Source organism: Micromonospora sp. NPDC048830 (genome assembly GCF_043198215.1).
Taxonomy (GTDB): Bacteria; Actinomycetota; Actinomycetes; order Mycobacteriales; family Micromonosporaceae; genus Micromonospora.
Genome location: NZ_JBICUP010000002.1, coordinates 1 through 93,530, shown reverse-complemented (window position 1 = coordinate 93,530; position 93,530 = coordinate 1). Strand labels below are relative to the sequence as shown.

100 protein-coding genes, 4 tRNA genes and 2 pseudogenes are annotated in these 93,530 nt (G+C 70.6%); 18 read left to right on the top strand and 88 right to left on the bottom strand.

The genetic code is table 11. The annotated features are described in order from the left end of the window. The coding region (locus ACGFIZ_RS02790; RefSeq protein ID WP_393415089.1) for a nitrate- and nitrite sensing domain-containing protein at positions 1 to 2,394 on the bottom strand (2,394 nt) is incomplete at its 3' end. 447 nt (positions 2,395 to 2,841) lie between these two features. Here ACGFIZ_RS02790 and ACGFIZ_RS02785 point away from each other — a divergent pair. Beyond that, positions 2,842 to 4,023 carry an ABC transporter substrate-binding protein gene (locus ACGFIZ_RS02785; RefSeq protein ID WP_393415086.1) on the top strand — a complete coding sequence of 394 codons (1,182 nt, stop codon included), beginning with the start codon at positions 2,842 to 2,844 and terminating at the stop codon, positions 4,021 to 4,023. Between the two features lie 66 nt (positions 4,024 to 4,089). On the opposite strand, the gene ACGFIZ_RS02780 is transcribed toward ACGFIZ_RS02785, so the two are convergent. Together ACGFIZ_RS02780 and ACGFIZ_RS02775 are read right to left on the bottom strand one after the other, a co-directional pair. Beyond that, positions 4,090 to 4,950: an ABC transporter permease gene (locus ACGFIZ_RS02780; RefSeq protein ID WP_393415083.1), complete on the bottom strand. Its 861-nt coding sequence runs from the start codon at positions 4,948 to 4,950 to the stop codon at positions 4,090 to 4,092. Positions 4,951 to 5,049: 99 nt separating this feature from the next. Beyond that, on the bottom strand, positions 5,050 to 6,078 hold the full coding sequence (locus ACGFIZ_RS02775) for an ABC transporter substrate-binding protein (protein ID WP_393415080.1): 1,029 nt from the start codon (positions 6,076 to 6,078) through the stop codon (positions 5,050 to 5,052). A 270-nt stretch (positions 6,079 to 6,348) separates the two neighbouring features. Between ACGFIZ_RS02775 and ACGFIZ_RS02770 the strand changes: the two genes are divergently transcribed. The 4 genes from ACGFIZ_RS02770 (at position 6,349) to ACGFIZ_RS02755 (ending at position 11,687) form a co-directional block, all read left to right on the top strand. Next, positions 6,349 to 7,254: an ABC transporter ATP-binding protein gene (locus ACGFIZ_RS02770; RefSeq protein WP_393415077.1), complete on the top strand. Its 906-nt coding sequence runs from the start codon at positions 6,349 to 6,351 to the stop codon at positions 7,252 to 7,254. Between the two features lie 2 nt (positions 7,255 to 7,256). Further along, positions 7,257 to 8,207: an LLM class F420-dependent oxidoreductase gene (locus ACGFIZ_RS02765; protein WP_393415074.1), complete on the top strand. Its 951-nt coding sequence runs from the start codon at positions 7,257 to 7,259 to the stop codon at positions 8,205 to 8,207. Further along, complete coding sequence (locus tag ACGFIZ_RS02760) at positions 8,204 to 8,512, top strand: cupin (RefSeq protein ID WP_393415071.1); 309 nt, start codon at positions 8,204 to 8,206, stop codon at positions 8,510 to 8,512. The genes ACGFIZ_RS02765 and ACGFIZ_RS02760 overlap by 4 nt, the downstream gene beginning before the upstream one ends. 70 nt (positions 8,513 to 8,582) lie before the next feature. Next, the gene (locus tag ACGFIZ_RS02755; protein ID WP_393415068.1) at positions 8,583 to 11,687 is read left to right on the top strand and encodes a hypothetical protein; all 3,105 of its coding nucleotides are present in this window, start codon (positions 8,583 to 8,585) and stop codon (positions 11,685 to 11,687) included. Between the two features lie 90 nt (positions 11,688 to 11,777). Here ACGFIZ_RS02755 and ACGFIZ_RS02750 read toward each other — a convergent pair whose 3' ends face one another. The 5 genes from ACGFIZ_RS02750 to ACGFIZ_RS02730 all read right to left on the bottom strand — a co-directional run bounded on the left by ACGFIZ_RS02750 (position 11,778) and on the right by ACGFIZ_RS02730 (position 16,632). Further along, positions 11,778 to 12,722, bottom strand: coding sequence for an aldo/keto reductase (locus ACGFIZ_RS02750; RefSeq protein ID WP_393415610.1), 945 nt, complete (start codon positions 12,720 to 12,722; stop codon positions 11,778 to 11,780). A gap of 78 nt (positions 12,723 to 12,800) precedes the next feature. Next, positions 12,801 to 13,322 carry a hypothetical protein gene (locus ACGFIZ_RS02745; RefSeq protein WP_393415065.1) on the bottom strand — a complete coding sequence of 174 codons (522 nt, stop codon included), beginning with the start codon at positions 13,320 to 13,322 and terminating at the stop codon, positions 12,801 to 12,803. Further along, the gene (locus ACGFIZ_RS02740; protein ID WP_393415062.1) at positions 13,319 to 14,998 is read right to left on the bottom strand and encodes an ABC-F family ATP-binding cassette domain-containing protein; all 1,680 of its coding nucleotides are present in this window, start codon (positions 14,996 to 14,998) and stop codon (positions 13,319 to 13,321) included. Before ACGFIZ_RS02740 ends, ACGFIZ_RS02745 begins: the two co-directional genes overlap by 4 nt. 41 nt (positions 14,999 to 15,039) lie before the next feature. Further along, positions 15,040 to 15,645, bottom strand: a complete 606-nt coding sequence (locus tag ACGFIZ_RS02735; protein WP_393415059.1) for a class I SAM-dependent methyltransferase — start codon at positions 15,643 to 15,645, stop codon at positions 15,040 to 15,042. Between the two features lie 99 nt (positions 15,646 to 15,744). Further along, complete coding sequence (locus ACGFIZ_RS02730; protein ID WP_393415056.1) at positions 15,745 to 16,632, bottom strand: hypothetical protein; 888 nt, start codon at positions 16,630 to 16,632, stop codon at positions 15,745 to 15,747. Positions 16,633 to 16,674: 42 nt separating this feature from the next. On the opposite strand from ACGFIZ_RS02730, the gene ACGFIZ_RS02725 reads away from it, so the two are divergent. Then, complete coding sequence (locus ACGFIZ_RS02725; protein ID WP_393415053.1) at positions 16,675 to 17,538, top strand: hypothetical protein; 864 nt, start codon at positions 16,675 to 16,677, stop codon at positions 17,536 to 17,538. Positions 17,539 to 17,565: 27 nt separating this feature from the next. On the opposite strand, the gene truA is transcribed toward ACGFIZ_RS02725, so the two are convergent. The 55 genes from truA to ACGFIZ_RS02450 all read right to left on the bottom strand — a co-directional run bounded on the left by truA (position 17,566) and on the right by ACGFIZ_RS02450 (position 60,472). After that, positions 17,566 to 18,396: a tRNA pseudouridine(38-40) synthase TruA gene (truA, locus tag ACGFIZ_RS02720; protein ID WP_393415050.1), complete on the bottom strand. Its 831-nt coding sequence runs from the start codon at positions 18,394 to 18,396 to the stop codon at positions 17,566 to 17,568. Between the two features lie 69 nt (positions 18,397 to 18,465). After that, positions 18,466 to 19,026 carry a 50S ribosomal protein L17 gene (gene rplQ, locus ACGFIZ_RS02715; RefSeq protein ID WP_393415047.1) on the bottom strand — a complete coding sequence of 187 codons (561 nt, stop codon included), beginning with the start codon at positions 19,024 to 19,026 and terminating at the stop codon, positions 18,466 to 18,468. 34 nt (positions 19,027 to 19,060) lie between these two features. Further along, the gene (locus tag ACGFIZ_RS02710; RefSeq protein ID WP_013735931.1) at positions 19,061 to 20,083 is read right to left on the bottom strand and encodes a DNA-directed RNA polymerase subunit alpha; all 1,023 of its coding nucleotides are present in this window, start codon (positions 20,081 to 20,083) and stop codon (positions 19,061 to 19,063) included. A gap of 96 nt (positions 20,084 to 20,179) precedes the next feature. After that, on the bottom strand, positions 20,180 to 20,806 hold the full coding sequence (gene rpsD, locus ACGFIZ_RS02705) for a 30S ribosomal protein S4 (protein WP_347666548.1): 627 nt from the start codon (positions 20,804 to 20,806) through the stop codon (positions 20,180 to 20,182). A gap of 14 nt (positions 20,807 to 20,820) precedes the next feature. Next, positions 20,821 to 21,228: a 30S ribosomal protein S11 gene (gene rpsK / locus ACGFIZ_RS02700; RefSeq protein WP_007073011.1), complete on the bottom strand. Its 408-nt coding sequence runs from the start codon at positions 21,226 to 21,228 to the stop codon at positions 20,821 to 20,823. A gap of 18 nt (positions 21,229 to 21,246) precedes the next feature. Next, positions 21,247 to 21,627, bottom strand: coding sequence for a 30S ribosomal protein S13 (gene rpsM / locus ACGFIZ_RS02695; RefSeq protein ID WP_007073012.1), 381 nt, complete (start codon positions 21,625 to 21,627; stop codon positions 21,247 to 21,249). Positions 21,628 to 21,878: 251 nt separating this feature from the next. Next, positions 21,879 to 21,992 carry a 50S ribosomal protein L36 gene (rpmJ, locus tag ACGFIZ_RS02690; protein ID WP_088982067.1) on the bottom strand — a complete coding sequence of 38 codons (114 nt, stop codon included), beginning with the start codon at positions 21,990 to 21,992 and terminating at the stop codon, positions 21,879 to 21,881. Between the two features lie 98 nt (positions 21,993 to 22,090). Continuing rightward, entirely contained in the window at positions 22,091 to 22,312 is a 222-nt protein-coding gene (gene infA / locus ACGFIZ_RS02685; protein ID WP_007073013.1) for a translation initiation factor IF-1, read from the bottom strand. 678 nt (positions 22,313 to 22,990) lie between these two features. Next, positions 22,991 to 23,842: a type I methionyl aminopeptidase gene (map, locus tag ACGFIZ_RS02680; protein ID WP_393415043.1), complete on the bottom strand. Its 852-nt coding sequence runs from the start codon at positions 23,840 to 23,842 to the stop codon at positions 22,991 to 22,993. A gap of 90 nt (positions 23,843 to 23,932) precedes the next feature. Beyond that, positions 23,933 to 24,586 (bottom strand): adenylate kinase, encoded by a 654-nt coding sequence (locus ACGFIZ_RS02675; RefSeq protein WP_347666551.1) that lies wholly within the window; start codon positions 24,584 to 24,586, stop codon positions 23,933 to 23,935. Further along, positions 24,587 to 25,915 carry a preprotein translocase subunit SecY gene (gene secY, locus ACGFIZ_RS02670; RefSeq protein WP_393415040.1) on the bottom strand — a complete coding sequence of 443 codons (1,329 nt, stop codon included), beginning with the start codon at positions 25,913 to 25,915 and terminating at the stop codon, positions 24,587 to 24,589. Between the two features lie 230 nt (positions 25,916 to 26,145). Continuing rightward, the gene (rplO, locus tag ACGFIZ_RS02665; protein WP_393415037.1) at positions 26,146 to 26,589 is read right to left on the bottom strand and encodes a 50S ribosomal protein L15; all 444 of its coding nucleotides are present in this window, start codon (positions 26,587 to 26,589) and stop codon (positions 26,146 to 26,148) included. Further along, positions 26,589 to 26,771 carry a 50S ribosomal protein L30 gene (gene rpmD / locus ACGFIZ_RS02660; protein ID WP_145773670.1) on the bottom strand — a complete coding sequence of 61 codons (183 nt, stop codon included), beginning with the start codon at positions 26,769 to 26,771 and terminating at the stop codon, positions 26,589 to 26,591. The genes rplO and rpmD overlap by 1 nt, the downstream gene beginning before the upstream one ends. Next, positions 26,771 to 27,385: a 30S ribosomal protein S5 gene (gene rpsE / locus ACGFIZ_RS02655; protein WP_067359624.1), complete on the bottom strand. Its 615-nt coding sequence runs from the start codon at positions 27,383 to 27,385 to the stop codon at positions 26,771 to 26,773. Before rpsE ends, rpmD begins: the two co-directional genes overlap by 1 nt. A 33-nt stretch (positions 27,386 to 27,418) precedes the next feature. Next, positions 27,419 to 27,796 (bottom strand): 50S ribosomal protein L18, encoded by a 378-nt coding sequence (gene rplR / locus ACGFIZ_RS02650; protein ID WP_347666596.1) that lies wholly within the window; start codon positions 27,794 to 27,796, stop codon positions 27,419 to 27,421. A gap of 79 nt (positions 27,797 to 27,875) precedes the next feature. After that, a complete protein-coding gene (rplF, locus tag ACGFIZ_RS02645; protein WP_347666554.1) occupies positions 27,876 to 28,418 on the bottom strand; it encodes a 50S ribosomal protein L6 in 543 nt (180 codons plus the stop codon). Between the two features lie 16 nt (positions 28,419 to 28,434). Next, positions 28,435 to 28,842 (bottom strand): 30S ribosomal protein S8, encoded by a 408-nt coding sequence (gene rpsH / locus ACGFIZ_RS02640; RefSeq protein ID WP_347666555.1) that lies wholly within the window; start codon positions 28,840 to 28,842, stop codon positions 28,435 to 28,437. Between the two features lie 118 nt (positions 28,843 to 28,960). Beyond that, positions 28,961 to 29,146 (bottom strand): type Z 30S ribosomal protein S14, encoded by a 186-nt coding sequence (locus tag ACGFIZ_RS02635; RefSeq protein WP_007073023.1) that lies wholly within the window; start codon positions 29,144 to 29,146, stop codon positions 28,961 to 28,963. Position 29,147: 1 nt separating this feature from the next. Beyond that, complete coding sequence (gene rplE, locus ACGFIZ_RS02630; protein ID WP_145773674.1) at positions 29,148 to 29,717, bottom strand: 50S ribosomal protein L5; 570 nt, start codon at positions 29,715 to 29,717, stop codon at positions 29,148 to 29,150. Next, the gene (gene rplX / locus ACGFIZ_RS02625; protein WP_211372506.1) at positions 29,717 to 30,037 is read right to left on the bottom strand and encodes a 50S ribosomal protein L24; all 321 of its coding nucleotides are present in this window, start codon (positions 30,035 to 30,037) and stop codon (positions 29,717 to 29,719) included. The genes rplE and rplX overlap by 1 nt, the downstream gene beginning before the upstream one ends. After that, positions 30,034 to 30,402: a 50S ribosomal protein L14 gene (rplN, locus tag ACGFIZ_RS02620; protein ID WP_007073026.1), complete on the bottom strand. Its 369-nt coding sequence runs from the start codon at positions 30,400 to 30,402 to the stop codon at positions 30,034 to 30,036. The genes rplX and rplN overlap by 4 nt, the downstream gene beginning before the upstream one ends. Before the next feature lie 97 nt (positions 30,403 to 30,499). Continuing rightward, positions 30,500 to 30,781: a 30S ribosomal protein S17 gene (gene rpsQ, locus ACGFIZ_RS02615; protein ID WP_393415030.1), complete on the bottom strand. Its 282-nt coding sequence runs from the start codon at positions 30,779 to 30,781 to the stop codon at positions 30,500 to 30,502. Then, positions 30,778 to 31,014 (bottom strand): 50S ribosomal protein L29, encoded by a 237-nt coding sequence (gene rpmC / locus ACGFIZ_RS02610; RefSeq protein WP_347666557.1) that lies wholly within the window; start codon positions 31,012 to 31,014, stop codon positions 30,778 to 30,780. Before rpmC ends, rpsQ begins: the two co-directional genes overlap by 4 nt. Continuing rightward, positions 31,014 to 31,439, bottom strand: a complete 426-nt coding sequence (gene rplP, locus ACGFIZ_RS02605; RefSeq protein WP_043965519.1) for a 50S ribosomal protein L16 — start codon at positions 31,437 to 31,439, stop codon at positions 31,014 to 31,016. The genes rpmC and rplP overlap by 1 nt, the downstream gene beginning before the upstream one ends. A 3-nt stretch (positions 31,440 to 31,442) precedes the next feature. Then, on the bottom strand, positions 31,443 to 32,309 hold the full coding sequence (gene rpsC / locus ACGFIZ_RS02600) for a 30S ribosomal protein S3 (RefSeq protein WP_347666558.1): 867 nt from the start codon (positions 32,307 to 32,309) through the stop codon (positions 31,443 to 31,445). After that, positions 32,309 to 32,767, bottom strand: coding sequence for a 50S ribosomal protein L22 (rplV, locus tag ACGFIZ_RS02595; protein ID WP_145773679.1), 459 nt, complete (start codon positions 32,765 to 32,767; stop codon positions 32,309 to 32,311). The genes rpsC and rplV overlap by 1 nt, the downstream gene beginning before the upstream one ends. Before the next feature lie 40 nt (positions 32,768 to 32,807). After that, positions 32,808 to 33,089, bottom strand: coding sequence for a 30S ribosomal protein S19 (rpsS, locus tag ACGFIZ_RS02590; protein ID WP_145773680.1), 282 nt, complete (start codon positions 33,087 to 33,089; stop codon positions 32,808 to 32,810). Between the two features lie 15 nt (positions 33,090 to 33,104). Then, positions 33,105 to 33,944 (bottom strand): 50S ribosomal protein L2, encoded by an 840-nt coding sequence (gene rplB / locus ACGFIZ_RS02585; RefSeq protein ID WP_393415024.1) that lies wholly within the window; start codon positions 33,942 to 33,944, stop codon positions 33,105 to 33,107. A 12-nt stretch (positions 33,945 to 33,956) separates the two neighbouring features. Beyond that, positions 33,957 to 34,259 carry a 50S ribosomal protein L23 gene (rplW, locus tag ACGFIZ_RS02580; protein WP_088982052.1) on the bottom strand — a complete coding sequence of 101 codons (303 nt, stop codon included), beginning with the start codon at positions 34,257 to 34,259 and terminating at the stop codon, positions 33,957 to 33,959. Beyond that, the gene (gene rplD, locus ACGFIZ_RS02575) at positions 34,256 to 34,906 is read right to left on the bottom strand and encodes a 50S ribosomal protein L4 (protein WP_393415021.1); all 651 of its coding nucleotides are present in this window, start codon (positions 34,904 to 34,906) and stop codon (positions 34,256 to 34,258) included. Before rplD ends, rplW begins: the two co-directional genes overlap by 4 nt. Continuing rightward, a complete protein-coding gene (gene rplC / locus ACGFIZ_RS02570) occupies positions 34,903 to 35,568 on the bottom strand; it encodes a 50S ribosomal protein L3 (RefSeq protein ID WP_393415018.1) in 666 nt (221 codons plus the stop codon). Before rplC ends, rplD begins: the two co-directional genes overlap by 4 nt. A gap of 11 nt (positions 35,569 to 35,579) precedes the next feature. Next, positions 35,580 to 35,888 carry a 30S ribosomal protein S10 gene (gene rpsJ / locus ACGFIZ_RS02565; protein ID WP_007073037.1) on the bottom strand — a complete coding sequence of 103 codons (309 nt, stop codon included), beginning with the start codon at positions 35,886 to 35,888 and terminating at the stop codon, positions 35,580 to 35,582. A gap of 354 nt (positions 35,889 to 36,242) precedes the next feature. Further along, positions 36,243 to 37,436, bottom strand: coding sequence for an elongation factor Tu (gene tuf, locus ACGFIZ_RS02560; RefSeq protein WP_145773683.1), 1,194 nt, complete (start codon positions 37,434 to 37,436; stop codon positions 36,243 to 36,245). A 223-nt stretch (positions 37,437 to 37,659) separates the two neighbouring features. Beyond that, on the bottom strand, positions 37,660 to 39,756 hold the full coding sequence (gene fusA / locus ACGFIZ_RS02555; protein ID WP_393415015.1) for an elongation factor G: 2,097 nt from the start codon (positions 39,754 to 39,756) through the stop codon (positions 37,660 to 37,662). A 76-nt stretch (positions 39,757 to 39,832) separates the two neighbouring features. Further along, a complete protein-coding gene (gene rpsG / locus ACGFIZ_RS02550) occupies positions 39,833 to 40,303 on the bottom strand; it encodes a 30S ribosomal protein S7 (RefSeq protein WP_013735957.1) in 471 nt (156 codons plus the stop codon). 1 nt (position 40,304) lies between these two features. Further along, a complete protein-coding gene (gene rpsL / locus ACGFIZ_RS02545) occupies positions 40,305 to 40,679 on the bottom strand; it encodes a 30S ribosomal protein S12 (protein ID WP_014440718.1) in 375 nt (124 codons plus the stop codon). A 597-nt stretch (positions 40,680 to 41,276) separates the two neighbouring features. Then, a complete protein-coding gene (locus ACGFIZ_RS02540) occupies positions 41,277 to 41,645 on the bottom strand; it encodes a hypothetical protein (RefSeq protein WP_393415012.1) in 369 nt (122 codons plus the stop codon). A gap of 907 nt (positions 41,646 to 42,552) precedes the next feature. Continuing rightward, complete coding sequence (locus ACGFIZ_RS02535) at positions 42,553 to 42,921, bottom strand: hypothetical protein (RefSeq protein WP_393415009.1); 369 nt, start codon at positions 42,919 to 42,921, stop codon at positions 42,553 to 42,555. Positions 42,922 to 43,054: 133 nt separating this feature from the next. Further along, complete coding sequence (locus ACGFIZ_RS02530; RefSeq protein ID WP_393415006.1) at positions 43,055 to 46,942, bottom strand: DNA-directed RNA polymerase subunit beta'; 3,888 nt, start codon at positions 46,940 to 46,942, stop codon at positions 43,055 to 43,057. Positions 46,943 to 47,109: 167 nt separating this feature from the next. Continuing rightward, on the bottom strand, positions 47,110 to 50,541 hold the full coding sequence (locus tag ACGFIZ_RS02525; RefSeq protein ID WP_393415003.1) for a DNA-directed RNA polymerase subunit beta: 3,432 nt from the start codon (positions 50,539 to 50,541) through the stop codon (positions 47,110 to 47,112). A gap of 573 nt (positions 50,542 to 51,114) precedes the next feature. After that, complete coding sequence (rplL, locus tag ACGFIZ_RS02520; RefSeq protein WP_347666567.1) at positions 51,115 to 51,498, bottom strand: 50S ribosomal protein L7/L12; 384 nt, start codon at positions 51,496 to 51,498, stop codon at positions 51,115 to 51,117. Positions 51,499 to 51,552: 54 nt separating this feature from the next. After that, positions 51,553 to 52,098, bottom strand: coding sequence for a 50S ribosomal protein L10 (rplJ, locus tag ACGFIZ_RS02515; protein WP_347666568.1), 546 nt, complete (start codon positions 52,096 to 52,098; stop codon positions 51,553 to 51,555). A gap of 262 nt (positions 52,099 to 52,360) precedes the next feature. After that, positions 52,361 to 52,924: a hypothetical protein gene (locus ACGFIZ_RS02510; RefSeq protein WP_393414998.1), complete on the bottom strand. Its 564-nt coding sequence runs from the start codon at positions 52,922 to 52,924 to the stop codon at positions 52,361 to 52,363. Between the two features lie 199 nt (positions 52,925 to 53,123). Further along, positions 53,124 to 53,840: a 50S ribosomal protein L1 gene (gene rplA / locus ACGFIZ_RS02505; RefSeq protein ID WP_393414995.1), complete on the bottom strand. Its 717-nt coding sequence runs from the start codon at positions 53,838 to 53,840 to the stop codon at positions 53,124 to 53,126. An 83-nt stretch (positions 53,841 to 53,923) separates the two neighbouring features. Beyond that, the gene (rplK, locus tag ACGFIZ_RS02500) at positions 53,924 to 54,355 is read right to left on the bottom strand and encodes a 50S ribosomal protein L11 (RefSeq protein ID WP_393414992.1); all 432 of its coding nucleotides are present in this window, start codon (positions 54,353 to 54,355) and stop codon (positions 53,924 to 53,926) included. A 186-nt stretch (positions 54,356 to 54,541) separates the two neighbouring features. Beyond that, the gene (gene nusG / locus ACGFIZ_RS02495) at positions 54,542 to 55,264 is read right to left on the bottom strand and encodes a transcription termination/antitermination protein NusG (RefSeq protein WP_393414989.1); all 723 of its coding nucleotides are present in this window, start codon (positions 55,262 to 55,264) and stop codon (positions 54,542 to 54,544) included. Between the two features lie 39 nt (positions 55,265 to 55,303). Further along, the gene (secE, locus tag ACGFIZ_RS02490; RefSeq protein WP_347666573.1) at positions 55,304 to 55,693 is read right to left on the bottom strand and encodes a preprotein translocase subunit SecE; all 390 of its coding nucleotides are present in this window, start codon (positions 55,691 to 55,693) and stop codon (positions 55,304 to 55,306) included. A gap of 209 nt (positions 55,694 to 55,902) precedes the next feature. Next, a tRNA-Trp gene (locus tag ACGFIZ_RS02485) sits at positions 55,903 to 55,975 on the bottom strand. Positions 55,976 to 56,100: 125 nt separating this feature from the next. Then, positions 56,101 to 56,493 (bottom strand): MaoC family dehydratase, encoded by a 393-nt coding sequence (locus tag ACGFIZ_RS02480; RefSeq protein WP_347666574.1) that lies wholly within the window; start codon positions 56,491 to 56,493, stop codon positions 56,101 to 56,103. A gap of 1 nt (position 56,494) precedes the next feature. Beyond that, entirely contained in the window at positions 56,495 to 56,941 is a 447-nt protein-coding gene (locus tag ACGFIZ_RS02475) for a MaoC family dehydratase N-terminal domain-containing protein (protein WP_393414984.1), read from the bottom strand. Between the two features lie 119 nt (positions 56,942 to 57,060). Next, positions 57,061 to 57,228 carry a 50S ribosomal protein L33 gene (gene rpmG / locus ACGFIZ_RS02470; RefSeq protein WP_007073056.1) on the bottom strand — a complete coding sequence of 56 codons (168 nt, stop codon included), beginning with the start codon at positions 57,226 to 57,228 and terminating at the stop codon, positions 57,061 to 57,063. A gap of 130 nt (positions 57,229 to 57,358) precedes the next feature. Then, positions 57,359 to 57,431 (bottom strand) — tRNA-Met (locus ACGFIZ_RS02465). A gap of 25 nt (positions 57,432 to 57,456) precedes the next feature. Continuing rightward, a tRNA-Thr gene (locus tag ACGFIZ_RS02460) sits at positions 57,457 to 57,529 on the bottom strand. A 102-nt stretch (positions 57,530 to 57,631) separates the two neighbouring features. Then, positions 57,632 to 60,220: an EAL domain-containing protein gene (locus ACGFIZ_RS02455; RefSeq protein WP_393414982.1), complete on the bottom strand. Its 2,589-nt coding sequence runs from the start codon at positions 60,218 to 60,220 to the stop codon at positions 57,632 to 57,634. A 108-nt stretch (positions 60,221 to 60,328) separates the two neighbouring features. Beyond that, on the bottom strand, positions 60,329 to 60,472 hold the full coding sequence (locus ACGFIZ_RS02450; RefSeq protein ID WP_393414979.1) for a hypothetical protein: 144 nt from the start codon (positions 60,470 to 60,472) through the stop codon (positions 60,329 to 60,331). A gap of 675 nt (positions 60,473 to 61,147) precedes the next feature. On the opposite strand from ACGFIZ_RS02450, the gene ACGFIZ_RS02445 reads away from it, so the two are divergent. Then, entirely contained in the window at positions 61,148 to 61,432 is a 285-nt protein-coding gene (locus ACGFIZ_RS02445) for a hypothetical protein (protein ID WP_393414976.1), read from the top strand. Here the strand turns inward: ACGFIZ_RS02445 and ACGFIZ_RS02440 are convergent. Beyond that, on the bottom strand, positions 61,416 to 61,769 hold the full coding sequence (locus ACGFIZ_RS02440; RefSeq protein ID WP_393415649.1) for a hypothetical protein: 354 nt from the start codon (positions 61,767 to 61,769) through the stop codon (positions 61,416 to 61,418). The two genes, ACGFIZ_RS02445 and ACGFIZ_RS02440, sit on opposite strands and share 17 nt — an antisense overlap. Here ACGFIZ_RS02440 and ACGFIZ_RS02435 point away from each other — a divergent pair. Continuing rightward, positions 61,720 to 62,211 carry a hypothetical protein gene (locus ACGFIZ_RS02435; RefSeq protein ID WP_393415608.1) on the top strand — a complete coding sequence of 164 codons (492 nt, stop codon included), beginning with the start codon at positions 61,720 to 61,722 and terminating at the stop codon, positions 62,209 to 62,211. The genes ACGFIZ_RS02440 and ACGFIZ_RS02435 overlap by 50 nt on opposite strands. A gap of 792 nt (positions 62,212 to 63,003) precedes the next feature. Here ACGFIZ_RS02435 and ACGFIZ_RS02430 read toward each other — a convergent pair. From ACGFIZ_RS02430 to ACGFIZ_RS02405, 6 genes are all read right to left on the bottom strand, one after another. Beyond that, complete coding sequence (locus ACGFIZ_RS02430; RefSeq protein ID WP_393414973.1) at positions 63,004 to 64,389, bottom strand: hypothetical protein; 1,386 nt, start codon at positions 64,387 to 64,389, stop codon at positions 63,004 to 63,006. A 158-nt stretch (positions 64,390 to 64,547) separates the two neighbouring features. After that, positions 64,548 to 65,237, bottom strand: coding sequence for a tyrosine-type recombinase/integrase (locus ACGFIZ_RS02425; protein ID WP_393414970.1), 690 nt, complete (start codon positions 65,235 to 65,237; stop codon positions 64,548 to 64,550). Beyond that, positions 65,234 to 65,983 carry a hypothetical protein gene (locus ACGFIZ_RS02420; protein WP_393414967.1) on the bottom strand — a complete coding sequence of 250 codons (750 nt, stop codon included), beginning with the start codon at positions 65,981 to 65,983 and terminating at the stop codon, positions 65,234 to 65,236. Before ACGFIZ_RS02420 ends, ACGFIZ_RS02425 begins: the two co-directional genes overlap by 4 nt. Further along, positions 65,980 to 66,144, bottom strand: coding sequence for a helix-turn-helix transcriptional regulator (locus tag ACGFIZ_RS02415; protein WP_393415606.1), 165 nt, complete (start codon positions 66,142 to 66,144; stop codon positions 65,980 to 65,982). Before ACGFIZ_RS02415 ends, ACGFIZ_RS02420 begins: the two co-directional genes overlap by 4 nt. Positions 66,145 to 66,187: 43 nt before the next feature. Next, positions 66,188 to 66,628: a helix-turn-helix domain-containing protein gene (locus ACGFIZ_RS02410; protein WP_393414964.1), complete on the bottom strand. Its 441-nt coding sequence runs from the start codon at positions 66,626 to 66,628 to the stop codon at positions 66,188 to 66,190. 36 nt (positions 66,629 to 66,664) lie between these two features. Continuing rightward, positions 66,665 to 67,159, bottom strand: a complete 495-nt coding sequence (locus ACGFIZ_RS02405) for a hypothetical protein (protein ID WP_393414961.1) — start codon at positions 67,157 to 67,159, stop codon at positions 66,665 to 66,667. A 936-nt stretch (positions 67,160 to 68,095) separates the two neighbouring features. Here ACGFIZ_RS02405 and ACGFIZ_RS02400 point away from each other — a divergent pair. Together ACGFIZ_RS02400 and ACGFIZ_RS02395 are read left to right on the top strand one after the other, a co-directional pair. Next, entirely contained in the window at positions 68,096 to 68,674 is a 579-nt protein-coding gene (locus tag ACGFIZ_RS02400; RefSeq protein WP_393414958.1) for a hypothetical protein, read from the top strand. A 518-nt stretch (positions 68,675 to 69,192) separates the two neighbouring features. Next, positions 69,193 to 69,630 carry a hypothetical protein gene (locus ACGFIZ_RS02395; protein WP_393414956.1) on the top strand — a complete coding sequence of 146 codons (438 nt, stop codon included), beginning with the start codon at positions 69,193 to 69,195 and terminating at the stop codon, positions 69,628 to 69,630. Here the strand turns inward: ACGFIZ_RS02395 and ACGFIZ_RS02390 are convergent. From ACGFIZ_RS02390 to ACGFIZ_RS02380, 3 genes are all read right to left on the bottom strand, one after another. Further along, on the bottom strand, positions 69,620 to 70,204 hold the full coding sequence (locus tag ACGFIZ_RS02390; RefSeq protein ID WP_393415604.1) for a glycosyltransferase family 2 protein: 585 nt from the start codon (positions 70,202 to 70,204) through the stop codon (positions 69,620 to 69,622). The genes ACGFIZ_RS02395 and ACGFIZ_RS02390 overlap by 11 nt on opposite strands. Positions 70,205 to 70,375: 171 nt before the next feature. Then, entirely contained in the window at positions 70,376 to 71,197 is an 822-nt protein-coding gene (locus ACGFIZ_RS02385; protein ID WP_393414953.1) for a GntR family transcriptional regulator, read from the bottom strand. Positions 71,198 to 71,346: 149 nt separating this feature from the next. Next, positions 71,347 to 71,577: a precorrin-4 C11-methyltransferase gene (locus ACGFIZ_RS02380; RefSeq protein ID WP_393414950.1), complete on the bottom strand. Its 231-nt coding sequence runs from the start codon at positions 71,575 to 71,577 to the stop codon at positions 71,347 to 71,349. A gap of 484 nt (positions 71,578 to 72,061) precedes the next feature. On the opposite strand from ACGFIZ_RS02380, the gene ACGFIZ_RS02375 reads away from it, so the two are divergent. Continuing rightward, the gene (locus tag ACGFIZ_RS02375; RefSeq protein WP_281292088.1) at positions 72,062 to 72,190 is read left to right on the top strand and encodes a hypothetical protein; all 129 of its coding nucleotides are present in this window, start codon (positions 72,062 to 72,064) and stop codon (positions 72,188 to 72,190) included. A gap of 379 nt (positions 72,191 to 72,569) precedes the next feature. After that, on the top strand, positions 72,570 to 73,007 hold the full coding sequence (locus ACGFIZ_RS02370) for a GntR family transcriptional regulator (protein WP_393414947.1): 438 nt from the start codon (positions 72,570 to 72,572) through the stop codon (positions 73,005 to 73,007). Between the two features lie 90 nt (positions 73,008 to 73,097). Here the strand turns inward: ACGFIZ_RS02370 and ACGFIZ_RS02365 are convergent, their stop codons facing one another. The 3 genes from ACGFIZ_RS02365 to ACGFIZ_RS02355 all read right to left on the bottom strand — a co-directional run bounded on the left by ACGFIZ_RS02365 (position 73,098) and on the right by ACGFIZ_RS02355 (position 76,218). Continuing rightward, positions 73,098 to 73,712 (bottom strand): hypothetical protein, encoded by a 615-nt coding sequence (locus ACGFIZ_RS02365; protein ID WP_393414944.1) that lies wholly within the window; start codon positions 73,710 to 73,712, stop codon positions 73,098 to 73,100. Between the two features lie 53 nt (positions 73,713 to 73,765). After that, positions 73,766 to 75,421 (bottom strand): RNA-directed DNA polymerase, encoded by a 1,656-nt coding sequence (locus tag ACGFIZ_RS02360; protein WP_393414941.1) that lies wholly within the window; start codon positions 75,419 to 75,421, stop codon positions 73,766 to 73,768. Between the two features lie 713 nt (positions 75,422 to 76,134). Beyond that, positions 76,135 to 76,218, bottom strand: a tRNA-Tyr gene (locus ACGFIZ_RS02355). Positions 76,219 to 76,367: 149 nt separating this feature from the next. Between ACGFIZ_RS02355 and ACGFIZ_RS02350 the strand changes: the two genes are divergently transcribed. Further along, positions 76,368 to 76,862: a YajQ family cyclic di-GMP-binding protein gene (locus ACGFIZ_RS02350; RefSeq protein ID WP_393414938.1), complete on the top strand. Its 495-nt coding sequence runs from the start codon at positions 76,368 to 76,370 to the stop codon at positions 76,860 to 76,862. Between the two features lie 191 nt (positions 76,863 to 77,053). Here ACGFIZ_RS02350 and ACGFIZ_RS02345 read toward each other — a convergent pair whose 3' ends face one another. The 8 genes from ACGFIZ_RS02345 to ACGFIZ_RS02310 all read right to left on the bottom strand — a co-directional run bounded on the left by ACGFIZ_RS02345 (position 77,054) and on the right by ACGFIZ_RS02310 (position 86,108). Then, the gene (locus ACGFIZ_RS02345; protein ID WP_393414935.1) at positions 77,054 to 78,313 is read right to left on the bottom strand and encodes an MFS transporter; all 1,260 of its coding nucleotides are present in this window, start codon (positions 78,311 to 78,313) and stop codon (positions 77,054 to 77,056) included. Between the two features lie 168 nt (positions 78,314 to 78,481). After that, complete coding sequence (gene htpX / locus ACGFIZ_RS02340; protein WP_393414932.1) at positions 78,482 to 79,348, bottom strand: zinc metalloprotease HtpX; 867 nt, start codon at positions 79,346 to 79,348, stop codon at positions 78,482 to 78,484. A gap of 176 nt (positions 79,349 to 79,524) precedes the next feature. Beyond that, entirely contained in the window at positions 79,525 to 81,015 is a 1,491-nt protein-coding gene (locus tag ACGFIZ_RS02335; RefSeq protein ID WP_393414929.1) for an NADH-quinone oxidoreductase subunit N, read from the bottom strand. Positions 81,016 to 81,031: 16 nt separating this feature from the next. Then, positions 81,032 to 82,537, bottom strand: a complete 1,506-nt coding sequence (locus ACGFIZ_RS02330) for a NuoM family protein (RefSeq protein ID WP_393414926.1) — start codon at positions 82,535 to 82,537, stop codon at positions 81,032 to 81,034. A 1-nt stretch (position 82,538) separates the two neighbouring features. Then, positions 82,539 to 84,470: an NADH-quinone oxidoreductase subunit L gene (locus ACGFIZ_RS02325; RefSeq protein ID WP_393414923.1), complete on the bottom strand. Its 1,932-nt coding sequence runs from the start codon at positions 84,468 to 84,470 to the stop codon at positions 82,539 to 82,541. After that, complete coding sequence (gene nuoK / locus ACGFIZ_RS02320) at positions 84,467 to 84,832, bottom strand: NADH-quinone oxidoreductase subunit NuoK (RefSeq protein ID WP_347671195.1); 366 nt, start codon at positions 84,830 to 84,832, stop codon at positions 84,467 to 84,469. Before nuoK ends, ACGFIZ_RS02325 begins: the two co-directional genes overlap by 4 nt. Then, entirely contained in the window at positions 84,829 to 85,497 is a 669-nt protein-coding gene (locus ACGFIZ_RS02315; protein WP_393414920.1) for an NADH-quinone oxidoreductase subunit J, read from the bottom strand. The genes nuoK and ACGFIZ_RS02315 overlap by 4 nt, the downstream gene beginning before the upstream one ends. Next, positions 85,494 to 86,108 (bottom strand): NuoI/complex I 23 kDa subunit family protein, encoded by a 615-nt coding sequence (locus tag ACGFIZ_RS02310; protein WP_393414917.1) that lies wholly within the window; start codon positions 86,106 to 86,108, stop codon positions 85,494 to 85,496. The genes ACGFIZ_RS02315 and ACGFIZ_RS02310 overlap by 4 nt, the downstream gene beginning before the upstream one ends. Positions 86,109 to 86,262: 154 nt before the next feature. On the opposite strand from ACGFIZ_RS02310, the gene ACGFIZ_RS02305 reads away from it, so the two are divergent. The 4 genes and pseudogenes from ACGFIZ_RS02305 to ACGFIZ_RS02290 all read left to right on the top strand — a co-directional run. Beyond that, complete coding sequence (locus ACGFIZ_RS02305) at positions 86,263 to 86,844, top strand: Uma2 family endonuclease (RefSeq protein ID WP_393414914.1); 582 nt, start codon at positions 86,263 to 86,265, stop codon at positions 86,842 to 86,844. Between the two features lie 116 nt (positions 86,845 to 86,960). Then, positions 86,961 to 87,992, top strand: a complete 1,032-nt coding sequence (locus tag ACGFIZ_RS02300) for a glutathione S-transferase family protein (protein ID WP_393414911.1) — start codon at positions 86,961 to 86,963, stop codon at positions 87,990 to 87,992. 34 nt (positions 87,993 to 88,026) lie between these two features. Beyond that, a pseudogene (locus ACGFIZ_RS02295) lies at positions 88,027 to 88,416 on the top strand (hypothetical protein); the annotation flags it as partial. 88 nt (positions 88,417 to 88,504) lie between these two features. Further along, a pseudogene (locus ACGFIZ_RS02290) lies at positions 88,505 to 88,696 on the top strand (S8 family serine peptidase); the annotation flags it as partial. 57 nt (positions 88,697 to 88,753) lie between these two features. Here ACGFIZ_RS02290 and nuoH read toward each other — a convergent pair. The 3 genes from nuoH to ACGFIZ_RS02275 are packed head-to-tail and all read right to left on the bottom strand — an operon-like array spanning position 88,754 to position 90,789. Further along, entirely contained in the window at positions 88,754 to 89,716 is a 963-nt protein-coding gene (nuoH, locus tag ACGFIZ_RS02285) for an NADH-quinone oxidoreductase subunit NuoH (RefSeq protein ID WP_393414908.1), read from the bottom strand. Continuing rightward, complete coding sequence (locus ACGFIZ_RS02280; protein WP_393414905.1) at positions 89,716 to 90,543, bottom strand: NADH-quinone oxidoreductase subunit C; 828 nt, start codon at positions 90,541 to 90,543, stop codon at positions 89,716 to 89,718. The genes nuoH and ACGFIZ_RS02280 overlap by 1 nt, the downstream gene beginning before the upstream one ends. 39 nt (positions 90,544 to 90,582) lie before the next feature. Then, on the bottom strand, positions 90,583 to 90,789 hold the full coding sequence (locus tag ACGFIZ_RS02275; RefSeq protein WP_393414902.1) for a hypothetical protein: 207 nt from the start codon (positions 90,787 to 90,789) through the stop codon (positions 90,583 to 90,585). Between the two features lie 145 nt (positions 90,790 to 90,934). Here ACGFIZ_RS02275 and ACGFIZ_RS02270 point away from each other — a divergent pair, with 145 nt between their 5' ends. Continuing rightward, positions 90,935 to 91,981 carry a glucose 1-dehydrogenase gene (locus tag ACGFIZ_RS02270; protein WP_393414899.1) on the top strand — a complete coding sequence of 349 codons (1,047 nt, stop codon included), beginning with the start codon at positions 90,935 to 90,937 and terminating at the stop codon, positions 91,979 to 91,981. A 120-nt stretch (positions 91,982 to 92,101) separates the two neighbouring features. Here the strand turns inward: ACGFIZ_RS02270 and ACGFIZ_RS02265 are convergent, their stop codons facing one another. Beyond that, positions 92,102 to 93,418, bottom strand: a complete 1,317-nt coding sequence (locus tag ACGFIZ_RS02265; protein WP_393414896.1) for a DUF2252 domain-containing protein — start codon at positions 93,416 to 93,418, stop codon at positions 92,102 to 92,104. Between the last annotated feature and the right edge of the window lie 112 nt (positions 93,419 to 93,530).

The following is a 93,530-nucleotide window of genomic DNA, read 5'->3' as shown; positions in this document are numbered from 1 at the left end:
CGCGGCCTGGGCGGCCGGCGCGGCCTGGGCGGCGGGTGCGACCGGCTTGATCGGATCCCCGCCCGGCACCCGCTTCGGCAGCGGGTCGATCGTCGGGTACGCCGTGGTCGGGCCGCCCGCCGACAGGCCGCCGGAGAACGTCGGCTGGGTCGGGGCCGGCGACGGCGCGACGGGCGGGAGCGCCGGAGACGCCGAGCCCAGGCCGCCGAACTGCACCGGCGGGGCGCTGTCCCGGGTGTCCGCCTGGCTCTGCCAGCGGGCCGGCGTCGGCGCGGACGTCCGCCACTGGTCGGCCAGCGTCGCCGCCGACGTACGGCCGGCGCCCAGCGGCTCGCCGAGCCCGAGCGGGGTCAGCGGCGCCTGCTCGATCGGGGCCGGCTGCCGCGGCGGCGCGGTCAGGGCCTGCTCACGTCCGCGCAGCGACGGCAGCACCACGGCCGAGTTGGGCAGCGTCACCTGGGCGACGGTGCCACCCTCCACGTTGCGCCGCAGCTCCACCCGGATGCCGTGGCGGGAGGCGAGGCGGCTCACCACGGCGAGGCCCATCAGCCGGAACGCGGCCACGTCCACGGTCGACGGCGCGGACAGCCGGCGGTTGAGCGAGTCGAGCTGCTCGTCGGTCAGGCCGAGGCCCCGGTCCTCGACCTGGATCAGCACGTAGTCCCGGATCCGCCGGCCGTCGGCGACGACGATCGTGTTCGGCGGGGAGAAGCGGGTGGCGTTGTCGAGCAGCTCGGCGACCAGCCGGACGACGTCGTTGACCGCGTGCGCGGCGACGGAGATGTCGGTGTCGACGGTGCCGAACTCGATCCGGTTGTACTGCTCGACCTCGGACTGGGACGCCCGCAGCACGTCGATGAGCAGCGCGTCCTCGCGCCGCGGCACGCCGGAGTCGGCGCCGGCGAGGACGAGCAGGTTCTCGTCGTTGCGGCGCATCCGGGTGGCCAGGTGGTCCAGCTCGAAGAGCTTGGCGAGCCGCTTCGGGTCCTCCTCGCCGCGCTCGATCGCGTCCAGCTCGCCGATCATCCGGTCGACCAGGGTCTGGCTGCGCCGGGCCAGGTTGAGGAACATCGCCGAGACGCTGGTCCGCAGGGCGGCCTGCTCCGCCGCGATCCGGACCGCCTCGCGGTGGACGACGTTGAAGGCCGAGGCGACCTGGCCCACCTCGTCCCGGTTGGCGAGCTTGATCGGGTCCCGGACCTCCCGGACGATCTCCTCCACGCCGCCGTCACCGACGCTGCTGATGTTCTGCAGCCGGGCGACCGCGTCCGGCAGGTCGCGGTCGGCCACCTGCAGGGCGCCCTCGCGCAGGCGGCGCAGCGAGTGGTTGAGCGAGCGGGCCAGCACCACGGCCAGCGTGACGGCGATGACCAGGGTGAGCAGCACCAGCAGCGACTCGATGACGGCCTGCCGGATGACGGCCGCGCGGGCGTCCTCGGTCTCGGCGAGCAGCCGGTCCTGGAGGCGGATCTCGGCCCAGCGCATCAGGTCGTTGACCGAGCCGATCGCGGACGAGGTGTCGGCGGCGGTGACCAGCGGGGCCTGGCCGACGGACCGGGTGATGTCGGCGGCCATCCGGTCGGCGAGCACCACCGCGTCGCCGGAGACCGTGCCGTCGACCAGCGTCCGCTGGGTCGGGTCGGCCACCAGCGAGAAGGAGACCAGGGCCTCCTGCTGGCTGGTCAGGGTGGCGACGAACGAGGAGAACTGCTCCTCGTCGATGCGGCCGGCCGAGAGCGCGGTGAAGGCGACCGACTCCTCCTCGGCGACCGCCGCCTTCGCGTGGGCGAACGCCGCCACCGCCCGCCGCCTGTCCGCCAGGCCCTCCTGGCCGGGCAGCTGGGCCAGGGCGTCGCCGTAGGAGACCAGGTCGGTCAGGATGACGCCGTAGCGCAGCGCCGCCTCGGCCACCGGCATCTGCCGCCGGTCCAGCACCTCCTGCCGGGTGCTGTTCAGGGTCCTCAGGTGGTCGTCGATGGCCTTCAGCCGGTCGCGTACCGCGTCCGGGACGTCGCCGATCGCCCCGCGCTCGGCGTTGTACGCCTCGATCCGGGTGTCCGTGCTGCGCACCCGCAGGTTGAACGCGTCGGCCTTCTCCCCCGGCCGGGCCAGGTAGTTGGCCGCCGCCATCCGCTCCTTGTGCAGGTCCTGGGTGAGCGCGGAGATGTCGACCGACAGCGCGGTGAGCGAGCGGAGCTGGGTCGCCTCGACGGCGCCCTGGCCGGTCGAGATCAGGCGGATGGTGGCCAGCGCGATGACCGCCGCGACCGGGACGACCAGGATCAGCGCCAGCTTGGAACGGATGCGGGCGTCCCGCAGCCGCGGCAGTCGGCGACCCCTGCTCCGGCGCTCGGGCTTGCCGCTCTCGGGCAGGGTGGTGGGTCCGGTGCTCACGACATCGCCTCCGTCGTTCTTTCCACGCCTGAACCGCCGACCCGTGCCCGGCGCAGCGGACAGCGCCGCGCGCGGCACGGCCGCGATTTCACCAGAGAAGATCGTGTTTGGGAAGTCGCAGTGAGGTAGGAAACGGTCGAGCTCCACTCATCCCGCGATCCGGTCACCTTATACCTTCATTTCCGCAAGCCCCTGAGCAGGGGATATAACTCTGGAGTGGTCGTCCGATAATGCAAAGTAAGCTTTTGCAGACGTCGAGGCACCCCAACATGTGGGACGCTTGTCCCGAAAGAGCCGCGGGGCATCCGCGCTTGACCACAGGCCCCAGCATTGGCAAGGTTTTGCAGGCTTCGCGCACACCGTACGGCAACCAATCCCGTTTCTCCAATGAGGACGGATCAAGCGGCGGTGACCGGGCATCATCCGCGCCGCACCTGGAGGACTGAGTTGAGCCCCATCCGCTCCGTGACCATCACGGCGCTCGCATCGGCCCTCGTGGCCACCACGCTCACCGGCTGCCAGTTCGGCGCGGCGGAGCAGGACACGAGCCCCATCGTGATCGCCGCCGACCTGGAACTGTCCGGCCCCGCGGCTCCGGTCGGGAAGGCCTACCAGCGCGCGCTGGAACTCAAGGTCGAGCAGCTGAACTCCTCCGGCGCCCTCGGCGGCCGGACGATCGAGCTCAAGGTGAAGGACAACCGCTCGGACGCGAGCGAGTCGCTGCGCAACATCGACGACTTCAGCAGCGATTCGCGGGTGAGCGCGATCATCATGGGCGGCTGTAACGAATGTGCGATCGGCGCCGTAAAGACGATCAACGACAAGAAGATCCCCACCATCGCGCTCGCCGCGGCGAGCGCGATCGCCAACCCGGTCGCGGAGCGCCGGTACGTCTTCAAGCTCGCCCCGAACGCGGCCGACAGCGCCGCCGCCCTCACCACCGAGATGCGCCGCCGCGGCATCCGTAAGGCCGCCGTGCTGTACGCCGACGACAGCTACGGCCAGGAGGGGCTCACCGCGCTGGGCAGCGAGTTCGAGAAGGCCGACATCCGGCTGGTCGGCAGCGAGAAGGTCCGGACCACCGTCACCGACGTCAACGAGCCGGTCGGCACGCTGACCGCGGGCAAACCGCAGGCGCTGGTCGTCTGGACGCCGCCGGAGCAGGCGATGCTGGCGGCGACCGCCGCCCAGTCGGCGGGCTTCAAGGGCTCGCTCTTCTTCGACGCCGCGGCCGCCGGCGACCTGTTCCTCGGCGCCTCGTCCCGGTCGACCGACAATGCGACGCTGATCTTCACCCAGACCATGGTGATCGACGACGTCATCGCCACCACCCCGGCCAAGGCGGCCCGCCGGCAGTGGTTCCAGGACTACACCGCCCGGTTCGGCGGCTACCACGGCTTCTCGTCGTTCGCCGCGGACGCGGTGCAGCTCATCGCCGACGCCGAACTGCGGGCCGGCGGCCCCGCCGGCAAGGTGAACCGGGACGGCCTGCGCGACGTGCTCGAGACGTCCCAGATGGACGGCCTGTCGGGCCCGATCCGGATGACCCCGGACAACCACTCGGGCCTGATGCCCCAGGCCCTGACCACCCTGGTCGCCCGGGGCGGCCGGTGGCGCCTCGCCGGCTGATCCCACGCCGACGGAGAGAGTGCCCGCGCCGGATTCCGGCCGGGCGCTCTCTCCGTTTCCGGGAGCTCAGCGGGTGGAGGTCGTCTCCCGCACCCACGGCAGGGCCAGCCGCTCCGCGAGGACCAGCGCCGAGTAGAGCAGGATGCTCACCAGCGCCACCAGCATGATGGCGGCCCAGGCGGTCGCGGTGTCGCCGATGCCCGCGTACTGCGTGACCACGTACCCGAGGCCGCTCTCGCCGGCCTGGAACTCGCCGATCACCGCGCCGATCGCGGCCAGCGGCATGGCGACCTTCAGGCCGACGAAGATCTGCGGCAGCGCGGCGGGGAGCCGCACCTTGCGGAACGCCTGCCACCAGGACGCGTTCAGCGAGCGGGCCAGCTCCGCGAGGTCCGCCGGGGTGGTGGTCAGCCCGGTCGCGGTGGACAGCACGATCGGGAAGAAGCAGAGCAGGAAGACCATGGTCAGGATCGGCTTCTGACCCCAGCCGAGCGCCACCACCAGCAGCGGCCCGAGGGTGATCTTCGGTACCGCGTTGACCGCGACGAGCAGCGGGGTGAACATCCGCTCCACCGTCCGCGAGGCGGCGAGCGAGAGTCCGAGCAGGATCCCGGCCACGGACGACAGCGCGAAGCCGAGCAGGATCTCCCACAGGGTGTCGCCGGTGTGCCCGAGCATCTTGTCCGGCTTGTCGGTGAACGCCGTCAGCACCGAGCCGGGGGTGGGCAGAGCGGCGGTGTGGACCAGTTCCAGCCGGGCGGTGAGCCACCACACCGCGAACGCGACCAGCAGGCCGGTCGCGGGCAGCAGCGCCCCGTTCACGCCGGCCCCCAGCCGGGCGCCGAGGCCGGGCCGCCCGGCGGACGCGCGGGCGGGACCGGCGGCCTGGGACGCCACCGCGGGCTCCGGTGACCGCAGGTCGGTCATCTTCTCCTCCTCTGTGTCCGGCGGGGGCCGGGACGGAACGGGGGGTACGCCCCGCCGGAGGCCGGCGGGGCGTACCCCCTTCCTGCACGGTCGAACAGGTCAGGCCTTCGGCGCGAGGTTGAAGTCGATGACCTGGTCGGGGGTGATGTTCTGCTTGAGCGAGCCCGCACCCTGCAGGATGGCGATGGCCTTGGCGACCCGGCCGCTGTCCAGCGTGCCGATCGCGGTGCCGGAGTTGCTCGACCGGACGTACCCGGCCATCAGCTGCAGCTCGGCGGCGGCCGCCGCCGGTACGGTGGCGTCGACGTTCTTCTTCAGGATGTCGGCCGCCTCCTGGGGGTTGGCCAGGGAGTACTCCAGGCCCTTGAGCAGCGCGGCGGTGAACCTCTTCACCATCTCCGGCTTTTCCTTGGCCGTCTTCGACGAGGTGATCAGCGCGTTGCCGTAGAGGTCCTGCATCACATTGCTGTACGGCAGGACGACCGGCGTCTTCTTGGTCACCGCCGCCACCGTGGGCTGACCGACGACGAACTGGCCGATCCCGTCGACCTGGCCGGAGGCCAGCGTGCCCATCAGGGTCGCCGGCTCACCGTTGACCCAGGTCACCTTGGCCGCGTCCACGCCGGCCAGCTTGGCGTACGTCGGGAAGAGGTTGCGGACCACCGAGCCGGGGGCGTCGGCGAGCTTCTTGCCCTCCAGGTCCTTCGGGGAGGCGATGTTCTTGCCCTCCACGCTCACGATGGCCGCCATGGTGCGCTGTTGGATCGCGGCGACGGCGACGAAGTCCTTGGCCTGGCCGTTGCCGACCTGGAGCAGGCCACCGGTGAGGTCGATGACGCCGAAGTTGGCCTGGCCACCGACGACGGTCTGGATCACCGCGCCCGTGCCCTGGCCCGGCTTGATCTCCACGTCGAAGCCGGCCTCCTTGAAGAAGCCCTTGTCCTTGGCCACCCAGGCATAGGAGTCACGGCCGAAGTTGCCGAACGAGGTTAGGTAGGTCACCTTTTCCAGGGCCGTACCGCCACCGCCCTTGGCGTCGGACGAGTCCGAGCCGCTGCTGCACGCGGAAACCAGGGTGAGGGCGGCAGCCAGGGCGGCGGCGGCGACCGTACGGGTCAGCCTTTTCATCAGTGCACCATGTCCTTTCCGACCAGGGGCGACAGGCCGCCTGAACGGGTCGTCGAGAGCGACGGCGTCGACAGAGGGGGGGCCGGCGCCGCCGTCGGGTGGGACTCTTAGCGGGCACAGCGTACGAGAAGGACCAGCCGATGTAGCCACGCGTGTCGGTTGCGGAACGGAAACGAAGTCACATCCGCCCGGGGCTGTGCTGACAGGCCTTCGTCCAGCTACCCTTCCTGGGTTCCGATCCTGACCATCTACTCAGGGAGGCCACCGGCGATGATCCGACTGTCCGGGGTGTCCCGTACCTTCGACGGCCGCGCCGGCCGTGTCGAGGCCCTGCGGGGCATCGACCTCGAAGTCGCCGAGGGCGAGTTCCTCGCCGTGCTCGGCCGCTCGGGCTGCGGCAAGTCGACCCTGCTGCGGATGATCGCCGGGCTGATCCCGGCGACCGCAGGGCAGATCACCGTCGCCGGTACGCCGATCACCCGTCCCCGCCGGGACATCGCCATGCTGTTCCAGCGGCCCGCCCTGCTGCCCTGGCGCTCGGTGCTGGACAATGTCCTGCTGCCCGTGGAGATCTTCGGCTGGAAACGGGCCAAGCACCGGGACCGGGCCCGGGAGCTGCTCGAACTGGCCGGGCTGGCCGGATTCGAGAAGCGGCTGCCGCACGAGCTCTCCGGTGGCATGCAACAGCGGGTCTCGCTGTGCCGGTCGCTGATCGGCGACCCCCGGGTGATGCTGATGGACGAGCCGTTCTCCGCCCTCGACGCGCTCACCCGGGAGGAGCTCTCCGGCGAGCTCCAGCGGGTGCACATGACCAGCGGCGCCACGGTCGTCTTCGTCACCCACTCGATCGACGAGGCGGTGCTGCTGGCCGACCGGGTGGTCGTGCTCAGCCCCCGCCCCGGCCGGATCCGGTCGATGGTCGAGGTGGACATCCCCCGGCCCCGCACCCTCGGGCGCAACGCCCACCTGGCCGACGTGGCCCGCGTCAGCGCCGAGCTGCACGAGTTGCTGATGGAACGCGACGCCCCGCCCGACGGCGCCGTCGCGCTCCTGGCCGACCCGCCCGCCGACGCCGTCGCGACCCTGGCCGACCCGCCCGCCGACGCCGTCGCGGCACCGGCCGATCCCGCCGTACGCGAGGAGGCGTCGGCCTCGCCCGGCCGCGGGGGACGCTGACCGTGCGGGTGTCCGTCTTCACCGAGCCGCACCGCGGCGCCAGCTACGCCGACCAGCTGCGCTTCGCCCGCGCCGTCGAGGCGGCCGGCTTCGAGGGCTTCCTCCGGGCCGACCACTACCAGGCGATGGGCGACGAGCCCGGACTGCCCGGCCCCACCGACGCCTGGCTGACGCTGGCCGCCCTCGCCCGGGAGACCACCCGGATCCGGCTCGGCACCCTGGTCACCTCGGCCACGTTCCGGCTGCCCGGGCCGCTCGCGGTGATGGTCGCCCAGGTCGACCAGATGAGCGGCGGCCGGGTCGAGCTGGGCATCGGCGCCGGCTGGTACGAGCGGGAGCACACCTCGTACGGCATCCCGTTCCCCGCCGTCGGGGAGCGCTTCGACCGGCTGGCGGAGCAGCTCGAGGTGATCACCGGGCTGTGGCGGACCCCGGTCGGCGAGACCTACAGCTTCGCCGGCAACCACTACCGGCTCGCCGACGCGCCCGCCCTGCCCAAGCCGGTGCAGCAACCGGGCCCGCCCGTCATCGTCGGCGGGCGCGGCCCCAAGCGCACCCCCGAGCTGGCCGCCCGGTACGCCGACGAGTTCAACATGCCGTTCAAGAGCGTCGCCGAGACGGCGGTCGCGTACGAGCGGGTGACCGAGGCGTGCGAGCGCCACGGCCGTACGGAGTCGGGGCGCCCGCCGCTCGTGCTCTCCGCCGGGATCGTGGTGGCCATCGGGCGGACCGACGCCGAGGCGCAGCGGCGGGCGGCGCCGCTGCACGTCAAGAGCGCCCTGCCGCCGGAGGACCCGGTGGTCGGCTCGCCCGCCCAACTGGTCGACCGGATCGGCGAGTTCGCCGCGGTCGGGGCGACCCGCGTGCACCTGCGGCTGATCGACCTCGCCGACCTCGACCATCTGGAACTCGTCGCGGCCGAGGTGCTGCCGCAGCTGGGAGCGGACCGATGACCGACGTCGTCGACGGGATCGAGCTGGGCCCGGTGGGCCAGGAGATCGTCTACGAGAACGACCGGGTACGGGTGTGGCACATCCGGCTGGAGCCGGGCGAGCGGCAGCCGCTGCACCGCCACGACCACCCGTACCTGGTCATCGCCGTGCAGGGCGCGAAGAACATCGTGCAGACCATCGACGGGCAGACGATCGACGCGGACGAGCCGACCGGCGGGGTGGTCTACCGGGACCCGGGCGCGGTCCACATGCTCACCAACGTGGGCGACACGACGTACCTGGCGCGGTTGGTCGAGCTGAAGTAGCGGTAAGCAGCCACGCCGCCGCGCCGCGTCAAGGTGGCGATCGGGCGTACCGGGCCGTAACGTGCCCGACATGGCCTATCGCACGTGGGGCAGATGGCTGCTCACGGCGCTCGGGGTGAGCGTGCTGGCCGGAGCCGGCCAGCTCGGCGTCGCGTACGGGTTCGGCATCGTCCAGCTCACCGGCGCGTTCACCGACGCCACCGTCAACCGATGGCCGGCCCAACTGGTCTGGGTCGGCTGGTTCGCCGCAAGCGCCGCCGTGGTCGGCGCCATCGTCACCGAGCGCCTCGCCCGCGCCCGCGGCGTCATGGGCACCACGGCCGGGCGACTCGGGACCGCCGGCGCGTCGGCGCTGGGCGCGACCGTCGTCGCGCCACTGTGCATGCAGCCGGCGCGGGCCGCCGAGCTGAACAACGTGGACCCGGTCTGGGCGGTCGCCATCTGCGCGATCCTCGGCGCGGTGCTCGGCGCCGGGGCCGCCCTCGCCGTGCTGCTCCGCCCGCCGCTGGGCTGGAACGCCGCGACGGTTGCCTGCGGGATCTGGGCGATCGCCCTCGTCTCGTCCCTGCCGGCTCTGCTCGACACCGGCCCGCTGCACACCGTACGGCTCGGCGTGCCGGAGCCGAGGTGGCTGAGCGTCGACACGGCGCAGCGACTGTCGATGCTCGTCCTGCCGCTGCTGGCCCTGCTGGCCGGCGCGGCCTCGGGCGCGCTGGCCCGCTGGCGCAACCACGCGCCGATCATCGGCGGCGCGTCCGGCGCGGCCGGCCCGGTGATGATCGCGTTCGCCTACCTGGCCGCCGGTCCCGGCGACACCGCCGACCGGTACCAGCTCGCGCCCTACTACGGCGCCCTGATCGCCGTCTTCGCCGGCGCGCTCGGCTCGACCGCCGCCACGCTGGTCCGCTGGCCGCTCATCGCCGCCGAAAACGCCGACCCGGTGGCCATCGAGCCCACCGACATCCTCCGGCCCCTGCCCACCGGCCCGATCCCGCCCACCGGGGACGACCCGGGTGCCCCCACCGTCGGCCTGGCCGCCGACGTCGACTTGGCCGGCAGCGTCGACCTGGCCGGCAGCGGTGACCCGGTCGACGTCGGCGACACCGAAGGCCGGAGCACGCGCCGGGTCGCCGTGACCGCCGCGGACCCGCTGCCGCACCCCGCGACCGACCCGCGGCCGCACCATCCCGCCGGGCAGCTGCCGCACCCCGCGGCCGACCCGCGGTCACACCCCTCCGCGGACCCGCTGCCACATCCTGCGGCCGACCCGCTGCCACACCCCTCCGCGGACCCGCTGCCACATCCTGCGGCCGACCCGGTCACGGCGGCCGACGGCTCCCCCGCCGGCCGCCCCGGCCACGCCGGTCTCGCCGCGCCGGTCGGCGCGGCGACCGGCACCACACCCGAGACCGCTCCGGCCCACTGGGACTGGCCGGAGAACGCGGGAGCCGCACCGGCGCCGGGGAAGGTGGCCGTTCCCGGCGAGGGGGGCCAGCAGACATCGCTTCCGCCGAGGGAAACGGCACCCGTCACACGGGAGCAGGCAGCGCCCGTCCCTGAGGAGCAGGCAGCGCCGGCCCCGCCCGAGCAGGCAGCGCCTGCTGCGCCAGAGCGGGCAACGCCGGTCCAGCGCACCGAGTCGGCTCCCGTTCCGGGGGACGGGCCGCCCCCGAGCGCGCGGAAAGAGGCGGCCCCGGTCCCGCGGCAAGAGGCGGCCCCGGTCGCCGGAGAGGAGACAACCCCGGTCGCGCGGGAGGAGACGGACGTCTCCGTCGCACCCGCCCCGCGCGCGAGACGGACCCGGAAGCCGAAGGACCCGGCCCTGTCCGTTCCGGCAGCCCCCGGCCGGGCCAGCTCTGCCCCGGCCGCGACCGGCCCGGCCAGCTCCACCTCAGTCAGCCCGGCCCCGGCCACCACCGGCCGAGCCACCGCCACCCCGGCCTCCTCCACCCAGGCCTCCTCCACCCAGGCCAACCTGGCCAACCTGGCCAGCCCGGCCCCGGCCAGTTCCGGCACGGACAGCCCGACGGGCGGCACGGGGAGCCGTGGCGGCGCCCGCGGGCGGGCGGACAAGGACACGGCGGACCCCGTCCCGCCTCAGGCGGGCGCGGCCTCGTCCCCCGCCGGGATCGACGTCAACCCGGCGCCGGTCGCCGACCCGCACCCGGTCGGCGTGGACGCTTCCCCGGCCGGGCCAGCGGCCCACCTCCCCGGCCCGGAAGCCAACCAGGTTCACGCGGGCGCGGGCCAGGAGCAGGCCTGCGCAGGCCAGGAGCACGCGACCGGAGCCGAGCGGAAGGAAGCCGGACTGGCTGAGGCCGGGGTGACCGGGGCCGGGATGACCGGGGCCGGGATGACCGGGGCCGGGATGACCGGGGCCGGGATGACCGGGGCCGGGCCGGTGGCAGCCGCGGATTCGGCCGTCGGCACGACCGGCTCGGGCACTCCGCATGCCAACCCCGCGCCGCCCGCTCCTCGGCACCCCGAGGCGCCCGGCCCGACCGCGCCCCCGGTGGTGGGGCGGCCCGGCCCGCCGTACTTCGAGGCGCCCTCGATGGACGACATGGCGCTGCCCGCCGCACCCCAGCCGACCTGGTCCGTCGCGGAGCCGTTCCCGCCGTACGCGCTCAGCGGCGGGACGGAGCCGGAGTTCCACGACCCGGCTTCTCTCCCCCGACACCGAGCCCCCCAGCCCGACCTGGACCGCGCCTCGAACTGGGACGCCCTCGCGAGCGCCGCCCGGCAGGCCGGCCCCCAGCCGGTGGACTGGGCGGTCCCGGCCACCCGCGGTCCCCTGCCGCCATCGGTCGGCCACGAACCGACCTGGACCACCGGATTCACCGGTGGGCCGTCGGCCGGTGACCGTCAGGACCCCGGCACCGGCTCGACCGGCGGCGACCCGGCCGCCGGCGTTCCCGGCGGCGCGGCGGAGGAGTCGGGCGGTGGCCTGTCCCGGATCCGCCGTGGCCTGTTCCGGCGCAACCGGGCCCGCGGGAGCGACGACGCCGGCACGGACCACGACAACCGGGGCCACGAGCTGGAGCCGCTGCCCGCCCAGGACGCGGAGTACGTCGACTGGGTCGCGGGCCTCGGCCGCTCCAACGTCGACCAGGACGGGGGCCCGGACGGCGGGTCGCGGAAGCGCCGCTCCCTCGGCCGCCACCACCGCGACTGACGCCCCTCCGACAGAAAGACCTTGGTACGAAGCGGCCCCTCCGGGGGCCGTTTCGCACCAAGGTCTTTTAAGGGCGGCGGGCCGACGGTGTCAGAGGATGGCGTCCAGCGCGTCGAGGTCGGCCGCGGTGGGCTGCCAGGCGCCGGCCTCGGCGTTGGCCCGGACCTGCTCCGGCGTGGTGGCACCGGCGATCACCGAGGTCACCGCGGGCCGGGCGGCCAGCCCGCCGATCGCTACCTGGAGCACGGACAGGCCGCGCTCGGCGGCGTACGCCTCGATCGCCTCGATGGTGTCCCAGTCCGCCGCGGCCAGGCGCTGCGCGTACCGGCCGCCGCCGGAGAGCCGGCTACCGGCGGGTGGCGCCTCTCCTCGCTTGTACTTACCGGTCAGCAGCCCGTTGGCCAGCGGGAAGAACGGGAGCATGCCCAGGCCGAACCGCTCGCAGGCGGGGATGACCTCGGCCTCGACGCCCCGCTCCAGCAGGCTGTAGTGGTTCTGGGCGCTGACGAACCGGGTCAGCCCCTGGGAGGAGGCGGTCCAGTCGGCGTCGGCGATCTGCCAGCCGGCGAAGTTGGAGTTGCCCAGGTAGCGGACCTTGCCGTCGCGGACCAGGTCGTCCAGGGCGGCGAGGGTCTCGTCGATCGGGGTTCCCGGGTCGGGCTCGTGCATCTGGTACAGGTCGATGTGGTCCGTGCCGAGCCGGCGCAGCGACGCCTCCACGGCCCGGACGATGTACCGCCGCGAGCCCCGGGCGCCGAAGTCCGGCCCGTTGAGGCCGTGCATGTCCATGCCGAACTTGGTGGCCAGCACCACGTCGTCCCGCCGGCCCTTGAGCGCCTGGCCGAGCAGCTCCTCCGAGCCGCCCTGCGGCTCACCGTAGATGTCGGCGGTGTCGAACAGGGTGATCCCGGCGTCGAGGGCGGCGTCGACGACCGCCCGGGTGCCGTCGAGGTCGAGCTTGCGGCCGAAGTTGTTGCAGCCGATGCCGACCACGGACACCACGAGCCCGGAGTCGCCCAACCGGCGGTAGGTCATCTCAGTCACGAGATCAACCCTATGCCCGTCCGGCGGGGCGCAGCGGGCCAGCAGCCCATTCGGTGGGTGATGCCCGACTCAGCCGAGCACCTCGACGCAGAGCCGGCGGGCCGCGCCGAGGGTGGCGGTCAACTCGGCCGGTGAACGCCCGACGGAGCCGAGCAGCGCCTGTGCCCGGAACGCGAAGTCGGGTGGCGCGCCGGGCAGCCGCCCGGCCGCGGCGACCATGCCCTTCTCGTTCACCAGCCAGTGCCCGGCACGGGCGTGCAGCACCTGCACCAGCACCCCGACCACGCGGAACAGGCACCCGGCCACGTACGCGCTGTCGCCGGCCGCGACGGCCTTGGCCGCACCGCTGTCGCCGGCCGCGACGGCCTTGGCCGCACCGCTGTCGCCGGCCGCGACGGCCTTGGCCGCACCGTCGAGCAGGAATCCCGCCTCCCAGCCGCCGCCCGCCAGGGCATCGGCCAGCGCCGGCGGGTACGCCCGCGTCTCCTCCCGCAGCGCGACCAGCTCACCGATGGGGTCGGCGAGTACCCGGCACAGCGCCACCTCGCCCGCGTAGGCGCAGAGCCGGCCGGCCAGCTCCTCCGGGTTCACCCGACGTCCCACACCGGCTCGGGCGTCTCCACCACCTCGCCGTCGCCGCGGAACAGCACGAACCGGTCGAAGGTGCGGGTGAACCAACGGTCGTGGGTCACCGCGAGCACCGTCCCCTCGAACGCGTTCAGGCCGGCTTCGAGCGCCTCCGCGCTGGCCAGGTCGAGGTTGTCGGTGGGCTCGTCGAGCAGCAGCAGGGTGGCACCGGACAGCTCCAGCAGCAGCACCAGGAAGCGCGCCTGCTGCCCGCCCGAGAGCGTGCCGAACCGCTGGTCGCCCTGCCCCGCCAGCTCGTACCGGGACAGCGCCGCCATCGCCGCGTGCCGGTCCATCCCCGCCCGGTGCTCGTCGCCCCGCCAGAGTATGTCGACCAGCGTCCGCTCCATCAGCTCCGGGCGGTCGTGGGTCTGCGAGAAGTGGCCGGGGCGGACCCGCGCGCCGAGCCGCACCCGCCCTTCGTGGGCCACCGGGGCGAGGGCCGCCGCGCCGTCGACCGGCCCGTTGGCCGGGTCCGGGTCGCTGCCGCCCCGGGCCAGCAGCCGCAGGAAGTGCGACTTGCCGGTGCCGTTCGCGCCGAGCACCGCCACCCGGTCGCCGTACCAGACCTCCAGGTCGAAGGGGTAGGTTAGGCCGTCCAGCTCCAGCTGCTCGGCGACCACCGCGCGCTTGCCGGTCCGCCCGCCGCTCAGGCGCATCCGGATGTCCTGGTCCTTCGGGGGTACGGGCGGCGGCCCGGCCTCCTCGAACTTGCGCAGCCGGGTCTGCGCGGCCTGGTACCGCGAGGCCATCCCGTCGTTGTACGCGGCCTTCTGCTTGTACATCAGCATCAGCTCGCGCAGCTTCTGGTGCTCCTCGTCCCAGCGGCGGCGCTGTTCGTCGAGGCGGGCGTGCCGGGCCACCCGGGCCTCGTGCCAGCTCGCGAAGCCGCCCGGGTGTACCCAGGCGCTCCCGCCCTCGACGGCGACCACCCGATCGGCCGTCTGCGCCAGCAGCTCCCGGTCGTGCGAGACGTACAGCACCGACTTGCCCGACTCCCGCAGCCGCGCCTCCAGCCAGCGCTTGCCGGGCACGTCGAGGAAGTTGTCCGGCTCGTCGAGCAGCAGCACCTCGTCGGTGCCGCGCAACAACAGTTCCAGGGCGAAGCGCTTCTGCTGGCCGCCGGAGAGGGTCCGCACGGGACGCTCCCGGGCGCTGTCCCAGGGCAGGTCGAGCACGATGGTGGCGACGGTGTCGAAAAGCACCTCGGCGTCGTACCCGCCGACCTCGCCCCAGGCGGCGAGCGCGTCGGCGTACGCGAGCTGCGCCCTGCCCGCGGCGCTGCTGTACTTGCCGCGCACCTCGGCCGCCCGCATGGCCGCCTCGGTCTCGACGAGCCGGCGACCGGCGTCGCGCAGCGCCGGCGGGGCGAGCGAGAGGGCCAGGTCGGCGAGGGTGGAGTCGTCGCCGATCATGCCGATGAACTGCCGCATCACGCCGAGGCCACCCGAGCGGGAAACGGCGCCGGTCTTCACCGGCAGGTCGCCGGCGACCATCCGCAGCAGCGTGGTCTTGCCCGCGCCGTTCGGGCCGACCAGGGCGACCTTGGCGCCCTCACCGACCCGGAACGACACGTCGGTGAAGAGCTCCCGGCCGTCGGGCAGGATGTGCCCGACCGCCGCCACGTCCACGTATCCCACGCCGGCATCCTCCCGGAGGGGCCGGGGCGGGCTCCAGTCAATTACCGGTTGACCCGCAGTACCCGGAAGCCCTTCTGGCTGGCGTGTCGCTCCACCCGCCAGCCCTGCTCGGCCAGCCACCGGTGCACCGAGTCGCCGCCGAGGTGACGCGCGATCACCAGCCAGGCCACGCCGTCCGGGGCGAGCCGGGGCAGCCAGCGCGACAGCAGCTCGTGCAGGCCCTCCTTGCCGATCCGGATCGGCGGGTTGGACCAGATCTGCGCGAAGGTCAGCCCGTCGGGTACGTCGTCCGGGGCGGCCACCCGTACGCGGCCGGCGGCCCCGACCCGGGCCGCGTTGGCGGCCGTCAACTCCCGGGCCCGCTGGTTGACGTCGACCGCCCAGACGGTGGCCGCCGGTGCGCTGTCGGCGAGCACGCAGGTGATCGGGCCGAAGCCGCAGCCCAGGTCGAGCAGTGGCCCGCTGACGTCCCGCCCCGGCAGCTCGGCCTTGCGCAGCAGCACGGCGGTACCCGGGTCGAGGCGGTCGGCGGAGAAGACCCCGCCGGCCGAGGTCAGCGTGTACTCGCGCCCGGCGACGGTGAACTCGACCTCCCGGGGCCGGGCCGTGGCCGTGGGCTCAGCGGTGAAGTAGTGGTCGCCGGTCACGCCCGGCATTCTCGCACTGGCGCCGCGCGCCGCTGCGCGGGGCTGCTCGCCTCCGGCCCACTGCCAGGCGACACGCCACTCCACCGCAATTTCCCATTATTACCCCCTAAAGGGATAATCGGTCCTACCCTGGGCGACATGGTGTATCGGCACGAGTCCGATGAGGACGCTTTCGAGGAGTACCCGGGGTCGGATTCCGACCCGTCGATGCGGGGCGGGCGCCCGCCCCTCCGTTCCCGGCCCTCCCCGTCCCGCTTCCCGACGCCGTCGCTGCCCCGGGTCAACCGGCTCGCGCCGCCCGGCCCCGGCCCGACGGCTGGACGGGCGCCCGGCCCCACGGCGGCCCGCGCCGCCGCCGGACCGGCCTATCCGGCCGGCTCCGCGCACGTCCGGCACGAACAGCTGGACCATGCCCAGCGGGAGCCGGCGGCGCACGTCCAGCACCACCCGCCGGCCTACCCACAGCACGAGCCGCAGCAGTACCCGCATCCTGAACCGCCGACGTACGCGCAGCACCAGCGGCAGCCGTACGTCCACCACCACCCGCAGGCCCACCCGCAGCACGAGCCACAGCCGTATCCCCAGCACGAGTCGCAGGCGTACCCGCAGCCTCAACCGCCGGCGTACCCGCAGCACGAACCCCAGCCCTACGGCCCGCACGAACCGCAGGCCGTTCAGCACCACGCCCAGGCCCACGTCCAACACGAGCCGCACGCCCACACGCAGCACGAACCCGAGGCCGTCCAGCGTCACGTCCAGCAGGAACCGCAGACCCACGCAGAGCACGAACCCGCGGTTCAGCGCCACTCGCAGCCCCAGACGCACCACGAGCCGCAGGCCGTTCAGCACCACGGCCAGGCCCAGGCACAGGCACAGGAACCGCACGCCCGCGTCCGGCACGAACCGCCGGCCCAGGTCGAGCACCAGCCACACGCTTACGCACAGCACGCACCACCGGCCCAGGTCGAGCACCAGCCGCAGGCCCACGCACAGCACCAACCGCCGGCCCCTCCGCAGCAGGAGCAGCCGGTGTCCCCCACCCGGTCCGAACCGGGTACTCCGGCGCCGCAGACCCAGGTGCCGGCCGGACCCGAGCCGGCGGGCGCCCCCCGCCCCCGCTGGCCCCGGAACACCCGGTTGGGGGGCGGCCGGCTCTGGCAGGCGCTCGTCGGGGGCGCTGCCGTCCTGGTGCTGCTCGCCCTCTGCGGGCTCGGCACCGCCGCGCTGGTCATGGAGCGAAGCGACAACCCTCAGGGCACGCCGACCCAGCCGACGGGGGCCGCCCCGTCGCCGTCGCAGAGCGACCGGCACGAGCTCGACTCCCGGGACAGCGACCAGGCGCCGTTGACCGCCAAGGAGGTCTTCCCGACCAAGAAGCTGACGGTCGCGGACGGGCAGACGTCGTACTCGGTGTTGAAGACCCAGTCCAGCGGCAGCTGCGCCGTCGCCGCCACCGACGAGGTCGCCGACCTGCTCGTCCGGCTCGGCTGCAACCAGGTGGTCCGGGCGACGCTGCGCTCCCCCGACGGGGCCTACCTGCTCACGGCGGGGTTGTTCAACCTGACCGACGTGGCCACCGCCCAGCGCGTCCGGGACCGCGTTCGGGAACTGCTGGACGAGCGGCAGGGCCGGTTCCGGGGGATGGCGGCCGGCACCGACACCGAGGCGCTCACCACGGCCCCGTCCCGGGTCGGCTGGCAGACGCGGGGCCACTACCTCGCCTACTGCGTGGTCGTCCGTGCCGACGGGGAGTCGGTCGGCAGCGGCGACCCCAAGGCCCGCGAGATCCTCGTCGACCTGATCGAGCTGCACCTGAGCAAGGCGGTGCTGGAGCGCCGCGCCACCGGCGGCTCGGCCAGCCAGCCGACGCCCGACGTCGCCGAGCGCGACTGACGCGGCTCAGCGTCGTAGGGATTCGCGTCAGCCCTCGACCGGGACGCGGAGCCGGCGGGTGAGGTCGGCGCGGCGGGCGTACTCGGCGGGGTCGTCGGGGTAGCCGACGGCGACCAGGGTCAGGCCGTGCGCCGGCGCCACGGTCACCTCGCTGGACCGCTCACGGCGGCTCAGCAGGCCGCCCGGCCAGTCGACCGGGCGCCGCCCGTCCCCGGCCACCAGCATCGCCCCGACGAGGCTACGCACCATCGCCTGGCAGAACGCGTCCGCCTGGACGGTGGCGACCAGCAGGCCGTCCGGGTCGCGCCGCCAGTCCAGCCGGGTCACCTCGCGCAGCGTGGTGGCGTTCTCCTTGCGCCGGCAGTACGCGGCGAAGTCGTGCTCCCCCACCAGCCCGGCCGCGGCGGCGTTGAGCAGGTCGAGGTCGAGCCGCTTCGGCCAGGCCAGCACCTCGTGCCGGCGCAGCGGCTCGGCGCCGTACGGGGCGTCGGTCACCCGGTACTCGTAGCGGCGGAAGGTGGCCGAGAACCGGGCGTCGAAGTCGGCGGGCACCGGGGTCATCGCGCGGACCCGCACGTCGGTGGGGAGCAACCGGGCGAGCCGGCGCAGCAGCGAGCCCCCGAACCCGCCCCAGACGTCGGACGGCAGGTCGAGGTGGCACACCTGGCCCGTGGCGTGCACGCCGGCGTCGGTCCGCCCGGCCACGGTCAGCCCGGTCGCCACGCCCGCGCCGAGGACCAGGTCGAGGGTCGCGGTGAGCACACCGGCCACCGTCCGCCGGGTCGGCTGGGCCGCCCAGCCGGAGAAGTCGGTTCCGTCGTACGCGACGTCCAGCCGCAGCCGGGTCCGATCGTCCACGCGTACCTCCCGTCACAGGTCGGGCCCGGCACCCACACAGGGGTGCCGGGCCCGACGCGGTGCCCTTGATCAGGCCTTGTCGTTCTCGGCGGCCTCGTCGCTGTCCTCGCGCGCCTCGGCCGTGTCGCCGCTGGCCGACACCGGCGGCTCGGAGTCCTGGTCGGCCTGGGCCGACGCCGGGGTCTCCTCGGCCGGGGCGAGCGCCTCGACCTTGTCCTGCTGGGCGGCCTTGCGGGCCGCGGTCTTCTTGTTCGCCTTCGGCTCGCTGACGACCAGCTCCTCGACCAGCTCGATGATCGCCATCGGGGCGGCGTCACCCTTGCGCGGGCCGGTCTTCACGATCCGGGTGTAGCCACCGGGGCGGTTGGCGTACCGGGGCGCGATCTGGTCGAACAGGGTGTAGACCACGTCCTTGTCCTTGACGACGGCCAGCACCCGCCGACGGGACGCCAGGTCGCCACGCTTGGCCTTGGTGATGAGCTGCTCGGCGAGCGGACGCAGCCGCCGGGCCTTGGTCTCGGTGGTCTTGATCTTGCCGTGCTGGAACAGCGACATGGCCAGGTTGGCCAGGATCAGCCGCTCGTGCGCCGGGCTGCCGCCGAGGCGGGCCCCCTTGGTGGGCGTGGGCATTCTTGGTGCTCCTCAGGTGTGGCGGCAGCCGGGACTAGAGCTGCTCGGTCTCGCGGTAGTCGTCGGTGTCGTAGTCGGCCTCACCGAAGGCGTCCACGACGTGCGCCGGGTCGAAATTCGGAGCCGAGTCCTTCAGCCCCAGACCCATCCCGGCCAGCTTCATCTTGACCTCGTCGATCGACTTCTGGCCGAAGTTGCGGATGTCGAGGAGGTCGGCCTCGGTACGCCCGATCAGCTCACCGACGCTGTTGATGCCCTCGCGCTTGAGGCAGTTGTAGGAGCGGACGGTCAGGTCCAGCTCCTCGATCGGCAGGGCCAGGTCCGCCGCCAGCTGGGCGTCCTGCGGGGACGGCCCGATGTCGATGCCCTCGGCGGTCTCGTCCAGCTCCCGGGCCAGGCCGAAGAGCTCCACCAGCGTCGACCCGGCGGAGGCCAGCGCCGTACGCGGGCCCATCGACGGCTTGGTCTCGACGTCGATGATCAGCCGGTCGAAGTCGGTCCGCTGCTCGACACGGGTTGCCTCGACGCGGTACGTCACCTTGAGCACCGGCGAGTAGATCGAGTCGACGGGGATCCGGCCGATCTCGGCACCGGCCTGCTTGTTCTGCGCCGCCGTCACGTAGCCGCGACCCCGCTCGACGGTCAGCTCCATGTCGAGCCGCCCCTTGCCGTTCAGGGTGGCGAGCTTCAGGTCCGGGTTGTGCACCGAGACCCCGGCCGGGGGCTGGATGTCACCGGCGGTCACGTCGCCCGGGCCCTGCTTGCGCAGGTACATGCTGACCGGCTCGTCGTGCTCGGAGCTGACACACAGCTCCTTGATGTTCATGACGAGCTCGACCACGTCCTCCTTGACGCCGGGGATCGTGGTGAACTCGTGCAGCACACCGTCGATCTTGATCGAGGTGACCGCCGCGCCCGGGATGGACGACAGCAGCGTACGCCGCAGCGAGTTGCCGAGGGTGTAGCCGAAGCCCGGCTCCAGCGGCTCGATCGTGAACCGGGACCGGGTCTCGTTGATCGACTCCTCGGAGAGGGTCGGTCGCTGGCTGATGAGCATGTCTTCTCTTCTCTTCCGGGGCGCCCGCCATATGACGCCCACGACACAAACTGTTCCGGTGGCCCGCCCCTCGGGGCGGGCCACCGCAACGAGCTCTTACTTCGAGTAGAGCTCGACGATCAGCTGCTCCTGGACCTGGGTGTCGATCACCTGGCGGGCCGGGAGCGAGTGCACGAGGATCTTCATCTGGCTGGGGATGGCCTCGAGCCACGCCGGAACGCTGCGGGAGCCGGCCTCGGCCTGCGCCACCAGGAACGGGGTGAGCTCCTTGCTCTTGGCCCGCACCTCGATGATGTCGTGCTCCTTGACGCGGTACGACGGGATGTCGACCTTCTTGCCGTTCACCGTGAAGTGACCGTGCTTGACCAGCTGACGGGCCATGTCCCGGGACTTGGCGAAGCCGGCCCGGTAGACCACGTTGTCCAGCCGCGACTCGAGGATCTGCAGGAGGACCTCACCGGTCTTGGCCTGCTTGGCCACGGCCTCCTCGTAGTAACCGCGGAACTGCTTCTCCAGCACGCCGTACACGCGGCGGGCCTTCTGCTTCTCACGGAGCTGGAGCAGGTACTCCGTCTCCTTGGTGCGGCCGCGGCCGTGCTGCCCGGGCGGGAACGGCCGGGACTCGAACGGGCACTTCGGGCCATCGCACTTGCTGCCCTTGAGGAACAGCTTCATCTTCTCCCGCCGGCAACGGCGGCAGTCAGCACCGGTGTAACGAGCCATCTCTCTCTAACCTCTCAGACCCGGCGACGCTTCGGCGGACGGCACCCGTTGTGCGGCTGCGGGGTCACGTCGGAGATCTGACCGACCTCCAGGCCCACGGCCTGCAGCGAACGGATGGCGGTCTCCCGGCCGGAGCCGGGGCCCTTGACGAACACGTCGACCTTGCGCATGCCGTGCTCCATCGCCCGGCGCGCGGCGGCCTCGGCGGCGAGCTGCGCGGCGAACGGCGTCGACTTGCGGGAGCCCTTGAAGCCCACCTGGCCAGCCGAGGCCCAGGAGATGACGGCACCGGTCGGGTCCGTGATGGACACGATGGTGTTGTTGAAGGTGCTCTTGATGTGCGCCTGCCCGTGGGCGACGTTCTTGCGTTCCTTGCGCCGGACCTTCTTGACGGCGGCTCCGGCACGAGCCTTCGGTGGCATAAGTCTGTGCGCTCCTAATTACTTCTTGCCGGGCTTCTTCTTGCCGGCCACGGTCCGCTTCGGGCCCTTGCGGGTCCGCGCGTTGGTCCGGGTCCGCTGGCCACGCACGGGCAGGCCCCGGCGGTGCCGGATGCCGGCGTAGCAGCCGATCTCGACCTTGCGGCGGATGTCAGCGGCGACCTCGCGGCGCAGGTCACCTTCAACCTTGTAGTTGGCCTCGATGTGGTCGCGGAGCTGAACCAGCTCCTCGTCCGTGAGGTCCCGAGCGCGCTTGTCCGGGGAGATGCCGGTAGCGGCGAGCGTCTCCAGGGCGCGGGTACGACCGACCCCGAAGATGTAGGTGAGCGCGATCTCCATCCGCTTCTCGCGGGGGAGGTCGACGCCGACTAGACGTGCCATGTGCGGGCGTGCTCCTTGTGGTGTCTGGCGGAGGTCTGCACCCGCCCCACCCCGCTCCGGTCGCCTACTCCGGCATGACGCCGGCGACGACCGTTGCCCGAACGGGCCCCGGCCTCCGACCGGGGGTCAACCACGCAGTGGTACGCGACGCGCACCGCTCGCGGCTGGGACGAGCTGATGATGTGTTGGCTGGACCTGCGGCCCGGGCCCGTTCGACCGGCCGTGACGGGTCACGGTCGGCCGGAACCGGATCAGCCCTGGCGCTGCTTGTGGCGCGGGTCGCTGCAGATGATCATGACCCGGCCGTGCCGGCGGATCACCCGGCACTTGTTGCAGATCCGCTTGACGCTCGGCTTGACCTTCACGGTTGCCTTACTTCCCAATCTGGCCCGGAGACGCGACTACGCGCGACACCGGACGTCGAAGACGGACACGGGGACGTCCCGGCCGTCGTCAGGTTCGGTTACTTGTAGCGGTAGACGATGCGCCCGCGGGTCAGGTCGTACGGCGAGAGTTCGACGACGACCCGGTCCTCCGGCAGGATGCGGATGTAGTGCTGCCGCATCTTGCCGCTGATGTGAGCCAGCACCTTGTGACCGTTCGCGAGCTCCACCCGGAACATGGCGTTCGGCAGGGGCTCGATGACCCGACCCTCGATCTCGATGGCTCCGTCTTTTTTCGGCATGTCCTCCGCTGTCCTGACGTCGGTTGCTCCGGATGGCCCACAACGTCTTACACGGGCCACCGAACCTTGATCGGGTGCCCGAGCCAGCCGCGGCTCCGGCCCCACCGAAGCGCAGGGTGGGCATGCCGGAGTGGACGCTGTGCGCCGATCAGAAAGTGTACGCCCGCCTGCACGCCGTCGCCAAACCGACCACCCGACCGGTCACCCGGCCGGAGGAATTCCGGCATCCTGGGACCCACATGGTGACCCGCGTCACATGAGATCCGCCGCTCGCCTGCGCCCCGGGCCGGCCCCGCACCCGGCTTGCGCACTCGGGCCCGCGCCGGGCATGCGCGCTCGGGCCCGCGCCGCCGGCCCCGCACCCGGCTCGCGCACTCGGGCCCGCACCGCCGGCCCCGCACCCGGCTCGCGCACTCGGGCCCGCACCGCCGGCCCCGCACCCGGCTCGCGCACTCGGGCCCGCACCGCCGGCCCCGCACCGGGCATGCGCGCTCGGGCCCGCACCCCGACCCGCGCCGCCGGCCCCGCGCCGGGCTTGCGCGCACTTTCACGGAAACTGTGGCCTCGCCGGGCGCCAGAGGCCACAGTTTCCGTGAAAGTGCCGCCTCGGGCAGCGCCGGCGCGGGGCACCTCTGAGCGACGGCCGTTCGACATCGTCGCGCGGCGCGGGTGGGCTGCTCAGGCCGCCGGCGACTCGGCCGGCTGGAGGGGGGTGACCAGGTCGCCGAGCCGGGCGCGGCCGCCGTCGAACGCCGTCAGCACCCAGACCCCGTCAGGCAGCAGCGCCATCGTGTGCTCGACGTGCACGGCCATCGAGCCGTCCCGGGTGACCACGGTCCAGCCGTCGGCCAGCTCGACCGTACGCGGAGAGCCCATCGTGATCATCGGCTCGATCGCCAGCGCCATGCCGGGCACCAGCCGGGGACCCTTGCCCGGCCGGCCGTGGTTGAGCACGTGCGGGTCCTGGTGCATCTCGGTGCCGATGCCGTGGCCGCCGTACCCGTCGACGATGCCGTACCGGCCGCCCTTGCGGATCGCGTTCTCGACCGCGTGGGAGATGTCCGTCAGCCGGCCCTTGCCGCTTGCGGCACCCCGCGCGGCGGCGGCGATCCCGGCCCACATCGCGTCCTCGGCCACGGCGGCCATCTTCAGCAGCGCCGGGTCGGCCTCCCCCACGCCGACCGTGATCGCCGCGTCGCCGTGCCAGCCGTCCAGGATCGCCCCGCAGTCGATCGAGATCAGGTCGCCCTCGCGGAGCACCTGCTGCGGCGACGGGATCGCGTGCACGACCTGCTCGTTGACGGAGGAGCAGATCGAGGCGGGAAAGCCGTGGTAACCCTTGAACGAGGGGACGGCCCCGGCCTCGCGGATCGTCGACTCGGCGATCGCGTCCAGATCGGCGGTGGTGACCCCGGGGGCGACCGCCTCCCGCATCCGACGCAGCGCCTCGGCGACCACCAGGCCGGCCGCGCGCATCTTCTGGATCTGGTCGGGGGTCTTCAGCTGGATGTCCAGCTGGGGACGACGCATGGAGCCGTTACCTTTCGTCGTACGGGACAGCGGGGCACGTCGGACGTACCCCGCTGTTCGCACTCTATCCGCCGGATTCCCGGCGGTACGTCAGCCGCTGTACGAGCGGAGGGCGTCGATGGCGCGGACGGTGACGTCCTCCACCGGGCCGGTGGCGTCGATGCCCACCAGCTTGCCCTGCGCGCCGTAGTAGTCCACCAGCGGCGCGGTCTTGTCGGCGTACTCCCGGAGCCGGGCCGCGATGGTCTCCGGCTTGTCGTCGTCGCGCTGGAACAGCTCGGCGCCGCAGCGGTCGCAGATGCCGTCCCGGGTCGTCGCGTCGAACTCGACGTGCCAGATCTTGCCGCAGCCGCGGCAGGTACGCCGGCCGGAGAGCCGCCGGATCACCTCGTCGTCGTCGACGACCAACTCCAGGACCAGGTCCAGGGCGGTGCCGAGGTCGGCGAGGAGCTTGTCCAGCGCGGCCGCCTGCGGCGTGGTGCGCGGGAAGCCGTCGAGCAGGAAGCCCTCGGCGGCGTCCGGCTCGGCGAGCCGGTCCCGGACCATATTGATGGTCACCTCGTCGGGGACCAGCTTGCCCGCGTCCATGTACCGCTTGGCCTCGACGCCCAGCGGCGTGCCCTGGGAGACGTTCGCCCGGAAGATGTCACCGGTCGAGATCTTCGGAACCGACAGGTGCGCGGCGATGAACTCCGCCTGTGTGCCCTTGCCCGCGCCCGGCGGGCCAACCAGAACGAGTCGCATCTACCGCAGGAACCCTTCGTAGTTCCGCTGCATGAGTTGGCTCTCGATCTGCTTGGTGGTCTCCAGACCGACGCCAACCATGATCAGCACCGCCGTACCGCCGAACGGGAAGTTCTGGTACTGCTGCTTGTCCAGCCAGATGAAGAAGAAGTTCGGCAGGATCGAGATGACACCGAGGTAGAGCGCACCCGGCAGCGTGATCCGGCTGAGGATGAAGTCGAGGTAGTCGGCGGTCGGCTTGCCGGGGCGGATGCCCGGCACGAAGCCGCCGTACTTCTTCATGTTGTCCGCGACCTCGGTCGGGTTGAACGTGATCGACACGTAGAAGTACGTGAAGAAAATGATCAACAGGAAGTAGACCGAGATGTAGATCGGGCTCGTCGGGTCGACCAGGTTGTTCTGGATCCAGGCCTGGGTCGGGCCCGGGTTGGTCTGGTCGAAGAACTGCAACGCCAGCTGCGGCAGGTAGAGCAGCGAGGAGCCGAAGATTACCGGGATGACACCCGCCTGGTTGACCTTGAGCGGGATGTAGGTCGAGGTGCCGCCGTACATCCGCCGGCCGATCATCCGCTTGGCGTACTGCACCGGGATCCGGCGCTGCGCCTGCTCGATGAAGGTGACCAGGGTGATCACGACCAGGACCAGCACGATCACCAGGAAGAACTTGAACCAGCCCTGGCTCTCCTTGATGTTCCAACCCTCGGCGGGGAGCCGGGCGGCGATCGAGGTGAAGATCAGCACGGACATGCCGTTGCCGACGCCGCGGTCGGTGATCAGCTCGCCGAGCCACATCACCACGCCGGTGCCCGCCGTCATCGTCATGACCAGGACGGCCAGGGTCAGCCAGTCGGGGATGCCGGTGCCCTCGGGGATGATCGGGAACTGGTCGCACTGGTTCTGGAACAGCTGCCCGGAGCGGGCCAGCGCCACGAACGCCGAGGCCTGCAGGACGCCGAGGCCCAGGGTCAGGTAGCGCGTGTACTGGGTGATCTTCGCCTGGCCGGCCTGCCCCTCCTTGCGGAGCTGCTCCAGCCGCGGGATCACCACGGTCAGCAGCTGCAGGATGATCGACGCGGTGATGTAGGGCATGATGCCCAGCGCGAAGACCGAGAGCTGGAGCAGTGCCCCACCGGAGAAGAGGTTGAGCAGGTTCAGCACACCTGTGCTGCCGCCCTGGAGCGTGTCGAGGCACTTCTGCACGTTGCCGTACGACACGCCCGGGCTGGGCAGGGTGGCGCCGAGCCGGTAGACCGCGATGATGCCGACTGTGAACAGCAGCTTCTTGCGCAGGTCAGGCGTACGGAACGCACTGAGAAAGGCGGACAGCAACTTCTTCCTCCTGCGCGAGGCGGGCCGCCGGTGGTCCCTGGCGGGTCGGGGTGGGCCGGGCGGGACGCCCGATATCCATGGCTGGGATGGGACTCTAACAGTCCGACCCCGCTCCGGGCAGGTGTGCCCGGCTACATAAATCGAATCCGATGTTACCCGGCGCACACGGCCCAGGTAGACCATGGCGCCCGCCCAGTTGTGATCAACTGAACGGGCGCCACGGTGCTGCCTTACAGCTCGGTGACCGAGCCGCCGGCGGCGGTGATCTTCTCCTTGGCCGACGCGCTGAACGCGTGCGCCGACACCTGGAGCGCCACGCCACCCAGGTCGCCGGTGCCGAGGACCTTGACCGGCTGGCCCTTGCGGACCGCGCCGGCCTCGACCAGCTCCAGCGGGCCGACCTGGCCGCCGTTGGGGAACAGTTCGGCGAGCCTGTCCAGGTTGACGACCTGGAAGACCACCTTGAACTTGTTCTTGAAGCCCTTCATCTTCGGCAGACGCATGTGGATGGGCATCTGCCCACCCTCGAACGCCGGTGAGATGTTCTTGCGGGCCTTGGAACCCTTGGTACCGCGACCGGCGGTCTTGCCCTTGGAGCCCTCACCGCGACCCACCCGGGTCTTCGGGGTCTTGGCACCGGGCGCCGGGCGCAGGTGGTGGACCTTGATCGTCATTACTCGACCTCCTCGACCTTCACGAGGTGGTTGACCGTGAAGATCATGCCGCGGATCTCCGGCCGGTCCTCCTTGACCACCACGTCGTTGATCCGCTTGAGGCCGAGCGAGCGCAGCGAGTCACGCTGGTTCCGCTTGGCCCCGATCTCGGACCGGACCTGGGTGACCTTCAGGCGAGCCATCAGGACGCCACCCCCGCCCGCGACGCGAGCATGGCGGCCGGCGCGACGTCCTCGACCGGCAGGCCACGACGGGCCGCGACGGCCTCGGGGGACTCCAGCCCCTTCAGCGCCGCCACCGTGGCGTGCACGATGTTGATCGGGTTCGACGACCCGAGGCTCTTGGAGAGCACGTCGTGGATGCCCGCGCACTCCAGGACGGCACGCACCGGGCCACCGGCGATGACGCCCGTACCGGCCGAGGCCGGCTTGAGCAGCACCACGCCGGCGGCGTCCTCGCCCTGCACCGGGTGCGGGATCGAGGCGCCGATCCGCGGCACCTTGAAGAAGTGCTTCTTGGCCTCCTCGACGCCCTTGGCGATCGCCGCGGGCACCTCCTTGGCCTTTCCGTAGCCCACGCCGACGGTGCCGTCGCCGTCGCCCACGATCACCAGGGCGGTGAAGCTGAAGCGACGACCACCCTTCACGACCTTGGCGACGCGGTTGATCGCGACGACCCGCTCGAGGTGCGGGGTCTTCTCGACGGGCGCGTTTCCGCGGCCGCCCTCACGGCGGTTGTCGCGGCGACCACCCTCGTTGCCACCGGACCCGCCGCCACGGCGCTGTTGACCTGGCATCAGCAGCCTTCCTTCTCTCTCGTGACGGGGTTTCTAGAACTCGAGCCCGGCTTCGCGGGCGGCGTCGGCAAGGGCGGCGACCCGCCCCGCGTACCGGTTGCCACCGCGGTCGAAGACGACCTTCGAGACGCCGGCGGCCTTGGCCCGCTCGGCGAGCAGGGCGCCGACCTTGCCGGCCAGGGCGCTCTTGTCGCCCTCGGCACCGCGCAGCGACGCGTCCATGGTCGAGGCCGACGCCAGGGTGTGACCCTTGGTGTCGTCCACGATCTGGGCCACGATGTGCCGCAGCGACCGGGTGACGACCAGGCGGGGACGCTCGGCGGTGCCGCTGATGTTCTTGCGGACCCGGAAGTGCCGACGCGCACGCCCGACGGCGCGCTTGGCGGCAACGCCGCGGCGGCGCTTGAGCAGCGTGGCGCTCACTTCTTACCTGCCTTTCTCACGGCCTCACGGCCGGCGGATGACCTCGCCCTGGTGCTGACGGCCGCGGTCACTTCTTGCCCGCCTTTCCAGCCTTACGGCGGATGACCTCGCCCTGGTACTTCACACCCTTGCCCTTGTAGGGCTCCGGCGGACGGATCTTCCGGATGTTGGCGGCGACCTCACCGACCTGCTGCTTGTCGATGCCGGCCACGTGGAACAGCGTCGGCTTCTCCACCGTGAAGGTGATGCCCTCAGGGGCCGGGACCAGCACCGGGTGCGAGAACCCGAGCGCGAACTCCAGGTCCTTGCCCTTGGCCGTGACGCGGTAACCCGTACCGGCGATCTCCAGGCTCTTCCGGTAGCCCTCGGTGACGCCGACGATCATGTTGGCGACCAGGGTCCGGCTCAGGCCGTGGAGCTCCTTGGCCTTGCGCTCGTCGTTGGGCCGGTTGACGTGCACCTGGCCGTCCTCGCCCCGCTCCGCCGTGATCGGCTCGGCCAGGACGTGCCTAAGCTCGCCCTTCGGGCCCTTGACCGTGACGGTCTGGCCGTCGATCGTGATGTCGACGCCGGCTGGCACCGGGATCGACTTACGTCCAATACGCGACATTTCTACCTGTCTCCCGTTACCAGACGAAGGCGAGGACTTCCCCGCCAACGCTCCGCTTGCGGGCCTGCCGGTCGGTGAGCAGCCCCTGGGACGTCGAAATGATCGCCACGCCCAGCCCGCCGAGCACCCGCGGGAGCCCGTCCGACTTGGCGTAAACCCGGAGACCGGGCTTGGACACGCGCTTGATGCCGGCCAGGCTCCGCTCGCGGTTCTGGCCGTACTTCAGCTCGACGACCAGTCGCTTGCCGACGGCGCCCTCCTCGGGCTCCTCGACCGACCAGGTGCTGATGTAACCCTCGGCCTTCAGGACCTCGGCGATGTTCGCCTTGATCTTCGAGTAGGGCATCGTCACCCGGTCGTGGTACGCCTGGTTGGCGTTACGCAGACGCGTGAGCATGTCTGCGATCGGGTCGGTCATCGTCATGGATTTCGTCAGCCTTTCTCGCCGGGGTTCCCGGGGCGGTGAGCCCCGGGCCTACGGCGAAGAGCAATACGTGATCGGTGCAAGGGGGCCCCGGCCGTCGACCGGGGCGCGGCAGCCCTTACCAGGAAGCCTTGGACACGCCCGGCAGCTCACCGCGGTGGGCCATCTCCCGGATGCAGACCCGGCAGAGACCGAACTTGCGGTAGACCGCCTTGGGACGCCCGCACCGCTGGCAGCGGGTGTACGCGCGAACCGAGAACTTCGGCTTCGCGGCCGCCTTGAGGATCAGCGCCTTCTTGGCCATCTCAGTTCTCCTTGAACGGGAAGCCCAGGAGCTTCAGCAGCGCCCGGCCCTCGTCGTCGGTCGTGGCGGTCGTGACCACCGTGATGTCCATGCCCCGCTGCCGATCGATCTTGTCCTGGTCGATCTCGTGGAACACCGACTGCTCGGTCAGGCCGAACGTGTAGTTGCCGTGCCCGTCGAGCTTGCGCCCGTCCAGACCGCGGAAGTCACGGATACGCGGCAGCGCGATCGACAGCAGCCGGTCCAGGAACTCCCACATCCGGTCGCCGCGCAGGGTGACCTTCGCGCCGATCGGCATGCCCTCGCGGAGCTTGAACTGCGCGATCGACTTGGTCGCCCGGCGCACCTGCGGCTTCTGACCGGTGATGGTGGCCAGGTCGCGGACGGCGCCGTCGATCAGCTTGGCGTCCCGGGCGGCCTCGCCGACACCCATGTTCACGACGATCTTGACCAGCCGCGGCACCTGCATCGGGTTGCCGTAGTTGTGCTGCTCCTGCAGCTTGGCCACGATCTCGTTGCGGTACCGCTCCTTGAGGCGCGGCATGGTCTTGGTTTCGGTAGCCGTGGTCATCACAGGTCCTTACCGGTGCTACGCGCGATGCGAACCTTCTGGCCGTTCTCGTCGAACCGGTACCCGACGCGGGTCGGGTTGCCGTCGGAGTCCAGGACCTGCACGTTCGAGACGTGGATCGGGGCCTCCTGGGTGACGATGCCACCGGTCTTGGCGCCACGCTGGGTGGTGCTGATGCGGGTGTGCTTCTTGACCCGGTTCACGCCCTCGACCAGGACCTTGTCCTGCCGCGGGTAGGCCGCGATGACCTTGCCCTTGGCGCCCTTGTCCTTGCCGGCGATGACGACGACCGTGTCGCCCTTCTTGACCTTCACGGTCACAACACCTCCGGCGCGAGGGAAATGATCTTCATGAACCGCTTGTCCCGCAGCTCACGACCCACCGGGCCGAAGATACGGGTGCCGCGCGGGTCCCCGCCGTCCTTGATGATGACGGCGGCGTTCTCGTCGAAGCGGATGTACGAGCCGTCCGGCCGCCGCTTCTCCTTGGCGGTGCGGACGACGACAGCCTTGACGACGTCGCCCTTCTTCACACCGGCACCCGGGATCGCGTCCTTGACCGTGGCCACAATGACGTCGCCGATGCTCGCGTAGCGCCGACCGGAGCCACCGAGAACCCGGATGCACAGGATCTCCCGGGCACCCGTGTTGTCGGCGACGCGCAGTCGCGACTCCTGCTGAATCACGTCTATCTCCTATGTCTGCCGGTTCTCCGGCCGCCTGTCGCGGCCGGAGCCTGGCGGAACCTGCGCCCGGCTGACGCCGGGCGAGCTCGAGCCTTCGCTACTTGGCCTTTTCCAGGATCTCCACGAGCCGCCACCGCTTGGTGGCCGACAGCGGCCGGGTCTCCATGATCAGGACCCGGTCGCCGATGCCGGCGGAGTTCTGCTCGTCGTGCACCTTCAGCTTGCTGGTCCGGCGCATGATCTTGCCGTACAGCGCGTGCTTGACCCGGTCCTCGACCTCGACGACGACGGTCTTGTCCATCTTGTCGCTGACCACGAGGCCCTCGCGAACCTTCCGGCGGGCCCGCGCGGTGGCGGTGGTGGTGGTGTTCTCACTCATGACGCAGTCACCTCAGTCGGCGCGGCCGAGAGACCCAGCTCGCGCTCACGCATGATCGTGTAGATCCGGGCGATCTCCCGACGGATGACCTGCAGCCGCCGGTTGTTGTCCAGCTGACCGGTTGCGGCCTGCACGCGGAGGTTGAACAGCTCCGCCTTGGCCTCGCGCAGCTTCGTGACCAGCTCCTCGTCGGAGTGCTCACGCAGCTCGGAGGCCTTAACGCCCGCTGCCATCAGGATTCACCCACTTCGCGCGTAACAATGCGGCACTTCATCGGGAGCTTGTGGATCGCGCGACGCATCGCCTCTCGCGCGATCTGCTCGTTGGGGAAGGACATCTCGAAGAGGATCCGCCCCGGCTTGACGTTGGCGACCCACCACTCGGGCGAGCCCTTACCGGAACCCATTCGGGTTTCCGCCGGCTTCTTGGTCAGGGCCTGGTCCGGGAAGATCGAGATCCAGACCTTGCCGCCACGCTTGATGTGACGGGTCATCGCGATACGCGCCGACTCGATCTGCCGGTTGGTCACGTACGCCGGCTCGAGAGCCTGGATCCCGAACTCACCGAACACCACCCGGTTGCCGCCCTTGGACGCGCCGTGGCGGTCCGGGTGGTGCGGCTTGCGGAAGCCCTTCGGGGGCTTGCGCGGCATCAGCATCTGTCAGCCCTCCTGCTGCGTTTCTGCCGGAGTCGAAGCGGCCGAGGAGACAGCAGCGCTGTCGATCGGCTCGCCGCTCGGCGTCTCGGCCTGCTGCGCGATGGTGGTCGCGGCAGCCCGGCCGGCCTCGGTGCCACCGGCGGTCGTGCCGGCGGAGCCGGACCGACCACGGCGCGGCCGCTCGGGGCGGTCGCCGCGCTCACGGCGCGGGCGCGACGGAGCCTCGGCCGGGGTCTCCCGACCCGGCACCGCGTCACCCTTGTAGATCCAGACCTTCACGCCGATACGGCCGAAGGTGGTACGGGCCTCGAAGAAGCCGTACTCGATGTTGGCCCGCAGCGTGTGCAGCGGGACGCGACCCTCGCGGTAGAACTCCGTCCGGCTCATCTCGGCGCCGCCGAGGCGACCCGAGACCTGAACCCGGATGCCCTTGCAGACCGGGTTCTTCATCGCCGACTGCATCGCCTTGCGCATGGCCCGACGGAAGCTGACCCGGCTGGAGAGCTGCTCGGCGACGCCCTGGGCGACCAGCTGCGCGTCCGACTCGGGGTTCTTGACCTCGATGATGTTCAGCTGCACCTGCTTGCCGGTGAGCTTCTCCAGCTCGCCGCGGATCCGGTCGGCCTCCGCGCCCTTACGGCCGATGACGATGCCCGGCCGGGCGGTGTGGATGTCGACCCGGACCCGGTCGCGGGTGCGCTCGATGTCGACCTTCGAGATGCCGGCCCGCTCCAGCCCCTTGGACATCATCCGGCGGATCTTGACGTCCTCGCCGATGTAGTCCTTGTAGAGCTTGTCGGTGAACCAGCGGGACTTCCAGTCGGTCGAGATGCCGAGCCGGAACCCAGTGGGGTGAACCTTCTGACCCATTACTCGGCACCCTCCGTCGTGCTCTGCGCTTCCGCCGGCTCGGCCTGCTTCGCCGGGGCCGCCTTCTTCGCCGCCGCCTTCTTCGGCGCGGCCGGCGCCACCGCCTCGACCGCCACGGTGATGTGACAGGTCCGCTTGCGGATCCGGTACGCCCGGCCCTGCGCCCGCGGCCGGAACCGCTTCATCGTCGGGCCCTCGTCGACGAACGCCTCGCTGACGAGCAGCGCGTCGGGGTCCAGCCGCTCGTTGTTCTCCGCGTTGGCGATCGCGCTCGCGAGCACCTTGTACACCTGCTCGCTCGCAGCCTGCGGCGCGAACTGCAGCACCGTGAGCGCCTCCTTCGCGGGCAGGCCGCGGACGAGGTTGACCACCCGGCGCGCCTTCATCGGCGAGATGCGCACGTGCCGCGCAACCGCCCGCGCGCCCGGAAGCACCGGAGCGTCGCCCTTTCCTGGCATCGCTGTAACCCCTTGTTCCTCTATCCGTATGCCCGCGGCGTCAGCGCCGGCGGCTCTTCCGGTCGTCCTTCTCGTGACCCTTGAACGTGCGGGTCAGCGCGAACTCGCCGAGCTTGTGCCCGACCATCGCCTCGGTGATGAACACCGGGACGTGCTTGCGCCCGTCGTGCACGGCGATCGTGTGGCCGAGCATCTCGGGGATGATCGTCGAGCGCCGCGACCAGGTCTTGATGACGTTCTTCGAGCCCTTGTCGTTCTGCGTCTCCACCTTCTTGAGCAGGTGGTCGTCGACGAACGGGCCCTTCTTCAGGCTGCGAGGCATAAGTCAGCTCTCCTGTTAGCCGCGCTTGCGGGTGGCATAGCGGCGGCGGACGATCAGCCGGTCACTCGGCTGGCCCTTACGACGGGTGCGGCCCTCGGGCTTACCCTGGGGGTTGACCGGGTGGCGACCACCGGAGGTCTTACCCTCACCACCACCGTGCGGGTGGTCGACCGGGTTCATGGCGACACCACGGACGGTCGGGCGCTTGCCCTTCCACCGCATACGGCCAGCCTTGCCCCAGTTGATGTTCGACTGGTCGGCGTTGCCGATCTCGCCGATGCTGGCGCGGCAGCGCACGTCGACCCGCCGGATCTCGCCGGACGGCATGCGGAGGGTGGCGTACGCGCCCTCGCGGCCGAGCAGCTGGATGCCGACGCCGGCCGAGCGGGCCAGCTTGGCGCCGCCGCCCGGACGCAGCTCCACGTTGTGGATCGTGGTACCGACCGGGATGTTGCGCAGCGGCAGGTTGTTGCCCGGCTTGATGTCGGCGCCCGGGCCCGACTCGACGGCGTCGCCCTGCTTCAGGTCCTTCGGCGCGATGATGTAGCGCTTCTCGCCGTCGGCGTAGTGCAGCAGCGCGATGCGCGCGGTGCGGTTCGGGTCGTACTCGATGTGGGCGACCTTCGCCGGGATGCCGTCCTTGTCGACCCGCTTGAAGTCGATCAGACGGTACTGGCGCTTGTGGCCGCCACCGTGGTGCCGCGTGGTGATCCGGCCGTGGGCGTTGCGACCGCCCTTCTTCGGCAGCGGCACCAGCAGCGACTTCTCGGGCGTCGACCGGGTGATCTCGGCGAAGTCGGCGACGCTCGAGCCACGCCGGCCCGGCGTCGTCGGCTTGTACTTACGGATAGCCATTGTCTACACCCCTCAGCTGACCGGGCCGCCGAAGGCCTCGATACGGTCACCGTCAGCCAGCTTCACCATCGCCCGCTTGGTGGCCTTGCGCTGACCGAAGCCGGTCTTGGTGCGCTTGCGCTTGCCCTCGCGGTTGAGCGTGTTGACCGTCAGGACGCGGACGTTGAAGATCTGCTGGATAGCGATCTTGATCTCGGTCTTGTTGGCGTCCGGGTGCACCAGGAAGGTGTACCAGTTGCGGTTCAGCTCGCTGTAGCTCTTCTCCGAGACGACCGGCGCCACGATGATGTCGCGCGGGTCGGCGATCGTGCTCACTTGCCACCCTCCTCGGTGGTCTCGGCGGGCACGCCGAGGAACTCGTCCAGGGCGTCCTTGGTGAAGACCACGTCGTCGGCCACCAGCACGTCGTACGTGTTGAGCTGGCCGGCCTCGATCAGGTGCACCCGCGGCTCGTTGCGCAGCGACACCCAGTTCAGCTCGTCGGTGCTGCTCAGCACGACCAGGACCCGACGGGCCTCGGTCGCCTTGGCCAGCGCGGCCAGGGCTGCCTTGGTCGACGGCTTCTCGCCCGAGACGAACGTCTCGACGACGTGCACCTGGCCTGCGCGGGCCCGGTCGGAGAGGGCGCCACGCAGGGCGGCGGCCTTCATCTTCTTCGGGGTCCGCTGGCTGTAGTCGCGCGGCACCGGGCCGTGGACCACGCCACCGCCGGCGAACTGCGGCGCGCGGATCGAGCCCTGCCGGGCGCGACCGGTGCCCTTCTGCTTGTACGGCTTCTTGCCGCCGCCGGCGACCTCACCGCGGGTCTTCGTCTTGTGCGTGCCCTGGCGCGCGGCCGCGAGCTGGGCCACCACGACCTGGTGCATCAGCGCGATGTTGGCCTGGACGTCGAAGACGTCGCCCGGCAGCTCGACGGAGCCGGTCTTGGTGCCTTCGACGTTGAGGACGTCAACGGTGGTCACTTGGCCGCACCGCCCTTCTTCGCCTTGGTCTTGGCCGCGGTACGGACCAGGACCAGCGCGCCCTTGGGACCGGGGATGGCACCGCGGACGAGCAGGAGGTTGTTCTCGGTGTCGACCGCCTGGACGGTCAGGTTCTGGACGGTGTAGCGCACGCCACCCATCCGGCCCGCCATCCGGGTGCCCTTGAAGACGCGACCCGGGGTGGCGCAGGCGCCGATCGAGCCCGGCGAGCGGTGCTTGCGCTCGACACCGTGGCTGGCGCGCAGACCGTGGAAACCGTGCCGCTTCATCGGGCCGGCGTAGCCCTTGCCCTTGGTCTTGCCGGTGACGTCGATGCTGATGCCGGCCGGGAACTCCTCGACCGTGACCTCCTGGCCCGGCGAGTAGTCCGCGGCGTCCGCGGTCCGCAGCTCGACGATGTGCCGGCGCGGCGCGACGTCCGCCTTCGCGAAGTGTCCGCCGATCGGCTTCTTGACCTTGCGCGGGTCGATCGCGCCGTACGCCAGCTGGATCGCCGAGTAGCCGTCCTTCTCGGCGCTACGAACCTGGCTCACGACGCACGGGCCGGCCTGAACCACGGTCACGGGGACAACGCGGTTGTTGTCCCAGACCTGGGTCATGCCGAGCTTTGCGCCCAGGATCCCCTTGACTTGCCTGTCCATTTGTCCGGTCCCTACAGCTTGATCTCGATGTCGACGCCAGCCGGCAGGTCGAGGCGCATGAGCGAGTCGACCGTCTTGGGGGTCGGGTCGATGATGTCGATCAGCCGCTTGTGCGTACGCATCTCGAAGTGCTCGCGCGAGTCCTTGTACTTGTGCGGCGAGCGGATGACGCAGAAACGGTTGATCTCCGTGGGCAGCGGCACCGGGCCAGCGACCTGCGCCCCGGTACGCGTCACCGTCTCGACGATCTTCCGAGCCGAGGAGTCGACGACCTCGTGGTCATAGGCCTTGAGCCGGATGCGGATCTTCTGTCCCGCCATGGTGGCTTCTGTTCCTTCTCTCGATGCCGCTGTGTTGCGGGCGCCTGCGCCGGCTGGCACAGGCCCACTTCGCCGACCCCCGCGGTCGGGCGTGTCGCGCCCTCGGGCCGGGCTCCGCCCCAGAGTCCCGGAGCTTTACCGACCACGCGATGGGTCAGGGCGCCGATCGCGGTCACCGCGACCCGGACGCCGTGCGAGGGTGGTTGGCCGCCAGGGGCAGGCCAACCACCCTACGCGCGACCGTTCTACGACCCGGAGGTCCAGCGGATGCCGGACACGGGCGATGAACCGTCGTTACGCAACCTGACTAGTATGCCGCACGACCCGCGGCAACGCTAATCGGGGTTACCCAGCTCACTTGATGATCTTGGTGACGCGACCCGCGCCGACCGTACGGCCACCCTCCCGGATCGCAAACTTGAGGTTCTCCTCCATCGCGATGGGCTGGATCAGCTTCACGGTCATCGTGGTGTTGTCGCCCGGCATGACCATCTCGGTGCCCTCGGGCAGGGTGACGACACCGGTGACGTCCGTGGTCCGGAAGTAGAACTGCGGACGGTAGTTCTGGAAGAACGGGGTGTGCCGGCCGCCCTCCTCCTTGGAGAGGATGTAGACCGTCGCCTCGAACTCCGTGTGCGGGGTGCTGGTGCCCGGCTTGACGACGACCATGCCGCGCTCGACGTCCTCGCGCTTGATGCCACGCAGCAGCAGACCGACGTTCTCGCCCGCGCGGGCCTCGTCGAGCAGCTTGCGGAACATCTCGATGCCGGTGCAGACCGTCTTCTGCGACTTCTCGCGGATGCCGACGATCTCCACCTCCTCGTTCGGCTTGAGGATGCCGCGCTCCGCGCGACCGGTGACGACCGTGCCACGACCGGTGATCGTGAAGACGTCCTCGATCGGCATGAGGAACGGCTTCTCGGTCTCGCGCTCCGGCTGCGGGATCGCGGTGTCGACGGCGTTCATCAGGTCCAGGAGCTTGCTGGTCCACTCCGGGTCACCCTCGAGGGCCTTCAGCGCCGAGACCCGGACGACCGGCAGGTCGTCACCCGGGTACTCCTGCGCCGACAGCAGCTCACGGACCTCGAGCTCGACGAGCTCCAGGAGCTCCTCGTCGTCGACCATGTCGCTCTTGTTGAGCGCCACGACGATGTACGGCACGCCGACCTGGCGGGCCAGCAGCACGTGCTCGCGGGTCTGCGGCATCGGGCCGTCGGTCGCCGCGACCACCAGGATCGCGCCGTCCATCTGGGCGGCACCGGTGATCATGTTCTTGATGTAGTCGGCGTGACCGGGGCAGTCGACGTGCGCGTAGTGCCGCGCCTCGGTCTGGTACTCGACGTGCGCGATGGAGATGGTGATACCGCGGGCCTTCTCCTCCGGCGCCTTGTCGATCTCGTCGAACGGCGTGTACGGGTTCAGGTCCGGGAACTGGTCGTGCAGGACCTTGGTGATGGCCGCCGTCAGCGTCGTCTTACCGTGGTCGATGTGACCAATGGTGCCGATGTTGACGTGCGGCTTAGTCCGCTCGAACTTCGCCTTCGCCACTGGTGTCCTCCTGTGGACTTTCTTGGTTCGTTCGCCCCGGCGCGCCGGTCGGCGCTTAGGACTCTGTCGACAGCCTTTCCGGCCTGACGGCCGGAGAGCCTTTGTGGGTTCTGCGGCGGTGAAGCCTACAGGCCCGGTCTCACGCAACCCGACCGAGGTGGCCGCGGGCGAGGGGCCCTCCCCCGCGACCCACCTCGGACCATCGGATCAACTCAGGTGAGCGTCACTCACCAGTCGCCTTGGCGATGATCTCCTTCGCCACCGAGGCCGGAACCTCGGCGTACGAGTCGAACTGCATGCTGTAGCTAGCCCGGCCCTGGGTCTTCGACCGCAGGTCGCCGACGTAGCCGAACATCTCCGACAACGGCACCAGGGCGCGGACGACGCGGGCACCGCCGCGCTCCTCCATCGCCTGGATGATGCCACGGCGGGAGTTGAGGTCGCCGATGACGTCACCCATGTTCTCCTCAGGAGTGGTGACCTCAACGGCCATCATCGGCTCGAGCAGCGCCGGGTCGGCCTTGCGGGCCGCCTCCTTCAGCGCCATCGAACCGGCGATCTTGAACGCCATCTCGGACGAGTCGACCTCGTGGTACTGACCGTCCACCAGCGTCAGCTTCACGCCGACCAGCGGGAAGCCCGCCAGGATGCCGTACTGCATGGCGTCCTGAGCGCCCGCGTCCACCGAGGGGATGAACTCCCTGGGGATACGGCCACCGGTGACGGCGTTGGCGAACTCGTACGTCGGGGAGTCGTTGTCCAGCGGCAGCGGCTCCAGGGTGATGATCACCCGGGCGTACTGGCCGGAACCACCGGTCTGCTTCTTGTGGGTGAACTCGACCTTCTCCACCTTGCGGCGGATGGTCTCGCGGTACGCCACCTGCGGCTTACCGATGTTCGCCTCGACGTTGAACTCGCGGCGCATCCGGTCGACCAGGATGTCCAGGTGCAGCTCGCCCATGCCGGAGATGACCGTCTGGCCGGTCTCCTCGTCCAGCTTGACGCGGAAGGTCGGGTCCTCCTCGGCCAGCCGCTGGATGGCGGTGCTGAGCTTCTCCTGGTCGGCCTTGGTCTTCGGCTCGATGGCGACCTCGATGACCGGCTCCGGGAAGGTCATCGACTCCAGGATGACCGGGTTGGCCGGGTCGCACAGCGTGTCACCGGTGGTGGTCTGCTTCAGACCCTGGACCGCGATGATGTCGCCAGCCTTGGCGGAGCTGCGCTCCTCCCGCTTGTTGGCGTGCATCTGGTAGATCTTGCCGATCCGCTCCTTGCGGTCCTTGGTGGAGTTGACCACCTGGGACCCGGACTCGACCACGCCGGAGTACACCCGGACGTAGGTGAGCTTGCCGAGGTGCTTGTCGGTCTGGATCTTGAAGGCCAGGCCGGAGAACGGCTCGGACGTCGACGGCTTCCGCTGCATCGGGGTCTCGCCGTCGGTCGCGGTGCCCTCGATCGCCGGGATGTCCAGCGGCGACGGCAGGTAGTCGACCACGGCGTCGAGCATCGGCTGGACGCCCTTGTTCTTGAACGCGGAGCCGCAGAGCACCGGGTTGGCCTTGCCGCCGATGGTGGCCCGACGGATGGCGGCCTTGATCTCCTCGACGGAGATCTCCTCGCCCTCCAGGTACTTCTCCATCACCGCGTCGTCGACGTCGGCCAGGGTCTCCATCAGCTTCTCGCGCCACTCCGCGGCGGAGTCGGCGAGGTCGGCCGGGATCTCCTCGATCGCGTAGTCCTCGCCCTTCTGGGTCTCCCCACGCCAGGTGAGGGCGCGCATGCCGATCAGGTCGACGACGCCGATGTGGTCGGCCTCGGTCCCGATCGGGATCTGGAGCACCAGCGGGGTGGCGTTGAGCCGGTCGATCATCATCTGGACGCAGCGGAAGAAGTCCGCGCCGGTCCGGTCGAGCTTGTTGACGAAGCACATCCGGGGAACGTTGTACTTGTCCGCCTGACGCCAGACGTTCTCCGTCTGCGGCTCCACGCCGGCGACACCGTCGTAGACCGCGACCGCACCGTCCAGCACCCGCAGCGACCGCTCGACCTCGACCGTGAAGTCGACGTGGCCGGGCGTGTCGATGATCTGGATCGTGTGGCCCTTCCACTCACACTTGGTGGCAGCGGAGGTGATGGTGATACCACGCTCCTGCTCCTGCTCCATCCAGTCCATGACGGCAGCGCCCTCGTGGACCTCACCGATCTTGTACGTGATACCGGTGTAGAACAGGATCCGCTCGGTGGTCGTGGTCTTACCGGCATCGATGTGCGCCATGATGCCGATGTTGCGTACGTTGGCGAGCGCGTCTGCGGCGGCCACTTCAATCCCTACTTATCGTCGTCTCGACACAACTGGCTGCGGTTCCGGCGCCGAAGCCGGCGCCGGAACCAGGGTGTTACCAGCGGTAGTGCGCGAAGGCCTTGTTGGACTCGGCCATCTTGTGGGTGTCCTCGCGCCGCTTGACGGCGGCACCGAGGCCGTTGCTGGCGTCCAGCAGCTCGTTCATCAGCCGCTCGACCATGGTCTTCTCGCGCCGGGCGCGGGAGTAGGTGACCAGCCAGCGCAGGCCCAGGGTGGTCGCCCGCGCCGGACGGACCTCGACCGGCACCTGGTAGGTGGCGCCACCGACACGGCGGCTGCGCACCTCGAGGGTCGGCTTGACGTTGTCCATCGCCCGCTTGAGGGTGACGACCGGGTCGGTGCCGGACTTCTCGCGGCAGCCCTCGAGGGCCGCGTACACGATGCGCTCGGCGAGCTGCCGCTTGCCGCGCAGCAGGATCTTGTTCACGAGCTGGGTGACCAGCGGCGAGTTGTACACCGGGTCAGCGACCAGCGGCTTCCGCGGAGCGGGTCCCTTGCGCGGCATCTCAGCTCTTCTCCTTCTTCGCGCCGTAGCGGCTGCGCGCCTGCTTGCGGTTGCGGACGCCCTGGGTGTCCAGCGAACCGCGAACGATCTTGTACCGCACGCCGGGGAGGTCCTTCACACGGCCGCCGCGCACGAGCACGATCGAGTGTTCCTGCAGGTTGTGACCCACGCCCGGGATGTAGGCGGTCACCTCGATCTGGCTGCTGAGCTTGACACGAGCGACCTTGCGCAGCGCCGAGTTCGGCTTCTTGGGGGTGGTGGTGTACACGCGGGTGCACACGCCGCGCCGCTGAGGGGAACCCTTCAGCGCCGGGGTCTTGGTCTTACTCGTCTTCGCCTGGCGGCCCTTGCGGACCAGCTGCTGGATCGTGGGCACCGGGTTTCTCCGCTCCCTTCGGCCGCCGAAGCGACCGCGCCGTCTGCCGTAGCCGACCCGGTGGTCGGCTCTCCTACATTCCGGCCAGGGCCACCTTGCGGAGGTCCCGGCACCCGCGGTCGGGCGTGTCGCCCAGCTCACGGACCCGGCGCCGTCGCTCGCGCGCGCGCCGGATTTCTGTCACCGGCACGCGGTCGTCTCGCGCACCGGGTCTTTGGCTCTGTCGTGTCGCCGCGCGATCACCGGATCGACCGGGTCCAGCGCACACACGAGTTGCCCGGGCAGGCCCGGGCACAAGGGGAAAGAGTACCTATCACAGCCGCACAGGTCAAAACGGAGAGGTCCCGGAGATCGCGTCACCGCCCTGCCGGCCGAACCGTCGTGCCTGCCCACCCGCGATGGGCACCTACGACAACAAGTGTAACGGCTCCCGTAGGATCCGGCCCGGCGCCCCCGCGCGGACCGGATCCAGGGCCCTACTCCGCCCGCCCCGAGCTTCGGCTCCGGCGAAGTAATCTTGGACGGTTTCGGCCCCTGTGGGGGCCGTTTCGTACCAAGATCTCGGCCGCCGGGCTCCGGGCTCCCCCGCCGCTGCCGTCAGCCCAGTCCGAGCAGCAACGCCAGCCCCAGACCGAGCAGGCTGAGCACCAGCCCCGCAGCCCCGCAGCTGATCCCCGCCACCGCCAACCCGCGGCCCGTGAAACGCACCGCGGGCGGGGGCGCCGGCCGGCGGATCTGCCGCGTGCCGAGCAGGCCCGCGACGACGGCCCCCGCACCGATCAGCACGCCGAGCACGGTGAACACGCCAGCGGCCCAGACGCGCTGGGACCCGGCCGCCGCGCCGACGCAGATGACCAGGACGGCCACCAGGACCGACGCGATCCCGGCGACCAGCGACCCGACGGCAAGCCCGGAGGTGACCGGCGGGACGTCGAGGTGCACCACGCCGAAGGGCGTGCCGGGCACCGGCTCGACCCGCTTTGGCGGGCGGGCGGCGTCCCGCGGCGGCGGGGGAACTCGCCCCCAGCTCGCGCCGGGGCCGCCCCAGGCGCCGGCCGCCGGCTGGCCCGGATGGCCCGGATGCGTCCCGACGGGCTGCCCCGGCCAGGCCGACGGCCCCGGGTACGCCCCGGGCGGCTGCGCGGGCCCGGCGGGAAGCGGGGCCGGGTGCGGCACCCCCAGATACGGCCCAGGCCCGGCGTGCGGTCCGGGCCCCATTGTGGGCGACTGCCCGACCGTCGGCGCGGAACCGGACTGGGGCACGGCGCCCTGCCACGGCCCGGAACCTGGCTGCGCTGCGGAGCCAGGCTGCGCTGCCGAGCCAGGCTGCACTGCCGAGCCAGGCTGCACTGCCGAGCCAGGCTGCACTGCCGAGCCAGGCTGCACTGCCGAGCCAGGCTGCACTGCGGAACCAGGCTGCGACGCGGAACCCTCCCACGGTGCGGAGCCAGGCTGCGTGAGCAGGCCGGCAGCGGCCTCGGGCTCTCCGGCCGGCGCGGTCGGCGCCTCGACCGGCGCGGTCGGCGCCTCGACCGGCGTAGAGACCGGTGGTGGGGCGTACTCCACGGAGGCGACCTCCGGGGCGATGCGCGACTGCGAGCCCCCGTCGGGCCTCGGCCTGGCCCACGGGCTCTCCCCCGGCGCCGGCGCAGGGCCCGCCGGGTCAGGGGGCGCGGCGGGTCGCTCCGCCGGGTCGCCCGAGGGCGGCGCCGGTTCCGTCACGAGGGCCTCCTGTCGCGGGTCGGTGTCCACCGTCGGGCCGCCGATGGCGAGCTTGGCCATCGACGCGATCGCGTGAGGGACACGGGCACCGGCCAGGCTACCGCCGCCGGGCCGAGCCCGCGGACGCGCGTACGGGCATTCCCCGACACGGTCAGTCCACGTTCGGGGCGAAGTCGTGCCCGTACGGGTCGCCGGCCAGCCGGACCACGCCGATCACCACCGCGACGACCAGGGTTGCCGCGACCAGGACCAGCCCGGCCCAGGCCAGCCGCTCGCCTCGGCGCAGCCAGTCCGCCCCGGTGAGGAAGCCTCCGGACGCGTACGCCTCCCGGCGGGCCTGCCGGGACAGCACGAGGGCGAGCGTGGCCGGGACCACCCCGCCGAGGAAGAGCCCGGTGAGCGCGCCGAGCAGGCCGAGGGCGAAGACAGCGCGGGCCTTGCTGGAGCGGACCGGGTCGGGGTCGAGCGGGTGGCGCGCCCCGTACTGCGCGACGGGCACCTGCCCGGGTGCGATCGTCATGCACCCATCATGCCCCGCTCCGCCGACCGGCCCGTCCCGCTACCGCCATATGGCGGTGTCCCAGCGGAAACGCGGCAAGCCGGAAACGCGGCGAGGCCCCCGGCGGGTGCCGGGGGCCTCGTCGTGTCCTGCTTTAGCGGTACGACCCGAAGTCGAAGTCGTCCAGCGGAACCGCCTGCCCGCTGGCCGGCCCGAAGCCGTAGTCGGTCTCCGGGTACCCGGTCATCGAGTAGACCTTGGCCTTCGCCTCCTCGGTCGGCTCGACCCGGACGTTGCGGTACTTGCTGATGCCCGTACCGGCCGGGATGAGCTTACCGATGATCACGTTCTCCTTGAGGCCGATCAGCGAGTCGCTGCGGGCGTGGATCGCCGCGTCCGTCAGCACCCGGGTGGTCTCCTGGAAGGAGGCCGCCGACAGCCAGGAGTCCGTGGCCAGCGATGCCTTGGTGATGCCCATCAGCACCGGGCGGCCGGCGGCGGGCTCGCCGCCCTCCGAGACGAGCCGGCGGTTCTCCGACTCGAACAGCGCCCGGTCGACCAGCACGCCCGGCAGGAACTCGGTCGAGCCGGAGTCGATGACCGTCACCCGCTTGAGCATCTGGCGGATGATGATCTCGATGTGCTTGTCGTGGATGAGCACACCCTGCGAGCGGTAGACCTCCTGGACCTCCTGGGTCAGGTGGACCTGGACCGCGCGCGGGCCGAGGATGCGCAGCAGCTCGTGCGGGTCGATGGTGCCCTCGGTGAGCTTCTCGCCGACCTCGACGTGGTCCCCGTCGTGGGCCCGCAGCCGGACCCGCTTGGAGATCTTGTCGTAGACGATCTCGTCGCTGCCGTCGTCCGGCACCACGATGATCTTCCGCGAGCGCTCTCCGTCCTCGATCCGGATCCGGCCCGGGGTGTCGGCGATGGGCGCCTTGCCCTTCGGGACGCGGGCCTCGAAGATCTCCTGGACACGCGGCAGACCCTGGGTGATGTCCTCACCCGCGACGCCACCGGTGTGGAACGTACGCATCGTCAGCTGCGTACCGGGCTCACCGATCGACTGGGCGGCGATGATGCCGACCGCCTCGCCGACGTCCACGGTCTTGCCGGTCGGCAGCGAGCGGCCGTAGCACGCCGCGCAGACGCCCAGCTTCGACTCGCAGGTGAGCACGCTGCGCACCCGCACCGTCTCCACCCCGGCGGCGACGATCTTGTCGACCAGGATGGAGTTGACGTCCTGACCCCGCTCGGCGACGACGGTGCCGTCCGGCCCCTTGATGTCGTCGGCCAGGGTCCGGGCGTGCACGCTGGTCTCGGCGTGCTCGTGGACGTACAGCTTGCCGTCGCGCCGCTCGCCGATCTGCATCGGGATGGCCCGGTCGGTGCCGCAGTCCTCCTCGCGGATGATGACGTCCTGCGAGACGTCCACCAGACGACGGGTCAGGTAACCCGAGTCGGCGGTCCGCAGCGCGGTGTCGGCGAGACCCTTGCGGGCACCGTGCGTGGAGATGAAGTACTCCAGCACGGACAGACCCTCCCGGTAGCTGGCCTTGATCGGCCGCGGGATGATCTCGCCCTTCGGGTTGGCCACCAGACCACGGATCGCGGCGATCTGGCGGAGCTGGAGCAGGTTACCGCGGGCACCCGAGTTGATCATCTTCCACAGCGGGTTCTCCTGCGGCAGCGCGGTGTCCATCTCCTTGGCGACCTCGTTGGTCGCCTTGGTCCAGATCTCGATGAGCTCGCCGCGGCGTTCCTCGGCGGTCATCAGGCCCCGCTGGTACTGCTTGTCGATCCGGTCGGCTTCCTTCTCGTACCGCTCCAGGATCTCCCGCTTGCGCGGCGGGGCGATGACGTCCTCCATGCCGATCGTCACGCCGGACCAGGTGGCCCAGTGGAACCCGGCCTCCTTGAGCCCGTCGAGGGTGGCCGCGAGGGCCACCTTCGGGAAGCGCTCGGCGAGGTCGTTGACGATCGCGGAGAGCTGGCCCTTGCGGATCTCGTAGTTCACGAAGCGGTAGCCCGGCGGCAGCGTCTCGTTGAACAGCACCCGGCCCAGGGTGGTCTCGACGGTCACCGGGTCGCCCTCGACCCAGCCCTCCGGCGCGACCCACGGCTCGGCGCCCGCGCCGTTGTCGACGCCGACCAGCCCGCGCAGCCGGATCTTCACCGGCGCCTGCAGGTGCAGTTCGCCGTTGTCGAAGGCCATCCGCGCCTCGGCGTCCGAGCTGAACGCCCGACCCTCGCCCTTGCCACCCGGGGTGAGGTGGGTGAGGTGGTACAGGCCGATGACCATGTCCTGGGTGGGCATGGTGACCGGCTTGCCGTCGGCCGGCTTGAGGATGTTGTTCGACGACAGCATCAGGATCCGCGCCTCGGCCTGGGCCTCGGCGGACAGCGGCACGTGCACCGCCATCTGGTCACCGTCGAAGTCGGCGTTGAACGCGGTGCAGACCAGCGGGTGGATCTGGATGGCCTTGCCCTCGACCAGCTGCGGCTCGAAGGCCTGGATGCCCAGCCGGTGCAGGGTCGGCGCACGGTTCAGCAGCACCGGGTGCTCGCCGATGACCTCTTCCAGCACGTCCCACACGACCGGCCGCTGCCGCTCGACCATCCGCTTGGCGGACTTGATGTTCTGCGCGTGGTTGAGGTCGACCAGCCGCTTCATCACGAACGGCTTGAACAGCTCCAGCGCCATCTGCTTGGGCAGGCCGCACTGGTGCAGCTTCAGCTTCGGGCCGACCACGATGACCGAACGGCCGGAGTAGTCGACGCGCTTGCCCAGCAGGTTCTGCCGGAACCGGCCCTGCTTGCCCTTGAGCATGTCGGACAGCGACTTCAGCGGACGGTTGCCCGGGCCGGTGACCGGCCGGCCGCGGCGGCCGTTGTCGAACAGCGCGTCGACGGCCTCCTGGAGCATCCGCTTCTCGTTGTTGACGATGATCTCGGGCGCGCCGAGGTCGATCAGCCGCTTGAGGCGGTTGTTCCGGTTGATCACCCGGCGGTACAGGTCGTTCAGGTCGCTGGTCGCGAAGCGGCCACCATCGAGCTGCACCATCGGGCGCAGGTCCGGCGGGATGACCGGGACGCAGTCGAGCACCATGCCGAGCGGCGAGTTGCGGGTGTTCAGGAACGCCGCCACGACCTTGAGCCGCTTGAGCGCCCGGATCTTCCGCTGGCCCTTGCCGGTACGGATGGTCTCGCGCAGGCTCTCGGCCTCGGCGTCGAGGTCCATGTTCTGGACCAGCGCCTTGATGGCCTCGGCGCCCATGCCGCCGGTGAAGTACTCGCCGAACCGGTCGCGCAGCTCCCGGTAGAGCAGCTCGTCGGTGACCAGCTGCTTCGAGTCCAGCTTGCGGAAGGTGTCGAGCACCTCGTCCAGGCGGTCGATCTCGCGCTGGGCCCGGTCGCGGATCTGGCGCATCTCGCGCTCTCCGCCCTCCTTGACCTTGCGCCGGACGTCCGCCTTGGCACCCTCGGCCTCCAGCTCGGCCAGGTCGGCCTCGAGCTTGGCGGCCCGCTTCTCGATCTCCGAGTCGCGGCTGTTCTCGGCCTGCCGCTTCTCCGCCAGGATCTCGTTCTCGATCGTCGAGAGGTCGCGGTGACGCGCCTCGGCGTCCACGCTCGTCACGACGTACGAGGCGAAGTAGATGATCTTCTCGAGGTCCTTGGGGGCGAGGTCCAGCAGGTAGCCCAGCCGGCTCGGCACGCCCTTGAAGTACCAGATGTGCGTCACCGGAGCGGCCAGCTCGATGTGGCCCATCCGCTCGCGGCGGACCTTGGAGCGGGTCACCTCGACGCCGCAGCGCTCGCAGATGATGCCCTTGAACCGGACCCGCTTGTACTTACCGCAGTAGCACTCCCAGTCCCGCTGCGGGCCGAAGATCTTCTCGCAGAAGAGCCCGTCCTTTTCCGGCTTGAGGGTGCGGTAGTTGATCGTCTCGGGCTTCTTGACCTCGCCGTGGGACCACTGACGGATGTCGTCGGCGGTGGCAAGGCCGATCCGCAGCTCGTCGAAGAAGTTGACGTCGAGCACTATGTCCCCTATGTCGTCGTCTTTACAGCTAAATCGTGGGCGGGGTTGGGGGCCGGCCGACCCGCGTCGGGATCAAGCCTGACCTCGCGGATTCCGGCGCGCCCGCTTCGCATCGCGCCCCGGAACCCCGCGCCAGAGCGGGGCGGCCGGCCCCCAACCCACACCACTTACACCTCTTCGACCGAGCTCGGCTCGCGCCGGGACAGGTCGATGCCCAGCTCCTCCGCGGCCCGGAACACCTCGTCGTCGGTCTCGCGCATCTCGAGGGCAACCCCGTCGCTGGAGAGCACCTCGACGTTGAGGCACAGCGACTGGAGCTCCTTGAGCAGCACCTTGAACGACTCCGGGATGCCCGGCTCCGGGATGTTCTCGCCCTTGACGATCGCCTCGTAGACCTTGACCCGGCCCAGGACGTCGTCGGACTTGATCGTCAGTAGCTCCTGCAGGGCGTACGCGGCGCCGTACGCCTGCATCGCCCAGCACTCCATCTCACCGAAGCGCTGCCCACCGAACTGCGCCTTACCACCCAGCGGCTGCTGCGTGATCATCGAGTACGGGCCGGTCGAACGGGCGTGGATCTTGTCGTCGACCAGGTGGTTGAGCTTCAGGATGTAGATGTAGCCGACCGCGATCGGGTCCGGCAGCGGCTCGCCGGAGCGACCGTCGAACAGCTGCGCCTTGCCGCTGGAGCCGATCAGCTGCTTGCCGTCCCGGTTGGGCAGGGTCGACGCGAGCAGACCGGAGATCTCCTCCTCGCGGGCGCCGTCGAAGACCGGCGTCGCCACGTTGGTGTCCGGCTCCGACTCGTGCGCCTCGATGGAGCGCAGCTGGCGCTTCCACTCGACGTCGTCGCCCTCGACCTTCCACCCCGTCTTGGCCACCCAGCCGAGGTGCGTCTCCAGCACCTGGCCGATGTTCATCCGGGACGGCACACCCAGCGGGTTCAGCACGATGTCGACCGGGGTGCCGTCCTCCAGGAACGGCATGTCCTCGATCGGCAGGATCTTCGAGATGACACCCTTGTTGCCGTGCCGGCCGGCGAGCTTGTCGCCGTCCTGGATCTTCCGCTTCTGGGCCACGTAGACCCGGACCAGCTCGTTGACGCCCGGGGGCAGCTCGTCGCCGTCCTCGCGGGAGAACGTCCGTACGCCGATGACCGTGCCGGTCTCACCGTGCGGCACCTTCAGCGAGGTGTCCCGGACCTCGCGCGCCTTCTCGCCGAAGATCGCGCGGAGCAGCCGCTCCTCCGGGGTCAGCTCGGTCTCGCCCTTGGGCGTGACCTTGCCGACCAGGATGTCGCCGGGGACGACCTCGGCGCCGATCCGGATGATGCCCCGCTCGTCGAGGTCGGCGAGCATCTCCTCGCTGACGTTCGGGATGTCGCGGGTGATCTCCTCCGGGCCGAGCTTGGTGTCCCGGGCGTCGACCTCGTGCTCCTCGATGTGGATCGAGGTGAGGACGTCCTGCTGCACGAGGCGCTGCGACAGGATGATCGCGTCCTCGTAGTTGTGGCCCTCCCAGGTCATGAACGCCACGAGCAGGTTGCGCCCGAGCGCCATCTCGCCCTCGTCGGTGCACGGACCGTCGGCGATGACCTGGCCGGCCTCGACCCGGTCGCCCTCGAAGACGACCGGCTTCTGGTTGACGCAGGAGCCGGCGTTGGAGCGGCGGAACTTGTGCAGCAGGTACGTCCGGCGGTGGCCGTCGTCCTGGTGGACGGTGATGTAGTCGGCGCACAGGTCCTCGATGACGCCACCGACCTCGGCGACCACCACGTCGCCGGCGTCGACGGCGGCACGGTACTCCATGCCGGTGCCGACCAGCGGCGACTCGGCCTTGACCAGCGGCACCGCCTGGCGCTGCATGTTCGCGCCCATGAGCGCGCGGTTGGCGTCGTCGTGCTCGAGGAACGGGATCATCGCGGTCGCGACGGACACCATCTGCCGCGGCGAGATGTCCATGTAGTCCACGGCCTCCGGCGGCACGTCCTCGGTCTCGCCGCCCTTACGGCGGACCAGGACGCGGTCCTCGGCGAACGAGCCGTCGGACTTCAGCGGGGCGTTGGCCTGCGCCTTGACGAACCGGTCCTCCTCGTCCGCCGTCAGGTAGTCGATCTGGTCGGTGACCCGACCGTTGACGACCTTCCGGTACGGCGTCTCGATGAACCCGAACGGGTTGACCCGGGCGAAGGTGGACAGGGCGCCGATCAGACCGATGTTCGGGCCTTCCGGCGTCTCGATCGGGCACATCCGACCGTAGTGCGACGGGTGCACGTCGCGGACCTCGAAACCGGCCCGCTCCCGGGACAGACCACCCGGGCCGAGCGCGTTCAGCCGCCGCCGGTGGGTCAGGCCCGCCAGCGGGTTGGTCTGGTCCATGAACTGGGACAGCTGCGACGTGCCGAAGAACTCCTTGATCGCCGCCACCACCGGACGGATGTTGATCAGGGTCTGCGGCGTGATCGCCTCGACGTCCTGGGTGGTCATCCGCTCGCGGACGACCCGCTCCATCCGGGACAGGCCGACCCGGACCTGGTTCTGGATGAGTTCGCCGACGGTACGGATCCGGCGGTTGCCGAAGTGGTCGATGTCGTCGGCCTCGTAGCCCTCCTCACCGGCGTGCAGCCGGCACAGGTACTCCACGGTGGCGACGATGTCGTCCTCGGTCAGCGTGCCGGTGGTGATCGGCACGTCCAGGACGAGCTTCTTGTTGAACTTGTACCGACCGACCTTGGCGATGTCGTACCGCTTCGGGTTGAAGAAGAGATTGTCCAGCAGGGTCTGGGCGTTCTCGCGGGTCGGCGGCTCGCCAGGGCGCAGCTTGCGGTAGATGTCAAGCAGTGCCTCGTCCTGGCCGGCGATGTGGTCCTTCTCGAGCGTGGTCATCATCAGCTCGGACCAGCCGAACTTCTCGCGGATCCGCTCCGCCGACCAACCGATGGCCTTGAGCAGCACCGTGACGGCCTGCCGGCGCTTACGGTCGATACGGACGCCGACGGTGTCGCGCTTGTCGACGTCGAACTCCAGCCAGGCACCCCGGCTCGGGATGAGCTTGACGCTGGAGAGGTCGCGGTCGGAGGTCTTGTCGGGCTGCTTGTCGAAGTAGACGCCCGGGGAACGGACGAGCTGGCTGACCACGACCCGCTCGGTGCCGTTGATGATGAACGTGCCCTTGGGCGTCATCATCGGGAAGTCACCCATGAACACCGTCTGGCTCTTGATCTCGCCGGTGGTGTTGTTGGTGAACTCCGCCGTCACGAACAGCGGGGCGCAGTAGGTCAGGTCCTTCTCCTTGCACTCCTCGATCGAGGCCTTGACCTCGTCGAAGCGCGGTGCCGAGAAGGAGAGCGACATGGTGCCGGAGAAGTCCTCAATGGGACTGATCTCGTCGAGGATCTCCGCGAGACCCGAGCGTGCGTGCGGGTCGTCCGCCGACCGGCCCTGCCAAGCCTCGTTGCCGACGAGCCAGTCGAAGGACTCGTTCTGGATGGCGAGGAGGTTGGGGACCTCGAGGTGTTCGGTGATCCTGCCGAAAGAGACTCGGCGGGGCGCGAAAGCGCTCGACGTACGACTGGTCTTCGCAGGGCGGGAAGCTGCCAAGATGCGTCCTTCCGAGGACCGGTGCTGCAGAACGGCTGGTACGCGTGCACTCCAATGACCCCACCAGAAATATCCATAAACGGACATTTCCGAGCAGGGGTCAAGTCGGAAGGCAGCGCAAACTAGCAGTGTAGCCGAGAGGCTAACCGCTGTCCAGCCCGCCCCGCAGGTCGTGGCGGAACGTGCCTCGGGGACCCCTCGGAACGGGGCCGCACCGGGCCGCTCGGAACGCGGCGGACCCACGGACCGCCCGGGGCCGCGGAGGATGCACCGCCGCTGCCATTACCCGAGTGGTGGCCGTTGCAAGCGCGGAAGGTCTTGCTGGTGTCAGCGTGCCTGGCGGCCCGGGGCCGCGTCAAGGGGCGTCTCGTCCGGGCGGGGCGTTTCCCGCCGACGGGCGACCGGCCCGCCCCCGCCCCACCGACCGACACGCGGCGTCGATGCCCTGCTCACGCGGCTGCGGTGGGTGTCCGCAAACAACACGGCGGGCGACGACCCGTTCCCGGATCGTCGCCCGCCGCACACGCGGTGTGCCCTGGCTCACGCGGAGCCGGACACGCACCTGGTCCCCAGTTACTTGAGGGTGACCTTGGCGCCCTCGCCCTCGAGCTTGGCCTTGGCCTTGTCGGCGGTCTCCTTGTTGACCTTCTCCAGAACCGCCTTCGGCGCGGCCTCGACCAGGTCCTTGGCCTCCTTCAGGCCCAGGCCGGTCAGCTCGCGCACGACCTTGATGACCTGGATCTTCTTGCCACCGTCGGCGTCGAGGACGACGTCGAACTCGTCCTTCTCCGGCTCGGCCTCGACCGGGGCGGCACCCTGGGCGGCGGCGGCCACGGCGACCGGGGCGGCGGCGGTGACCTCGAAGGTCTCCTCGAACTGCTTCACGAACTCGGAGAGCTCGATCAGCGTCATCTCCTTGAACGCGTCGAGCAGCTCGTCGGTGCTGAGCTTCGCCATGTCTGGCGTCCTTTCCTGAATTCTTGACTAGGTAAGTGGGTGCGCCGCGGGGCCTCAGGCCGCCTCGGCGCCCTCCTTCTCGCGCTTGTCCTGCAGGGCGGCCGCCAGGCGGGCGGTCTTCGACAGCGGGGCCTGGAACAGGGCCGCGGCCTTGCTCAGGTTGCCCTTCATCGCGCCGGCCAGCTTGGCCAGCAGCACCTCGCGGGACTCCAGGTCGGCGAGCTTCGTGACCTCGGCCGCGGAGATGGCCTTGCCCTCGAAGACGCCGCCCTTGATGACGAGCTTCGGGTTGGCCTTCGCGAAGTCGCGAAGGCCCTTCGCCGCCTCGACGACGTCGCCCGAAACGAAAGTCAGCGCGGTAGGACCGGTGAACAGCTCGTCGAGGCCGGAGATGCCCGCCTCGCTCGCGGCACGCTTCGCCAGCGTGTTCTTCGCGACCGTGTAGGTGCTCTCCTTGCCGAGCGAGCGCCGCAGCTGGGTGAGCTGGGCAACCGTCAGGCCACGGTACTCGGTGAGGACCGCCGCGCCCGCGTTGCGGAAGCTCTCGGTCAGCTCAGCGACGGCCGTGGCCTTGTCGGCCCGGATCGGCTTGTCCGCCATGTCCCTCCTCTCTCGTTGCTCGAGGCTGGTGCACCGGGAAGCCGGCGGGCTCCCGCGGTTGCGAAGGGACCCACGACAACGAGAAAAGCCCCGGCGCAGGGCGCACGGGGCGAGGGCCGGCCGGACTCACCGCAGTCGGCGGACCACGGGAACACAGCCGATTTTCGCTTGCCGCCCTGCGCGGGTCGCCCGTCGAAGCGGGACCTTCGACCGTGCCGGGGCACGGTGACCAGCGGTCTCTGGGTGGTACTTCGCGACAAGGCTACGCCACACCTGCGGCAAGGGCCAAATCGCCCCCCGCGTGCTCCGGGTCACGTCGCCTCGGCCGGCGCTGCCGGCCCTGTCGAAGAGCCGGGACGCGCGGGCACCGCCCCCGGAAGGCGGCGTGCGTCAGGCGCGGGCGCGGCGGCGCCAGGCGTAGCCCGCCAGGGCCGCCGCGCTCCAGGCCACCGCCCGGAAAGAGCACCACCGCCGAGACGCCGTAGGCCTCCGCCGGCTCGGCCCGGCCGCCGCCGTACAGGACGCCGAGGACCAGCAGGCCGGCCAGCAGCGGCGCGACCGCCCGCCCGGTACGCAGGAAGGCGGCCAGCCGCAGCCGGACCAGCGCGCTCACCGGGCCACCCGCCCGGGCTCGGTGGACCGCACCGCCCGGCTCGTCGCCCGGCGGAGCCGACCCGCCCTCGGCCGCGGCGGAGTCGACGGGCGCGGGCAGGCCGACGACCGGACGGTCCTCGGGCGGGACCGGGGCGTCGGGCAGGGCGGCGTCGGAGCGTACCCGCAGGACGTGGTGGCCGTCGGCGCGCAACCGGGCGACGGCGCCGGCCACCCGCGCGGCCGGGACCGCCGAGCACCACCGCCGCCTCGCCCGAGCCGATGCCCAGGCTCGCCGCGCGCAGCACCCACGGGCCACGCCGGTGGTAGCGCAGCCAGACGTCCTCCCACCGCATGCCGCGAGCCTGCCACAGCGGACGAACGGACGGGGCCCCGCCACAGGTCGTGGCGGGGCCCCGCCGAGGCAGCCGTGCTCAGCCCTCGGCCGAGCCCTCCTGGAGGTTCTTCACCACGTTCGGGTCGACCGGTACGCCCGGGCCCATCGTGGTGGTGAGGGTGACCTTCTTCAGGTACTTGCCCTTCGCCGCCGACGGCTTGGCCCGCAGCACCTCGTCGAGGACCGCGGCGTAGTTGTCGACCAGCTGGGACTCGGAGAACGAGGCCTTGCCGATGATCAGGTGCAGGTTGGAGTGCTTGTCCACCCGGAAGGTGATCTTGCCGCCCTTGATGTCCGAGACGGCCTTGGCGACGTCCATGGTCACGGTGCCGGTCTTCGGGTTCGGCATGAGACCGCGCGGGCCCAGGATCCGCGCGATCCGGCCGATCTTGGCCATCTGGTCCGGCGTGGCGATCGCCGCGTCGAAGTCGAGCCAGCCGCCCTGGATCCGGGCGACGAGCTCGTCGGTGCCCACCTCGTCCGCACCGGCGGCCGCGGCCTCCTCGGCCTTCGCGCCGGCGGCGAAGACGATCACGCGGGCGGTCTTACCGGTGCCGTGCGGCAGGTTGACCGTGCCGCGGACCATCTGGTCCGCCTTACGGGGGTCGACGCCGAGGCGCATCGCGACCTCGACCGTGGCGTCGAACTTGACGGAGGTGGTCTCCTTGGCCAGCTTGACGGCCTCGGCGGGGGTGTAGAGCTTCGCCCGGTCGATGACCTCGGCGGCCTTGCGGTAGCTCTTGCTGCGCTGCATTTCTCGATTACTCCTGTGGTCTCTGGCGGGCCGCGGCGTCCGCGCGCCCTCCCACGAACGGGTCCGGTCTGCGGTGGGCGACGTCAGTCGGCGACGGTCAGGCCCATCGACCGGGCGGTGCCGGCGATGATCTTCTCAGCCTGCTCGATGTCGTTGGCGTTGAGGTCGGCCATCTTCTTCTCGGCGATCTCGCGCAGCTGGGCGCGGGTGACGCTGCCGACCTTCTCCTTGTGCGGAACGCCGGAGCCCTTCTGCACGCCGGCGGCCTTGATCAGCAGCCGGGCGGCGGGCGGGGTCTTCAGCACGAAGCTGAAGGTGCGGTCCTCGTACACGCTGATCTCGGCGGGGACGATGTCGCCCCGCTGGGACTCGGTCTGCGCGTTGTAGGACTTGCAGAACTCCATGATGTTCACGCCGTGCTGACCGAGCGCGGGGCCGACCGGCGGCGCCGGGGTGGCCTGGCCCGCCGGCAGCTGAAGCGTGAACGTCTTGACGAGCTTCTTCTTCGGAGGCATGTCTCTTCCTGGGGCTTGAAACTGGGAAATGCGCCGGCCGCGGGCGCGCACGGTCAGCGCGGTGCGACAGCGGCGACGTTCTAGGGTAGCGCAGCGTTCCGCCGTCTCCTCCCCCGAGGTCCGGCGACGGAGGCGGAACGAGTACGCCGGCGGCGGGCTCGCAGCCCACCGCCGGCGAGCGGTACGTCAGATCTTGGCGACCTGGTTGAAGTTCAGCTCCACCGGGGTCTCCCGGCCGAAGATCGACACCAGCACCTTGAGCTTCTGCTGGTCGGCGTTGATCTCGCTGATCGTCGCCGGCAGCGAGGCGAACGCGCCGTCGGTGACGGTGACCGAGTCGCCCACCTCGAAGTCGAGGACCTTGACCTCGGGCTTCGCCTTCTTCTGCTCGGTCTCGACCGCCGGGGCCAGCCACTTGAGCACCTCGTCGAGGCTCAGCGGCGCCGGACGGTCGGCCCGGTCGGTCGCCCCCACGAAGCCGGTGACGCCCGGGGTGTTGCGCACGCAGGAGTACGACTCGGCGGTCAGCTCCATCCGGACCAGGATGTAGCCCGGGAAGACCTTCGCCTGGACCTGGGACCGCTTGCCGTTCTTGACCTCGACCTCTTCCCGGGTCGGCACCTCGACCTGGTAGATGTAGTCCTCCATGTCGAGGGACGTGATCCGGGTCTCGAGGTTGGTCTTGACCTTGTTCTCGTAGCCGGCGTACGAGTGCACCACGTACCAGTCGCCAGGCGCGTAGCGCAGCTTCTGGCGCAGCTCCGCCACCGGGTCGTACTCCTCGTCCGGGGCAGGCTCGGTGGTCGGAAAGTCCGGCTCGCTGGCGGCCTCGACCGACTCGTCACTGGCCGCCGTCGCCACCGTGGACTGCTCGTCCGTGGTCTCGGCGGTCTCGTCGTACTCAGGCACGCTCGCTCACTTCCGTCACTATCGGCTTGAATCAGCCGGTCAGCTGGCGTTGCCGAAGACCCACAGCACGCCCTTCGCGAAGGCGTAGTCCAGGGCGCCCACGATCGTCAGCATCACGGCGACGAAGGTGACGACCACGGCCGTGTAGGTCAGCAACTCCTTGCGGGTCGGCCAGATGACCTTACGCAGTTCGGCCACGACCTCGCGGAAGAACCGCCCGATGCGGGCGAACAGCCCCACCCGGTCGGTGTCCTTACGGGTCTTCCTGTCGTCGGCCGACTCGGCCTTGGCCCGCGCCCGAGTGGCGGTGCCACCCCGGGAGACCGGCTCTTCCGCGTCGGTGGCGTCGTCGGCGGCCACGTCGTCGACGTTCTCGTCGTTCAGACGGTCGTCGCCGGCGTCCTCGCTGCGCCGCTTGTTCTCGGCCACTTCGCCCTCCGTCGCGGGAAATCGGGTCGCACACCGGTGCGGTGTGCGCGGCGCTGGTCACGCCGGCCGGACCAACCGTCCCGCGACGGGCCGCGGCCGGCGGATCGACGGAAGGGCCCGATGCCTCGGACCACCCCACCGATGCCACCACCACGGGCCGAACGCCGCCGGTTGGCGGCGCGACCCACGGAACGGTCAGGCCTGAGGCGCAGGGGTGACAGGACTTGAACCTGCAGCCTGCGGTTTTGGAGACCGCTGCTCTGCCAATTGAGCTACACCCCTGTGCGGCACGCTCACCCAGCCCGGCCAGCCAGCACCGGGCGGGGTCACTTGCCCCACGGCGGACCAGTGTACGGGTAGCGAGGCCACTTTCCCAACCGGTCTGCCATCTGGCGTGGCGGAGCGCCTCAGCGGGGCGTCCGGATCACCGCCCGGGCCTGCGAGAGCACCTTCTCGCCCCGGCATGTCGCGGTGATGTCGAGCCTGGTCAGGCCCTCGTCGGTGACCTCCTTGACCTTGGCGGTGACCTCGATCTCGGTGCCGGCGTCGTCGTCGGGGACGACCACCGGACGGGTGAACCGGACCCCGTAGTCGACCACCGCGTCCGGCGCCCCGGCCCACTCGGCGACCGCGCGGCCGACGAGGGCCATGGTGAACATCCCGTGCGCGATCACCCCCGGCAGACCCACGTTCGTGGCGAACCGGTCGCTCCAGTGGATCGGGTTGAAGTCGCCCGAGGCACCCGCGTAGCGGACCAGGTCGGCCCGGGTGACCCGGAAGGTCTTGGTGGGCAGTTCCATCTCAGGCCTCCCCGCGTACGACGAGCTTGGACCAGACGGTGACGACCGGCTCGCCGGCCGGCGTGCTGACGTCCGTGCGGGTGGTGAGGAAGTCGTGCCCGCCCCGGTGGTTGATGCCCTCGATGGTGTTCACGCAGACCAGCTCGTCCCCGGCCACCACGGGCCGGGCGTACGCGAAGCGCTGGTCGCCGTGCACCACCCGGCTGTAGTCCACGCCGAGGGCCGGGTCCTCGATGATCTGCCGGCTGGCGGCCATGGTCAGCACCACGGGAAAGGTCGGCGGGGCGACCACGTCCGGGTGCCCGAGCGCCCGGGCGGCGTCCTGGTCGTGGTGCGCCGGGTCGGTGGCGCCGATGGCGGTGGCGAACTCGCGGATCTTTTCTCGGCCCACCTGGTAGGGGGCGGTCGGCGGATAGGTCCGGCCGACGAAGGACGGGTCCAAGGGCATGCCCGAGAACCTACACGGAGAGCAGGAAAGCCGACCCGGGGTGGACGGGCGGCCGAGGGGCCGCGCCGTCCGCACCGGATCGGCTTTCGGGGTCGTGCTGCCGGCTCGCGCCGGCGATGTCAGCGGGTCTCGCGGTGGACCGTGTGCCGCCCGTCCCGGGGGCAGAACTTCTTCAGCTCGATGCGGTCCGGGTCGTTGCGGCGGTTCTTGCGCGTGATGTAGTTGCGCTCCTTGCACTCCACACACGCCAAAGTGATCTTCGGCCGGACATCGGTAGCCTTCGCCACGGCGGAGTGCCTTCCTCGCTCAGTCAACAACTACGGCGTCACAGCGTACGCGCTGCGGACGCGGACATGCAAAGTGGGCGCCTTCGGCGCCCCTTTCACCATCCACCGGAAGCAAGCCGGAGGACGAGAGTAGCGGTGGCCGGACTTGAACCGGCGACACAGCGATTATGAGCCGCTTGCTCTGCCATCTGAGCTACACCGCCGTGGCGGGTCCAGCCGGACCCTTTGAGCCCCCTTACGGAATCGAACCGTAGACCTTCTCCTTACCATGGAGACGCTCTGCCGACTGAGCTAAGGGGGCCTGCTCGATCACTCTGTGACCGCGCAGAGGTAAGAGTACACGGCCCGGTCCCAGAGGTGAAATCGGATCCCCCGCGCCGGCGACGACCCCCGTTACCGCAGGTCAGAGCAAAATCGTGGAGCGGTCGGGCACCACCCGCAGCCGGGGGTGCTCCAAGCCGGCCGTCGGCTCCGGGTCAGCCTGGGCCCCGAACCAGGTCTCCAACCGCTCGTACGGCAGCGGCCGGCTGAACAGGAAGCCCTGGCCGATCTCGCAGCCGATGTCCTGGAGCAGCTCCAGGGTCAGCTCGCTCTCCACGCCCTCGGCCACCACGGCCAGGCCGAACTGCTGGGAGAGGGTCACCACGGCGTTGACGATGGCCAGGTCCCCCGGGTCGGTCGCCATGCCCTGCACGAACGAGCGGTCGACCTTCACCTCGTGCACCGGCAGGCGGCGCAGGTACGCCAGGGACGAGGAGCCGACGCCGAAGTCGTCCACCGACAGCCGTACGCCGAGGTCGCGCAGCCGGCGCAGGGCCGGGATCGGGCGGTCCGTGCCGTCCAGGACCGCGGCCTCCCGGATCTCGAAGGTGAGCCGCTGCGGCGGCACGTCGTACTCGGCGAGCAGCTCCCTGACCCGGTCCGGGAAGTGCCGGTCGGTGAGCGTACGGGCGGCGAGGTTGACCGAGACGGCGAGCGGCCGCTGGGCGTGGCCCCAGTCCCGGCTGCGCCGCAGCCCCTCCCGCAGCACCACCTCGGTGAGCCGGCCGAGCAGGCCGGTGTGCTCCGCCACCGCGACGAAGTCCTCGGGGGCCACCTCGCCGTGCGCCGGGTGCTCCCACCGGGCCAGGCACTCCACCCCGACCAGCCGGCGGTCCCGCAGGGTCACCTTCGGCTGGAAGTAGACCTCCAGCTCACCATCGTCGAGGGCGCGGCGCAGATCACCGGCGATGCCGAGCCGGCGCAGCGACCGGGACTCCAACGCCGGGCTGAACAGCTGCACGTTGCCGGGCACCGACTTGGCCGCCGTCGCCGCCAGGTTCACCCGCTGCAACAGCGTCGCCGCGTCGCTGCCGTGATCCGGATGTACGGCCACCCCCACGGCGGTGTCCACGTCGAGGGTGAGCGCGTCGAAGACCATCTCGGCCCGGATCTCCTCGCGCAGCCGCGCCGCCAGCTCCAGCGCCGCCTCGGCGTTCTCCAGCCGGAGGGTGACCAGGAACTCGTCGCCGCCGACCCGGCCGACCAGGGCCGAGGACGGCGCGGAGGCGCGCAGCCGGTCGGCGACCTCGGCGAGGACCTGATCGCCGGCGGCGTGGCCGAGGGACTCGTTGACCTGGCGCAGCCCGTCGACGTCGAACAGCAGGACGGCGACCACCTCGCCCGGCGCCCGGATCTTGACCGCCTCGTCGAGGGCGCCGGTGATCCGCCGCCGGTTGGGAAGTCTGGTCAGCGTGTCGTGGTACGCGTCGTGGCGCAGCCGGTCGACCAGCCGGGAGTTCTCCAGGGCGATCCCGGCGTGCGCCGCCACCGTCTCCAGGACGGGTACGTCCTGCGCCGTGAAGAAGTTGACGCCGCCGAGCCGGTTGGTGACCTCGAGTGTGCCGATCACCGCCGGGCCGGACCGCAGCGGAACGATGATGGCGTCCTTCACCGCCGCCTCCCGCAGCACCGCGAGCTGCTGCCGCTCCCCGCCGAGCCGGGGGCCGACGGCGATCGCCCGCCGCTGCTCCACCGCCTGTTCCCGGAGCGTGGCCGGAATCTTGCCGAAGTCGAGCAGCCCCGGTCGGTCCAGCCGGGCGGTGAGCAGCACCTCGGGGTGGCGTCCGTGCTGCGGCAGCCAGAGGGTCGCGTACTCGGCCTGCATGAGAGCGCGCACCCGGCCGAGCAGGGCGTCGGGCAGCGTCCCGTCCTGACCACTGTGGGCCATCGCCCGCGTCAGGTCGTAGATGTCGGCCAGCGTCCGGTGCTGTCGCAGGAACTGCGCGTACGTCCGGTAGAGGGTGGCCACGGCCAGCGCCAGCGCGGCGAGCAGGACCAGCGACCACTGGGTCGTCGTCACCGCGATGAGGATGATCAGCCCCACCGTCATGCTGAGCACCGCCGCCAGGAGCGACGCCACCGAGGTCCGGACGATCTCCAGGCCGGCCTGCCAGCCCTGCAGCAGGGTGATGACCCCGACCACGGCGGCAAAGGTGACGAGGGTGACCGTGCTCACCACCGCGAAAAGGATGCCCCAGGTGCCCGGCCCCACCCCCCGGATCTCCGGCAACGCGAGCAGGACCAGACCGGCCAACGAGGTGGCCGCGGCCGAGCGGGCGACGTTGAATGCCAACTTCGCCGGGCCCAACCTGCGTCGTAGCTGGACGACGACCGCGGCCAGGGTCGCGACCAGGACGACGAGCAGGGGCGGAAGGTAGTAGAACGCCAGCACCAGCGGAATCTCGGTGATGTTGGCGGTGAGCGTCTGCCGGCGCACCACGAAGGTGAGCAACGGCAGTTGCACGGCCACGAGGGCGACGAAGATGAGGACCGCGGTGCCCCACTCGGCGCCGACCGCCGTGTGCGGGTCGGCCCCGGCGCCTTGCCGACCCGCTGCCACCTGGGCGAGGGCCAGGACGGTCGAGCAGACGATGGCAAGCAGCGTCAGCGGCCCGGTGATCAGCCAGGCATTCTCGGTGGCCCGTCGGGCCACCCGGGCATCGCTGGCCATGCAGCCCCCCTCGTCGTCACAGAGACGCGCGCTCCGCGTTCAATCCGGAACCTCACGGCCCCGCACTTGCGCCGGAAGCGAAGCTGCGACCATTTCCACTCCGCGGGCCTAGGCCCAGTCGTACTCGAGACTCGTCTGGTCTCCGACGGCGGGGGCGCCGGCACCGCCGGCGGCGACGCCGGCGACGCCCGCAGCGAGGGCGACCAGCATCAGGGTCAAGCCGAGCAGCCGACCCAGCTTTCGATTAAGCATCGGTGGGGCTCCTGTCGCGAACAAGCAGCACGGGGGGGTGAAGATTCCATGATGGTGCCACACCCCGCACCTGCAACAAAGACGTCCCGGGGCGGCCTCCGCCGGGACGCAGGCAAGTCCGACTGATTGGCAGCAGGGCCTGCCTGGCGGGTTGATAGCCAGGTAGGCAAAGCCCCGCCGCACCCGGATGCACTTGGCGAACACTCGGACTTTCGGCGTCAATGGCTGATTTTTCCTGAGTGCCCTCCGAACCCCACGAACGGACAAAGGCCGGCTCCATACCCCATGTGCCCCGCTCTGACTACCAGAGCGACCTTCCCCTCCGCTAGCCATCTATCGAAGAATTTATCTGTCTCCCGGAACGAGAGCCGTCCGGGAAGCGGCGTATACCCCTTCGGGTGCCAGAAGAGGCGAGACGGTCGAACCGATTCGCCGGAACGGCGGAGGCGGATCATGGGCGTACCCGTCGTCCAGCGGACCCCTCGCGCGACGAACCTGGACCTCCACGGCGCTCCCGGCCGGCCGCGCACGCCGCCCGGCCCGGCGCGACCAGCGCGCGCACCCCGCTATTTCGCCATGAAAGCCGCATAGCCCCGCCTGCACATGACACGCTCGGGCAGACGACTGACCGAGGAGCGGGCGGAGCATGGGCACCAAGGCCGCACGGATCGGACCGTGATGCACTGGACGGTGAAGGTACTGATCGCGGTCGTCGGGGCGGTCGTGCTGGAACGGTTGGTCGACGTGCTCGGCCGCCGACTCGCCGGCGGACGCTACGCGTGGCTCGTGACGCCGCTGCACCGGGCCTGCCGGGTGCCCGCGATCGGAGTGGTGCTCTTCGCCGCGTCGTACGCCACGATGCCGCCCGGGCCCGCGCAGTGGCAGCGAGAACTCCGCCACCTGGTCCTGGCGCTGCTCATCGGCGTCACCGGATGGCTGATCGTCAGGGCCTGCACGTAACCGAGGCGGTCGCCTCCAGCCGACTGCCGGAGACCGCCGGCCAGCGCAGCGTTCGGCGCGCCCGCACCCAGATCCAGCCGGTACGGCGCCTCACGTCGGTGGTCGTCACCGTCCTGGCGATCGGCATGATCCTGCTCACCTTCAGGCCCTTCCGCCTGTTCGGGGTGTCGGTGCTGGGCTCGGCCGGCGTGGTCGGCGCGCTGATCGGGCTCTCCGCCCGAACCGCCCTGGCCAACGCGTTCGCCGGCATCCAGGTCGCCTTCACCGACGCGCTGCACATCGGCGACGTGCTGGTGATCGACGGCGAGTGGGGCCGCGTCGAGGAGGTGAAGCTCACCCACGTCGTCGTCCGGCTCTGGGACGACCGGATGCTGATCCTGCCCCACCACCTACTTCACCGAACGGCCGTTCCAGAACTGGACCAAGCACGAGGGACGGGTGGTCGGCCGGGTCCACCTGCACGTGGACCACACCGCCGACCTCGAAGACCTTCGCGTCGAGGCCCGACGGCTGGTCGAGGCGTCACCGCTCTGGGACCGCGGACAATGGGTCCTGCAGATGGTCGACGCGACCCCGCACAGCGTGGTCATCGAGATCCAGGCGTCCGCCGCCGACGGCCCGAGCGCCTGGGACCTGCGCTGCGACCTGCGCGAGGGCGTGATGCGCTACCTGCGGGAGGAGCACCCACAGTGGCTGCCCCGCACCCACAGCGAGTACAAGCCCTGACCCGAGCCGACCTGCTCCCATCCCCACGGCTTCCGGCACGAGGTCGGCAGTGAACGCCGCCATCCCCAGGGCGACTCCCGCAAGAACCGAGGGAAGCACCTCCCGCCGCACCGATCCTCCGCCGAGGGCCTTCAACTCCGTCATCCGGGCACCGCCGGACAGTTGAGCTTCACGATGCCGCCCTCTACCGGGCGTCCGCCGGCATCGGCCAGACGTCCCGCGAGTCGTTGAATGCCCGTCCCGGTGGTGGCTCGACCGTCAGTGACCTCAACCGGTGGGGTAAAGATGTAACCGCACGTCTCCCGGACCACCACAACCAACCTGCCAGGTACACCACAGCGACCACCGCCACCAGGCCCAGCACCACCAGCGCCACCATGGTGAGCGCCGCTTTGTAGATCACTCGGGCATTCTCGCCCAGCGTGACCGGGCAGGCTATCGACGAAACGCGGCGAACTATCCGAACGCGTCGCCGATTTTGTCGTTCCTCCCCGTCAATGTAGTTGGCGTAGACCCGGAGCAGCACGGCGACGCCGCCGCCCAGGCGCCGGACAACCTCGGTCGGCGGGGACCGGCATTGAGCCAGAGCGAGACCGCCGCGTGATGCAGGTCATAGAGACGGTGTACGAGGGGTGAGGCGACCTGGGCTCCGGTGAGCGCCTTCTCTCGGGCCGGCTTCCACCACCGGTCATAGACCGGAACGAGTCGTAGACGGCTGGACCCAGCCGACTCGACGAGATCAACGACAACGGCCCCCGATCAGCAATCCTGCCTGCTGGTCAGGGGCCGTTGTCGCGCCTGGTGGCGAGCAGAAGATCCGAACCTCTGTAGTTCTCGCGACGGATTTACAGGGCGTCTGCGTTCTTGCTCCCGTCAGCCCTGGTGAGCTGCCGCTTCTCCGCTCTAGCCAGGTGCCGCTTGGCTAGCCGCCCACCATCTGCCCACGCCCACGCCTCCGGCAGGAACAGCCCATCGGGAGGCGCCTTACCAGACCAAACGCCGAACTCGGGCGGCACGTTGATGAGCGCCTTGTCAAGCCGCAACTGCCCCCCACTGAAGGTCGCGCCGCCGAAGAACACCCGCTCGCCACCGAACGTCGACCCCCCGAAGGACACCCGCCCGCCGCTGAACGTCGACCCCCCGAAGGACACCCGCCCGCCGTTGAACGTCGACCCATCGAAGGCCACCTCCCCGCCACCGAAAGTCGACCCCGCGAAGGACACCTCCCCACCACTAAACGTCGACCAGGCGAAGAACACCTCCCCGCCGCCGAAAGTCGACCCCTCGAAGGACACCAACCCACCGCTGAACGTCGAGCCCCCGAAGACCACCTCCCCGCCACCGAAAGTCGACCCCCTGAAGGACACCTCCCCACCACTGAACATCGACCGGTTGAAGCGCACCCGCCCGGCACTGAACGTCGCCCCCTCGAAAGACACTCGCCCGCCACTGAATGTCACGTTCGAGAAGTCGCCACCGTCGAATACCGCGCCGGTGAAGTCGAAGTCAAGGCCGCGCCATGATGTCGGATCGTCCAGGATTAAACGTAGGTGCCTGCCGATGAGCCGGATGACGGTATGACGCACCTCCCGCTCCTCGCGAGCAGCCCGAGCCGTCTCCGCGTCCACGGTCGACGCTTGGCCTTCAGCCTGTTGCGTCGACGCTTCACTCGGAGTCTCCGACGGCGGCGAGTAGGGCATGCGGAGGTAGGCGCAGAGGACATCGATGCAGGTTTGCCGACCCTCCCGCCAGTCATCAGCGAGACCGGCCATGGCGTAGACGCCCGCCAGCCGTACGGCCGCTTTCTCCGACCCGAGCTGCTCGGATGCCTTTGCGAAGCGTTCGTTGAACAGCCGGACACCGTTGCGGTCAGTCTCGGTCTTTGCCCGTTCGTCGGCCGCCTCAGCGAGAGCCTTGGTGACTTCGGCACGCAGATCAGCAGCGTGCGCCAGTTGGTGAGCGAATTCCGCCAGCGCGTTCGTGTGCTCCGCTACTCGCTGCCGACGGTAGGCAACCACCAAGGCTGCGACACCGCCGACGCCCGCCACAACGGCGAAGACGAGCTTCAAGAGGTCGAACAGTGTGGCCGCTGTGACGGTTGCATCCCGTTCAAGGCCAGGCCAACCGGCGTACCAGAGCGCCGCAACGATCAGGCCCCCGACCAGCAGCAACGCAGCCCCAACAGCCGAAGCGATTGACCGGCGGATGCCCCAGAGCCGCAGTTCTGGCACGCGACTATCAGTGGCTGGAATCGAACCAACCTCGACACGGATTTCGGGCCGGGTTGAGTCTTGCGGCGCAGGCAACTCCACCCCCTCCTTCTAGCGCACCTCGTCCACACCAGCGCTCAGCAGGACGCCCGCGAACATCGCCTAGGCCGACAGCAACCTCATCCGAGCGCGTCGCCGATCTTGTCGTTCATGGTGTCGTCTCCACCATCGATGCAGTTGGCGTAGACCCGGAGCAGGACGGCGACACCGTGGCCCAGGCGCCGGGCGACCTCGGTCGGCGGGACGCCGGCATTCAGCCACAGCGAGGCCGCCGCATGACGCAGGTCGTAGGGACGGCGTACGAGGGGTGAGACAACCTGCGCCTCCGTGAGCGCCCTCTCCCGGGCGAGCTTCCACCACCGGTCATAGACCGACTCGGAGAGCGGCCCGCCGTGCAGGCCCCGGAAGAACCGGCCGTCCGGGCCGACGCCGTGATTCTCGATGTGCGCGCACAGTAGCTCGACGAGCCGAGGCGGGATCGGGAGCGTACGCGTTTCCTGCCGAGCCCGGTGCTTGAGGCCGCGCCGCTCGTGCGACCCGCCGTCATCCGTCCAGTGCGACCCTGCGCGCGGCGAGGTGCCCGCGAGCACCAGGCGGCCCCAGCGGTACTCGATCTTCTCGTGATCACAGGACGCCGAAGGCTTGACCGCCACCAGGTCGTCGAAGTCGGTCCCGCAGTCCAGGCAGCGCCCCGGAAGGTCGCAGTCCTCCCGCCGAAGGTCGGCCGCTTCCGAGGGCCGCATCCCCGCGTAGTAGAGGCAGCCGAAGAACGCGGTGACCTTGTCGGCCCGTTTGCCGAGAGATTTCACCGCCTCCAGCAGCGTGGCGACCTGGGCCGGGTTGCCACCACCCGCCGGTCGATGGACTGCGCGACCTCGGGGGCCGTCCACTGCACCCGGTCGATCGGGTTGGAGTCGATCAGCTCCAGCTCGACCGCGTACCCGAGCGCGTTGTAGAAGGTCGCGCGCTTGCGCTGGACGGTGGAGGCAGCCGCGAGCTTGCCGTCCAGGCGTACGCACAGGCTGTCCAGGACCCGGCGGACCAGCGCGGGTGAGTCCAGCTCGACGACCGGCAGCGACGCGGTTTCCAGCCAGGCCAGCGCCGCCGCGTGCTCGGCCGGGATCTCCTCGGACCAGCGACGCGGGTTGAGCCCGTAGAGGTACAGCGCCTCGCGAAGCAGCGCGTCATCCGGACGGCCCCGCTTCGTCGGCCTGGTCAGGGTCACTGTGATCGAGGTCAGCGCCTCGACGATCGACCGGCGGGTCTTGGCCGCCGCCCGGGGCCATTTCATCTCGACGTACGCGCGGCTGTGCGCGTACCAGGTGGTGGGGTTCTTGGTTCTCGCCTCGGACACCGGGCGGCCGGTGGCCGGGTCGAACGGCTCCCCCGCGTTCGACGCCTGCACCAGCTCGGCCCGGAACGAGTGCGCCAGGGCCTTGGTACGGAACATCTCCTCGAAGCGTCGGCCGCTCACCGCCCAGCGGACCCGCCACGGCCGAGCCTTCCGGTCGGCGCGCTTGCCGATCTCCCAGATCTGGACCTCGTAGCTCTTCATGCCGCGTCCTGCTCCAGCTCTCCGAGCCACTGGCCGAGCGCCGACCGGCGGACCCGTAGTTGCCCGTTCGGGAGCTTGATGACCCGTGGCCCCTTGCCGGTCTGCCGCCAGTAGAACCAGGTCGAGCGCGGTACGCGCAGCTCAGCCAGGGCTTCCGGCACGGTCAACAAAGGAGCAATTTACGAGGCATCCGCTCCATGGGAGTCACGGAGCTGGAAGAGCTTCGGCGCCAAGCGAAGGATCTAACGCGGCAGCTTGCGATAGCCGAGCAGGAAGCGGCAGAGGCGGCCGCGAAGGACACACACGAGGTAGTGCGGGTCGCCCTAGAACGGGGTCTTCGTGATCACGGCCTGGACCTGGGCGTCGCCGATCTTCCCGTGGCGCGCCCGGTCGCGGTTCGTCGCGCAGCCCGTCGACCCGGTCGGCCACGAACCGCTTACGCCATTTGTCGACCATCGGCAGCGACACCCCAAGCCGGCAAGATACCTCGCTGCTGGACAGCCCTTGGGCACACGCCAGCACGATCCGCGCCCGCACCGCCAATGCCTGACCCGTCTTCGGCCGCCGCGCCAGCCCCTGCGACACCTCCCGCTCCTCGGCGGTCAACTCCTGCGGCGCCAGATTCGGGCCACGGCCATCACCCATACCAGCAATTCATCAACGAGTTAGCGACTCAGGGCACTAGCAGTCTGCGTTGTCCGGGCGCCCGTCGATGAGGACTGTGAAGGTGGCGGCATGGTCGGGTGCGCCGTCGGCCATGCTGCGTATCTCCAGCCACGCCGTCATCCTGTTGATCGTCTTGCAGTACCGCAGGAAGGCGCCACCGGCGTCACCCTGGTGAATCACGAATTGCCAGCCAGCCGCCTCGATGTCCGGCCCGACGAGGGCGATGAGGTCGCCCAACGCGTATGAGCGATCCACGTTGTACTCACGCCATACGGTCGCAAACTCCGGTCCTGCCGTCTCTTCCCGCTCCCGAGAACCCGGCCGGTGGTCACAGGCCCGCGTGTTGGATGCCTCCTTGAGCAGCCGACCGTTCGGCGGGGTCAGCGAGAATGCCGGATCCTTCTGGTATGCCGTTACCGCGGCAGCTTGGTCGTCCGGAGTGAAGTTGCAACCCCACCAGCGCGTCGTCCGGACTGCCATTGCCGCCAGCGTCAGCAGCACGGCGGCCACGAGAACTCGGACGATAAGCCGGTTATGCCGCGACGGGGGGACCGGGTCACCGTCGTTCGTCGTCAATTGATCGCCAAGTCGGGAAGCGCGGGGGTGGGCTCGTTCATGGGTATCTCCGAGGGGGAGCCGCCGTCGTCGGGCTGTGGTTCACGGGCCTTAAATCTAGCGATGTTCTTCGGGTCGTTCAGGACCCTCGGTGAGGATCTGCTGGCGTTCGCGGATGCCGGAGGTGTGCCGTCCACGGAGGCAGGTACAGGGCCCCGTAGTCGAGGCTGGGTGGAGCCACCGTCCTACGAGGTGGTAGTCGATCGGGTGCTGCCGGCCGGTGAGGCCGACCAGCCTGGTGGCGGCAACGAGGCAATCTGCGTCGATTGGGGTGCCGCGCTCCAACGAACCTGCGGCGAGGCGGACCGGTGAGGCAACCTATGCCGGCGAGGAGTTGGCGCAGGTGAGCGAGGGCGAGTCGGAGGAAGTGGTCTTCAGGCGGGAGAGGCGCCGGTCGATCATGGCATCGCCGACCATGGATGGGCAAGGCTCAAGGGCCTCCCGGTCGAGGGATCTTGCAGTGCCACCCAATCACCTTGGCAACTTTATCGATCGGTGCCCCCAACACCGCCAAGCGGCAGAGGAGCACCCAAGAACATCGTGAGCGGGTCGGCACTCTGGGCGATCTTCGTCGTATGCTGCTGCCACCGCACTTCAGCGAGGTGGACAGCAAGGCGTACGGCATTCCGACTGACGGCACGAACGCCGACGGCGCGTGCCCGGCGAACCCGCCTGGCACTGAGGTAAGCAGGTACACGCCAATCAGTAACGCCTTCTCGCTCGCTAATACCCAGAGTGGCTACACGTTTAACGTCTACACATCGTAATCGATAGGGGCCGGGCGCGCCCGCTCCGGTGCGCCCGACAACCCCCGAGTTGAAGGAGGAGCCGATGAGGTCGGCACGTTCCGTTTTGCGGGTTGCCAGCCTGGCCACCCTTGTCGGCATAAGCCTTTTAACGGCGGCATGCGCGTCCGGAAGCGACCTTGCCGACACAACCCCACCAGCCGCAGCGTGTCAACCAACGGCCGACCAGAAGGCGCTCTTGGAGGGACTGCACAGCAAGGCCCTCACCGGCTATACGCCCGAAGGAACTCGCAGCACCGAGAGTCACGAACTGTCGGCTGCCTGCACCACCAACTGGCCTGAGCCACATGGGGCGGTACCGCCGGCGAAGCGGGTAGCTGCCATTGAAAACGACTACATCACCACGAATGCGATGACAGCTGCGCAACTGGTCGCCACGTTCGGCAAACGAGCCGTCACCGAGGGATGGCAGCCTAATGGCAGTTGGGACGACAGTCAGGGCGACGGAAGCGCCTACGCCGTCTACTGCCAGCAGATTAGCGGTAGCTGGTCCAACTTGTCGGTCTATCGTGGACCGAAGGTGGAAGACACAATGCCGCTGCGAGTCCTTGTCGAGGCATACCCTGGAGTCACGCATTGCCCCGGCCGTCCACAAGACGGCTGATAGCCAAATGTCGGCGGGTTCAGTGAGCACCTGCAAGATCGATGATAATGCCAGTGAGGCACGCCTCGGACCGCTCAATCGGGTAATCTGGCCTTCTCGGTCGCTGGCTTCGGTGTCGAGGTAGCCAACCATCAGGGCTGGTCGCCTGGCCGACAACCGGAGGCGATGGGGCGTTACTGAAGGCAGGAGGTCGACCAGGCCTCCAAGCATGCATCGCCGGATACTGCTGGCCTTGGAGCGATGCCTGCCCGGACCGCACCCTCGTCGACGACGTCGTGATAGGCGAATGGAAGCGGCCCTGGAACTCCCAGGCCAACCGCACGCTCAACGGCATCCCACCAGCCGACCTCTGGGCTCCCGACCCCGGCGGCGCTGGCCAGATCGGCTACGTCTATACCGCCCAATACCGCAGCCGAGGCTGCAGCTCGGTCCGGCTACAGACCTCGCCGTACCCGAGATGACAGATGGCCCCGTCACGCTGTCGCCTTGGATCGCCATCCAATGGGTACTTGCCGGCTATGGCACGCGATGGCAGGTCGGTAGACGGCGAGCACTCTCGGCCGGAGGGCGTCGATGACACCACGGTTGAGGCACTGGGCGAACTGAGCAAGGCCCTGGAGACGATCCACCGGGTACGGGGGCACCTCTACTCGGCGCACCAACTCGTCGGCGGCGCGGATCTCACCCTCGACCGGGTGGTGAGGCTGCTCCGCGAGGCCGGGCACGACGAGGTGGCCGACCGGGTCGAGCACGAACTGTTGGGGCGCAACGTGCTACCCGGCCGGTGGACGTTCCAGATCGTGGAGGAGTTCGACGACGGCTACTACGCCGCGTTCCAGGAAATCGAGCGGGACGCGCGCGAGAAGCTGGCCGGCGGCCGGCGGCACATCTACGAGGCGGAGATGAAGGAGCGGCGGCGTACCCACGGGATGCCGGGGCACGAGGCTACGCCGTAGCTCCAAACGGCAAGCCGTTCGGGATCATCGAGGCCAGGGCGTTGGCTCTCGCCTCGATGATCCTCATCCGCGCCTGATACTCGGCCGGTTCCCGATGCGCGGCCTGGCTGGTGACCTGGCCGGGCCACTTCCGGTAGAGCAGCCCGTACTCCCGGGTGAAGTAACCCTCGCTGACCGCGTTGGCCGCGAGCAGAAGGCCGGTGTCCTCCGAGGCGGGCAGGGCCATCCAGCCGCCCAAGGCGAAGACGAGATCCCGCCGCAGGCACAGCGTCGCCGGGTGCACCGATGCGCGGTAGTCGTTCGCCTGCCAGAACGACAGGACCGCGCCGCGGGCGATAACTCCTCCAGCAGGATCCTTGTCCCAGCCAGCAGTTGACCCGTCGGGTAGCAGGTCGAGCACCCGCGAGGTGGTCCAGCCGATCTGCGGGTGCGCGGTGAACGCGGCGATGTCCCTGGCGAGCGCGCCGGGGGTCAATTGGTCGTCGGCGTCCAGGACCTTGATGAGTTCCCCGGACACCCGAAACAACGCCAAGGTGCGAGCCACGCCAGGCCCACCGGGGCGGCCGGTGCCCAGACTGATCCGGGGATCATCGGGCAGCGCGTCGACCAGTCTGCCCGTCCTCCTGGACGAGCCACTGCCAGTCCCACCCCTCGGGCATCTCCTGCTTGAGTAACGACGCGTAAGCGCCAGCGAGGTGCTCGATGCTGGGCGCGTGGACTGGAGTGATGACCGAGACGAGCTGCGTCAAGTTTTCCACCGTTGGAGTTTGTGGGAGTACACAAGCTCTGTGCGGTCACCCGGCATCACCGCGTCCGCGACCTCGACAACGCGGCCCGTGGTGTCGACCGAGGTCTTCCGCACGGTGAGCACGGAGACGCCTGGGTCGATGTCCAGCAGTTCGGCCTCATCAGGTGACGGCGGCCGGGCCCGAACCACGTCGTCGATCCGGTCCAGCTCGATGCCCAGCGTGTAGAGCTGGTGCTGCGTACCGCCGGGCCATGGTTCCTTGCTCTCGTCGAGCAGGTCAGGGTTCACGGCCACCAGGTCGTACGGCAGGTACGAGTACGACAGCGTCAGCGGCGCGTTCTCGTGGCGGGAGGACGTCCAGTAGACCCGGCGCAGCAGCGGCGTACCCGGCTCGACCTGCAAGGCCGCCGCCATCTCCTCGTCCGCGTCGACGCGGGAGTACTCGGCGTGGAACTTGAGGTCGTCGACGGTCAGGCCGGTGTCGTGCTCGATGGCGTCGGTTTTCAGCCGCTCAGCCTCGTCGAGTAGGACCCGATCCTTCTCCCACTGGTACCGCTCGGTGTTGCGACGGCGTACCCGCTGGCGAGGTGCCCGCACGTAGGTGCCGCGCCCCTGCTCGGCTCGGACCAGGCCCCATTCCCGGAGCTGCCGGATCGCGTTGCGGACGCTGGTGCGGGACAGGCCGGACGTGTCGGCCAACTCGGTCTCGCTCGGCATCAGTGTGCCGGGGGCCAACTCTCCGCTCATAATTTTCGCCCGCAACTTCTCCGCGAGTTGCAGGTAGCGTGGGCGCCAGTCCCGGCCATGCACACCGGTCACCGTACCCCCTAGACGTTCCAACGTCTGCCAGGTGGTCCCACCGGCGGGCCGCTCCGGCACCGCGGGCACCGTTATCCCTGGTCGCGGCGAGCAGGTACGACGTGGGCCGGCGGTACGAGGGGTGGCCATGCCCCGACGGCTGTTGGTGCTCACCGGTCCTCTCCTGTCCGTCCGCGCCAACTGGCCGGCGCTCGCATCACCTGCCGTGCCTGCGTCAGTTCCTCGATGAGCCGGGTCAGTTGCGCTTCCGACAGGAGCACGGCTTGGGTTGCGCCGTACCGGGTGGCGTCGAGCTTGACGGCCAGGTCCCGGCGCGCGAACCGGTCAACGAGCAGTTGGACACTGATCCAGCCGGTCCGCTCCCGCCCGATGGTGGCCATGAAGCCGCGGTGCATCGGGTCGTTCGGACCGCAGCCCCGGCACCACGTCGGGCAACCGGCCGGCGCAGTCGATGTCGCCTGCCGACTCTCGGCCATGACCTCGCCCCCAGTCATCGTCGGCCCCCTGGTCGCCGCCGGCTTGCACCAGCAGAGCGCGCAGTCGCTCGACCAGTTGAGCAGCCTCCGACATGGACAGCTCCGCCCAGGCGTTCCCACCCCGGCACGTCGCGTGAACCGCGATCAGGGGCGCCTGAGCGTCGGCGCCGATGAGGTAGGTGACGACCGTGCCGCTCGTCCGGGTGTCACCGAATCGGTAGATCGGGCCGCGATGGCGGCGGGCCATGTGCGTCATGAGCGGGGGCACGAGGTGGCCGCAGCGGTCCGGGGTGCACCAGTCCGGGTGGCTCGTGACTGCGGCCGGTTTGCTCGTCCGCCTCATCGCTGCCACCGCCCACCGTTGCCCCGGTAGGACTGCGCCAGCGTCATGAGCGGCGCGTACCGCATCGCGGGCAGTTCGCGCGTCGGCGCGGCAGACCACCAGTACGCCGGCGCGACAGAGTTCGTCGGACGCCGAACCGGCGAAACGCTGCTGCTGGCAGCCCGGGCCGGCTGACGCCTCCGGGACCACCAGGACGAGAACCAGCCGCGCCGACGATGAGAGCCAGACATCGCACCTCCACAGGTAGGCGGGGACCGGTGGCCAGCCACGGGGGAAGGTGGCCGGCCACCGGCCGGATGAAGGCACGGCGCACCGTCCGACGCAGACGGGTCGGGTATCGCCGAGCCAACTTTGTCCGCGCGGCTACCGCAACCGGTCCGACAGGACGCCGCGCGTCAGATGCGGCCAGGGCCGGCATGGCACCACCCCTGATACCAGCCGTCACTCTGGTCGCACACCCGGAAACGTACCTACAAGTGGACGTGTTGTCCATACGCCGAAACGGGTCATCTGGTTGGCACTTGGTAACACAAGTGCCAGGTACGGTGAGCGGGTGCCCACCCCGCACTACGGACAGCCCCGCTATCGCGTCATCGCGGACGAACTGACAAAACGCATCGAGAGCGGCGCCATCCCGCCCGGAGCCCTCTTGCCAGCCGAAAGCGTGCTCACCGCCGAGTTCCGAGCCAGTCGCGGCACAATCCGGCAGGCCATCGCTGTTCTTCGAGAAAACGGGTTAGCAACCACCGAACACGGTAGAGGCACTTTCGCAAACGTTTACCCCAGGGACGACACTTCGGGCGGCCGACCCAACGGATTAGAAACCAGGCAACGCGAGGTTATTGCCGATGCGGAGCTTGCAGCTCTGTTCGACATCGAGGTTGGAACGGCACTAATCGAGCATGAGAGTGTCATGCGGAAGGGAAAACAAGTAGATACGGTTACCCGAGCCTATCGGCTCCGTCCACCTAGTCAAAATGCTGAGCCTTAGGGCGCATGCTCAGACTTCATCGTGTCGCCCACCGCATCTGCAAATCCTCACGGCAGCCGTGCAAGCAGGGGCCATCCGCCCGTTAGGCGCTTACGCGGATACCTGGAAGCCAACCATGGCGTCTACCAGATCGTTCACGAGCTCTACGCCTGCTCGCCCAGAAACCGCGAACGCGATCTCGTCCAGACTGCTCCTGAAGAGCCTGGCCCGGCGGGGATTGTAAAGACTAATCTCATCCACCGTCTGGCTGGACGCATACTTCATAGCACAATAAATCAGCACCTGGCGCAAATCAGTTCCTCGGAATGGGCGCGCAACCGTCTTGACCTCAATGAGGTGATCCCCATCCGCCATGTCACCAAAAGCCGAACTCACTACCCCGCAGCCAGGAACGGGGTAAAAGTAGACTGGCCCATGCAGCGTTCCCGCAAGCCTCAACAGATTCTGCTGAATCAGCACAACCTCAAGTCTCTCCGACTCGGCTAGCGGGACATCGCCGAACTGACCACGCGGCAGCAGCGATATCAAATCGCTAGCAGCCCGTTCCGCGGCTTCGTCGTGTTCAAAGAGGGGCGCGTCGACTGCAGCGCGACGAAAAGCAGTTTCTGCAATCACGGCGCTCCTGCGGCCGTCGTGATTTAAGCGCACGGGCCTACCAAAAGGTGACTCGTTCTCATTGATCCAGCGAACGACCTGCTCCATCATAGGCGCATGCTGTCGCCAGATAGAGCCTTGAAGCGAGAATCGGCGAACGGAAATCATACGGGGATCATCCATCCAGGGCTGTTAAAACGATCAGCCGCCCATTTTTGGACAATATCATCGAAAGACCCAACCTCGGGCTTATTCGAGCGCCGCCAATGGCTTCCTTCATCGCCTAACGCATAGCTCGCAACTCTAAACGCCCGCTTAACCCAGGCGTGATCCGTGCCGAAGGAATGCTTCCTCTCACTGAGCCAATACCTTACGTTCCACCTCGCCAGTGCAAGCACAATATCACGCTGAATGTTGGGTGCGGACTTCATCCCATATCCATGGAACGAACTATAGGTTCGGATTAACATCCTTTCATTAAGGCTGTTCCGTCCAGCAGCGAGCACCCTGACGATATAGGCAAGGTTGAGGTCGTTCTTCGCGATGTAATGCTCCGCCTCTACCAGCCCTCTCACCGTCGCCTGAATCTCATCCACCGCGTCTCGATCGTCGATGTCATCGATACACTGACGAACGGAAAGCATAACCTGAGGGATGATAGGGGCAAGCGTCTCTACATTCTCCAAAAGCGATATGATCGCTTGGATCCGGCTTTCCTCATCCATATACCTCAAGGCGCCAACCAGCTTCCTCGTCAGGCTAACATGGATGCGGCCCTTCGTTATCTCGTCTCGCAGCAAGCTCAATACATCGAACTCGGATATCTGGGCCATCATGCGTTCGTAGTCGTCGACGGCAGTCGTAGAGTACGGGTCGAAGTGCAGCCGGAGTCCCAGGAATTTGCCAGCGCTGGCAGAATCCCCCTGCTGCTGCGACTCCATGATGAGTTGATACTCCGCCGACGTCATAATCCGCGTTTTGGCCTTCTGAAGGGAAAACCCCTCGTTTCTCATCAACTTCTCGGAAAGCATTCCGATGCATCGGTGGGCTGACTGCAAATCGTTGACGAAGAAGCGATAGTCGTCTGCATATCGGCAGAACTGTCCCGCATGAGCCTCAGCCAGCAGCAGCCTATCTACCTGATTAAGGACCAATTCCGACAGCAATCTCGCCGCATTCCCCCCGACCGGAAGCCCATAGGAGGTTCCGCCACTTAGCTTGGTGAGTATCGAGATGATCTGCTTAGAGCGTTCCTTGCTCGGATCGTCGATATCCCGTAAGGCGTTCTCAAGTCGGTGGTGGTAGATCCGGGAGTAGAAGTCGGCAATATCTACGCTGACGACATATGCGTGCCTAAGGGCTAGCTCATTGCATCTATCTTGGAACGACTTCCACCCGTCCAGCTTGAACATGCCTAGGCTGGGATCAGGCTCGTAGCGGTAGGAGAAAACTGTCTGCTCCTCAGGGCTGATCCGCGAGTCCTCGATGGCAGGAGCGAGTGACTCTACTACTCCGAGGAGGTAGGCGTTCCAGAGGGGATCTATTTGGGTGGTCCACCTGTAGCCGGCGTAGCCTACTGGAGCCAAAGATGAATGGCTGGTAATGGGCGAACGCGCCAAACTTCCCTGGAAATCCGCGGCTATACCCTCCAAAAGATCAACGATTGATTCTCGACAGTCATGGAAGACGTGGTTTTCGAAAGGAAACGGGAAGACATCCGTATCGCCTTTAGTGGCAACGTTCGCAACAGCTCGCTCAAGGGCCACGCGCTCAATCAGGGGCATTAGAACCTCGAATATCTTTCCCGTCGGACCGACCAAGATAACCCGAGCCCCACGGGAATATCAAGTGGATATCCGGCAAGCGCAAGGCTTCCCGGGTTCCTTTTGGGAGCTTCGCCTGATAGATCTGTTACGTCCAATAGTCGAGTTACGCCACCTATAATCTTTTGTGGATCCAGCAGCAGCGAGATTCAGTTACCAAAGGCGCCACACCAGGCAGATGACCATGCCCGAACCCCATCCTCTGGACTGCCGAATTGCTCTAGTCATGATCAAGGCACCGCGCTTCGCGCGGTGCAGGGGCGGTGAGCCCGGCCGGCGGCAAGCCGCCCCGGCCGCCTCCGGCGCCGGGGCGGTCAGCCACCGACAGCCGCCGGGTACCCGCCCCGCCCTGACCGAGAGAAGGCCGCGATCACGCCAGGCGGTACGGAAGCCGAACGGGTCGGCCTGGTCGCTGCTCGGGGCTTCCGGCTGCCGCGCCAGTCCAACCCCGGGACTGGCTTGCCCCCGGCCTGTCTCCCGCAGCCACCGCGGGCCGCCAGGCAAGCCTCTCAGCCGGCCCGTACGCCCGCGCCAGGCAGCCACCCACCCCGATCTCCTGGGCAGCGGGCACCAGGCGTCAGAAGCATGATCGACCCGCCCACGATCTGCCCACAGCGAGTCGTAGACGACTGGACCCAGCCAGACTCGACGAGATCAACGGAAACGGCCCCCGATCAGCATTCCTGCTGGTCAGGGGCCGTTTTCGCACCTGGTGGCGGGTAGAGGATTCGAACCTCTGTAGCTTTCGCGACGGATTTACAGTCCGCTCCCATTGGCCGCTCGGGCAACCCGCCAGGGCATCGCCGCCTCGGCGTACCGCGGCAGCGGAGCCAAGGATAGCGGTTGCTCCCCCGCTCTGCGCAACCGGGTACCGTCAGAGGGTCGTGCCGCTGGTCAGTGGACGACGCGTACGTGCAGACCGCCGGACAGCAGGAGCATGAGCATGGCAGCCAACCCGTCGTTCGACATCGTGAGCAAGGTCGACCGTCAGGAGGTCGACAACGCCCTCCGCCAGGCGGAGAAGGAGCTCGCGACGCGGTTCGACTTCCGGGGGACCGGCGCGGAGATCTCCTGGTCGGGCGAGGAGGCGATCAGCCTCCAGGCGGAGACCGAGGAGCGGGTCCGGGCCGCCCTGGACGTCTTCAAGGAGAAGCTGGTCAAGCGGAACATCTCGCTCAAGTCGCTGGACGCCGGCGACCCGCGTTCCTCCGGGAAGGTGTTCAAGATCGACGCCAAGGTGATCCAGGGCATCGACTCGGACAAGGCCAAGGCGATCAGCAAGAAGATCCGCGAGGAGGGGCCGAAGGGCGTCCAGGCCCAGATCCAGGGCGACCAGCTCCGGGTCACGGGCAAGAAGAAGGACGACCTCCAGGCCGTCATCGCCCTGCTCAAGGGCGAGGACTTCGGCGTCGCCCTCCAGTTCACCAACTACCGGTAGAGCGGGGCTCAGCGCGAGAAGATCAGGTACAGGACCAGGGTCACCAGCGCGCTGATCAGGATCGAGCCGAGGCAGCCGACGCGGTTCGAGAAGAAGACGAACATGCCCGCCCGGGTACCCGCCGCGGGCGGTCCGCAATCGGGCCACGACGGCCGGCGGAACAACGGTTCCGCCGGCCCGGTCGTCGCCGGTCAGGCGGCGAGGGTCTGCTCGGCGCGTACCGCCGAGGCCTCCGCGCGGGCGATCGGCCCGGCGGGGAGCGCGGCGACCACGGCCCCGACGGCGACCGCCGCGCCGGCGAACAGGAACGCCCACGGCACGCCGCCCGCGTGGTCCACGATCAGCCCGGCGACCGCGCCGCCCGCGGCGCTGGCGGCCACGGACATGGTCACGACCCAGGTGTACGCCTCGTTCAGCATTCCGGCCGGAGCGATCCGCCCGACCAGGGTGTTCTCCAGGGTCAGCGCGGGCGCGAGGGTGGCCCCGCCGACGACCAACGCGACGCCGAGTGCCGCCGGGGCGGGCATCACCGCGAAGACGGCGAAGCTGGCGGCCACGGCGGCGAGCAGCCAGGCGAACTGCCGGGTCATGTTGGGCGCGGTTCGACGGGTGCCGAACCAGAGCCCGCCGATCGCGCTGCCGACGCCCCAGACGGCCAGCAGCACGCCGGCGAGGCTGTCGGGGTCGCCGGTGGGCTGGTTCCCGGCGAACGCCGGCACGGTGACCCCGGCCGCGCCGAACGCGAGGCCGAGGCAGGCGACGCAGAGCAGCAGCGCCGGGAAGCCGCCCGCGCGCAGCGGGCCGAGCCCCCTGGCGTGGTGCTCCTGCGGGTGCGGCCGCCAGCCGCGCATGGCCCGGCCGAGCGCGACGGCGGTGGTGCCGACCAGGGTGACCACGGCGGAGCCGACCAGGGCCGCCGTCGCGTCGGCGAACAGGACGAAACCGGCCACCAGCAGCGGGCCGAGCACGAAGACGACCTCGAACAGGGAGGTCTCCGCCGCGAGGGCGGTGTTGCGCAGGTGGTACCGGCCGGAGGCGGGGCCGGTGAGGTCGTTCCAGGCGCCCCGGATCGCGGCGGTGAGCGGCGGGTACGTGGCGCCGGCGACCGCGGCGGCGAGGTAGGTCAGGGCGAGGCCGCCGGCCCCGGAGCGGCTCGCCCAGAGCAGCCCGAACAGGGCCAGCGGGTGGGCGACGGCGGTGGCCAGCAGCACCGGGGTGGGGCCGACCCGGTCGGCGATCCGACCGGCGACGGGGCTGAGGGCGGCGCCGGCGAGGGCGTAGATGCCGCCCGCGACCGCCGCGAGGGAGTACCGCCCCGTCACCTCCTCCACCAGGAGCAGCAGCGCCAGCGACGTCATGCCGATCCCTAGCCGGCCGACGATGCCGAGGATCAGCAGCATCGGGGCGCCCGGAATCCGCCACACGCCCAGGTACTGGCGCAGTGCGGCCACGGTGAACCTCCAGGGGATGTAATGAGCGCGGGACGTTTCGACCCTAACGCCACCCCTCGTGCCAAGTGAACCGGTTATGGCGGGTGTCTCGTGGCGTACACGCCGATCCGCCCGTGTCCGGCGGACCGGGCACGGGCGGATCGGCGATCGGTTGGGTCAGCGCTGGAACTACACGGGGCCGGCGCCGGCGGCCATCCGCTCCAGCCGGGCGACCCGCTCCTCCATCCGCGGGTGGGTGGAGAACATGGCGGCGATGCCGCCGCCCCGCCGGAACGGGTTGTCGATCATCAAATGGGCGGTGCTGGTGAGCTGCCCCTGGGGCGCCAGCGGTCGGCTCTGCGTGCCCATGTGGATCTTCCGCAGGGCGCTGGCCAGGGCCAGCGGGTCGCGGGTGAGCCGGGCACCCGACTCGTCGGCCTGGAACTCCCGACTGCGGCTGATCGCGAGCTGGATGATCGTGGCCGCGATGGGGCCGAGAATCAGCGTGAGCAGCAGCACCGCCGGGTTCGGGGCGTCCTCGTCGTCGGAGCCGCCCAGCGGGATGAACCAGGCGATGTTCGCCAGCATGGTGATGATGCCGGCCAGACCGGCCGCCACGCTGGAGATGAGGATGTCGCGGTTGTAGACGTGCGACAGCTCGTGCCCGATCACCCCGCGCAGCTCGCGGTAGTCGAGGATCTGGGTGATGCCCTGGGTCACGCAGACCGCCGCGTTCTGCGGGTTCCGGCCCGTGGCGAACGCGTTGGGCTGCGCGGTGGGGCTGACGTACAGGCGGGGCATGGGCTGCCGCGCCTCGGTGGCCAGCTCGCGGACCATCCGGTACAGCTCGGGGAACTGTGCCTCGCTGACCGGTTGCGCCCCCATCGAGCGCAGCGCGAGCTTGTCGGAGTAGAAGTAGGTGACGCCGTTCATCAGCAACGAGGCGACGACGGCGATGACGAGTCCGCCGCTCCCGCCGAACCAGTAGCCGACCGCGAGGATCAGCGAGGTCAACAGGCCGAGCAGCGCTGCGGTCTTGAGACGGTTGTGATGCACGATCACTCCTTCGGTGCGCGGACCGCGCCGGGTCCGCCGACCGGTTCAACACACCGGTACCCGTCAACCATCCGGCTCATGGCTGGGAAATGCCTGGCAGCGGCTGTGAGTTGGCTGAACGCCCGGGCGGACCCGACGCCGCCTCGCAGGCCCAGGCGCCCCGGGCCGCCGGGGCGTCAGCGGCCGGCCAGGTCGAGCACCAGTTGCGGGGCGAGACCCACCGCCACGGCGACCACGGTGGCGACGGCGAGTGTGACGGCGACCGCGCGGGCCGGCGACCGCGGGCCGGGCCGGTCGCCGTCGGACGCGGGCGCGGCGCCGGCCGGGGCGTACAGGAGGGCGGCCAGCCGCAGGTAGTAGGCCAGGCCGAGCACGGCGTTGACCGCCACGACCAGGGCGAGCCAGCCGGCTCCCCCGTCCAGCAGGGCGCGGACCACGGTCACCTTGGCGAACAGCCCGGCCAGCCCCGGCGGGAGGCCGGCGAGGCCGGTCAGGGCCAGCGCGAACGCCGCGCCCGCCCAGGGCCGCCGCCGGGCCGCGCCGCGCAGGTCGTCGAGGGTGCCGCCGTCGGCGTCGGCCGGCCGCAGCGCCACCACCGCCGCGAAGGCGGCCAACTCCAGCAGTACGAAGAAGACGGCGTACGCGACGGCGGCGGCGTACGCGGTGGCGCGGGCGTCCCCGGCCCGCCCGGCTGCCAGGGCCAGCGCCCCGAGCGGGGCGAGGATGTAGCCGGCCTGGGCCACCGACGACCAGGCGAGCAGCCGGACCGTCCGGCGCTGGCGCAGCGCGACCAGGTTGCCGACGGTCATCGTGAGCACGGCGAGCAGGGCCAGCACCGGGCCGGTCGTGGCCGGCGGCAGGGCGTGCTCGACCACGGCGAGCAGGGCGACCAGCCCGCCGAGCTTCGACGCGGTGGACAGGTACGCCGCCACGGGCAGGGGCGCGCCGTCGTACGTGGCCGGGGCCCAGGCGTGGAACGGCACGGCGGCCACCTTGAACGCCAGCCCCAGCACCACCAGCGCCACGGCAGCGGTGGTCAGCGGCACGTCCAGCAGCGCCGGCCGCTCGGCGAGCGTCGCGCCGAGCCGGCCCAGGTGCAGGCCGCCGGTGACCGCGTACAGCAGCGCCGCGCCGAGCAGGGTGAGGGTGGTGGCGACCACGCTGACCACGAAGAACGTGACGGCCGCCTCGGCGCCGGCCAGGCTGCCCCGGCGCAGGCCGACCAGCACGTACAGCGGCAGGGTCAGCGTCTCCAGCGCGACGATCAGGGTGATCAGGTCCCCGGCCGCGCCGAGCACCACCCCGCCGGTCATCGAGCAGGCGAGCAGGAAGCAGTACTCCCCCGCCGGCGTCCGGCCGGCCCGCAGCAGCGGCCCGGACAGCGCGAGCACGCCGAGGGTGAGCAGCGCGAACAGCGCCCCGACGAGGGCGGCCCGGCCGCCGAAGACGTACGAGCAGTCGGCGCCGACGCAGAACGTGCGGCGCGCGGCGCCGGTGCCCACGAGCGCGGCGCCCAGCGCGGTGGCGACCGAGCCGGCGGCGGCCACCGCCACCGTCGCGGCGGCCCGGGCCACCAGCAGGTCGGCCAGCAGCACCAGGACCGCCGTGCCGGCGGCCAGGTACGCCGGGAGCAGCGCCACGTTGTCGACGCTCTGCACGAGGCTCATACCGTCACTCCCGTTCTCACCGGACCGCCTGCAGCAGGGCGGCCACCGGGTCGGACGCGACGCCGAGCACCAGGGCCGGGGCGAGCCCGACGGCGAGGGCAAGCAGCACCAGCGGGGCCCACGCGGTCAGTTCCGCCCCGGCGAGGCCGGGCGCGAGCCGGCCGACCGCCGGACTGGGCCGGCCGTGGGTGACCCGGCGCAGCAGCCGCAGGAAGTACGCGGCGGTCAGCGCGCCGCCGACCGCGGCCAGCACGCCGAGGACGGTCCAGAAAGTGCCGCCCCGCTCGACGGCGGCGACCACGGCGAACGCCTCGCCCCAGAACCCGGCCAGCCCGGGCAGGCCGAGCGAGGCGACGGCGGCGAAGCCGAGCAGCCCGGCGAGCCGGGGCGCGGTCTCCCGCAGCCCGGACAGCTCGGCCAGCGACCCGGTGCCCGTGCGGTCCTTGACCGCCCCGGCCAGGAAGAACAGCAGCCCGGTGATCACCCCGTGGGCGATGTTGCCGATCAGCGCGGCCTCGATGCCGGTGGCGGTGAGCGTGGCCACCCCGAGCAGCACGAACCCCATGTGCCCGACGCTGGAGTACGCGATGAGCCGCTTCAGCTCGTCCTGGGCGAGGCAGACCAGGGCGCCGACGAGAATCGCCGCGACGGCGAGCACCCCGAGCACCGGGGCGGCCCAGCGGGCGCCCTCCGGGGCCACCCCGACCGCCACCCGGATCAGGCCGTACGTGCCCATCTTGAGCAGCACGCCGGCGAGCACCACGCTGCCGACGGTGGGCGCCTGGGTGTGGGCGTCGGGCAGCCAGGAGTGCAGCGGCCACAGCGGGCTCTTCACCGCGAACGCCAGCCCGAGCAGGGTGAACGCGGCGAGCTGCGTACCCCGGGACAGGCCGGACCCGCCGGTCAGCGCGACGATGTCGGCGGTGCCGGCGGCGGCCACCACCACGTACACGCCGACGAGCAGCAGCACCGAGCCGAGCAGCGTGTAGAGGACGAACTTGCGGGCCGCCCGCCGCCGGTCGGCGCCGCCCCAGCCGGCGATGATCGCGTACATCGGCAGCAGGACGACCTCGAAGAAGAGGAAGAACAGCACCAGGTCGAGGGCGAGGAACGTGCCGAGGATGCCGACCTCGACCACCAGCAGCAGCGCGACGAGGGCCCGGCCGCTGCCGCCGCCGTCGGGCACCTTCCACAGCGTGTACGCGCAGCAGAGCAGCGTGAGCAGGGCCGTCAGCACCACCAGCGGGTACGAGATCCCGTCCACCCCGACGTGGAAGCGCAGGTCGAGGCCGGGCACCCAGGGCAGGTCGAGCTGGTGCCAGGGCCGCACCGCCGGCGGGGGCCCGTACGCCATCCAGCCCCGGCCGCCGGCGGCCAGCGGCAGGGCCGCCAGCAGGGTGAGGCCGGCTACCAGCGTGCCGACCAGGCGGGCCGCCCGGTCGCGGGGCACCGCCGCGACCAGGGCCGCGCCGGCCGCCGGCAGCGCCAGCACGGCGCCGAGCAGGACCTGTCCGAACGTCATGTCACCAGCCTCCGAGCAGCACGGCGGCGAGCCCGATCAGCAGCGCGCCGGCCAGCACCCCGGCCGCCGCCCGGGGCAGCGCGGCCCGGTGCAGCCCCGCCAGGGCCCCGCCGAGGCCCCGGGCGGCGCGCCCGCTGCCCTCCACGGCCCCGTCGACGACCCGCTCGTCCCCCGCACGGGCGACCCGGGCCAGGGCGGTCACCGGGCGTACCACCAGGGCGTGTTGGACGTCGTCGAGCCGGAACCCGGCGGCGAACACCGGCCCCAGCGTGCCCAGTGCCCGCGCCGGGTCGCCGGCCCGGTCCCGGCGCCAGCCCGCCCAGGCCACACCGGCTCCGACGGCCAGCAGGGCCAGCGGCAGCAGCACCCCGGGGCCGAGGTGGGCGAGGTCGTGCCCGAACCCGGTCAGCTCCCCCTCGGTGGCGGGGGCGAGGAGCCGGTCGGTGAACGGCGGCAGGAACGCGGCCAGGCCGAGCAGCGCCGCCGGGACGGCCAGCACCAGCACCGGCCAGCGCATGAGCGCCGGCGGGTCGTGCGGGCGGAGCAGCGGCATCCGGGTCTCGCCGAGGAAGGCGCGCAGCAGCAGCCGGGTGGCGTACCAGGCGGTGACCGCGACGCCGAGCAGCCCGGCCAGCCAGACCAGCCAGGCCACCCACGCGGCGGCCGGGCCGGCCCCGTCCAGGGCGGCGGCCCCGGCGGCGGCCAGCACGCCGTCCTTGCTCCAGAAGCCGGACAGCGGGGGCACGCCGGCCAGCGCGCCGAGGCCGACCGCCGTGGCCCAGAAGGTCACCGGCATGGTGGTACGCAGCCCGCCCATCCGGGACATCAGCGTGGTGCCGACGGCGTGGATCACCGCGCCGGCGGCGAGGAACAGCAGCGCCTTGAACGCGGCGTGGCTGAGCAGGTGGAACAGGGCGGCGGTCGGCGCGCCGACGGCCAGCGCCCCGGTCATGTACCCGATCTGGGAGACCGTCGACCAGGCGAGCACCCGCTTGATGTCGTCCTGGGCGGTGGCGGCGAACGCGCCGAGCAGCAGGGTGACCGCGGCCATCACCCCGAGCACGGCCAGCGCCGCCGGGGCCCGCTCGAACAGCGGGAAGAGCCGGGCGACCGCGTACACGCCGGCGGCGACCATGGTGGCGGCGTGGATCAGCGCGGAGACCGGGGTCGGGCCGGCCATCGCGTCCGGGAGCCAGGTGTGCAGCGGGAACTGGGCGCTCTTGCCGGCCACCCCGGCGAGCAGCAGCAGGCACGCGGCGGTCAGCGTGCCGGTGGCGTGGTCGTGGGCGAGCACGTCGGCGATCCGGAAACTGCCCGCCGAGACGCCGAGCAGGGCGATGCCGAGCAGGAAGCCGACGTCGCCGACGCGGGTGACCAGGAACGCCTTCATCGCGGCGGCCGGCGCCTCGGGCAGCCGGCGGTCGTGGGCGATGAGCAGGTACGAGCAGAGGCCCATCACCTCCCAGCCCACGAGCAGCATGATCAGGTCACCGGCGACGACGACCAGCAGCATCGCGGCGGTGAACAGGCTGATCTGCGCCGCGTACGGCGGGTAGCGATGATCGACCTCGACATCGTCGTGCGGCCCGCGTCGCAGGTAGGCGACCGAGTAGACCTGCACGGCGAGGGCGACCGCGGTCACCGCGACGGCGACCAGCGCGGCCGCGCCGTCGAGGCGGACGCCGAGGGTCACCCGCAGCCCGCCCAGCTCGACCCAGGTCGTCGAGGTCTCCACCGGATGCGCGACGAGGGCCAGCAGGGCGAGCGCGACCAGCAGCGCGCCGGCCGCGCCGGCCACACCGAGGGCGATCGCGGCCCGCCGGGCCCGGTCCCCGCCGACGGCTGCGCCGCGCGGCGACGGCGGCAGCAGCAGCCCGGCCAGACCCGCCGCCAGGGGTACGGCGGGCAGCAGCGCCCCGAGGACACCGGTCACCGGGCCACCTCCCCGCCTGCCGGGGCCGCCTCGGCGGCCTCGTCCCGGCCCCCCGCCGGCTCGGTCAGCGGCACCTCGTCGACGGCGACGCTGGCCCGCAGCCGGTAGAGCTGGAGCACGATCGCCAGCCCGACGCCGATCTCGGCGGCGGCGAGGACGATCACGAAGAGGGCGAAGACCTGGCCGGCGTGCGGCAGTTGGGACCGGACGGTCGTGTCGGCGGTGACCAGGATCAGGTTGACCGCGTTGAGCATCAGCTCGACGGCCATCAGGACCAGCACCGCGTTGCGGCGGCGCAGCACGCCGTAGACGCCGAGGCCGAACAGCAGCGCGGCGGTGACGTACGGGATGACGGGCCTCACCGCGACCGCCCGCCCGGTGTGCCGGGACCGCCGGGCCGGCCGAGGTCGGCGCGGGCCGCGCGGGTGGCGTCGCCGCGGGTGGCGTCGCCGCGGGTGGCGTCGCCGCGGGTGGCGTCGCCGCGGCTGGCGTCGCCGCGGCTGGCGTCGCCGCGGCTGGCGTCGGCGGGCCGGCGGCCGATGTCGGGCCGGGAGAGCACGATCGCCCCGACCAGGGCGGCCAGCAGCAGCACCGACAGCACCTCGAACGGCAGCACCCAGGACCGGAAGACCTGCTCGCCGAGGCGCTCGGCGGTGCCCGGCTCGGGCAGCGCGACCCGGTACCAGCCGAACGCGTCGACCAGCAGCCCGGTCAGCCCCAGCCCGACCCCGCCGCCGATCAGGGCGGCCGGCCAGCCCGGCCGGTCCAGGTCGTCGGACGCGCCGATCGGGGCGCGGGTCAGCATCACCGCGAACAGCAGCAGCACCACCACGGCACCCACGTAGATCAGCACCTGCACCCAGGCCACCAGCTCGGCGGTGAGCACCAGGTAGCTCCCGGCCAGCGCGCCGAGGCACACCACCAGGTACAGGCCGGCGCGGACCAGGTGCCGCGTGGTGACCACGAGCGCCCCCGCGCCGACGGCCACCGCGCCGAGGGCGAGCAGCAGCACATCCGCCCCGGTCATGAGGCCGGGCCTTCCTCCGGGGCGGCGCCGGGCTCCGGGCGTACCCGGGAAGGGGCCGGACGCGCGGCGGGGCCCGCGGCCTTGCGGGCGGCGGTGGTCTCCTCCTTGGCGGGTTCGCCGTGCGGGTCGTGCGCGGGCGGCGGCGGGACCGTGGCCATCCACTCGCCGAGGTGCTCCTTGTCGTGCAGCAGGTCCCGGATGTCGTACTCGGCGTACTCGAACTCCGGCGACCAGTAGAGCGCGTCGAACGGGCACACCTCGACGCAGATGCCGCAGTACATGCAGAGCGAGAAGTCGATGTCGAACCGGTCGAGCACGTTGCGCTGGCGGGGGCGGGCGGCGCCGGGCACCGCCACCTCCTCCTTGTGGGAGTCGATGTAGATGCACCAGTCGGGGCACTCGCGCGCGCAGAGCATGCACACCGTGCAGTTCTCCGCCAACAGCGCGATGACGCCCCGGGAACGCGGTGGCAACGCGGGGGCGACGTCCGGGTACTGCTGGGTGGTGGAGCGGCGGGTCATCGTCCGCAGCGTGACCGCCAGCCCCTTCACCAGCCCCTGGCCGGGGACGCTCCGCTCGCTGTCGGGCGTCGCCTCGCTGCGCTCGCTCATTGGTGCACCTCCGCGCAGAACCGGCTGATTCGCTCGCTGCGCTCGCTCATGCCGCCCATCCTGCCCTGTGGCCCCGGCGCGCGCGACCACCACCCGGCCACAGCGGCGGTACGTTGGCCGTGGGGAGAACGACCGCACCTGGAAGGAACCGTCGATGACCGCCGCGCTGCACGACGACTTTCCGCCGCCGGGCGAGTGGACGACCGACGACCTCGACCGCCTGCCCGACGACGGCCGCCGTCACGAACTCCTGGACGGAAACCTCATCGTGTCGCCCTCCCCCACGCGACTCCACCAGTCCATCGCACTCATGCTCGGGGCAGCCTTGCAGGAAAGCTGCCCCGCCGATCTCGACGTGACCCAGGGCGTCGAGGTCCGGCTCTCCCGGACCCGCGCCTTCATCCCCGACGTGCTGGTCACCGAGCTGGACGCCGCCTCGCGCAACCCGTCTTACTACCGGCCGCACGAGGTGATGCTGGTGGTCGAGATCGTCTCCGAGGGCTCGCGGAGCATCGACCGGGTGCTGAAGCCGGCGCTGTACGCCGAGGCGGACATCCCCTACTTCTGGCGGATCGAGACCGAGGCGGGCATCGTGGTGCACGCGCACAAACTCGACCCGATGAAGCGGATCTACGTCGAGCGGGCCCGGATGACCGACGGCGTCCTGCTGCCCGAGCCGTGGGAGATCGACATCCCGCTCGACCGGATCACCCCCCGGTCACGCCCGAGAAGCTGACGCCTGGCGGCTCGGCGCCCCCGTGGCCCGCGCCGGGTGGGCGCGCCGACCGGCCGTGCGACGGACGATCCGCCAGGATGGGTACCGGACAACCCGGCGGACGGCAGGGAGGCGACGTGGGCGACACGGCAGGCGGGACGACCGACGGGAAGTACGTCGAGCCCGGTGGGGAGTTCACCCGCGACCAGCGGTACATCGCCACCCGGATCACGGCGGACGGGCGGAACGGCTGGCCGGTCGAGCCCGGCCGGTACCGGCTGGCCGTCAGCCGCGCCTGCCCCTGGGCGAACCGGCTGATCATCGTACGTCGGCTGCTCGGCCTGGAGGACGCCCTCTCGATGGCCGTCGCGGGCCCCACCCACGACGCCCGGAGCTGGACGTTCGACCTGGACCCGGGCGGGCGGGACCCGGTGCTCGGCATCGAGCGGCTGGCGGAGGCGTACCACGCGCGCTTCCCCGGGTACGAGCGGGGCATCACGGTGCCGGCGATCGTCGACGTGCCGAGCGGGCAGGTGGTCACGAACGACTACGCCCGGATGAGCCTGGATCTGTCGACCGAGTGGACGGCGTACCACCGGCCGGGGGCGCCGGAGCTGTACCCGGACCGGCTGCGGGACGAGATCGACGAGGTCAACGCGGTGGTCTTCACCGACGTCAACAACGGCGTGTACCGGTGCGGGTTCGCCGGCAGCCAGGAGGCGTACGAGAAGGCGTACCACCGGCTGTTCGCGCGGTTGGACTGGCTGAGCGAGCGGCTGGCCGGGCAGCGGTACCTGGTCGGCGACACGATCACGGAGGCGGACGTCCGGCTGTTCACCACCCTGGTCCGCTTCGACCCGGTCTACCACGGGCACTTCAAGTGCAACCGGAACAAGCTGACCGAGATGCCGGTGCTCTGGGCGTACGCCCGGGACCTGTTCCAGACCCCGGGGTTCGGCGACACGGTCGACTTCGACCACATCAAGCGGCACTACTACGAGGTGCACCGGGACATCAACCCGACGGGCGTGGTGCCGCTGGGCCCGGAGCTGTCGGGCTGGCTCACCCCGCACGGCCGCGAGGCGCTCGGCGGCCGCCCGTTCGGCGACGGCACCCCGCCGCCCCCGCCCGCCGAGCGGGTCGACCCCGCACACACCCCGCTGGGCTGAACCTCCCGCACGCACGCCCCACCCGGGCACTCGGATGGGGCGTGCCGTTCCGCTGCCGCGTCCCGGGCCGGCGCACCGCACGACGCCACCACCCCCGGGCGCCGGCCGACCGCCGCACCGGCGCCCGCGTCAATCGATGCGCCCCGCTGGTTATTGCCTTATTCAATTGAAGATGGTCGAATTATGGGGATCCGTGCCGCCGGCTCCCAGGGGGCCGCCGCCGGACAACACCGTCCACAGTGGAGGAGGTTTCGTCTTGCGGAAGCCAGGTGGCAGGACCCCCAACACCGCCGCGGGGAACCTGATCAACTCGGGCGTGCAGGCGGTCTTCATCGCCGGCAACTTCAACACCGACGCCTGCACGAACGGCCCGCGCTCCGCCCAGGGCGTCACCGTCGCCGCGACCGACAGCGCGGACAACCGGGCGTCGTTCTCCAGCTACGGTTCGTGCGTCGACGTCTTCGCCCCCGGCGTGAGCATCACCTCCGCCGGTATCGGCCTCGAACACCGCGGTCGCGTCCGGCTGGTCGGGCACCTCCATGGCCGCCCCGCACGTCACCGGGTGGCTGGCGCGCTACCGGCAGCAGTTCCCGAACAACACGATGGCGCAGGCCAAGAGCGCGTTGATCACCGCCGCCACCACCGGCGTGGTGAAGAACCCGGGCCTCGGCTCGCCGAACCGCCTGCTCTACGCCGCCCCGTGACCGACCCGCCCGGCCGAACCGAGCCGGGCCAGGAGGGGCCCCTGACCGGGCCCCTCCTCACAGCGCCACACGGACGGCGGCCGTGAGGACGAGCTGACCGAGGGAGAGCGGGACGAGGACCAGCCAGCAGAGGCGCTGGAGCTGGTCCTCGCGCAGCCGGGGGTACGCCACCCGGAGCCAGATGATCACGAACGCGACGGCGAAGACCTTGAGCAGGGTCCACAGCCAGCCGAGCTGCGCGTCCGCGAACGGGCCCTGCCAGCCGCCGAGGAAGAGCACGGTGGTCAGCGCCGCGATCACCACGATGCCGACGTACTCGGCGAGCAGGAAGAACGCGAAGCGCAGGCCGGTGTACTCGGTCAGGTACCCGAACACCAGCTCGGAGTCGGCGATCGGCATGTCGAACGGGGGCCGCCGGATCTCGGCCAGCCCGGCGACGAAGAACACCACCATCGCGGGCGCCTGCCAGAGCAGCCACCAGGGCTCCCACGCCTCGACGATGCCGGAGAGGCTCAGCGTGCCGGCCGCCATCGCCACCGACGCGGCGGCCAGCACCAGCGGCAGCTCGTAGCCGAGCAGCTGGGCCGCGCCGCGCAGCCCGCCGAGCAGGCTGTACTTGTTGGCCGACGCCCAGGCGGACATGAGCACCGCCACCACGCCCACCCCGACGACCGCCAGCACGAAGAACAGCCCGATGTCCAGCGGCTGGGCGACCAGGTCGCCGGGGCCGAGCGGGATCACCAGCAGGGCGAGCAGGTACGGCACCAGGGCCACCACGGGGGCGAGCCGGAAGACGGCCCGGTCCGCCTCGCGCGGGGTGACGTCCTCCTTCTGCACGAACTTGATCCCGTCGGCGACCAGCTGCGCCCAGCCGTGGAAGCCGCCCGCGTACATCGGGCCGAGGCGGCCCTGCATGTGCGCCATCACCTTGTGCTCGGTCTGCCCCACGATCAGCGGCAGGGTGAGGAAGGCGACCAGCACGCCGGCCACCCGGAGGACCAGTTCCAGCCAGTCGGGCATCAGGCCGTACCTCCGCTGTCGCCGTCCGACGGGGTCGTCGGCCCGGCCGCGCCGGGCGACCTGCGGGCGGGGCGTTCCCGGGCCGGGCGTTCCGGGGCTGCCGGGCGTTCCGAAGCGACCGGGCGTTCCGGGGCGGCCGGGCGGGCCGGGGCTGCCGGGCGTTCCGGGGCGGCCGGGCGGGCCGGGGTGCCGCCCCGCGGGCCCTCGCCGACTCCCGCCGCGCCGGCCGGCGTGGGCGTCGGGCCCCACTCGCCGGGCGCGGGCACACCGGGCGGGCGGACGGGGCGGCGCCCGCCGCCGGCCTCCGACTCGCCGGGCTCCTTGGCGCCCGGCCACGGCTTGGCGACCCGGGAGGCGAGCACGAACTCCTTGCGCAGCGGGTGCCCCTCGAACTCCGGCGGCAGCAGCAGCGGCGCCAGGTTCGGATGGCCGTCGAAGCGGATGCCGAACATCTCGTACGTCTCCCGCTCGTGCCAGTCGGCGCCCGGGAAGACGTCCACGACCGAGGCGACGCGCGGGTCCTCCCGGGGCACCCGGGTCCGCAGCAGCACCCCGTGCCGGCGGCTCGTCGACCACAGGTGGGCGACCACGTCGAACCCGTCGGCCAGCTCGTCCACTGCCGACAACCAGTCGAAGAAGTCGCAGGCCAGGTCGGCGTCGTCGCGCGCGGCGCGCAGCGCGTCCCGCCAGGCGCCCGGCGGTACGTCGACCGTCGCGCGGGCGTACGCCTGGCCGCCCGAGATCCCCACGGTCACCGCGTCCTCGGTCAGCCCAGCCGTTCGCGCGAGCACCGTCCGCATCCGATCGGCGACCTCTTCCGGCGTCATGCCCGCGATCCTACGGGTCGGCCCGGCGCACGGCCGGCGTCAGGACGGGCAGCCGACCCGCTGGAACAGGACGTCGGGGCTGGCCTGGCCCCGCCACACCGGGTTCAGCCGCAGCGGCAGGGCGGGGGCCTGCCACGCCACGAAGAAGTCCAGCCTCCCCCGGTAGCGCCGGCTCTCCGGATTGGTCCGCAGCCGGCCGTTGAGGAAGTCACCGACGACGCGCTGCACGGCCGGCCGGCGGACCAACTGCCCGTGGATGCCGTAGACCTCGATCGGGGGAACCTGTGGGAGGCCCAGCGGCGGAAGGCGCGGCCGGCCCGGCGGTCAGCCCGTGCGCGGCCGGCCTGGCGGTTTCGGCCCCGCGACGTGGCCGGCCGGGGAAGATTGAACGGTGCGCGCTGTCACTGTCACACCGGGTAGCCCCAACTCGCTGCGGTGCGATCCGGACTGGCCCGAGCCGGTCACGGCGGAGGGCGGGGTCCTGGTCGAGGCGCTCGCGGTGGGGATCTGCGGCACCGACCACGAGATCATCGCCGGGCACTACGGCGAGGCCCCGCCGGGCGTACGGGACCTGGTGCTGGGGCACGAGTCGCTAGGCCGGGTGCTGGAGGACCCCAGCGGCACGCTGCAACCGGGCGACCTGGTGGCGGGCATCGTCCGGAGCCCCGACCCCGTGCCCTGCCCCAACTGCGCGGTCGGTGAGTGGGACATGTGCCGCAACGGGCGGTACACCGAGCACGGCATCAAGGCGTTGCCCGGCTTCGCCCGGGATCGCTGGCGGGTGCAGCCCCAGTTCGCCGTGGGCCTCGACCCGGCGCTGGCCCGGGTGGGCATGCTGCTCGAACCGACCAGCGTGGTGGCCAAGGCGTGGGAGCACATCGAGCGGATCGGAAACCGGGCGGAGTGGCAGCCGCAGACGGTGCTGGTGACCGGGGCAGGGCCGATCGGCCTGCTGGCCGCGCTGCTGGCCGTCCAGCGGGGGCTGACCGTGCACGTTCTCGACCGCGCCACCACGGGGCCGAAGCCGGACCTGGTCAGCGCGCTCGGCGCGACGTACCACGCGACCCCGGTCAACGAGCTGGACTTCGAGCCGGACGTGGCCGTGGAGTGCACGGGCGCGCCGACGGTGGTGCTGGACGTGATGTGCAAGGCGGGCATCAACGGCATCGTCTGCCTGACCGGGGTCTCCAGCGGCGGCCGGAAGATCGACTTCGACGCCGGCTCGCTGAACCGGGCCCTGGTGTTGGAGAACAACGTGGTCTTCGGCTCGGTGAACGCCAACCGCCGGCACTGGGACATGGCCGCCGCGGCCCTGGCCCGGGCCGACCGGTCGTGGCTGGAGTCGTTGATCACCCGGCGGGTGCCGGTGGGGGCGTACGCCGAGGCGTACCGCCCCCAGCCGGACGACATCAAGGTGGTGCTCGACTTCACCGCCTGAGCCAGCGGCGCGGCGCCGGGGCACCCGCCCCCCGCCGGGCCGTCGGAGTGGCCCCGTGAGCCGCCGGAGCGCCCCCACCGAGCCGCTGGAACGGCTCCGTGAGCCTCGGAGCGCCCCGGGTCAGATGCCGGGGAGTCGGCCGTTGCGGAACAGGTCGACGAAGAGCTGATGGTCCTCCCTGGCCCGCAGGCCGTACGCGTGGGCGAACTCGACCAGGTGCGCGACGAACCCGTCGGCGTCGGCGTCCACCGCGGCCACGACCGCCTCCTCGGTGGAGTAGTCGACCAGGTCGTGGCTGGACTCGTCGTCGGCCACCGAGTGCATCCGGGCCACCGCCCGACCCAGGTCGGTCAGCACCCCGGCCAGCTCCTCCGGCTCGTTGACGTCCGCCCAGTCCAGGTCGGCCGCGTACGGGGAGACCTCGGCGACGAGCTGGCCGGCCCCGTCCAGCTCGGTGAAACCCAGCCACGGGTCGGCGTGCGCCTGCAACGCCCGCTGGGACTCGGCCGTCCGGTGCCCCTGGTGGCGGAAGTAGGAGCGGACCCGCTCGTCGTCGACGTACCGGGCCACGGCCGGGACCTGGGCCTGCTTCATGTAGATGACGACGTCGTTCTCCAGCGCCTGGGTGTGCCCCTCCAGCAGCAGGTTGTACGACGGCAGCCCGGCCGAGCCGATGCCCACGCCCTTGCGCAGCACGACGTCCTTGATGTGCGACGAAACCGGACGCAGCCGGGAGGTGGAAGCCGGCAACGTGTCCAGATACGCCTCGAAGGCGGCGCACACCCGGACCCGGGTGTCGGCGTCGACCTCGTACACGCCGTCGCCGAGGGAGAACCGGCGTTCGTAGTTGTCGATCGTGGTCTGCGCGGCCAGCAGGTCGACCCGGGTGTTGAGCCGGGCCTGCTGGAGCACCCGGCGCAGCACGCCGTCGGCGTTGTCGAGGGTGATCGAGCCGATGGCGTCGTCGCCGCCGGCGGCGATGGCCCGCAGCTCGGTCAGGTACGACCCGGCGAACCCCGTGACCAGGTCGCTGATCGCCTGGTCGGAGAGCGCCTTGGCGTACCCGAGCAGGGCGACACTCGCGGCGAAGCGCTTCAGGTCCCACGTGAACGGCCCGACGTACGCCTCGTCGAAGTCGTTGACGTTGAACACGAGCTGCCCGGAGGCGTTCATGTACGTCCCGAAGTTCTCCGCGTGCAGGTCACCGTGGATCCACACCCGGCTGGTGCGTTCGTCCAGGAACGCCCCGTCGGCGAAGTCGCCGCGCTGGTCGGCGTAGAAGAGCGAGGCGCTGCCCCGGTAGAAGGCGAACGGCGACGCGGCCATCTTGCGGAACTTGCGGCGGAACGCCGCCGGGTCGAGCGCCATCGACGCGCCGAACTCGTCGGTGAACACGTCGACGATGAATGCGGACCGTTCGTCCGCGGACTGGGTCATGGACCGCAGGCTAGCCCCAACGCCGCTCGGTTAAGGTCCGGCGGGTGTTTCGCAATGGTTTGTGATGATGTCGATCGCGATGGTGGCTTTGTAGCTATGCCGGTCTACGTTG

Bases quoted from the DNA above. Each gene is read 5' to 3' on its own strand.
- ACGFIZ_RS02780 (WP_393415083.1), bottom strand. From the start codon at position 4,950: ATGACCGACCTGCGGTCACCGGAGCCCGCGGTGGCGTCCCAGGCCGCC.
- ACGFIZ_RS02775 (WP_393415080.1), bottom strand. From the start codon at position 6,078: ATGAAAAGGCTGACCCGTACGGTCGCCGCCGCCGCCCTGGCTGCCGCC.
- ACGFIZ_RS02770 (WP_393415077.1), top strand. From the start codon at position 6,349: ATGATCCGACTGTCCGGGGTGTCCCGTACCTTCGACGGCCGCGCCGGC.
- ACGFIZ_RS02760 (WP_393415071.1), top strand. From the start codon at position 8,204: ATGACCGACGTCGTCGACGGGATCGAGCTGGGCCCGGTGGGCCAGGAG.
- ACGFIZ_RS02755 (WP_393415068.1), top strand. From the start codon at position 8,583: ATGGCCTATCGCACGTGGGGCAGATGGCTGCTCACGGCGCTCGGGGTG.
- ACGFIZ_RS02750 (WP_393415610.1), bottom strand. From the start codon at position 12,722: ATGACCTACCGCCGGTTGGGCGACTCCGGGCTCGTGGTGTCCGTGGTC.
- rplQ (WP_393415047.1), bottom strand. From the start codon at position 19,026: ATGCCCACGCCCACCAAGGGGGCCCGCCTCGGCGGCAGCCCGGCGCAC.
- ACGFIZ_RS02710 (WP_013735931.1), bottom strand. From the start codon at position 20,083: ATGCTCATCAGCCAGCGACCGACCCTCTCCGAGGAGTCGATCAACGAG.
- rpsD (WP_347666548.1), bottom strand. From the start codon at position 20,806: ATGGCTCGTTACACCGGTGCTGACTGCCGCCGTTGCCGGCGGGAGAAG.
- rpsK (WP_007073011.1), bottom strand. From the start codon at position 21,228: ATGCCACCGAAGGCTCGTGCCGGAGCCGCCGTCAAGAAGGTCCGGCGC.
- rpsM (WP_007073012.1), bottom strand. From the start codon at position 21,627: ATGGCACGTCTAGTCGGCGTCGACCTCCCCCGCGAGAAGCGGATGGAG.
- infA (WP_007073013.1), bottom strand. From the start codon at position 22,312: ATGCCGAAAAAAGACGGAGCCATCGAGATCGAGGGTCGGGTCATCGAG.
- map (WP_393415043.1), bottom strand. From the start codon at position 23,842: ATGCGTCGTCCCCAGCTGGACATCCAGCTGAAGACCCCCGACCAGATC.
- ACGFIZ_RS02675 (WP_347666551.1), bottom strand. From the start codon at position 24,586: ATGCGACTCGTTCTGGTTGGCCCGCCGGGCGCGGGCAAGGGCACACAG.
- rplO (WP_393415037.1), bottom strand. From the start codon at position 26,589: ATGACGATCAAGGTCCACCACCTGCGCCCGGCGCCCGGTGCCAAGACC.
- rpmD (WP_145773670.1), bottom strand. From the start codon at position 26,771: ATGGCTCGCCTGAAGGTCACCCAGGTCCGGTCCGAGATCGGGGCCAAG.
- rpsE (WP_067359624.1), bottom strand. From the start codon at position 27,385: ATGCCAGGTCAACAGCGCCGTGGCGGCGGGTCCGGTGGCAACGAGGGT.
- rplF (WP_347666554.1), bottom strand. From the start codon at position 28,418: ATGTCGCGTATTGGACGTAAGTCGATCCCGGTGCCAGCCGGCGTCGAC.
- rpsH (WP_347666555.1), bottom strand. From the start codon at position 28,842: ATGACGATGACCGACCCGATCGCAGACATGCTCACGCGTCTGCGTAAC.
- ACGFIZ_RS02635 (WP_007073023.1), bottom strand. From the start codon at position 29,146: ATGGCCAAGAAGGCGCTGATCCTCAAGGCGGCCGCGAAGCCGAAGTTC.
- rplE (WP_145773674.1), bottom strand. From the start codon at position 29,717: ATGACCACGGCTACCGAAACCAAGACCATGCCGCGCCTCAAGGAGCGG.
- rpsQ (WP_393415030.1), bottom strand. From the start codon at position 30,781: ATGAGTGAGAACACCACCACCACCGCCACCGCGCGGGCCCGCCGGAAG.
- rpmC (WP_347666557.1), bottom strand. From the start codon at position 31,014: ATGGCAGCGGGCGTTAAGGCCTCCGAGCTGCGTGAGCACTCCGACGAG.
- rplP (WP_043965519.1), bottom strand. From the start codon at position 31,439: ATGCTGATGCCGCGCAAGCCCCCGAAGGGCTTCCGCAAGCCGCACCAC.
- rpsC (WP_347666558.1), bottom strand. From the start codon at position 32,309: ATGGGTCAGAAGGTTCACCCCACTGGGTTCCGGCTCGGCATCTCGACC.
- rplV (WP_145773679.1), bottom strand. From the start codon at position 32,767: ATGCCAGGAAAGGGCGACGCTCCGGTGCTTCCGGGCGCGCGGGCGGTT.
- rpsS (WP_145773680.1), bottom strand. From the start codon at position 33,089: ATGCCTCGCAGCCTGAAGAAGGGCCCGTTCGTCGACGACCACCTGCTC.
- rplB (WP_393415024.1), bottom strand. From the start codon at position 33,944: ATGGCTATCCGTAAGTACAAGCCGACGACGCCGGGCCGGCGTGGCTCG.
- rplC (WP_393415018.1), bottom strand. From the start codon at position 35,568: ATGGACAGGCAAGTCAAGGGGATCCTGGGCGCAAAGCTCGGCATGACC.
- rpsJ (WP_007073037.1), bottom strand. From the start codon at position 35,888: ATGGCGGGACAGAAGATCCGCATCCGGCTCAAGGCCTATGACCACGAG.
- rpsG (WP_013735957.1), bottom strand. From the start codon at position 40,303: ATGCCGCGCAAGGGACCCGCTCCGCGGAAGCCGCTGGTCGCTGACCCG.
- ACGFIZ_RS02535 (WP_393415009.1), bottom strand. From the start codon at position 42,921: ATGACGATCGCACCCGGGCAGGTGCCCGTCGCGCAGTACGGGGCGCGC.
- rplL (WP_347666567.1), bottom strand. From the start codon at position 51,498: ATGGCGAAGCTCAGCACCGACGAGCTGCTCGACGCGTTCAAGGAGATG.
- rplJ (WP_347666568.1), bottom strand. From the start codon at position 52,098: ATGGCGGACAAGCCGATCCGGGCCGACAAGGCCACGGCCGTCGCTGAG.
- rplA (WP_393414995.1), bottom strand. From the start codon at position 53,840: ATGCAGCGCAGCAAGAGCTACCGCAAGGCCGCCGAGGTCATCGACCGG.
- rplK (WP_393414992.1), bottom strand. From the start codon at position 54,355: ATGCCTCCGAAGAAGAAGCTCGTCAAGACGTTCACGCTTCAGCTGCCG.
- ACGFIZ_RS02480 (WP_347666574.1), bottom strand. From the start codon at position 56,493: ATGGAACTGCCCACCAAGACCTTCCGGGTCACCCGGGCCGACCTGGTC.
- ACGFIZ_RS02475 (WP_393414984.1), bottom strand. From the start codon at position 56,941: ATGCCCTTGGACCCGTCCTTCGTCGGCCGGACCTATCCGCCGACCGCC.
- ACGFIZ_RS02455 (WP_393414982.1), bottom strand. From the start codon at position 60,220: ATGGCCAGCGATGCCCGGGTGGCCCGACGGGCCACCGAGAATGCCTGG.
- ACGFIZ_RS02450 (WP_393414979.1), bottom strand. From the start codon at position 60,472: ATGCTTAATCGAAAGCTGGGTCGGCTGCTCGGCTTGACCCTGATGCTG.
- ACGFIZ_RS02420 (WP_393414967.1), bottom strand. From the start codon at position 65,983: ATGAAGAGCTACGAGGTCCAGATCTGGGAGATCGGCAAGCGCGCCGAC.
- ACGFIZ_RS02410 (WP_393414964.1), bottom strand. From the start codon at position 66,628: ATGGGTGATGGCCGTGGCCCGAATCTGGCGCCGCAGGAGTTGACCGCC.
- ACGFIZ_RS02400 (WP_393414958.1), top strand. From the start codon at position 68,096: ATGAGGTCGGCACGTTCCGTTTTGCGGGTTGCCAGCCTGGCCACCCTT.
- ACGFIZ_RS02395 (WP_393414956.1), top strand. From the start codon at position 69,193: ATGGCACGCGATGGCAGGTCGGTAGACGGCGAGCACTCTCGGCCGGAG.
- ACGFIZ_RS02380 (WP_393414950.1), bottom strand. From the start codon at position 71,577: ATGGCCACCATCGGGCGGGAGCGGACCGGCTGGATCAGTGTCCAACTG.
- ACGFIZ_RS02375 (WP_281292088.1), top strand. From the start codon at position 72,062: ATGAGCGGCGCGTACCGCATCGCGGGCAGTTCGCGCGTCGGCGCGGCA.
- ACGFIZ_RS02365 (WP_393414944.1), bottom strand. From the start codon at position 73,712: ATGATGGAGCAGGTCGTTCGCTGGATCAATGAGAACGAGTCACCTTTT.
- ACGFIZ_RS02350 (WP_393414938.1), top strand. From the start codon at position 76,368: ATGGCAGCCAACCCGTCGTTCGACATCGTGAGCAAGGTCGACCGTCAG.
- ACGFIZ_RS02335 (WP_393414929.1), bottom strand. From the start codon at position 81,015: ATGAGCCTCGTGCAGAGCGTCGACAACGTGGCGCTGCTCCCGGCGTAC.
- ACGFIZ_RS02330 (WP_393414926.1), bottom strand. From the start codon at position 82,537: ATGACGTTCGGACAGGTCCTGCTCGGCGCCGTGCTGGCGCTGCCGGCG.
- ACGFIZ_RS02315 (WP_393414920.1), bottom strand. From the start codon at position 85,497: ATGACCGGGGCGGATGTGCTGCTGCTCGCCCTCGGCGCGGTGGCCGTC.
- ACGFIZ_RS02310 (WP_393414917.1), bottom strand. From the start codon at position 86,108: ATGAGCGAGCGCAGCGAGGCGACGCCCGACAGCGAGCGGAGCGTCCCC.
- ACGFIZ_RS02305 (WP_393414914.1), top strand. From the start codon at position 86,263: ATGACCGCCGCGCTGCACGACGACTTTCCGCCGCCGGGCGAGTGGACG.
- nuoH (WP_393414908.1), bottom strand. From the start codon at position 89,716: ATGCCCGACTGGCTGGAACTGGTCCTCCGGGTGGCCGGCGTGCTGGTC.
- ACGFIZ_RS02280 (WP_393414905.1), bottom strand. From the start codon at position 90,543: ATGACGCCGGAAGAGGTCGCCGATCGGATGCGGACGGTGCTCGCGCGA.
- ACGFIZ_RS02265 (WP_393414896.1), bottom strand. From the start codon at position 93,418: ATGACCCAGTCCGCGGACGAACGGTCCGCATTCATCGTCGACGTGTTC.